Below are 112,607 nucleotides of genomic sequence, written 5' to 3'. Positions count from 1 at the left end.
CCGGTTCGCCTTCGCGGGCGGGCGAGAGGGCTGGATACGGGCCATATTGACCGCGGTCGGCGTCGGGCTCGGCGTGGCGGTGCTGCTGCTGACGACGGCGGTACCGAACGCGTTGTCCGTGCGACACGACCGGGAACAGTCCCGGCTGGACTGGCCGATCGGCAGCGAGCCGCTCGTCAAGGGCGACGACACCCTGCTGGTGGCGAACGCCGACACGACGTTCCGGGACAAGGACGTACGCGGTCGGCTGGTGGAGCCGGAAGGAGCGCGCGCCCCGCTGCCGCCCGGCCTGAGCGAGTTCCCGGCCAAGGGCGAGATGGTGGTCTCGCCCGCGCTGAAGAAGCTGCTCGCCGCCGACGGCTCGGCGCTGCTGCGGGAGCGGATCCCGTACCGCGTCGTGGGGACCATCCAGGAGAGCGGGCTGGTCGGCTCCCAGGAACTCGCCTACTACTCGGGCGCCACCGGCATGGCCACGTACGCCGACGGCCAGGGCGAGGCGACCCGGCTGAAGGAGTTCGGGAACCCGAACCCGTCGAAGGAGGAGACCGACCCAGTACTGCTCCTGCTGGTCCTCGTCGTCATCATCGTCCTGCTGATGCCGGTGGCCGTGTTCATCGCCGCGGCCGTGCGGTTCGGCGGTGAACGGCGCGACCGCAGGCTCGCGGCCCTCCGGCTGATCGGTTCGGACGGCCGGATGACCCGGCGCATCGCGGCGGGCGAGGCGATGGCCGGGGCCCTGCTGGGCCTGGTCCTCGGCACGGTCTTCTTCCTCGTCGGCCGCCAGGTGGCCGGGTCGGTCGAGGTGATGGGCATCAGCGTGTGGCCCAGCTACGTCGACCCCTCCCCCGCGCTGGCCACGCTGGTCGTCCTCGCGGTGCCGACGGCGGCGGTCCTGGTGACCCTCTTCGCCCTGCGCGGGGTGGTGATCGAGCCGCTCGGTGTGGTCCGCACGGCGAAGCCCGCGCGGCGTCGGCTGTGGTGGCGGCTGCTGATGCCCCTGGGCGGCTTCGCGATGCTCTACCCGATGATCGGGCAGGGACGGACGGACGGCGACTTCAACCAGTATCTGGTGAGCGGCGGCGTCGTGCTGATCCTGATCGGCATCACCGCGCTGCTGCCATGGCTCGTGGAGACGGTCGTCAGCCGACTCGGCTCCGGTGGCGTGGCCTGGCAACTGGCCGTACGTCGACTCCAGTTGAGCAGCGGTACGGCGGCCCGGATGGTCAACGGCATCGCGGTGGCGGTGGCCGGTGCGATCGCGCTCCAGATGCTGTTCGCCGGCGTGGACGGCGCCTACACCAAGCCCACCGGCCAGGACCTCACCCGGGCGCAGATGCAGGTCCGGGTGCCGGACGGCGCTCCGCTGGCCGCGACCGCCCAGAAGTTCGCCGACACCAAGGCCGTCCGCAAGGTCACCGCCCTGTGGGAGGGCTACCTGGGCGACACCTCCTGGCACACGGAGAACGGCCCGAACCTCTCCACCGAGCTGACCGTGGGCGACTGCCCGGCCCTGCGCGCGGTGGCGAAGCTGCCCTCGTGCAAGGACGGCGACCTGTTCGTCCTCGACGGCGACGAGTACTCCGCCGACGGGCCGAAGATGAACACGCCCGGCAAGAAGCTGTACGTCGAGCCGTCCGGCTCCGGGGACACCGCGGACGTCGTCTGGACCGTCCCCCGGGGCATCACCGAGGCCAAGTCGGTCGAGGTCCTGACCGACTACAAGCGCGGCGGCTTCCTGATGACGCCGAGCGCGCTGCCGAAGGCCGCCGAGAAGCTGGTCAACGGTCAGATCTACCTGTCGATCGACGAGTCCGTGCCCGACGCCTACGAATACGCCCGCAACACGGCGTACCAGGTGGATCCGCTGGCCCAGCCGATGACCTGGTCAGCCACCCGGCAGGACACGAAGTTCACCACCATCCGCACCGGTCTGCTCGTCGGCTCCGCCTGTGTGCTGCTGCTGATCGGGGCGAGCCTGCTGGTCTCCCAGCTGGAGCAGCTGCGCGAGCGCCGCAAGCTGCTGTCGTCCCTGGTCGCCTTCGGCACCCGGCGGCGGACGCTGGGCCTGTCGGTGCTGTGGCAGACGGCGATCCCGATCGGGCTGGGCCTGCTGCTGGCCATGGCGGTGGGGATCACGCTGGGCGCGATCCTGCTGAAGATGACGGACACACCGGTGGGCGTCGACTGGGCGAGCGTGCTGTCGATGACGGGCTTCGGCGCGGCCGTCGTCCTGATGGTGACGCTGCTGAGCCTGCCTCCGCTGCTCAAGCTGCTGCGGCCGGACGGCCTGCGCACGGAGTGAGCGGGCGGTGAGCACCCGCGGCACGCGGCACGGACGGTCCCTCCCCGGGCGGGGAGGGACCGTTCCGCGTTTTCAGAGCTGGTACTCCCGCACCACCCTGCGTACCTGGGCGAACAGCATGCCGACGTTGACGGACTTGCGGCAGACGACCACCGCGACGACGTCCTGCTGCTCGGTCATCCGCACGAACAGGTGGGTGAGGTTCTCACTGTTGACGAGGATCTCCTGGAAGAAGTGGTTCTCGCTCTGGACCCCGCGCCGCTCCTTGAAGACGTCCTCGATCATCACGACCGTACGGCCCTGGAACAGGTCGAGCGTCGCGCCCGCCAGCAGGTCCAGGACCTCGGGCGGATGGTTGTCGACGGTCTCGTAGGAGAGCAGCATGCCGGTGGACATGTCGACGACGCCGGAGGCGACGCAGTCGGGGGCATCCGTGCGCAGTGACTTGACCAGGCCCATGACCTGGTCGGAGAAACCTGGGGTCATACGTTTCGTCGCCATCCCTTCAGACTCCTTCGGCGGTCTTCACGGTCGTCTCGGTCCGGTCGGTCCGGTCGGTCCGGTCGGTCAGGATCAGATCGATGCGGCGCAGGGCGGGTTGGGTCGCCCGGTGCAGACGCTCCACGTCCATGCCCTCGTCGCCGAGTACGACCATCAGCGCGGTGTCGCCGACCGCGTAGAACGCGGCGCAGCCGTGGCTGCCGTAGGCCACCGTGCGGTGCAGGGCGCCACGGGCGGTCGCCTGCGCGGTGCGGCGGGCGAGGCCGAGGCCGGCCGCGGCGAGGGCGGCGAGTCCCTCCGGGTCGATGGTGTCGGCGGTGTCGGCGGCTATGAGCAGTCCGTCCGCCGCCGCCAGCGCCGTGTCGGTGATACCGGTCACCTGCTCCCGCAGGCCGCGCATCTCCCGCGCGAGGGCTGTGTGGTCCATGAGTGCAACTCCCCTAATCCTGATCGCATATGACCGTCTTCTTCGTGGGGGTCTACGTGGGGCTTACGTGGGGGGCCCTCGTGGGGTTCTCTGCCGGGTCCTTCTCCGGGTCCTTCGGCCGGATCCTCTGCCGGGCCTTCTACCGGGCCTTCTGCGTGCGGTTTCCGCGTGTTGTTTCCGCGTGTTGTTTCCGCGTCGGTTCTCCGTGCGGTTTCCGCTTGTTTCCTGCGCGGGCCGTCATTTCGCCGTGGGGTTCCGCAGGCGGAAGAACTCCTTCCAGCCGGTGCCGTTCCGTTCCGTCGTGAGGGCTTCGTTGATGCCGCTGGCGCCGGGGCGGCGGCGTGGCAGGGCCGTCGCGTCCGGCACCGGCACCGGTACCGGCGGCTGCCGGGGCGGGGCCGGTTCGCGGGGGCGTATGCCGTGCCCGTCGGGCGGCAGCCGGACCGGGATCGGCCGGGGCGCGTCCACGCACTCCAGGAGCCCCTCGCCCAGCATCCGGGCCACCTCGACGGTCACGGTGTAGACCCCGCGCCCGGTGCGGAAGGCGAGGTCCCGGGAGGTGCACCGGCCGTCGGCGTGGGCCAGCAGCTCGCGCTGGAGCACGCCGAGCCGGCCGGCCGCGTAGGACAGGGAGGCGGGCACGGGCCGCTCCCGGTCCGGGCGCACGGGGTACGGCTGTTCCAGGAGCGCGCCGAGCTTGCGGGACGCCACCTGGAGCAGCCGGGTGGGCGGTTCGCCCACGGCCACCGGGGCGGGCGGCACCCCGGTCGCCGGACCGCGCTCGCAGCCGTCGACACTGCCCGCGACGACCGCGAACACGGCGTCCTGGAGAGCCATCGCGCAGACCACCCGGAGCTGTGCGGCCCCCGCGTATCCGTGGGCGATCAGCCCGGCGGCCGGCCAGCGCGCGCCGCCCGACTCACGCACCAGCCCGGCCCACTCCTCGCCGCCGATCCGGCCCGAGCGCAACAGCAGCGCCTCGGGGGCGGGCGCGCCCGGCGACTCGACCGCGACGACCAGCCCGCCGTGCAGATGGAAGGTGCCGCCGGGCGAGCCGAGGACGCGCAGTTCCCCGGTGAAGCCGTCCCGGCCGCACGCGGCAAGGTCGCGTGCCAGCAGCTGGTAGCCCGACATCACTCCCCTTGGGCCTCTCGCACATACGCCTGACGCGTAGCGCTGAGGAGGGAAGGTGTATCAGTCCGTGCGCATGTTCCAGCGAGAGATTTCCGACCTGCCCCCGACTGACGGAAGTTGCTCCGCCGATGGACTCAAATCGCTTTGTCGGGAGCCCATTTGATCGGTTGAAAGACCTCGGTCTTTCTCTCAGGGAGCCTTGTCCCGAGGCACCTCGGACGCCTCGGGCGCCTCTGCCGCCCCGGCCGACGCGGAGGCCGTCGCCGGAGCCGTGGGGGCCGCCACCGGTGCCACCCCCGCCGCTGTCGCGCCCCTCGGCCGTGGTGCGTGCCGCAGGGCCTGTTCGCGGGAGTAGGTGTGCAGGTAGCCCACCACGGTGTTGGTGACGGCCACCAGGGGCACCGCCACGATGGCGCCGCCGATGCCCGCCACCATGCCGCCCGCGGCGACCGACAGGACCACCGCCAGCGGGTGGACGCGTACCGCGCGGCCGAGGATGAACGGCTGGAGGATGTGACCCTCGATCTGCTGCACGGCCAGCACCACCGCCAGGGTCATCACCGCCGTGAACACGCCCTGGGTGACGAGCGCGACCACGACGGCCAGCGCGCCGGAGGCGACCGCGCCGACCAGCGGGATGAAGGAGAACAGGAAGATGAAGACGGCGAGCGGGACGGCCATCGGCACATCGAGGAAGTAGATGCCGAGACCGATGAAGATCGCGTCGATCAACGCGACTATCACCGTGCCGCGCACATACGCCGTGAGCGTCGCCCAGGCCCGCGGGCCCGCGCCCGCCACGCCCGGCCGGGCCGCGACCGGAACCAGCTTGAGCGTCCACTCCCAGATGCGCTTGCCGTCGTACAGCAGGAAGAGCGTCGAGAAGAACGCCAGGAGGATGCCGGTCAGCGCCTCGACGACGACGGTGACGCCCTCCAGGCCGGCCGAGGTGATCGAGTCCGTGTTGTCCCCGATGGCGTCCCGCAGGTTCTTCGCGATGCCGTTGATCTGCTTGTCGGTGACATGGAAGGGGCTGTTGAGCAGCCAGCGGCGCAGATCGTCGATGCCGTCCTGGACCTGGTCGGAGAGGTTGTCGATGTTCGCCATGACCTGCCAGGTCACGAACCAGCCCATCAGCCCGATGACCACGAACCCGAGGATCGCCGTCAGCGCGGTGGCCGCACCGCCGGGCACTCCGGCCCGCTTCAGCCGGGCCACGGTGGGCTGGAGGAGCGCGGTCAGGAGCAGCGCGACCACGAAGGACATGACGACCAGCTGGATCGCGCTGATGGCCTTCATCAGCACCCAGACGGTCCCGGCGAGCACCAGCAGCCGCCAGCCCGCCTCGGCGGCGACCCGGACCCCCCACGGCACGGCCTGGGCGGGGTCGGGACGCGGGGCGGCGGGCACGACCTCCTCCGGGTAGGCCTCGACGGCCGGTACGGCGGTGTCGGGCGGTGCCGGCTCGGGTTCGGCGGCGCTCTCCCGCCGCTCCCGCTCGACCTCGGCACGCCGTTCGTCGAGCCGCTCGCCCATCTCGCTCAGTCCGGCACCCAGCCGGCCGAGCCATCCTGGAACTCTCGACATGATCCGTCCTCTTCCCCCGTCTTCCCCCACCACTCCCCCTGGAGTCGTCGGCCCCGGCCGTACCGACCGTACAGGGCGAAAGCCCCTCCCCCTAGGACGGGGAGGGGCTGCGCGGGGTTGAGCGGCCGAGGGCGGCTGCGGCTCAGTAGGAGCCGTTGGCCAGCCAGTAGTCCCAGGCGTCGCAGGGACTGCCGTAGCGGTCGTTCATGTAGTTCAGGCCCCACTTGATCTGGGTGGCCGGGTTCGTCCGCCAGTCGGCGCCGGCGGACGACATCTTCGAGCCGGGATAGGCCTGGACGAGACCGTAGGCGCCCGACGAGGGGTTGACCGCCTGGTAGTTCCAGGTGGACTCGTGGTCCACGATGTTGCTGAAGCACTGGAACTGGCCGCTGGGCACCATCTGGCGGGCGATGGCCTGGACCTCGGCGACCGTGTACGAGGCCTGCTGCGGGAAGCTGCCGGCCGACGAGGTCGAGGCGACCTCGGTGGTGGCCTTGGTCTCGGCGGCCTCGGCCGCCTTCTCCTTGGCCTCCTGGGCGGCCTTCGCCTTGGCCAGGGCCGCCTTCTGCTTGGCCACCGCGTCCTTGGCCGCCTGCTTACGGGCGGATTCCTCCGCCGACTTCTTGGCGGTGGTGTCCGCGGCGATGGCCTGGACGTCGGCCTGCTGTGTCAGCGAGGCCGTCTGCACCTGGGCCTGCTGCCCTACGGGTAAGTCCGAGAGGAGGGTCGATTCGCCCGCCGTCGCCTCGGCGTCGTCGTGGGGCTGGGCCACGCTGCCCTGGGCGACTCCCATGACAGCGCCGACAGTGGTGACCGCGGTGGCCGAGGCCACGGCGAATCCCCGGGCCGATATCCGGCTCACGCGGTCTCCTTCTGTTGTGCCGTCGGGTGGAGAACTGCACGACCAGGGCCGCGTGGACTCAGTACCAGTGGTTGGCCTGCCAGAACGACCACGCCTCACAGGGGCTGCCGTAGCGGCTGTCCATGTAGTTCAGGCCCCACTTGATCTGGGTGGCCGGGTTGGTCTGCCAGTCGGAACCGGCGGACGCGTACTTGCCGGCGGGCAGGGCCTGGAAGAGTCCGTAGGCGCCGGAGGAGGCGTTCACGGCGTGGTAGTTCCAGCTGGACTCGTGGTCCACGATGTTGCTGAAGCACTGGAACTGGCCGCTGGGCACCATCTGCGCCGCCATCGCCTGGATCTGCGCGATGGAGTAGGAGCTCTGGATCGGGAAGTCGCCCGCGCTGCGGCTGGCCTTGGCCTTGGCCTCCGCGCGGTCCTTGGCAGCCTTTTCGGCGGCCTCCTTCTTCGCGATCGCCGACTTGGCGGCGGCCTTGCGGGCCGACTCCTCGGCGTCCTTCTTCGCGCCCTCGTCCGCGGCGATGGCCTGTACGTTGGCCTGCTGCGTGAGGGACGCCGTCTGCACCTGGGCCTGCTGGCCCGCAGGTATGTCGGCGAGGAGCGTCGCGTCGCTGGCCGTCGCTTCAGCGTCGTTGGGCTGCGCGACGCTGCCCGAGGCAACGCCGACGACGCTTCCGACAGCGGTGACCGCCGTGGCCGAGGCCACTGCGAATCCCCGGACCGAGATCCGGCTCACACGGTTTTCCTTCCAGCATCGCCCGCTTCGGTGACCCTGGCGGACGCAATCGTGCCCTTGTCGCTGGTCTCCGAACTACGGGGTCACTGGAGACACGGGCCCGGTGGGCAACTCCCGGTGAGGGGGTGCCACATGGTGAACGGGCGGCATACGACGGCCGGTATGGAGTTGAAGGTGATGCTCAAGCGGTGCCGGACTGCTGGGGGCACAGATGTGTCGCATGCGGGGCCTGACAGGACTGAGACTTTGCCGTAACCAGACTGCGCAAGGCAATTCCGAGTTGCGTGTGAAAGCTCACACTCGTGGGGACCCTGGGGATTTCGCGAAACCCCCACATACGCCGGCGCCGCCCGACTAGGCTCACAGCCTTTGTCGGACGGCGCCAATCACCGCTTGTCCCCGGTCAATTGGGGCGGCTCATTCAGATCTGCCCATCCTCCAGCATTTCGGTCACAAGTGCTGCGATCTGGGACCTCTCGGACCTGTTCAGCGTGACGTGCGCGAAGAGCGGATGCCCCTTCAGTTTCTCGACGACGGCGACCACTCCGTCATATCGCCCGACCCGCAGATTGTCCCTTTGCGCCACATCGTGGGTCAGAACCACCCGCGAATTCGCGCCGATCCGGGACAGAACGGTGAGAAGCACATTCCGTTCGAGCGACTGCGCCTCGTCGACGATCACGAAGGCGTCGTGGAGGGAACGGCCACGGATATGGGTCAGGGGCAGGACCTCCAGCATCCCGCGTGCGGTGACCTCCTCGATGACCTCGCGGCTGGTGACCGCGGACAGCGTGTCGAAGACCGCCTGCGCCCAGGGGCCCATCTTGTCGGCCTCGGAACCGGGCAGATAGCCCAGCTCCTGTCCGCCCACCGCGTACAGCGGCCGGAAGACCATCACCTTCTGGTGCTGGCGGCGCTCCAGGACCGCCTCCAGACCCGCGCAGAGCGCGAGCGCGGACTTGCCGGTGCCGGCCCGGCCGCCCATGGACAGGATCCCGACGTCCGGGTCGAGCAGCAGATCGAGCGCGATGCGCTGCTCGGCGCTGCGGCCCTTGATCCCGAAGGCCTCACGGTCACCGCGCACGAGCCGGACGTCGCCGTCGGCGGTTACCCGGCCCAGGGCCTTGCCGCGCTCCGACTGGATGGTCAGGCCGGTGTGCACGGGCAGGTCGGCGACCTCGGGCACATGGATGTGCCCCTCCTCGAAGAGGATGTCCACCTGCTCGCCGGACAGGGTCAGTTCGGACATTCCGGTCCAGCCGGAGGAGCCCGTGATCGCGAGCTCCGCGCGGTACTCCTCCGCGAGGAGGCCGACCGACGACGCCTTGATCCTGAGCGGGAGGTCCTTCGACACGACCGTGACGTCGAAACCCTCGGCCTGGAGATTGCGGGCCACCGCGAGGATGCGGGAGTCGTTGTCACCCAGGCGGTAGCCGGAAGGCAGCACGCTGGGGTCCGAGTGGTTGAGCTCGACACGGACGGTGCCGCCGAGTTCCCCGATCGGGATGGGGGCGTCGAGGCGACCGAACTTCACCCGGTAGTCGTCCAGCAGACGCAGCGCCTGCCGGGCGAAGTAGCCGAGTTCCGGATGGTGCCGCTTGGCCTCCAGCTCCGTGACCACGACGATGGGGAGCACTACCTCGTGCTCGTCGAAGCGGGTCAGGGCGTTCGGGTCGGCCAGCAGGACGCTGGTGTCGAGAACATAGGTGCGCCGGTCTGGCATACGGCGCTTTGTGCTGGTCACCACGGAAGGACGTACCCCCTCGGATGAGGTCGGGGAGCGACGGAGTGGAGCTGGACCGGTTTCCGGCCGCTTCGCACGGGCCGAGAACCGGCCCCCCGCTGCTTCTTCCGTGCCGTGACCGCACGGTCGGGCTGGTGCAAAAGGGCCTCCCGGGCGGACGGCCCCGTGCCGCCCGCTGAGATCCGACACCCGTGGTTCGGGCGTCGACCTGCTTGGCTTATGCCCTCGAACATGCGCCGCCATGCCACGGCATATGACGGCGCGCCGGTGAACTCCTCGTTACTTCCGCCCCGGACGGGTACACGGGACGCCCTCGAAGGGCGCCCGCGGACTTGTGCCTCAGCCGCCGTAACGGCGGTGACGGGCCGCGTAGTCGCGCAGGGCCCGCAGGAAGTCGACCTTGCGGAAGGCCGGCCAGAAGACCTCGCAGAAGTAGTACTCCGCATGGGCCGTCTGCCACAGCATGAATCCGGACAACCGCTGCTCGCCGCTGGTACGGATCACCAGGTCGGGGTCGGGCTGGGCGCCGGTGTAGAGGTGGCGGCCGATCAGGTCGACGCTGACGGAGTCGGCGAGGTCCTCCATCGAGGTCCCGCGGTCCGCCGCGTCCACGATCATCGAGCGCACGGCGTCGGCGATCTCCTGGCGACCGCCGTAGCCGATGGCGACGTTGACCAGTATCCCGTCGACGTGCGAGGTGGACTCCTCGGCGACCTTCAACGCGGTCTGCACGTGGGAGGGGAGGATGTCGGGGGTGCCGACGTGGTGGACGCGCCAGCGGCCGTCGGCGGCGAGGGTGCGGACGACGTCCTCGATGATGCCGAGGAGCGGGACGAGTTCGTCGTCGGGGCGGTCGAGGTTGTCCGTCGACAGCAGCCACAGGGTGACGACCTCGACGTCCGTCTCGGTGCACCAGCCGAGGAACTCCTCGATCTTCTCCGCACCGGCGCGGTGACCGTGCACGGTGGTGGAACCCGAGGCCTTCGCCCAGCGTCGGTTGCCGTCCATGATGACGCCGATGTGCTTCGGCACCTGAGCGTGGTCCAGGTGACCTTCCACCCGGCGTGCGTACAGCCTGACCAGAAGGCCGCGCAGCTTGTCGCGCAGGTTCACGTGATTGTCAGCCCCTCCGTACGGTGCGGTCCCCGCGGGGCGCAGCCTACCCCCGCGGGGCCTGCACCGTTGACGGGGGTGAGGGGCGCCACCCCTGCCCGGGGGACTGTGCCGGGGCAAAAAAACGGGCCGGTCCGTGGGGGGGAGACGGACCGGCCCGAGGGGGGGTTTCCACCATAACCCTTCGTAAGTGATGCTGCGTGCATCGGCGCGCCACAACTACTCTCCGGAGTCGTTCGGCGACGCGCCGGTGGTCGCGGAATGCGTGGTTCATGGGTGACTCATGGCCGGAACGCAACAGATTCCCAGGGGAATGGGCACGTTCGCCAGGGAAAGCTGAGGTTTCGGAGCAGATTGAGGCGCCGTCGGCCAGTCGCCCGTCCGTCCCTCCGACGGGCTACCCCGGCCGCGAACGCCCGCTTGACGCGAGCGTCACCGCGCAGCCCCCTCCACTGCGCGGTGACGTCCACGCAGCTTTGCGCACGCGAATTGCCCGAAGGAGAACTTACGTGAGGTCGACAGGGGAGATGAACCGATCACGATAACGATGTGGAAACTCTGTGGAGGCGGGATCCGGGGCACGGGAGGTGCCGGTCGCTGCGCAGGGCGACGGAGGGCGGTTCCCGGCCGGTCCCGCACTACGGGCGGCGGGCCTCGAAGAGGTGGCGGGTGCTGTGCGCGACGAAGGGACCCTCGGCCTTCATCTGCTCGTGCAGGGCGCGGAGTCGGGGCCGGTAGGCCTCCACCGTGAAGCCCGGGACCATCCACACCACCTTGCGCAGGAAGTGGACCACGGCGGCGATGTCGTGGAACTCGACACGCAGCCGCTCCGTCCGCAGCCCGACGACCTCCAGCCCCGCCGCCTCCGCCCCGGCGCGCTCGCGCTCGGGATGCCGGGCGGAGCTCACCTCCCGCGGCTGCGGCCCGAGGAAGTACTCGACGAGTTCGAAGACGCTGCGCGGGCCGACGTGCTGGGCGAAGTAGGTGCCGCCGGGCCGGAGCACGCGGGCGATCTCCTCCCACAGGGGCCGCACCGGATGCCTGCTGGCGACCAGGTCGAAGGTGGCGTCCGCGAAGGGCAGCGGGGCGTCCTCGGGGGACGCGACGACCGCGATGCCACGCGGGCCCAGCAGTGCGGTGGCCTTGGCGACGTTCGCCGGCCAGCCCTCGGTCGCGACGGTGAGGACGGGGGCCTTGGGGGCTGCCCGGCCGAGCGCGAAGTCCAGGACCTCCCCTCCCCCGGTCTGCACGTCGAGTGCGGCACCGGCGCCCGCCAGCCGTCCGGCCAGCGACATCGCGTACCCCCAGGAGGGCCGCTCCTCGGTGGCCCGTCCCTCGAACCAGGAGAAGTCCCACCCCTCGGTGGGGACGGCGGCTCCCTCGGCGAGCAGTGCCTCGAAGGCGGGGTCGGCGTGGTCGCTGTCGTCGCCGGTGTCCCGGCCCTTGTCGTCCATACGGGGATGGTGGCAGAGGGGCCGCCGGGGTGCCGCCGATTTACGACGGCCCGTCACGCGTAGCGCAGTAGGTCGGCGCCGCTTGAGCCCCGGGTCGCCGCCCGGCCGCTGAGCGGGGCGCCCGGCTCCGTGCCCATGTCGTTCCCCGTACGACGGTCCCCCTTCGTGTGCCGGCTCGCTACGGTGCGAAGGATCCAGAGGGCCCGGAGGGTCCGGAGGGTGGCGACGCGACCGAGGGGAGACGGGGATGGCGCGCTGGCGGGACGGGTGGGGAGAGCTCGTGGTGGGCGACGAGGACGGCGGGGAGGGGAGCGTCGGGGGCGGGAGTGTCGGGGACGGGAGCGGTCTTCGGGTGCCCCTGGAGATCGCCGCCTCCTACCGGGCCCGTACCCGGGGGCTGCTCGGGCGGGACTCGGTGGACGGGGCGATGCTGCTGTCGCCCGCCGGCAGCGTGCACACCTTCCGTATGCGCATGCCGATCGACGTCGCGTACCTGGACCGGCGGCTCCGCGTCATCGCCGTACGCACCATGCGGCCGGGGCGGCTGGGCATGCCCCGGCCGCGGTCCCGGCATGTGCTGGAGGCGGCGGCCGGGGCCATGGAGGGGTGGGGGTTGCGGGTGGGAGTGCGGGTGGAGGTGAGGGTCAGCCCGCCGTACGCGGGAACGTGACCTCCACCCGGCGGTTCTTCTTGCGGCCCGCCTCGGTGGAGTTGTCGGAGATGGGGTACTGCTCGCCGTAGCCGCGCACCTCGAAGGTGATGCCCGGGTCGTTGAGGTCGCCCGCGAGTTCTGCCTGCACGGCGTCCGCCCGCTGCTTCGACAGGACGTCGCCGTGAGCGGAGGAGCCCAGGTTGTCCGTGAAGCCGAAGACCCGGACCACGGTGGTGTTGTTCTGCTTCCTGATCTCCGCGGCGATCGTGGCGATACGGGACTTCGCCTCCGTGCCGAGCTTCGCGCTGTCCTTGCCGAAGAGGACCTCGGCCTGGAGCGCGAACGTCACGTCCGCGTTGGTGTCCTCCCGGCGTTCGTCACCCGACTCGTCCTCGACGACCTGCTTGATGTCGAGCACCTTGGGCTCGGCGAGGGTGCCGCCCTCGGGGAGCTTGAGATCGGGGTCGTTCGGGTCGACCTCCACGGGCGCGGTGGCGGTGGGCTCGGTACCGGGCGGAACGCTGGGGGTGGTGTCGGCTTCGGCGGCGGGTGCCATGCCCACCATGACGAGGGTGGCCGCGGCCACCGCCAGAGTGAGACGTGGGGTCATGATCGGCCTCACCCGGAGATCTTGATGACCCCGCTGGGGAACAGCGGGAGTTGGAAGGAGACGTCCGTCGAGCTCGCGGGAGGCGCGGGGAACTGGAGGAAGACGTCGATGGACTCCCCGGCCTTGATCGTCGAGAAGCCTGTGGTGGTGAGGGGACGGCCTTCGGTGTCACGCAGGACGTAGTAGCGCTTCTTGCTCTTGGCGTCGACGAGGGTGGCGCCGCCGAGTGACAGTCCGTTGTTCATGATCTCGGTCTCGTTGCCGCTGAGAGCGGACGGAATCACAGCCTCCGACCCGCTGTCGTTCTTCAGGGCGCCGTTCACCGTGACGAAGCCCCCGGAGTCGCGTACTGCGGACGTGATCTGGAGGAGCAGCCCGCTCGGGCCCTTCAGTTCGGCGATCGGATCCTTCGACTGACCCTCCTGCGGGTCCGGCTGTGACCCACCGGTTCGTGAGGCGGACGACGAGCTCTGCGGCTTCTTGTCGTCGTCGCCTCCGCCGCCGCAGGCGGCCGCGCCGACCGCCAGCCCGGTCACGACCGCGAGCGCGACCATCCCCCTGCGGGCTTTCGCGGTGAACCGCATGCTCATCACTCCGCTTCTTTCTGAACTCGTCGATCGCATGTCAGTCGGTGACCAGGTGGACGGCGAAGAGGTCCTCGGGGCCGGGCAGATCGGTGAGATCGTCCGGGTCCAGCTCCCACTTCTCCCCGTCCTCGCAGGTCAGCGTGGGCAGCGCGGCATCCTCCGGCTCCTCACCCGGCGGCTCACCCGACGGCTCACCCGACGGCTCGCCCGACGGTGGTTCCGGCACTTCGAACGTGCACAGGGAGTCGATCACGGCGGTGGCGGTTGCGTGTGCCCTCGTGGTGCTCGTCTCAGGAATCACGGAGTCACCCGCCGACTTGTTCGCCTGGACGGTGACCCGATAGCTCAGGAGTCCGTCGGGCAGGCACTGAACATTGCCCGCGTCGTTCAGCGCCGCGAGCTGGTCCGCCCGCCAGCACGCGTTGTCCCCACCGTTTCCCTCGAAGATGTCCTGCCACTTCGTCGGGTCCAGGACGTCCAGCTTCCACAAGTCGGCGAGGTCGTCCCTGGTCTCCTGTGCCGCCGCCAGCGCCGCCGCGTCCGCGGCCGTCTGCGCGCCGTTGCGGTTCACCGCCGCCTGGCCCACCGCGAAGTACGCGAACGCGAGAAAGAGCAGGCCCGCCACCACCACGAGGTAGATGGGGAAGACCTGCCCTGCGTCGCCGTACGCGCGCCCGGGGAGTCGTGTCAGGGGGCCACCTTGGTGATCTGTGCCCTCAGCTTGTCGACGATCGTCTGGCCCAGGTTCGTGTTGGCGATCAGGACCACGATCGCCACCACCACCGCGATGATGCCCAGGTACTCGACGGCGGTCTGCCCCTTGTCGTTGTCGGCGCGGCGTCGTACGGCCCGCACCGTCGTGTTCGTCCAGCCGCTCACCCGGACCCTGGCCGCGACGGCGGTCTTCAGCAGCAGGTCGCTCATGGCGTTCCTCTCCATCGGTGGCGTGACCGGCAACGTACGACCGTGGGTCAGCCTCGGAGAAGGGTCCCTGGGCCCAATCCCGGGCCCAGTCGGAGGGCAGAAGTAACGTCCGGCGGAGTCTCATGAGGTCACCGCCGTGCCCAGCCACTTGGCCGCGGCCTCGGAGCGGCTGCTGCTGTGCAGCTTGGCGAAGATGCGGTTGATGTGGTTCTTGACCGTCTTCTCGCTGATGAAGCAGGTGGCGGCGATCTGCTGGTTGTTCATGCCCGACGCGATGAGGTCCATGATCTCCGCCTCCCTCGCGCTGAGTTGGAACCCCGCCCTGAGTACCGAGGACGACTGTCTCACGATTGGTTGCAACTGCGAAAGCGCTTCCGTAGAAGTCGCAGAAAATAGGGGAGATGGGTCCGGTTTTACGTGTGCAGTCGCATCGCCACGTAGGTGCGCCAGGACCGCGGTCGCCGCCGTCGGGGTGAAGTGGGCCCGGCCCCGCGTGACGTCCCGCACCGCCGACACCAACTCCTCCACGGTGAACTCCCCGTGGACGAGGTAGCCCCCGGCCCCGCCACGCAGGGCCTCCTGGACGATCTCGGGCTCGTGGCTGTACGTCAGCATCACGACCCGGGCGATCCGTACCAGGTGCGGAAGGGCCGAGAGGCCGTCCACCCCGGGCATGCGGACGTCCAGGAGGACGACGTCGGGGCGGTGCAGGCGGGCCGCCTCGCAGGCCTCGCGGCCGTCCGCCGCCTGCGCGACGACGGTGATGTCCTCCCGGCCGGAGAGCAGGGCGGTCAGGCCCGCCCGGACCACCGGGTTGTCGTCGGCGACGACCACGCGCACGGGGCAGGGGCCGGGCGGTGGCGGGAAGAGCGGCTGCTCGCCGCCGGGGCGGTCGGGCGGTCGGTCCGGCATCAGACGACCTCCTCCGTGAGCGCGGCCAGCGGGAGTTCCAGGCACACCTCGGTGCCCCGGGAGTCGTGGCCGTGGCCGATGCGGATACGGGCGCCGACGGAGGCGGCCCGCTCGGTCATGCCGACCAGGCCGAAGTGGCCGGTGCGGCGCAGCTGTTCGAGGGTGGCGCCGGGCGGAAGGCCACGGCCGTCGTCGCGGACGCTCAGGGTGAGGAGCTCGCCGTTCACGGCCGCTCGCACCTCCACATGGGTCGGGGCCGCGTGGCGGTGGGCGTTCTCCATGGCCTCCGAGGTGATCGTGAGGAGCTGTCGGGCCACCGCGGGCGGGACGGGGAGCGTCGCGCGGTCGCCGGAGGCGTGGTAGCTGACCGGGAGGCCCGTCCGGTCCTCGAACCCGTCCGCGTGGGCGGCCAGTTCGGGCAGCAGGTCGACGTCCTGCGCCGGGTCTGACTCCCGTCGGAGGTCGGTGAGGAGTTCCCGGGATTCGGCGGCGGCGCGGCGAGCGGCGCGGGCGACCAGTTCGGCGTGCTGCCGCACGATGACCGGGTCCATGCCCGGCGAGCCCGCCGAATGGGCGAGGGCGTCCGCCGCGAGTGCCACCCCGTGCAGCGTCTTGGCCACGGAGTCGTGCATCTCCCGGGCCAGTCGGGCGCGTTCGGCGGCGGCCGCCTCGGTGCCGGCCAGCCGCGCCTTGACCGCGGTCAGGGCCTGGGTGGCCGCGCCGAAGCGGAGCATCAGGTGGCGCAGCGACGAGCCCATCGCGCCGGTGATGACGCAGAGGCCCGGCAGCAGCAGCCTCTCGGCGGGGCTGACGCCGGGCTCCTGCACGAGGGTCGCGTGGACCAGCAGCAGGATCAGTGACTGGAGGGACGCGAAACAGGCGGCGCCCCGCCAGCCGTAGACGATGCCGGCCAGCAGCGGGGTGCAGACGCTGACGTAGGCGAGCGTGGTGTCCGGCCCCGCCGAGATCAGCAGCAGGGTGCCGAACAGGGTGTCGGCCACCAGCAGTGAGGGGTGGCGCAGGAGGAGGGGGCCGAAGCGTTCCCAGTCGCGGAAGAGGACGTAGGACCCCATGAAGGTGACGACCACGGCCGCGCCCACCAGGCGGGTGCCGAGGCCCGGGGCCGCGTTGAGGAGGGCCGCGGGCGTGGCGACCGCGATCATGGCCAGCCGGAACCCGAACACCTGCCGGCACATCGCCTGGAGCGCGTTGACCTGAAGGCGGACGTCGTCCTGTACCGGCACCTCGGTCGCCTTCGCGTCCGGGACCCCGGCCTTGTTCCCGGCCGCCACCTCGGCCCTCTTCCCGGCCTTCCTGCCGGCCGTCACCCCGCCCTTCTTCCCGGCCGTCACCCCGGCCGTCTTCCCTGTCGTCTTCGCGGCCGCCACCCCGGGCGTCGTCATGGCCGTCATCCCGTCCGCCTACTCGCCCGTGATCGAGCTGAAGTCCGTACCGGAGCCGAGCAGCATCCCCGCGCCGAGGAGGAGCATCGTCGCCGGGACCATGAACGTGGTGATCATCAAGGTGGCCTTGGGGACCGCGCGGGCCGCCTTGCGGCGGGCGTTCTGCGCGTCCGTCCGGCGCATGTCCTTGGCGATCGAGACGAGCGTGTCGACGATCGGCGCGCCGAGCTCCTCGCCCTGCTGGAGCGCCGTGACGAACATGGCGACCTGCTCGGAGTCGTTGCGGCGGCGCAGTTCCTGGAAGGCCTCGCGGCGGCTCACGCCGAGGTCCATCTGCCGTAGCGTGATGCGGATCTCGTCCGCCCAGGGGCCCTCGTACCGGGACGCCACCCGGTCGAGGGCCTGCCGGAAGCCGAGACCCGCGCTCACGACCACGGCCAGGACGTCGAGGAAGTCCGGCAGGGTCCGTTCGATGGCGTCCTTGCGGACCCGGATCGCGGACCAGATGCCGACCTCGGACCAGAACGCGCCGAAGGCGAGCATGAGCAGCCCGACGAAGAAACTGCCCTGGAGCAGCGCGGCGAACGCGCCGAGGGCGCCGATCGCACCGTAGACGGCGCGCCGGGCCGCGTAGCGGTCGATGGTCAGGCCGCCCGGGTTGCCCGCGAGGTCTATCCTGCGTCGGTACCTGGTGACCTGCTTGGGGCCCATCAGCCGCAGGACGGCGGGGGCGTACCGCATGCCCATGCGGTCGACGAGCGAACCGACGGCGCCGGTGCGCGTCGAGCCGACCTCCAGGGCCAGCGCGAGGTCGCTGGGCAGCTTCACGTCGGCCCGGTACATGCGGATGCCGGCGAACATGCCCCAGACGCTGAGGCCCACGGCGAGTGCGAGCAGAAGTTCCATCCCCTGCGCCACCTCCTGCTCAGACGTCGATTCGGGACATACGGCGGATGAGGACGAAGCCGACCGCGTAGAGGCCGAACGCGATGATCACGCAGGCCTGGCCGACGGCCGAGCCCGTCATGCGGTCCAGCGTCCCGTCCTCGACGCTGTTCATGAGGAACAACGCCCCGACCCCCAGCGCGGGCACCGCGTAGGACGTCATGTTCACCTGGGACAGCTGGGTGCGGACCTCGCGCCGGGTCTCCTTGCGTTCCTCCAGCGTCTCCGTGAGATTGCGCAGGGCGCCGACGACCTGGCCGCCGGCCCGGTTGGAGAGGACCAGGGTGGTGACGAGGACGACCAGTTCGCGGGAGGGGAGCCGGTCGGCGAGTTCGCCCAGGGCGTCGTCCATGGAGTGGCCCACCGCCAACTGGTTGGCGACCTTGGCGAGTTCCTCGCCCGCCGGGGCCTCCAGCTCCTCCGCCGCCATGCCGATCGCGGTGCGCAGCGCCAGGCCAGCGTGGGTGGCGTTGGCCAGGATGCGGGCCAGTTCGGGGAGTTGGTTGATGAATCTCTCGATGCGTTTCTGGCGTTGCCAGTTGAGGAACTGCCAGGCCGCCCAGACGCCCAGGAGGCCGGCGATCGGGCCGAAGAAGGGGGCCAGGGTGGCCTGGCCGATCAGCCACAGGCCGGCCACCGCCGCCAGCATGTAGACGAAGAACTCGCCGGGGGTCACGTCCAGGCCGGTCGCCGCCAGTTTCAGCTCCAGCCTGCGGCCCGTCCGCGTACGGCGCAGTCGCCGGTCCAGGGTGTGGAAGCGGCGTCGGCGGCCGGTGCCGGGGAGCCGGCCGGTGTAGGAGAGGCGCTCCACCAGCTCCGCCCGCCGGTCCCGGCCCCGCGCGTAGGCGTGCAGGCCGGCGACGGCGAGAACGCAGGTCAGGACGGTTCCGCCGGTGGTGAGGGTGATCAGGGTCTCGAGCTCCATCAGCGTTACCGGGCTTCCCTTGTCGTCAGTTCGTGTGCCGCGCGCGCCACCCCGAACGCCTGCGGGATCGGCTGACTCGCCATGTACAGGCGGTCCGCGGTGCGGCGTGGGAGGGGGAAGTACTCGAAGACGCCGTAGACGCGGCCGTCGGCGGCCATCGGCTGGGCGTTGAAGCGGGCGATCGTCGCCAGCCGGTACGGCTCTCCGCCGTGGCTGTCGAGCACGGCTATCTCGGTGACGCGGCGGACGCCGTCGGCGAAGCGGGTGAGCTGGACGACGACGTCCACCGCGCTGTTGATCTGGTCGTGCAGCGCGACGAAGGGGACCTCGACGTCCGACATCGACGCGAGGGTCTGCAGGCGCATCAGGGCGTCCTCCGCGCTGTTGGCGTGGACCGTGGCCAGGGAGCCGTCGTGGCCGGTCGACATCGCCTGGAGCATGTCGAGCGACTCGCCGCCCCGGACCTCGCCGACCACGATCCGGTCCGGACGCATCCGCAGCGAGTTGCGGACCAGGTCGCGGATGGTGATGCGGCCGTTGCCCTCGACGTTCGGGGGCCGGGACTCCAGGCGGATCACATGCGACTGCTGGAGCTGGAGTTCCGCCGAGTCCTCGATGGTGATGATGCGTTCGCCGTCCGGGATCAGGCCGGAGAGCGCGTTCAGCAAGGTCGTCTTGCCGGTGCCCGTCGCGCCCGAGACGATCACGTTGAACTTGGCCTGCACGAGGCCCGCCAGCAGGTACAGCATCTGCTCGTCCAGCGAGCCGAAGCCGATCAGTTCGTGGAGGGTGAAGGAGCGCGGGAAGCGGCGGATGGTGAGGGTGGGACCGGTCAGCGACAGCGGGGGGATGATGACGTTGACCCGCTCGCCCGACGGCAGCCGCGCGTCGACCATCGGGTTCGTCTCGTCGACACGGCGGTTGACGGTGGAGACGATGCGTTCGATCGTCTGCATCAGCTGGTCGTTCGACGCGAAGCGGAGGGGGAGCTGTTCCACCCTGCCGCCCCGTTCGACGAAGATCGCGTCGGGACCGTTCACCATGATCTCGGTGATGGACGCGTCCTCGAGGAGCGGCTCCAGGATGCCCAGGCCCAGTGCCTCGTCGACCACCCGGCGGATCAGCTGTGAGCGTTCCACCGTGGACAGGACGGGGCCCTCGCGGCTGATGATGTGTCCCAGGACCCGTTCCAGCCGCGCCCGGCGCTCCGCGGCGGCCAGCGAGCTCATCTCGGCGAGGTCGATCTCCTCCAGCAGTTTGGCGCGGTAGGAGGTCACGAGGTGGCCGTCCTCGCCCCGGCCGCCGTTCTCCTCGGGGGAGGTGATGCGTGCCCGCAGGCTCATGTCGGATGCCCTTCCCTCAGTGGTCGACCGGCATCGTGGCCGTCTTGTGGGCCTGGCCGAAGTTCCCGATGCCGGGAATGACGGACGGGATGGTGACGGTGGAGGTGACCCTGACCTCGTCGCCCAGGCCGGCCGCGCTGCAGCTCACGTCCAGCCAACTGCTCACCGCCCGCGCGCAGTCGGCGCCGTAGTCCTCGTCGAGGGACGCGCTGCGGGCTCCGGTCCGGGCCGCCGTACCCGCCTGCTGTGCCGCGTACGCGATCAGGCCGAGCTGTACGGCACCGAGCGCGACCAGCAGCAGCAGCGGCAGGAAACCCAGGTACTCCAGGGCGACTTGGCCCCGGTCTCGGGAGCGTGCCCCTGCGCGTGCGCGGCGTCTGCGGGCCATCTCAGTCGCCGTCCTCTTCCTCGACGGCGCCCGCGTGACCGTGCACCGTGACCGGGAAGTCGATGGTGCCGGGGAAGAGGACCGGGACCTTGAGGGAGACGTCCGCCGTGACATAGCCGCTGCCGCCGCACTCGACCACGGCGCTCCCCTTCCACGCGTCCCCGAGCTTTTCCAGGCCCGCCTGCCGGCACGCCGCGAGCCGCTCCCCCGGAGGGGCCGCCGTACCCGCCCGCACCGCCTCGTCGGCAGCATTCCCCGCGAGCGTGAACGTGTACCCCACGAGGACGAACTGCCACACCGCCACCAAGGTCACGATGATCAGCGGTGTCATGCCGAGGAACTCGATGGTGACCTGGCCCCGGTCGCGTGCCCGATGTCCCCACATGCCGTTCACTCCCTCCGCCGCCGGAACCCGGTCGCGCCCCGGTCCCCGCCGCGCGCCCGGCCGCCCACCCTGCGTACGAGGGCGGTCTCCGGCGCCTTGACCAGCCCCAGTTCCGCGGCGAGCGCCCACAGGGCCTGCCGTACGGTGCCCTTGCCGTCGAGGGCGTGCACCCGGCCGGCGTCGACCGCGGCCTGGAGTTCCCGGAAGTTGGCGGGGACCGTGGTCGCGGCGATCGCCGTGCCGGTGATCTTCTGGATGAGCGGGGGCTGGATCTCCGTGCTCCGCGTGTGGCGGTTGACGACGACGGTCGTCTCCTCGGCCTTGCGGATCTGGAGCCGGTCCCACATGCGGACGGTGCGTTTGGCGCCGCGGACGGCGACGACGTCGGGTGTGGTGACGAGCAGGGCCCGCTCGGCCAGTTCGACGGCGGCCGCGCCCGCGCCGCTCAGCTGGGCGCCGCAGTCGACGACGACCACCTCGTAGCGGGAGCGCAGGGCGCCGATGATCTGGCGGGCGGCGCGGTCGGTGACCTCCTCGCCGCGTTCGCCCTCGGCGGGGGCGAGCAGGAGGGCCACGCCGGTGTCGTGCCGGAAGACGGCCTCGGCGAGGATGCGGGGCGAGATGTCGGTGATGGCGGCGAGGTCGACGACCGAGCGGCGGAACTGGACGTCCAGGTAGGAGGCGACGTCACCGGACTGGAGGTCCAGGTCGACGAGGGCGGTGGGGCGGCCGGACGCCTGGGCGGCGAGGGCGAGCTGCACGGCCGTGAGGGTGGTGCCCACGCCTCCCTTGGCGCCGCTGACCGTGACGACGGTCCCGCCGACGCCGGTGAACACGTCGGCCCCGTGGCCGAGATGGCGCCGCACGCCGACCGACCACTGGGCGACGGCCTGGACGCGGTTGGCGAGGTCCTCGTAGCTCAGCGGGAGGGTGACCAGGCCGCGGGCGCCGGAGTCCATGGCGGCGGCGAACAGGCCGGGTCCCACGTCGGTGGTGACGAGGATGACGCCGACCGCGGGAAACCGCAGGGCGACCTCCCGGACCAGCTCCAGCGCCGGTACGGGGCCGATGCGTTCGTGGACGACGACGACCTCGGGCAGTTCGTCGACCGACTCGGCGGCGAGCCGGGCGAGGGTGTCCACGAGCTGGGTGGAGTCGGTGACGGGGGCGACCGGTTCGGCGTCCGGGAGCTGGCTGAGCAGGGTGGTGAGGGAACGGACCGCGTCCGCGTCGCCGACGGCCGGGAGGATCCTCGTGGGCATGGGCGGCGGCCTCTCACTTGTCCGTGACGAGTTCGTAGGTGCGGTCCTGGTCGGGGACCGTGGTGTCGCCGCCGGGTGCGACGAGGGCGAGGCGGACGCGCTTGGCGAAGGACTCGGCGTAGGTGATGCGCTGGGCGTCGAGCGTGGACAGCGCGAAGGTGATGGGGACCGCGTCGGTGGCCGACTGGCCGCGGTTGTTCTCGTCCGGCTCGAGGGGGGTCAGCTCGCCCACGTCGAGGACCCGGGCGTTGGTGACGATGATCTTCGACTGGTCGGGGTCGCTCTCCCGGGCGCCCTCGAAGGTGGCGTAGACGTTGACCGACGATCCCGGGGTGATCTTGCCGGCGACGCCGGTGGCCGCGTCGATCATGATGGCCACCTCCTGCTGGCCCGGCTGGAGGGCGGGCTGGTCGACGATCATGTCGCTCTGCAGCAGGGAGCCCTTCTTCAGCGTCGTCACGGCGATCTTGCCGCGGATGGCGGCGAGGTCGGTGACCGCGTTCTCCGACAGCCAGCGCTCCGGCATCTCGATCTTCTTGAACTGGCCCGCGTTCAGGGTGGTGTAGGGCGCCACGTCGGAGCGCAGTTCGTACGCCGTGACCTCGGGGCCGACCTTGGACTTCACGTCGTCGATGACGGAGAGGACGCCGGCGAACGCGCCGAGGGCGCACAGGACCGACAGGAGCAGGAGAATCACGCCGCGGCGCTGACGGGAGTTCATGAGCCGTGCAACCTCGTTGGGGGTCGGGTCGAGCGGACGGGAACGGGCGTGCGGGTCGGGCTGGTCGAGCGGTCGGGCTCTTCGAGCAGGTCGGGCTGGTCGAGCGGGTCGGGCTGGTCGAGCAGGTGGGGCTGGTTCAGTCGCCCGCGGTGAGCGCGCGGGCGGCGGGACGGGCGGTGAGGTCGGAGGCGGGCGGCGGGGTCGCGGAGCAGAAGACGCAGCGGTCGCCGATGACGTCGATGCCGCACCAGTGGCAGACGCTCTGCCGCACGGACGTGACCAGCTGGTAGAGGACCGACAGGTCGGGCAGGTAGGCGCAGAACTCGATCGCCTTGCCGGTGCCCCACCAGTCGGCGGACTCGGCGGGCAGGTGCGTCTCGCGCAGCCCCTGGACCTTCCAGGCGGGAGCGAGGACGTCGGTGACCCAGTCGGACTGCAGCTGTCCGCGGGCGACGAGCAGCCAGGTGCCGAACTCCGGTCCGGGCAGCACTGTTTCGGGGGTGGCCTTGACCAGTTCCGGCTGCGGGTGGGCGAGCACACCGAACTGACTACCCGGAACCCATGACCTGGCATGCGACGTCAGGCCGACCACCGGCACCCGGTCGAGGCGGGCGACCGAGCCGAGCAGCGCGCCCGCGTGGAGATAGTGGGTGAGCAGCCGGCCCGCCGAGGCGAGGACGCCGGGGCCGAGGTCGCAGGAGGCCAGCTGACGCAGCTGGCGGGCGAGGACGGCCGTCGCGAGCGGCGGGAGGTCGGGGCGGAAGAGCGCGATGCGGTCGCTCTCCAGGAGGCAGCGGATGGTGTGCAGTCGCTGCTCGACGGCGGCGGGGACGGACCGCGAGTACACGACGACCACGTGTCCGTACTGATCGACGAGGGCCTGGACGGCGGCGAGAGCATGGTCCAGCGGCTGTCGGTCGAGGTCGGCGAGAACGGTGGCGGGCAGCGTGCGCTCGTCCTGCGGCGGCAGCGCCAGGTCGGCTCCGGTCACGGCAATGGCTGTTGGCACGCGCAGCTCCCCGATTCCCGCGGTCCGGCCCACCGGCGTTACTCCGGTGCACCGGGGTGACTTCATTGCGTGACTACCTCAGCACTGTATCCACGCCTCTGTGGCCGGAGAACAGCTTTCCCTGGCTGCCAAGCAACTCTTCTTCGCGCAAGTCCCGCCAAATCGGGGCAGGTTACGCACGCGCGTCCTCCACCGGCCCTCCACGACCGGACCTCTTGACAACAGAATTGGTCTGGACCAACTTACTGTCATGTCCCCACTGAAAAGAACGACACGACTCGGGTCGGGAGCCGCGGGCGTCCTCGCCGCCGCCCTCGCCCTGTCCATGACGGGCGCGGCTCAGGCGTCCGCCGCGGACCTGAACAACGCGAGGAACGCCGGCTTCGAGTCCGGCCTGACCAACTGGACCTGTTCGGCGGGCAGCGGCACGACCGTCTCCTCGCCGGTGCACGCCGGTGCGGCCGCGCTGAAGGCCACACCGGCCGGGCAGGACAACGCCCGGTGCACTCAGACGGTGGCCGTGAAGCCCAACTCGACGTACACGCTCAGCGCGTGGGTCCAGGGCGGCTACACCTACCTCGGCGTGACCGGCACCGGCACGACGGACGTGTCGACCTGGACGCCCGACTCCGCGTCGTGGAAGCAGCTGTCGACGACCTTCACCACCGGCGCCTCGACCACCTCCGTATCCGTCTACACGCACGGCTGGTACGGCCAGGCGGCCTACTACGCGGACGACGTGTCGGTGTACGGCCCCGACGGCGGCGGAGGCGGCGACCCGGCCCCGACGGTGCCCGCGGCCCCGGCCGGTCTGGCCGTGTCGGGCACCACCTCGTCGTCCGTCTCCCTCTCCTGGAACGCGGTCTCCGGCGCGACCGGCTACTCCGTCTACCGCGGCGGTACGAAGGTGACCGCGGTGACCGGGACCTCGGCCACCGTGACCGGCCTCGCGGCCTCGACGTCGTACAGCTTCCAGGTCACGGCGACCAACGCGGCGGGCGAGTCGGTGAAGTCCACGGCGGTCACGGGCACCACGACCGCGACCGGCACCGGGGGCGGGACCGTGCCCAGGCACGCCGTGACCGGCTACTGGCAGAACTTCAACAACGGCGCGACCGTCCAGAAGATCTCGGCCGTCTCCTCCCAGTACGACATCATCGCCGTGGCCTTCGCCGACGCGACGACGACGCCGGGCGCCGTGACCTTCAACCTGGACTCGGCGGGTCTCGGCGGCTACACGGTGGACCAGTTCAAGGCGGACATCAAGGCGAAGCAGGCGGCGGGCAAGAAGGTCATCGTCTCGGTGGGCGGCCAGAACGGCACGGTGTCGGTCAACGACCCCACGTCCGCGGCGAACTTCGCGAACTCGGTGTACTCGCTGATGCAGACGTACGGCTTCGACGGCGTCGACATCGACCTGGAGAACGGCCTGAACGCGACGTACATGTCGCAGGCGCTGCGGTCCCTGTCGTCGAAGGCGGGCTCCGGGCTGGTCCTGACGATGGCCCCGCAGACGATCGACATGCAGTCGACGTCGAACGGCTACTTCCAGACGGCGCTGAACGTGAAGGACATCCTGACGGTCGTCAACATGCAGTACTACAACAGCGGTTCGATGCTGGGCTGCGACGGCAAGGTCTACAGCCAGGGCTCGGTGGACTTCCTGACGGCGCTGGCCTGCATCCAGCTGGAGGGCGGCCTGGACCCGTCCCAGGTGGGCCTCGGCCTGCCGGCCTCGACGAGCGGCGCGGGCAGCGGATACGTGTCGCCGACGGTGGTCAACAACGCCCTGGACTGCCTCACCAAGGGCACGGGCTGCGGCTCCTTCAAGCCGTCGAAGACCTACCCCGGACTGCGGGGCGCGATGACGTGGTCGACGAACTGGGACGCCTCGGCGGGCAACGCGTGGTCTGCGGCCGTGGGCCCGCATGTGCACGGGCTGCCGTAGCGGCGGGCCGTGCGGAGTCACGGACAGCGGCCGAGCGGAAGCCGGCAACCGGTAGCCACTGATCGGTCGCCAGTGACCTGGTAGCCGGTGGCCGGTGGCGGGTGACGGGAGGGTGTCGCTCCACGGGACGACCGTGGGCGGCACCCTCCCGTACGTCCGGCGCGTCCTCGCGTCGTACGTCCGGCTCGTCGTACGTCCGGCGCGTCCGCCGTCTAGTACCCCGTCGGCCGGTAGTGGCCCAGCACCCAGGCGAGTTGGGCGAACCAGCCCTGCAGCCGTTCCCTCGGCTTCGCCGTCACCACACACTCGTAGACCCTGCCGTCCACGTGCACCACGGCGACCATGAGGGCCTTGCCACTGGGGCTCGCCTTGTAGTGCACGCTGCGGACCTCCGGCCAGGGGAACTCGACCGTGATGTCGTACATCTCGAAGGCGACGCCCGCCGCGTCCACCACGACCGAGTTGTGCTTGTCGACCGCGAGGAACTCCGGGCCGGGCGGCGGCACCGCCTGCGGGACGTACGGCTGGGCGTACTGCGGCGGATGCGGCGGATGCTGCGGGGCGTACGACGGCGGGGGCGGGCCGAAGCCCGGCGGCGGCGGCGGGGACGGCGGCTGGTCTGTCACAACGAAAACGTACCTCCGCGATCCTGTGCCGCCACTTTCGGTCTCCCCTGAAACATTTCCCGCTCCCCACCGCATTAGGGAGTTGAGGACAGGACGGCAACCGACACAGGGGGAACACTCATGAGGCAGGCCGCGCGCGCGGACGAGTACGCCGAGTTCGCGGCGGCGCGCACCGGGCATCTGTACCGGTCCGCGTGTCTGCTCACCGCCGGGGACACCCACCTCGCCGAGGATCTGGTTCAGGAGACCCTCGGCAGGCTTTACGTCCGCTGGGGGCGGGTATCCCGGGTCGACAACCCGGCCGGATACGCGCAGACCGTCCTCACCCGCGCGTTCCTCGCCCACCAGCGGCGGCGCAGCAGCCGTGAGCGGGCGGTGGAGGCGTTCCCGGACGTGGCCGACGGCAGCGGTACCGACACACCGTTGCGGCTGACCCTGATGCAGGCCCTCGGGCGGCTGCCCGCCAAGGACCGGGCGGTCGTGGTCCTGCGGTACTGGGAGGACCGCTCGATCGAGGAGACCGCAGGCGCGATGAACGCGAGCTCGGCGGCCGTGCGGACGCGCTGCTCGCGGGCGCTGGGGCGGCTGCGGGAGCTGCTGGGCGAGGACATCGGCGAGTACGCCCGCCCCTGAGCCGTCCGGCACCCGGCACCCGCCCCCTTGCCCCACCCGGGAACCGCGCACCGCGCACGCTCCGCGTCCCTCCCCCCGGTTACTTCGATACTTCGAACTCTTTTCGACCCGTCTCGCCGAAAGCGGTGGTTCACCATGCCCGTCGACCAGTACAGCGACCCCTTCGAGGAGCAGCTCGCCGTCGCCCTGCGAGAGGCCGGCGGCACCTTCGACAGCCCCACCGCACTCGCCGCCGCCGGGCGGGCCCGGGGTGACCGTCTGCGGCTGCGGCGCAGGACCGCGATCGCGGGGGGAGCGGCGAGCCTCGCCCTGGTGGGGGTGGGCGGGGCGCTGCTCGTGCCCTGGGGCGGCAAGCCGGCCCCCCAGCCGTCCTCCGTCGCCGCGTCCGGCAGCGCGGAGCAGGCGGCCTTCTCCGCCGACGACGTCGTCCGTACGCTCGAAAAGCTGCTGCCCGAGGGGAAGTTCACCGAGTCGGAGGCGCGGGGTACGAACGAGGACCTGCCGCCGCTCGCGGTGGGCGTGTTCGACGACGGCAAGGGCGAGGGATCCGTCTCCGTGGGCCTGGCCCGCATTCCGGCGGACGCGGGTGAGGTCAATCCGTCCACCGCCGTGATGCCCTGCCCGGACGGCGAGCAGACGGGCCTCGACAGCTGCAGGACCGAGCTCCTGTCCGACGGGTCCGCCATCACCGTCTACCAGGGCTACGAGTATCCCGACCACCGCGACAACCTCAAGTCGTGGGGCGCGGACCTGGTCACCCCGGCCGGGCACCATGTGAGCGTCATCGAGTGGAACGCGCCGGCGGAGAAGGGCAGGCCCGTCAGCCGGGCCGAACCACCGCTGACGACCGCGCAGTTGAAGGCGCTGGCCGAGGCCCCGAAGTGGCGCGTGATCGCCGATGCCATCCCCGACGAGGAGAGGAAGCCGCGCTCCCCGTCGGGCTCGTCCGCCCGCCCCCAGGAGATGGCCGGCTGGCTCGTCCTGCGCAAGCTCAGCCTGCTGCTGCCCAAGGGTCTGGAACGCGTCACGAACGGCAGCCAGGAGACCGGGTACGGCTACTTCGTCGTCGACGACGGCAAGGGCGCGAGCCTGGTCCAGGTCAACGTGCAGCCGAACATGTCCGACGTGGCCGGCCAGCTGTACGGCTCCGGCGCCGAGACCCTCCCCGACGGCACCCGTGTCTCGGTGAAGCAGGGGCCGGGCGAGAAGGGCGGTGCGGGGGTCGTGATGTGGACCGTGGACACCCTGCGCAAGGACGGTCTGCGGGTGGTCGTCAGTGCCTTCAACGCCGCCGAGCAGGACAAGGCCGCGACCCGCGCCAAGCCCGCCCTCACGATCGAGCAGCTGCGGGCCGTCGCGCTCAGCCCCCGGTGGACGGCCACCGAGGACTGACGGACGGAGGCCGCGAATGGACTGGCCGTCGGGTTCAGGCTCGGACGCCTGCGAGCAGGTCGAGGATCTCCCGCGTCGTGCCCGGCTCGCCGATCAGCGGGAACAGGTACGACACGCGGTGGCGGTGCGCGTCCTCGTCGATGTCGGTCATCGCGTCGACCGCGAACGTGACGTGGTAGCCGTGTTCGTGGGCGGCGCGGGCGGTCGACTCGACGCCGAGGCTGGTCGCGATGCCGGCGAGGACGACCTGGGTGACCCCCCTGCGGCGCAGTTGCAGGTCGAGGTCGGTGGCGTGGAAGGCGCCCCAGGCCCGCTTGGTGACCAGGATGTCGCCCTCGTGGCCGGCCAGCGGTTCGGCGATCGGGCCGAGGTCGTAGGGGCGGGAGCGGCCCCCGGCCAGCCGCGCCGCCTCGCTGCGGCCGGGCGCCGCGTCGGCACCGTCGGGCGAGGTGGACATCCGGACCAGGACCACGGGGGCGCCCGCCGCACGGAAGGCGTCGGCGAGTTCGGCGGCCCGGGCCACCACGTCCGCCGCCGGGTACGGCACGGTGGGGGCGGCGAGCGTGCCGGCCTGGAGGTCGATCAGCACGAGCGCGGTCTTGTCGTCCAGCACGGTCACGGCCACGGCGACGGCACCTCTCCTAGGGGATCAGCAGCCTAGGAGAGATGCTTGCGAAACTCAAGCTTGAGTTACGCAAGTTCGAGCCGTGTGGTGATCACCCGAAGAACTCCGACCACGGCTGGTCCCAGACCTGCTTGACGCACAGCACCAGGAACAGCAGGCCGGCCAGCGCCAGCATCGCGTTGCTCAGCAGCCCGTTGCGCCACTCCCCCGGCGTGCGGGAGGAGTTGAGCAGCCACAGCAGCGTCCCGGCCAGGAACGGCAGGAAGGCAGCGCCCAGCACCCCGTACAGGATGATCAGGCGGAACGGCTCGCCCTGGAAGAGCAGCACGATCGGCGGGAAGGTCAGCCACAGCAGATACGCGCGGAAGGGCCAGGAGCGTTCCCGCTCACCGGAGGCGACCTCCGCCCCGCTCGCGTCGCCGCGGCCGCGGTAGCGGGCCACGAAGTCGGCGAACATCAGGCTCACGCCGTGCCAGACGCCGATCAGGGAGGTGAAGGAGGTGGCGAAGAAACCGATCAGGAAGAACTTGGCGGTCGCCGTGCCGTACTCCGCCTCCAGGATGTCGCTCAGCTGGACGAGCCCCTTGTCGCCGCTCGCGATCGCCACGTTCGCGGAGTGCAGCAGCTCCGCGCCGACGAAGAGCATGGCGACGACGAAGACGCCCGTCGTCGCGTACGCGACCCGGTTGTCGAGCCGCATCACCTTCATCCAGCCGGTGTTCGTCCAGCCCTTGGCGTTCACCCAGTAGCCGTACGCGGCGAGGGTGATGGTGCCTCCGACGCCTCCGATCAGACCGAGGGTGTTGAGGACGGAGTCCTTCTCGTCCGGCAGGACCGGGAGGAGGCCCGCGAAGGCGTCGCCGAGGTGGGGGGTGACCCGGATCGCCAGATACACCGTCACCACGAACATGACGCCCACCAGGACCGTCATGACCTTCTCGAAGACGGCGTACTTGTTGAACCAGACGAACACCAGGCCCACCAGGCCGCAGGCAATGGCCCACGACTCGAGGCCCATGACGTCCGGGAACAGCGCCTGGAGCGGCAGCGCGCTCGACGACATCGCCGCCGCGCCGTAGACGAAGCCCCAGACGACCACGTAGGCGACGAAGAACCACGTCGTCCAGCGGCCGAGGCTCGCCCAGCCGTCGAAGAGGGTGCGGCCGGTGGAGAGGTGCCAGCGGCCGGCCGCCTCGGCGAGGGAGATCTTGACCAGGCAGCCGACGACCGCCGCCCAGAGCAGGGTGTAGCCGAAGTTGCTGCCGGCGATGAGCGTGGCCACCAGGTCTCCGGCGCCGACGCCGGTCGCGGCGACGACGATGCCGGGGCCGATGTACTTCCAACTGGATCTGCGGGGGGAGGTGTTGTCGATGCCGGATGGTGCCTCGGTGTGTGTGGAGTTTCCCGTGGGGGGTCCCGTGGTGTCCGCCATGGAGGTCAAGAAAACCCAAAGAGGCCGCTCCGGCAAGGGTGCGTGCGGGATCTCCACCCGATGTGCCCACACTCCGGTCAAACCCCGGATACCGGCCGACCGGCGCGGGCGCGGATAAACTGCGCGGCCGGCCGCTCGTCACATTCCGCATGATTTCGGCCAGCGGCCCTTTGTTCACTCTTGACCTGCTCATGCCACGCCCCGACGATGAGCGGCACCGCACCGCCGCACACAGCAAGCGCACAGCCCCCCACAACCCGGCTCCCCACAAGGAGAGTTCATGCGACTTCGCATTCGCGGCTCAGGCGCAGGCGCCACAAGCGCCCGCAGCGGCAGACGGACCGCCGTCCTCGCCGCACTGCTCGCCCTCGCTCTCGCCGCACCGGTCTCGGCGACGGTCACCGACGCGGCGGCGGGCAGCGCACCGAAGGCGGCACCCTCCGCCGACGACATCCGCCAGTACGAGATCCACGTCCACCACAGCACCCCCCAGACGCGCACCGCGATCGCCGCGTCCGGGGTGAGCGTCGACGAGGCCGACGAGGAGACCGTCGTGGTCTCCGGCCGCGCCGACCAGGTCGGGAAGCTGCGCGCACAGGGGTACGAGGTGTCCCCGCTGGGCTCGGCGCCCGACCGGGTCGCCGAGGACGAGGTACGGCTCTTCGACTTCCCGACCGCCGACTCGAAGTACCACAACTACGCCGAGATGACGACGGAGATCGACCAGCGCATCGCCGCCTACCCCGGCATCATGAGCAAGCGGGTCATCGGCAAGTCGTACCAGGGCCGGGACATCGTGGCCGTCAAGATCAGCGACAACGTGGCCACCGACGAGGCCGAGCCGGAGGTGCTGTTCACCCACCACCAGCACGCCCGCGAGCACCTCACCGTCGAGATGGCGCTGTACCTGATCCGTGAGCTGGGCGCCGGCTACGGCTCCGACTCCCGCGTCACCAGCATGGTCAACGGCCGCGAGATCTGGATCGTCCCCGACCTCAACCCGGACGGCGGCGAGTACGACATCGCCTCCGGCTCCTACCGCTCGTGGCGCAAGAACCGGCAGCCCAACTCCGGCAGCTCGTACGTCGGTACGGACCTCAACCGGAACTGGAACTACAAGTTCGGCTGCTGTGGCGGCTCCTCGGGGTCCACGTCCTCCGAGACCTACCGGGGCGCGGCCGCCGAGTCCGCGCCCGAGGTGAAGGTCGTCGCCGACTTCGTGCGCAGCCGGATCGTGGGCGGGAAGCAGCAGATCACCGCCGGGATCGACTTCCACACGTACAGCCAGCTGGTGCTGTGGCCGTTCGGCTACACCACCGCGGACACGGCGACCGGGATGACCGCGGACGACAACGCCGCGTTCAAGGCCGTCGGGCAGAAGATGGCCGCGAGCAACGGGTACACCCCCGAGCAGTCGAGCGACCTGTACATCACCGACGGGTCGATCGACGACTATCTCTGGGGCACGCAGAAGATCTTCTCGTACACCTTCGAGATGTACCCGTCGTCGGCCTCCGGAGGGGGGTTCTACCCGCCCGACGAGATCATCGAGCGGGAGACCTCCCGTAACCGGGACGCGGTGCTGCAGCTTCTCGAGAACGCGGACTGCATGTACCGGTCCATCGGGAAACAGTCCCAGTACTGCGTCTAGTCGGCGGACTTGACGTCGGCGTCCTCGACCTCGTCGTCCTCGGCCTCGGCGGCCTTGGTCCCGGTGTCCTCGGCGTCGGCGTCGGCCTTGGCGTCGGCGGCGGCGGCGTCGACCTCGACGGCCTCGTCGTCGGCGCCCGCTTCGGCGTCCCCGTCCTCGAAGTAGGCGTCGAGGACCGCGTCCAACTGCTCTTCCCACTCCTTGAAGCGGGACCTGGCCGTCGCCTCGATCTCGATCGGGTACCAGCGGCGGTCAGGGGTGTGCACCGTGATGGTGAACCGCTTGCCGAAGCGCGGTGCCTCGGTCTCGACCGCGCCGATCTCGTCCCAGCGGAACTCGCACGACTCCTCGTCGAGGCGGAGCCGGACGCCCTTGGCGTCGGCGGCGATCCGCGCACGGCGGTCGGAGGCCTCGAAGACGGGGCCCTCGACGGACTCGGCGGAGTCGTCCTGTTCTTCGGACCCGGCGGACCCGTCGGACCCGGCGGACCCGGCGGACGGATCCGGCTTCGCCGACGCGTCCGTGCGCTCCGACGCCGCCGGCTCCCCCTTCCCCGCCTCGGGCTCGACGGCGTCCCCGCCGTCGTCCTCGGCCGGCCTGGTGTCCTCCGGCTCCGCGGTCACGGGCGACGTGAGCCCGGGGATGAATGCCGGGTCGAACCCGGCGCCCTCCAGGGGCTGGCTGCTCGAACCTATGCGCTGCTCCACAGCGGGCAGTATGGTCGAAGATCCTGTGCCGGACACAGTCAGCCCCTGACTTCGTTACCGGAGCCCTACACGAAGAGGCTCATTCCGGCCGCCATCACGAACCCGGCCACCGACAGCACCGTCTCCAGCACGGTCCACGTCTTGAGGGTGTCGCGCTCGCTGATGCCGAAGTACTTGGCCACCATCCAGAATCCGCCGTCGTTGACGTGCGAGGCGAAGATCGAGCCCGCCGAGATCGCCATGATGACGAGGGCCACGAAGGCCTGCGAGTGGTCGCCCTCGGCGAGCAGTGGCGCCACGATGCCCGCCGTCGTCACGATCGCCACCGTCGCCGAGCCCTGGGCGACGCGCAGCACCACCGAGATCAGGTAGGACAGGACGATCACCGGCAGCCCGACGTCGTTGAAGGTGTCCGACAGGGCCTGGGCCACGCCGCTCGCCTTCAGGACGGCACCGAAGATCCCGCCCGAGCCGACCACCAGCAGGATGTTGCCGACCGGCTTCAGCGAGGCCGTCGAGACCGTCTCCAGCGACTTGCGGGACCAGCCGCGCCGGATGCCGAGCAGGTAGTAGGCGAGGAGCAGGGCGATGGTCAGCGCCACGAACGGGCTGCCGAAGAACTCGATCACCGAGCGGAAGGTGGACGGGTCGAGCGCGATCGAGGAGAACGTGGCGGCGAGGATCAGCACCAGCGGCGTACCGATGATCCCGAGGACCGTGCCCAGCGGCACCGGGTCCTCGCGCGGCACGACCCCCTGCGTCCGCTGCTCCTCGACGACCGCCCGCTTCGCCTCCGCCGCCGCCTCGACCATGTCCTGCGGCACGGCGACGAAGATGCGGCGGCCGATCCACGCCGAGAACACCCAGGCCGCCAGCACCGCCGGGAGACCGCAGACGACCCCCATGAGGATGACCCAGCCGAGGTCGACGTGCAGCAGGCCGGCGGCCGCGACCGGACCGGGGTGCGGGGGCAGGAACGCGTGGGTCATCGACAGACCCGCGAGCAGCGGAAGGCAGTACAGCAGGATCGACTTGCCGCCCCGCTTGGCGGCCGCGTAGACGATCGGGGCCAGTACGAAGATGCCGACGTCGAAGAAGACCGGGATGCCGAAGATCAGGCCGGTCAGGCCCATCGCGAGGGGAGCCCTCCGCTCGCCGAACACACCGAGCAGCCGGGACGCCAACACCTCGGCGCCCCCGCTGACTTCGAGGACCGCGCCGAGCATCGTGCCCAGCCCGATGATGATCGCGACATGGCCGAGGATGCCGCCCATCCCGGACTCGATGGTGGAGACGGCGTCCGAACGCTGCACGGTGCCGAAGAGTTCGGTCACCGACAGACCGGCCAGCAGGCCGACGGCTATGGAGACCGCGAGGAGGGCCACGAAGGGCTGGATCCTGACCTTGATGATCAGGAAGAGGAGCAGGGCGATACCGAGGGCGGCGACCGTGAGCAGGCCCGCCGTGCCGTCGATCAGGAGAAGCAGTCCGCCGGTGTGGGGTGGGGCCTCGGCGGGCGTGGATGCCGCGAGCGGAAGGGGCATTCGGGGGTCCTCTGCTGGGGTTCACGGTGCTTTCGGGCAGGGGGGATCGCGGCACGGCGTCCCCTGCGAACGGGGACGCCGTGCCGTGAGGCGTTACGGGGTGCGGGAGTTGACGGAGCGTGGGCCCGGCGGGTCGGCCGGACCGGTGTCCGGGTGCGTCAGCCGAGGACGGCGAGTGCGTCGATCTCGACCAGGAGCCCGGCCGGAAGGCCGACGTAGACCGTCGTACGGGCCGCGGGCGGGGCGGTGAGGGCCTGCTCCGCGAAGTACGCGTTGTAGAGCTCGTTGAACTCGGCGAAGTGCGCCGTGTCCGTCAGGTAGACGCGGATCATCATCGCGTCGTCCCAGCTCGCGCCGCCCTCCTCGAGGATCGCCTTGACGTTGGCGAGGGTCTGGAGGGTCTGCTCGCGCAGGCTGGGGCCGGCGGGCGTCGGGGGCCTGCCCTCCTCGGCCGGCAGGAAGCCGACCTGGCCCGCGACCTGGAGGATGTTGCCCTTCCGCACCCCGTGCGAGAACCGCGCGGGCGGGGTGGTGTGGGTCCTGGGGGTGAGGGCGGTCTTCTCGGTCATGCCGGGCTCATTCCTTCGGGGCTTCCTTGATCGGGGTTCTGCCGGAGTACTCGCCGCTGATCGCGTCCGCCGTGCGGCGGACCAGCGGGAGCAGGGTGAGGAGTTCGTCGGCGGTGACGACGACGTTCGGCGCGGAGACCGACATCGCGGCGACCACCCGGCCGTCGGCGCCCCGGATCGGCGCGGCGGCACAGTTGATGGACTCCTCGTGGCCACCGAGGTCGGTGGCCCAGCCCTGTTCACGCACCTTTTCCAGCTCGCGCAGGAAAGCGGGGGTGTTGGGGGTCGAACGGGCCGTGTAGAGGGGGTAGTCGAGCTTCTCGGCGATCACCCGCCGCTCGGGCTCGGGCAGGTCGGCGAGCAGCAGCTTGGCGACGGCGGCGACCGTGATGGCGACGGGCTTGCCGATCCGCGAGTACATGCGCACCGGGTAGCGGCTCTCCACCTTGTCGATGTAGAGGACCTCGCCCTCCTCGTACACGGCGAGGTGCACGGTGTGCCCGCAGGTCTCGTTGAGACGGGCCAGGTGCGGATGCGCGATCTCGCGGATGTCGAGGTTCTCCATCGCCTCCTGGGCGAGGGCGAAGAGGCGGGCGCCGAGGCGGTAGCGCTGGTCGGACTGGCGGTAGACGAGGCCGTGCTCGTGCAGGGTGCGCAACAGCCGCAGGGCCGTCGATTTGTGCACGCCGAGGCGGTCGGCGACCTGTCCGAGGTCGGCGGGGCCCTCGGCGAGCAGCGGCAGGATGCTCAGCGCTCGGTCGACGGTCTGGCTCATGGGGTGGGTACCTCCTCGTCGGCCCGCTCTTCGGCGTGCGTCCAGCCGGGGCCGAGTCGAAGTCTCCCCCACGCGGCGTCGTCGAGGGCCGCGAGCCGGTCGGCGTGGCCGCGGGAGGGCGGCACGGCCAGGTCGCCGGGGACGGTGAGGGCGGCGGCGGCCATGAGGTGCCCGTGCCGGATGCGGTCGCGCACGGGCAGGCCGCGCAGGGTGGCGGAGAGGAACCCGGCGGCGAAGGCGTCCCCGGCTCCGACGGCGGCGACGACGTCGACGTGCGGGGCGGGGACGTGCATGACGTTCCCCCGGTCGAAGACGGTCGCCCCGAGGGCCCCCTGTTTGACGACGAGCGTCTCGGGGTCGGGGAACGCGGTCCGTACGGCGTCGACGCCGTCCAGGCCCCACACCTCGGCGGCCTCGTCCTCGCCCACGAACACCAGGTCGGCGCCGCGGGCCAGTTCGAGGAGGACCCGGGGGCTGTTGCCGTCCGTCCACAGCCGGGGCCGGTGGTTGACGTCGAAGGAGACGAGGGGCCGGCCGGGCCGCGGGGCCGTCAGTTCGCGCAGCAGGCCGAGGCAGTCGGCGGACAGGGCCGCGGTGATCCCGGTGAGGTGCAGTACCCGGCAGGCCCGTACGGCGTCGGGGCCGACGGTGTCGGCGGACATCGCGGAGGCCGCCGACCCGGCCCGGTAGTAGGCGACCTCGTGCGCGTCGGTGGCCCGGTCGCCGGCGGTACGGAAGTAGACGCCGGTCGGGCGGTCGGGATCGCGCCGTACGGCGCTCACGTCGACCCCGTAGGAGCCTATGGTCTCGACGAGGTGGTCGCCGAAGCCGTCCGCCCCCACCCGGCTGACCCAGCGCACCGTGTGTCCGGCCGCCGCCAGCGCACAGGCCACGTTGGACTCGGCGCCGCCGATGCCCCGGTCGAAGGAGGGAACGTCGGCGAGGCGGCCGGGCCGGGAGGGCAGGAAGGTGACCATGGACTCGCCGAGCGCGACGACGTCCACGGCGTCGGGGGCGTTGCAGGGTCCGGTGGCGGTCACGATCGTCTTGGCTCCTGTGCTGGTGCGGGCGTGCGAAGCGAGATGGGGTCCCCCCGGCCGAAGGCTGGGGGAGGCTCCGTTGACCCCGCGTTGGCCGAGATGTTAGACAGCGGTAAGCGATATACGCAATGGACGTTGCAGCTTGTGCAACGCTCCTGATCAGGAGGTTCCATGGGTACCGAGGCATCCGAGGCGCTCGCCCGACTGGCCGGGGAACGCGTCGACCACCGCTTCAAGGGCCTCCCTCCGGACGCCGACGGACTCACCGTCGGCGAGCTCGCCGCCCAGCGCCGCAACCTCTTCACCGGCGGCTTCGCGACCCCCGTGCTGGCGCTCTCCGCCGAGCGCCTCGAACACAACCTCGCCCTCATGGAGACCTACGCGACCCGCCACGGGCTCGCCTTCGCCCCGCACGGCAAGACCTCCATGGCCCCGCAGCTCTTCCGGCGCCAGATCGACCGCGGCGCCTGGGGCATCACCCTCGCCGTCCCGCACCAGGTGCGGGTGGCCCGGGCCTTCGGCGTCCGGCGGATCTTCCTCGCCAACGAACTGGTGGACCCGGCCGCCCTGCGCTGGATCTCCGCACAGCTCGACGCCGACCCCGGCTTCCGGTTCGTCTGCTACGTCGACTCGGTGCGCGGGGCCGAGCTGATGGACACCGCCCTGCGTGGCGCCCGGCGCCCCCTGGACGTCGTCGTCGAACTGGCCGCGGGCGAGGGCGCCCGCACCGGGGTCCGCACCGAGACGGAGTGCGCGGCCGTCGCGGACGCGGTGGCCGCCGCGCCGACCCTGCGGCTGGTCGGGGTCGCGGGCTACGAGGGCGAGGTCCCGCGGGCCGACCCGGAGCGGGTACGGGCCTGGCTGCACCGACTGGTCTCCCTCGCCGTCGGCTTCGACGAGGCGGGACGGTTCGCGGGCGCCGAGGAGATCGTGGTCAGCGCGGGCGGCAGCGCCTGGTTCGACACGGTCGCCGAGGTCTTCGCCGGGATCCCCGGACTCTCCCTGCCGGTGCTGAAGCTGCTGCGCTCCGGCGCGTACGTCTCGCACGACGACGGCCACTACCGCAGGCTGACCCCGTTCAACCGGGTCCCCGAGGAGGGCGCGCTGGAGCCCGCGTTCCGGCTGTGGACCCAGGTCGTCTCCCGCCCCGCCCCGGACCAGGCGTTCGTCAACGCGGGCAAGCGGGACGCGGCCTACGACCTGGACCTGCCGTTCGCCCAGGTGATCCGCCGCGACGGCACGGAACGCCCGGCCACCGGCGTCTCGGTGACCGCGCTCTCCGACCAGCACGCCTGGCTGCGCACCGGCCCGGAGGCGGACGTCGAGGTCGGCGACTGGGTCGGCCTGGGCCTCTCCCACCCCTGCACGTCCTTCGACAAGTGGCCGCTGATCCCGCTGGCCGAGGCGGACGGCACCGTCGTCGACTACATCCGCACATTCTTCTAGGGAGTCGGAACGTGGAAGACCTCGTCATCCGGGACGCGGACGTCGTCGACGGCACCGGCGCGGATTCCTACCGCGCGGACGTGCTGATCGACGACGGCCGGATCGTCTCGATCGTGAAGGAGGCGGCGGCCGCCGGCTGCCAGCGCCCGAAGGCGGTACGGGAGCTGGACGCGGAGGGGCTGGTCCTCTCCCCCGGCTTCATCGACATGCACGCGCACAGCGACCTCGCCCTGCTGCGCGACCCCGACCACAGCGCCAAGGCCGCACAGGGCGTCACCCTCGAAGTCCTCGGCCAGGACGGGCTGTCGTACGCCCCGGTCGACGACCGCACCCTCGAAGGGGTCCGCCGGGCCATCACCGGCTGGAACGGCCACGGCGACGACGTCGACTTCGACTGGCGTTCGGTCGGCGAGTACCTGGACCGCCTCGACCGCGGTTTCGAGGGCCGGGGCATCGCCGTCAACGCGGCCTACCTCATCCCCCAGGGCACCCTCCGCGCCCTGGTCGTCGGCTGGGAGGACCGCCCGGCCACCGGCCGGGAGCTGGACCGGATGCGCCGCCTGGTCGCGGAGGGACTGGAGCAGGGCGCCGTCGGACTGTCCTCCGGGCTGACGTACACGCCCGGCATGTACGCGCGCGGCGCCGAACTCACCGAACTGTGCCGCGTGGTGGCGTCCTACGGCGGCTACTACTGCCCCCACCACCGCAGTTACGGGGCCGGCGCTCTCGAGGCGTACGCGGAGATGGTCGAGCTGACCCGCGAGGCGGGCTGCCCGCTGCACCTCGCCCACGCCACCATGAACTTCGGCGTGAACGAGGGCCGCGCCCCGGAGCTCCTGACCCTTCTGGACGAGGCCCTGGCAGCCGGCGCCGACATCACCCTCGACACCTACCCCTACACCCCCGGCTGCACGACCCTGGCGGCCCTGCTGCCCAGTTGGGCGAGCGAGGGCGGCCCGCCGGAGATCCTGCGCCGCCTCGCGGACGACGACACGGCCGCCCGCGTCCGCCACGACCTGGAGGTGACCGGGGCGGACGGCTGCCACGGAGTGCCGGTGGACTGGGACACGATCGAGATCTCGGGCGTGGGCGACGAACGGCTGGCGGACCACGTGGGCCGTACGGTCCACGCGTCGGCGCTCCTGCGCGGCGAGGAGCCCTGGACGACGGCCCGCCGCCTCCTCCTGGAGGACCGGCTGGCCCCCACGATCCTCCAGCACGTGGGCCACGAGGAGAACGTCCGCACGATCATGCGCCACCGCGTCCACACGGGCGGCTCGGACGGCGTCCTGACGGGCGCCAAGCCGCATCCGCGGGCGTACGGCACGTTCCCGCGCTACCTCGGCCACTACGTGCGGGAGGCGGGGATCCTGTCCCTGGAGGAGTGCGTGGCGCACCTGACCGGCCGTCCGGCGGCCCGCCTGCGCCTGCCGGACCGGGGCCTGGTCCGCGAGGGCCACCGCGCCGACCTGGTGCTCTTCGACCCGCGGACCGTGGCGGCGGGCTCCACCTACGAAGCCCCGCGCACCCTGCCCACCGGCATCCCGCACGTCCTGATCGACGGCCGCTTCGTCATCGAGGACGGCCGGCGCACGGACGTACTGGCGGGGCGGGCGGTCCGTCGCAGTCCCGTGTGACGGACCGCCGCGCCCGGTGGCCCGAGCCCTACGGCTTGGGCAGGGTGCAGGCGGCCGCGCTCAGGTTGAGCTGGTTGCCGGTGGTGAAGCAGGCCGGGATCAGGTAGGTCTCCTGGGCGTAGTTGATGCCCTGGCGGACGGTGACGTTGCCGCTCGCGTCGACCTCACAGGGGTTGTTCTCCGTGCAGCGGGCGCCGTCCTCGTTGCCGGTGTTGTTGACGGCGACGACCTTGCCGGTGGACTGGTCGATCACCGGCGAGCCGGAGGTGCCGCCGATGGTCTGGCAGGCGGAGGTGTAACGGACCGAGTCCTTCCAGGTCCAGTCGCCCTCCTTCAGGCGGTACACGAACCCGTCGATGTTGCAGCTGTAGAGCCGCTTCCAGTAGCCGGACGCCACGGTGATGGCGGTGCCGGCGGTCGGGTGGGTGTCCTGCACGGTCAGTGCGGAGATCCCGTACGAGTTCTTGATCGTGGCGTACGTGCTGGTGAGCTGGTAGATCGAGACGTCCGTGTCGGTCATCGTGCCGTAGGCCAGCTTGCTGGCGCGCAGGGTCGCGACCCGGGTGCCGGCGGAGTTGAGCAGGCCGAAGGTACGGCTGGAGGCCTGGTTGACGAGCACCTCGCCGGGCTCCGGGAAGCCGGTCGACAGGCAGTGGCCGTTGGAGAGCACCAGCGCGGGGTCGGTGTCCAGGGAGTTCGGGAAGCGGACGACGGAGCCGGAACAGTTGCTGAGCGCGACGGTCCCTGCGAGGTTGACGGCCTGGAGCGTCGGCGCGGCGGCGGTGTCCGCCTTGGCCGTGATCGCGGAAGCCGCGGCCGCGGGAGCCGTCGCGGGCTTCGCGCTCACCGGCGCGGCGACCGCGGGTGCCGCACCCGCCCCGGCGATGGCCAGGGCGAAGAACGCGGCAACGAGAGGCTTTCTCATGTGGGGGTCCCCTCTTACGACAGGGCGACCGGAGATCTTCCGGCCGCCCGCTGTTTTGTCATGCGCATTGTTAGTGCGCAGAGGGGAGAGAACAAGGGTCGCTTTTCAGCCGCGGGGGCCCCGGCTCCGGTGGCGCCCGGCTCCTGGGGTGCCCCGGCCTACCTGCCCCCCTTGTCCCGGCCCCGCCCCTTCCCGGGATTGCCCTTCCCGGACCCGGACGCCGAGGCGGAGGACGTGCCGCTCGGCGCCGGACTGGTGGCGGCGTCGGCCGACGACCCGGCGGAGGGTGCCCCGGACGCCGTGACCCCCTCGGACGGCACCGGGGCGACCGAAGCGGAGGGAGTCGGCTCCGCGGCCGCGGCGGAGCCGCTCCCGGCCGAAGCCGGTCCGTCCGACGGGCTCACCGTGCCGTCCGGCGCCGAGCGCGTGTCCCCCTGCCTGCCCGGTTGATCCCCGGCCGGATCCCCGGAGAGGGACAGCCCCGCCACCACCGCGGCCAGCGCCACCGCCCCGACCGCCCCGGCGGCGGTCAGCACGCGGCGCGAGGGCCGGCCGCCCGTCCGGCGCGCGGCGCGCCGACGGTCCCCGCGGCCGCCCGGCACCCCCTCCGCAGGGCGCACCCGAGGCAGCTCGGCGGTCTCGTCGTACGCGTTCTCCCATCCATGGGCGGCCGCCGGATCGGCGTACCGCTCGTACGGCGCCGCATCGGTCTCGGCATACGGGTCGTACACGATCGGCCGTACCGGAGGCACGCCACTCTCACCTGGCCTGAACATGCCGCGGATTGTAGGGACAGGAGTGACTCCTGGGACAGCTACCGGCGATAACGACCCAAACCACCCGTCTCACGTGGCGGGAAACACGCCCCCGGAAGCATTACCGGGCCGTAAGCTCCCAGACATGCAGGTGATCCAGTCGACCAAGCTCGCCAACGTCTGTTACGAGATCCGGGGTCCGGTTCTCGAGGAGGCGATGCGCCTGGAAGCGGCTGGTCACCGCATCCTCAAGCTGAACACCGGCAACCCCGCCGCCTTCGGCTTCGACTGCCCGCCGGAGATCCTGGAGGACATCCTCCGCAACGTCTCGACGGCACACGGCTACGGCGACGCGAAGGGCCTGCTGGCCGCGCGCAGGGCCGTGGTGATGCACAACCAGACACTGGGCATCGAGACCGACGTCGAGCACGTCTTCATCGGCAACGGCGTGTCCGAGCTGATCGTCATGGCGATGCAGGGGCTGCTGGACGACGGGGACGAGGTCCTCGTACCGGCCCCCGACTACCCGCTGTGGACCGCCGCCGTCTCGCTCTCCGGCGGCACCGCGGTGCACTACCGGTGCGACGAGCAGTCGGACTGGATGCCCGACCTCGCCGACGTCGAGCGCAAGATCACCGACCGCACCAAGGCGATCGTCATCATCAACCCGAACAATCCGACGGGCGCGGTGTACGACGAGGCGATGATCCGGGGACTGACGGACATCGCGCGCCGCCACAACCTCCTGGTCTGCTCGGACGAGATCTACGACAAGATCCTCTACGACGGCGCCACGCACACCCCGACCGCCAAGGTCGCCCCGGACCTGCTGACCCTCACCTTCAACGGCATGTCGAAGGCGTACCGGGTGGCCGGGTACCGGGTCGGCTGGATGGCGATCTCCGGTCCGCGCGCGCACGCCGACTCCTACATCGAGGGTCTGACGATCCTGGCCAACATGCGCCTGTGCGCGAACATGCCGGGACAGCACGGTGTGGTGGCCGCGCTCAGCGGGCGTCAGACGATCCAGGACCTGGTGCTGCCGGGCGGACGGCTCAAGGAGCAGGTGGACACGGCGTACGAGCTGCTGACGCAGATCCCGGGCGTGACCTGCGTCCGCCCGAAGGGGGCGCTGTATCTCTTCCCGCGCCTGGACCCCACCGTCTTCAAGATCAAGGACGACCGGCAGATGGTCCTGGACCTGCTGCGCCAGGAGAAGATCATGGTCGTCCAGGGCACCGGCTTCAACTGGCCGGAGCCGGACCACTTCCGGGTCGTCACACTGCCGACGGCGACGGATCTGCGGGACGCCGTGGGCCGGATCGCCCGCTTCCTGGACGGCTACAGCCAGCCCTAGCGGCGGTTTTATGGACGGCTCAACTTTAGACGAGATCCAAGCTAGGATGGTTTCCTGACAGCACAGGAGGCCATCCTCATGTACGAGCCGATCCGCACCCCCGCTTCCCGTGGGTCCGCCCACACCACGATGGCCGGCAAGCCCTCGGACTTCCCCCACCGCTCCCGCGAGGAGGAGCTGGACATCCAGCTCGCAGCACATCTCGCGGCGCTGCTCGCCGTCACCGACGAGCTCCGCGCGGCGGCACCGTCCGCCGACCTGGACACCGCGGCCGCGCGGCTCGCGCAGCAGGTGACCCGGCTGCGCGGCGGGCGGACGCCGGTCCGCGCCGCCCTCGCCGCCGACCCGGCGCCGGGCCTCGCGGTCCTGCACGAGCGGGCGCACGCCCTGGCGGGCCGCGCCCTCCTCGTCGCCGCGTCCCGCGCGGACACCGCGGCGGCGATCCTGGCGGCCCAGCGCATGGACGCGCACGCGGCCGCCCTGGTGGAGGACAAGGAACTGAGCACCGCCGGCTGAACCTCTTCACCGGGGCCACCCTCCCGGTGAACCCCCTCCCCGGCACCACCCCTCGCCGGGCCTTCCCTCCGGGGACCATGAACGGCCCCGGTCCGCGTGCACCCGCAGCGACGCGCGGACCGGGCGCCATTTTTTTTACGCCCCGATCCACCCCGATCCACTTCGTTCCACCTGGATCCACCTGGATCCACCTGGATCCACCCCGATTCCTCTTGATCCGGCCCTGATCCGGCCCTGATCCGGCCCTGATCGGAACCTCCCCTTCCCGTTGCGTTCCGGGTCACCCCCTTCACCCCTCGTTCCCCGGACCACCCGGGAATGCGGGGTTCCGCGAGCACGCTCCCCCTGTGAGACGCATCGCGGGAATCGTCCTCGCGGTACTGCTGACGGCGGGTGTGGTGGTCGCCGTCGTCGCGGGCCGCAGCGATGAGGACAAGAGCACGGCAACGAAGACCGTGCGGATGGTGATCGGGTCGGAGAAGGCGGAGTTCTTCGCCGACCCGGACGTGGTGAAGGCCCTCGCCACCCGCTCTCCTCCCTCGCCGCGACCGACGCGGCGACCCGCGAGGACGTCAAGCGCGTCACCGACGCCCTGCGCACCGAGGCGGTCCAGCGGCTGATCACCCACCGGACGCACCGCCGCCCGGTCGTCGCCTCCGTACCGCCCGCGGCCGGCCTCGACACCACCCGCCGCCGCGAACTGCCCTTCCCCGGCAGCCGCTCGGTCGCCGACGGGCTGCTCGACGCCTACGAGAACGAACTGCGCCGCCCGTCGCGGACCGTGTACGTCCTGGACACCTCCGGCTCGATGGAGGGCGACCGGCTGAGCCGGCTGAAGGCCGCCCTCGCAGGACTCACCGGTGACTTCCGCGACCGCGAGGAGGTGACGCTCCCCGGAGCAGCGCCGCCTCGGCATCAAGGACTCCTTCGACCTCGGCTCCGGGAGATCGAGGCGCGCCGCCAGGAGACGCACACGCGGTACCTGCGGGACCGTTCGCCCGACGGGCGGCCCACATAGGCGAAGGCCTGTCGTCGTCTCCTCGTCGGGGCGGACGGGGAGACGACGACAGGCCCATGGCCGCGTACGCCGTTGTACGCGGCTCGCCGCATCGCACCGCGGCCGGCCGTGACGATCACTGGTCAGGGCAATCCCGTGCCGGCCGCGGAGCTCTCGGTGGGCCTCAGCCCAGGCGCTGCACCAGCGCGCGGTACTCGTCCCACAGTTCCTTCGGGGTGTGGTCGCCGAAGGTGTTGAGGTGCTCGGGGACCAGGGAGGCCTCCTCGCGCCAGACCTCCTTGTCCACGGTCAGGAGGAACTCGAGGTCGGAGTCGGCCAGTTCGAGGCCCTTGGTGTCGAGGGCGTCCTTGGTCGGCAGGATGCCGATCGGGGTCTCGACGCCCTCGGCCTTGCCGTCCAGGCGCTCCACGATCCACTTCAGCACGCGGCTGTTCTCGCCGAAGCCGGGCCAGACGAACTTGCCCGCCTCGTTCTTGCGGAACCAGTTGACGTAGTAGATCTTCGGGAGCTTCGACGGGTCCTTGCCCTTGGCGACGTCGACCCAGTGGCCCATGTAGTCGCCCATGTTGTAGCCGCAGAACGGCAGCATGGCGAAGGGGTCGCGGCGCAGCTCGCCGACCTTGCCCTCGGCGGCGGCGGTCTTCTCGGAGGCCACGTTGGCGCCGAGGAAGACGCCGTGGTTCCAGTCGAAGGACTCCGTCACCAGCGGGACCGCGGAGGCGCGTCGGCCGCCGAAGAGGATCGCCGAGATCGGCACGCCCCTGGGGTCCTCCCACTCGGGCGCGATGATCGGGCACTGCGCGGCGGGGACGGTGAAGCGGGCGTTGGGGTGGGCGGCGGGGGTGCCGGACTCCGGCGTCCAGTCGTTGCCCTTCCAGTCGGTGAGGTGGGCGGGAGTCTCCTCCGTCATGCCCTCCCACCAGATGTCGTTGTCGTCGGTGAGGGCGACGTTGGTGAAGACCGAGTTGCCCCAGAGCGTCTTCATCGCGTTGGCGTTGGTGTGCTCACCGGTGCCGGGCGCCACGCCGAAGAAACCGGCCTCGGGGTTGATGGCGTACAGGCGGCCGTCCTCGCCGAAGCGCATCCAGGCGATGTCGTCGCCGATGGTCTCGACCGTCCAGCCGGAGACGGTGGGCTCCAGCATGGCGAGGTTGGTCTTGCCGCAGGCACTCGGGAAGGCGGCGGCGACGTACTTGGACTCGCCCTGCGGCGGGGTCAGTTTGAGGATCAGCATGTGCTCGGCGAGCCAGCCCTCGTCGCGGGCCATGACGGACGCGATGCGCAGGGCGTAGCACTTCTTGCCGAGCAGGGCGTTGCCGCCGTAGCCGGAGCCGTAGGACCAGATCTCGCGGCTCTCGGGGAAGTGCGAGATGTACTTGGTCTGGTTGCACGGCCACGGGACGTCCGCCTCGCCCTCGGCCAGCGGCGCTCCGAGCGTGTGCACGGCACGCACGAAGAAGCCGTCGGTGCCGAGTTCGTCCAGCACCGGCTGTCCCATGCGGGTCATGGTGCGCATGGACACGGCGACGTAGGCGGAGTCGGTGATCTCGACGCCGATCGCGGAGAGGTCGGAGCCCAGCGGGCCCATGCAGAAGGGGACGACGTACATCGTGCGGCCGCGCATGGAGCCGCGGAACAGCCCCTTCTCACCGGAGAAGATCTCCCGCATCTCGGCGGGCGCCTTCCAGTGGTTGGTCGGGCCGGCGTCCTCCTCCTTCTCGGAGCAGATGAAGGTGCGGTCCTCGACGCGGGCGACGTCGGTGGGGTCGGAGGCGGCGTAGTAGGAGTTCGGGCGCTGAACCGGGTCGAGCCTCTTGAAGGTGCCCTTCTCCACGAGCTCGTCGCACAGTCGCTCGTACTCGGCCTCGGATCCGTCACACCAGACCACGTTGTCCGGCTGCGTCAGTTCGGCGATCTCGTTCACCCAGGAGACGAGTTCCTGGTGGTCGGTGGGGATGACGGGGGGAGCCGCGATGTCGCGCGCCACGATTGCTCCTAAATGAGGGATTTTTGTTTGGAGGCCCCGTGGGGGCTGCGACCCGGATGCTTCGGATGGTGACCTTGGCGCTCATCCGGTGTCGACCGCACTCATTTGATCATCCGATGCTACCGCCCATATGTCCAGAGGGCCTCACAGGTGAGCGGAGTGAGGATGGCCACGTGTAGGGGCGATGTTTTGCGTCCACATGACGTTCAGCCGACGGCCTCTTGACCCGGCCCCCGTGAGACGATGGCCACTCTTCGCCCTTCGCCACGCCGGGCAGATCCGCAACCTACGGTTCCGTAGGTACGATTCGGGGCATGACTGCGCCCGTCCCCGACGCTCCAACGGACACGCCGGCCGCCGGCCGCGGTCCCGTCGCGCTCTCCCTGCCGCATCCGGTCAAGCCCAAGCTCCGCGGCTGGCTGCATCTCGGCATGTTTCCGGCCGCCCTCGTCTCCGGCCTCGTGCTCACCGCCCTCGCCGACTCCACCCGCGGCCGCATCGCCTGCGGCATCTACGCCCTCACCGCGTGCCTGCTGTTCGGTGTGAGCGCGCTCTACCACCGCGGCGACTGGAACGCGCGCATGGACGGCATCCTGCGCAGACTCGACCACGCGAACATCTTCCTGATCATCGCGGGCACCTACACACCGCTCACCCTGCTGCTCCTGCCGGAGTCGAAGGGGCAGTGGCTGCTGTGGAGCATCTGGGCCGCCGCGATCGCGGGCATCGCCTTCCGGGTCTTCTGGGTCGGCGCCCCGCGCTGGCTGTACACGCCCTGCTACATCGCGATGGGCTGGGCGGCCGTCTTCTTCCTGCCGGACTTCATGCGGGCGGGGGGCATCGCCGTCATGGTCCTGGTGATCGTCGGCGGGCTTCTCTACAGCGCGGGCGGTGTGATCTACGGCATCAAGCGACCCAACCCGTCACCGCGCTGGTTCGGCTTCCACGAGGTCTTCCACTCGCTGACCCTCGCCGCGTTCGTCGTGCACTACGTCGGCATCTCGCTGGTGGCCTACCAGCACGGATGACACCGCTTCTCCGCCTTTTCAGGGCCACGGCTTCCCAGCCGTGGCCCTTTTTCCGTTGCCCTTCCGTGCCCCGGAGCCACATACCGGGAGTCCATGGCGATTGACACTCACCATCTTTTGAGAGTTACTTTCATTTCATGGTTACTGTCACGAACACTGCCGCGGTGGGGCCCGACCCACGCCGCTGGTGGGCCCTGGGGGCCCTGGTCGCGAGCATGCTCACGCTCGGCTTCGACACGACGATCCTCAATGTGGCCCTCCCGACGATGGCGGAGCAGCTCGGCGCCGGCACCGGTCAGCAGCAGTGGATGGCGGACGCGTACATCGTCGTCTTCGCGGCCCTGATGCTCCCCGCCGGCCTGCTGGGCGACCGCTTCGGCAGGCGGAACATGCTGATCACCGGGCTGGGGATCTTCCTCGTCGGCTCGCTCGTCGGCACCCTGGCCGGGGACGTGCACGCGGTGATCGCCGCCCGCGCCGTGATGGGCGTCGGGGCCGCGCTGGTCACGCCGCTCGCGCTGTCGGTGCTGCCCTCGCTGTTCGCGCCGGAAGAGCGCACCAAGGCCGTCGGCATCGTCTCGGCCGGCTCGACGCTGGGCCTGCCGCTCGGGCCGATCATCGGCGGCTGGCTGCTCAACCACTTCTGGTGGGGCTCGGTCTTCCTCATCAACATCCCGATGGCCGCGATCGGCATCGCCGCCTGCGTCTTCCTGCTGCCCGAGACCCGCGACCCGGCCTCCCCCGAGGTCGACATCGTCTCCACCGCGCTCACCGCGGCCGGTCTCGGCGCCCTCATCTACGCGATCATCGAGGCACCCACCCGGGGCTGGGGCGACCCGCTGGTCCTCGCGACGGACGCCACGGCCGTCGTACTGATCACCGCGCTGGTCCTGCGCGAGCGCCGCGCCGCGCGGCCCATGCTCGACATGGGGCTGCTCGCCCACCGCGGCTTCCTGTTCAACACACTCGCGGCGACCCTGCTCATGTTCGTGCTGTCCGGCCTGCTGTTCGTCCTGCCGCAGTACCTCCAGGCCGTCCTCGGCAACGACGCCCTCGGCACGGGGGTGCGGCTGCTGCCGATGATGGGCGGTCTGATCGTCGCCGCGCGGGCCGCGCAGCCCGTCGTGGTCCGGTTCGGGGCGCGGGCGGTGGTGAGCGCGGGCCTGGTGGTGCTGGCCTTCGCCATGCTGCTGGCCAGCCGGACGACGGTCGACTCCGGCTACGGCTTCACGGCACTGTGGCTGTCGATCGTCGGGTTCGGTTTCGGCTTCTCGATCGTGCCCGCGATGGCCGGCGCCCTGGGCACCCTGCCCACCGACCGCGCCGGCAGCGGATCCGGTCTGCTGATGACCCTGCGCCAGGTCGGCGCCGCCATCGGCGTCGCGCTGCTCGGCAGCCTGCTCGCGAGCGCCTTCCGCGACCGCCTCGACGTCACCGGTCTGCCTCCGGGGACCGCCGACACCGCCGGGGACTCGGTGGTCGCCGCCCATGTGATCGCCGAGAAGGCGCACCTGACCGACCTCGCCGCCTCGGCGGACTCCGCGTACGTCCACGGCATGAGCCTGGTGCTGCTGGTGTGCGGCGTGGCCGCCCTGGCCGCCGCGCTGCTGGCGGCCGCGTTCCTGCCGGGAACCGCGCACGCCGGGGGCAACGACGTGGTGGAGGGCGGGGCCGGGGACGCCGGTCCCGGCTTGGTCACCCCCGCGGCCGATGCCCGACAATGAGCCCATGACGGCCGCACGCACCAGTTCTCCCGCCGACCACCCGCAGCCGGGTCTCCGGGAGCGCAAGAAGACCAAGACCCGCGAGGCGATCCGCGCCGCGACCTACGCGCTGGTCACGGAGCAGGGGTACGACGCCACGACGATCGACCAGATCGCCGAGCGCGCCGAGGTGTCGCCGTCCACCGTCTTCCGCTACTTCCCGACCAAGGAGGACATCGTCCTCACCGACGAGCAGGATCCGATCCTGCTGGCGCTGCTGCGCTCCCGGCCCGCCCATGAGGCGGTGGCGGACACCATGCGGTACGTGATGCGCGAAGGCGCCCGCATGGGCTTCGACGAGGACCCGGAAATGGCCCGGCTGCGCACCCACCTGATGGTCCAGGTGCCGGCGGTGCGCTCGCGGATGATGGAGAGCATGTCGGTCCTCGGCCGCATGCTCTGCGACGCGATAGGCGAGCGCTCCGGCCGCGACCCCGGCAGTCTGGAGGTCCGCGTCTACACGATGTCCCTGCTCGGCGGTCTGATGGAGACGGCCCTGTACTGGGGCGAGCACGGCCACGAGGACGACTTCGGCGCCCTCCTCGACCGCACCCTGGACGTCCTGGAACACGGCCTGAGCAAGGAAAACCGCTGAGCCCCCGCCCCTCCCCCGTGCCATCCTGACCAGGTGAACGCTTTCGAGATCCGCGTCGAAGTCGCCCCGGAGCTGGCCCTGTTCGTCCCGCAAGCACGGCGCGCCGGAGCCACCGCGCTCGCCGTCGACGGCGTCTCCACCCTCGGCCATGTCGTCGAGTCGCTCGGGGTGCCCCTCACCGAGGTCGGCACCCTGCTCGTCGACGGCCGCGCGGTACCGGTCTCGCACATCCCCGCCGCCGGCGAGTCGGTGACCGTCCGCCCGGTGGCCCGCCCCCAGCGGATCCCGGGAGCGCCGCTGCGCTTCCTCCTCGACGTCCACCTCGGCACGCTGGCCCGCCGGATGCGTCTGCTCGGTGTGGACACGGCGTACGAGTCGACCGACATCGGCGACCCGGCGCTCGCCACCCGGTCGGCGGCCGAACAGCGCGTCATGCTCAGCCGGGACCGGGGCCTGCTGCGGCGGCGCGAACTGTGGGCGGGTGCGTACGTCTACAGCACCGACCCCGAGGAGCAGCTCCGCGACGTCCTCGACCGGTTCGCGCCCGAGCTGCTTCCCTGGACGAGGTGCACCGCCTGCAACGGTCTGCTGCGCGAGGCCACCAAGGAGGAGGTCGCCGACCAGCTGCGCCACGGCACGCGGCAGTCGTACGACGTGTTCGCGCAGTGCCTGTCCTGCGGGCGCGCCTACTGGAAGGGCGCGCACCACGATCAGCTGGTGGCCATCGTGGAGCGCGCCCTGGCGGAGTTCACCGGACAGCGCCTGCCCTAGCTCCCGCGCAGGTCACCCTTTCCGCACGCGAGCCCGTCCCGGTCGGGGTCGAGCCCCAGCGGGTCGTCCTTGCCGTTGACCTTCAGCCGCCCGTAGTCGTTGGCCGCGAGCCAGGAGCAGCGGGCGGCCGTCGTCTTCCTCACCTTCGCCGGGAACGCCGTCGGCACGCACACGTTGACCGAGCCGTAGTGCCGGTCGCAGCCGGAGACGGTCGGGCCGACCGCCTGCGAGGTCCGCTTCCTGCCCGGTCCGGTGACCTTGCCGGTCAGGTCGTCGGCGAAGGAGTGCACGTGCGGTGCGGCCCCGGTGCCCGAGGACACCGAGAACGTCGACGCGGAGTCCGCGGCGAGTCCGGCCGGGCCCTGGAGGTGCACCCACTTCGCCACCGACGGCACCCCGTTCGCGTCCACCGCGAAGAGCATGTACCAGCCCGGCGGCGCCAGGTTGGGGTTGCTCGTCACGTTGAGGTCGACGTTGTTGCCGTCGACGGCCAGCGGGAGGTCCACGAAGCGCTGGTTCGGGTCGGAGGAGTGGGTCACCGCCGCCGGGCGGATCAGCTCGGCCTTGGCGATGGGCCGGTCGACCGTGATGCGCTGGGTGTCGCCGTACGTCCACTCCGTGTCGATGACCGACGTGATCGCCGGCCGGGTGCCCTTGAGCAGATAGGGCGGGGTGTAGATCGACACGTTGTGGTTCCAGGTGCCGTTGCCCGGGTTGTCGCCGGTCGACATCACCCGGCCGTCGGGCAGCAGGAACGAGGACGAGTGGTAGCCCCGGGCCTGCGGGTCGGCGGCGACGGGATCGAAGGTGTTGGTGCCGGGGTCGTAGAGCGACGACTCGAAGACCGGGTCGGCCCGGTTGTGCAGCGCGCCGCCCGTCTCCAGCACCTTGCCGTCGGGCAGGAGCACGGCGGAGACGTACATCTTGCCCTGGGCGCCGGTCTCGGGCACCGGCCCGTTGCCGAGGTCGACGGTGCCCTGCGGGAGCGGCGGTCCGGCGACGTACGACGGGTTCGCGGCCTTCAGGTCGATGACGTCGGTGAGCCGGTTGCCGTCCGGGTTGGAGTCGATGTTGCCGCCGCCGAGGGTGAGGACCCGCTGGTCCTGCGCCGGAGGCAGCAGGACGCTCGCCGACTGGTCGCGCTGGTCCTTGTTCTGCAGGCCGGGGATCTGGGTGACCGTGTTGGCGTCGTAGTCGTAGACCGCCGCACCCGTGCCCGGGATGTTGTTGCCGAAGACATGGCTGCCCGAGTAGAAGAGGCGGCCGTCCTGCATCAGGATCATCGACGGGTACAGACCCCAGTACGACCAGGTCTGGTGGACCTTCCACAGCGGCTGCCACTGCTGCTCGGCCTGCGAGAACAGCTCGGCCGTCACCGATCCCGTCGAGTCCTCGCGCAGCCCGCCGAAGGACAGCACGTCACCGTTGCCCATGACCGTGGCCGACGGGTACCAGTGGCCGTCGTTCATGTCGTTGGTCCTGCTGTACGTCTCGGTGACGGGATCGAAGACGTACGAGTCCTTGAAGCCCTCGTAGCCGTGCCCGCCGGCCACCGGGTAGGCCTTGTTGCCGCTCATCACGAGGACGCGCCCGTCCTGCAGCTGCACGTGCCCGGAACAGAACATGTCCTTCGGCGTGGGGACGACCTTGTAGCTGCCGTTCGCCGGGTCGTACACCGCCGACGTGAACGTGCCCGCGGCGAACTGCTCCTCGCTGTTGCCGGAGCCCGCGATCAGCAGCACCTTGCCGTTGTGGAGGACGACGGAGTGCATGGAGCGGACCGGGTTCTGCGTGGGCAGCACGTCCCAGCGGCCGTTGGCGCACTGGTCCGCGGTGCCGGTGCAGGTCGCGGGCGGGAGGACGTCCGGCACCTGCTCCATGGTGTAGTCGTCGGTGGTCACCGAGCCGGTCCCGTAGACGGAGACGCCCCAGGTGATGCGGTCGGTGCCGGCCGGCACCGCAGGGGTGCGCACGTCGGCCCGGGTATAGGCGGACGCCATGTCCAGCGTCTTGAGGTCGGTCCAGTACTGCCAGCCCGCCACCGGGTCGTGCCGGAAGAGGGTGAGGGAGGTGTCGGGGGTCGTCGACCTGTACCAGAGCGACAGGTCGTACTGCCTGCCCGGCGTCACCGCGGGCGCGCACTCCGCCGACTCGGTGATCAGCGCCTTGCGGTCGCCGTCGACCCGGCGGGTCAGCGTCACCTTCATCGCCCTGGCGCCGGTGTGCGCGTCCGGGGTGTGCGTGAAGGTGAAGTCGTTGTCGCCCCAGCCCGACTTCTCCCAGCAGTACGGCATGCCGTCCGTACCCGCCGTCTCGAAGCCGGCGTTCTTGATGAGGTTGGCGGCGGACGCGGGCTGCGGGCCGGCCAGCAACAGGCCTCCGGTGAGGCCGGCCACCGCCAGCATCGCGATCCGTCTGCGGCGTCTGTTCACACGGCTCTCCTTGCGGTGCGGCTCCCCCGCGGCCTCCTGCGGGGGAGGTAGACCAGCGCCTCGGTACCGGCGAAGCGCACGACGAACGTCGTCACCAGCGCCAGGGCGGTCGCGGACAGCGCGCCCATCCCGAACCGGTGCACGAACAGCGCGATCAGCGGGATGCGCAGCACCAGATCGGCGTTGGCGAGCAGCGCGAACCGGCCGGCCCTGTCCCACCAGCGGCGATGGGCCCGGCGGTCGCGGAACAGCAGATGTTCGATGAGGACGAAGTTCCAGGCGACGCCGAGCTGGTTGGCGAGGATCTCGGCCGGCACGTAGTGCAGTCCGGCGGCGGTGAGCGCCCACAGGCCCAGCAGGTTGGGCAGGAACCCGGTCGCCCCGATCAGCCCGAAGCCGACCATGCGGGCGACCGGCGACGCGGTGCGCAGTCCGACGAGGTGGCGCAGGAAGCGGAAGCCCTCCCGCGCGCTCGACTTGGACTCTCCGGCGAAGCGCTCCTCGAAGACGAACGGGACCTCGCCGACCGCGCGCGGGCGGCTGCGGACGGCGAGTTCGAGGAGGATCTTGTAACCGAGCGGCCTGAGGACGTCGGCGGTGACCGCGCTGCGCCGGATCGCGAAGAACCCGCTCATCGGATCGCTGATGCCGTGCAGCTTCCGCGGGAACAGGGACTTCGTGAGCCAGGTGGCCCCGCGGGAGACGGCCACCCGGTAGCTGCCCGCGAGCCCGGCGCGGCTGCCGCCCTTGATGTAGCGGGAGGCGACGACGAGCCCGGCGTTCGTCCGCTCCCCGGTGGCCACCAGCTCCGGTACCAGGGACGGGGGGTGCTGGCAGTCGCCGTCCATGACGACGATCCAGTCCGACCCGGCCGTCCTCATCCCCTCGACGACCGCGCCGCCGAGCCCCCCGACCGGTTCCTCCCGGTGCAGCACGGTCACCGGGAACGGGCAGTCGCGCGCCGCGTCCCGGATGACCTCGGGGGTGTCGTCGGTGGAGTCGTCCACGAAGACGACCTCGCAGGGCAGCCGGGACGGCACCGACTCGGTGATCCGGTGCAGCAGTTGGCGGATGTTCGCCGACTCGTTGAAGGTCGGCACGACGATGGTGACCGCGCCGGGCTCGGCGAGCACCGCTTCACCGGCTCGCCTCCGGGGTGCTCCTGCCGGTGCCGCAAGGCCGATCACGGTCAGCCCTTCGGGCCTGCGCGCGCTCGCCCCCTCGGCACCGCCGCGCCCCTTCGGCTCGCTCACGGCGGCGCCCGGATCGGGGACGGGGGCGCTGTACTCGGTGTGTTCGTGGTTCATCGGACGCCTCCGGAGTCGGTCTGGATCCGCCGGATCTCGATCCGGTCCGCACCGGAGCCGAAGGTGGCCACCGGTGTCGAGTGCTCGAGAGCCGCCCCGACCTGCGGCAGGTCGCTCGCGTCCCGCCGGACGGTCGGCGAGGCGACGACGTAGTCGATGTCCCGCCAGCCGTTCGGCAGGGTCTTGGTGACGGCCGGGTCGAGGTCGGCCTTGTAGAACCAGATGGCCCCGGGTCCGGGCCGGTACCCGGCGTGCACCAGGTCCAGCCAGAGCGCGTCGTCGACCAGGACACGGGTGCCGGCCGGGTCCTCGACCGCCGTGGCCAGCCATGCGGAGGCGGCCCGGTAGGGGGCGTTGGCGTCGGCGGTGACGGCGGTGCGGTCGCCGTCGTACCAGCGCGGGACGACATACGCGCCCGCCGCCAGGGCGAGGACGGCCGCGAGGGCGTAGCGGCCGCCGGTCCGCCACCGTGCCTCGTCCGGTCCACGGCGTCTGCGCAGGACGGCGTGGGCGACGCTCGCGGTGCCGCCGGCGAGGACGAGCGCGAGGAAGGGCAGCGCCTGGATGACGTACATCGCGGGCAGATAGCCGCTGGGCCGCATCGCGACCAGCGCGAGGATCGCCACCGCCAGCGACGGTCCGGCGAGGGCGCGGGCGGTGACCGACCGGCGCCAGGTGAGCAGGAGCAGCAGCGCGCCCGCGAGGCCGCCGAGGATGAGCACCCGGTCGTAGTAGAGCCACGACCGGAGCGCGCCGTGGGATCCCGAGCCCTGGTCGAGGAGAAAGCCCGACCCCGGTCTGGTCATCTGGTAGGCGATGCCGTCCCAGAGGGAGACATGGCCGCCGCCCGGCAGCAACTCGCCCTTGAGCAGGGCGAAGAGGGGATAGGCGAGGCCGATCAGCACGCAGGCGGTGACCGCGCCGGTGAGGGCGAACTTACGGGTGTCGCGGTGGCTGTGCCGCCACATGGTGACGAACACCGCGGGGAGGACGAAGAGCATCGTCTCCTTGGTGAGCACGGCCGTCGCGGCGGCGACACCCGCCCCGAAGTGGTGCCAGAGGTGGCGGCTCGGCGAGGCGGCCAGGGTGAAGGCGACCAGGGTCCACATCACCGCGAGGTTGTCGAGGAAGATCTCCCGCTGGAGGACGACCGACAGCGGGGAGAGCCCGAACAGCGCCATGCCGAGTCCGGCCGCCCACCGGGGCAGCGACAGCCGCCGCCCGAGGACGTAGACGAGGACGGCGCTGACCGCGCTGACGACCAGCATCGCGGGCCGCATCGCGCCGACGGTCATCGAGTCGGGGCTGATCAGCTTGGGGATCCAGGTCAGCAGGGCGAGCTGGATCCAGCCGAGGGGCGGGTGGTCGTACCAGTAGGTGTAGTGGGCGAGGCCTCTGCCCTCCTGGACGGCCCAGGCCTGGGCGAGGTAGGTGCCCTCGTCGTCGCTGAGGGTGGGGTAGTCCGCGATGTTCCAGCCCTGCACGACGAGGATCACCACGAGGAGCACGCCGCACAGGATCAGGTCGGGACGGGATCGGCGCAGCCGCTCCGGCAAAGCCGTTCGGCCGGTCGAACGTGAATCAGGCACAGGCCGGCTCTGCGCGGGGACCGTGCCGGTGGTCACCGCGGGAAGGGTGGAGGTCACGCAGGAACGTCCTCTCGGATCACTGCGGGATCGGAAGCGGCCACGGGTCCGGCCACGGCCACGGGGCCGGGAGTGGCGGCGGTCAGATGCGCGCCGACATGCGAGGTCAGCTCCCAGTCGTTGCGGCCGCGTTGTTCACGCCAGACGGCCCGCATCGCGGCTCCCGCGAGGAGGACCTGGTAGAAGGGTCCGCCCACGACGAGCTTGAGGTAGTGGACGAGGCGGACGCGCAGGCCGTACTGCTTGCCGAAGTCGTGCAGGCCGACGAGCTCGAAGACGAAGGTGACGAGTGCGGTGACGGCCGGCAGGAAGGTGACGAAGGCGATCCCGACGGGCACGTCGAGGAAGAGCGCGATCGCCACGTTGAGCGGGATGATCACCCCGGAGAACGCCTGCAGGAAGGGTGTCATGAGGGTGTAGCGGGCCAGCAACCGCTGCCCGAATCCCGGCAGTTGCTTCCAGTCCTTCTTCCGGTAGACCTGGAGGAAACCCTGGTTCCAGCGGGTGCGCTGCTTGAGCAGGGACATCAGCGAGCCCGGGGTCTCCTCCCGGGTCACCATGGCGGAGTCGTAGGCGACGACGACCTTCTTGCCGACGCTGGAGAGCCGGACCCCGAGATCACAGTCCTCGGCCAGGCAGTCCGGGTCCCAGCCGCCGGCCTCCCGCAGGGTGTCCGTCCGTACGAAGACGGTGTTGCCGCCCAGCGGGATGAATCCTTTCTGCGCGTGCAGATGGAGTCGGGAGCGGAACCAGAAGAAGTACTCCAGGCAGTTGCGCAGGCTGTACCAGCTGGAGTGGAAGTTGATGAGCTGCACCCCGCCCTGCACGACGTCGGCCCCCGTGGTCCGGAAGGCGTGGTCGACATGGGACAGCAGCTCGGGATGGACCTGGTCCTCGGCGTCGAAGACCCCGACGACATCGCCGCGGCAGTGCGGCAGCGCCGTGTTCATGGCCTTCGGCTTGTTCTTCTTCTCGTGGGTGTCGACGACGACACGGACGCGCGGGTCGCGTTCGGCGGCCCGCTCGGCCACCGCCGTGGTCTCGGGGTCGTCGTGCCCCACGATGACGATGATCTCGAAGTCGGTGTGGCCGGATTCCAGCAGCCGCTGGATGGTGTGGTCCAGCACGGCTTGTTCGTGCCGTGCCGGAAGCAGCAGCGAGAAGGAGACGTGTTCGTCGCCGTCCGGGCTGCTGAACCGGGTGGAGGCGAGCACTTCGGGCGTACGCCACGCGTGCATCTGCCACCACAGGGTGAACGCCGCCATCCAGAACAAGGCCAGTGAGACGGCAGCGATGAAGACAGACGTGAGCAAGCAGATCCCCCCAGATCCCAGAGCCCCCTGTCACGACGGCGTGTCACATCCGTCGCGTCACTGTGGAGAGACTAGGGGGACTCTGTGAAGTCCGGGAACTCTTCCGATAAATAGATTGTTTCGGAACTCTGCCGCTCGTAACCCGACTTATCCGAACAGGTGCTCAGCTTTCCCCTCGGGATCGACCGTGCCGTGCAGCTGTTTCCGGCCGTTTCAGCCGCTCATCACCGTGGTCAACGCCGTGCGCAGTCGCTCGGAATCGGTCGTCGGCGCGTCACACGTGAAGTTACGGCAGACGTACGCCGTCGGTTCACCGTTGATCAGCGGGCGGTCGGCGAGCAACGGGAACTCGTCACTTCCGGTCGTGCCGAACGCGACGACGGCCCCCGGCGCGGTGCCCAGAAGCGCCGTACGGTGCAGCGCCGCCGAAGCCGGATCGGCCGTGCCGGGAACCACCACGGCGACCTCGCGCGGCCCGTCGAGCAGCGCCTCGGCGGCGGCCAGCCCCCATCCGATGAACCGGGGCACCCGCGGTCCGAGCGCCTTCACGACGCCCAACGCCCGTTCCGCTGCGGTGCGGTGGGGCTCCGACCCGGTGTGGGCGGCGTAGCTCAGCAGCGCGCCGGCGGCAGCGGTCCAGCCGGAGGGCACCGCGTTGTCGGTCGGATCCTGCGGACGCCGGATGAGCCGCTCGGCGTCGGCCGCGGTGTCGTACAGCGCACCGGACTCGGGATCGACGAACCGGACCAGGACGTGATCGAGCAGGAACCCGGCGAACTCCAGCCACACGCCCTCCCCGGTGACGGAGGCGAGGGCGAGGAACCCCTCGGCCACGTCCGCGTAGTCCTCCAGGACTCCCGCGTTGGCCCCGGCCTGTCCGTCCTTGCTGGTCCGGGCGATACGGGCCTGCTCGTCCAGATGCAGCCGGACGAGGAGATCGGCGGCCCCGACCGCGGCCTCGACGAGATCCGGCCGGTCGAAGTAGGCGCCGGTCTCGGCGAGCGCGGCGATCGCGAGCCCGTTCCAGGCGGCGACGACCTTGTCGTCCCGGCCCGGGGCCGGCCGTCCGCCGCGCTCGCGCAGCAGCCGCTCCTTGATCCCGGCGATCCGCTCCGCGTCGAAGACCTCCTCCTGCTGCGGGAGTTGGAGGACCGAGGAGCCGTGCTCGAAGGTGCCCTCCTCGGTGACGCCGAAGTAGCGGGCGGCGAGCTCGGCGTCCTGCGGCCCGAGCACCTCGGTGAGCTGCTCGGGTGTCCAGACGTAGTACACGCCCTCGACGTGCTTCCCGCTCCCGTCGTCACTGTCGGCGTCGAGCGCGGACGCGAACCCGCCCTGCTCGGTGCGCAGTTCGCGCACCATGAAGTCGGCCGTCTCGAGGGCGACCCGCCGGGCCAGCTCGCTGCCGGTGGCCCGCCAGAGATGGGCGTAGACCCGGCACAGCAGGGCGTTGTCGTACAGCATCTTCTCGAAGTGCGGCACGACCCAGTCACGGTCGACGGAGTACCGGGCGAACCCTCCGCCGAGCTGGTCGTAGATCCCGCCCCTGGCCATCCGTTCGCAGGTGTCCCGGGCCATCTGGAGAGCGCCCTCGGCGCCGGTCCGCGCATGGTGGCGCAGCAGGAACTCGATCACCATCGACGGCGGGAACTTCGGCGCGCCCGCGAACCCGCCCCGCTGCGGGTCGTACTCCCGGGTCAGCCCCAGCAGCGCCTGCGACAGCTCCTGCTCGCCGGGGGCCAGGCCGTCCCCGTAGGAGATCTCCCGTCCCGCCAGATCCCGGACGATCTTCCCGGCGACCTCGGCCACCTCGTCCCGGCGCTCGGTCCAGGCCTGCCGCACCCCCTCCAGCACCTGCCGGAAGGAGGGCATGCCCTGCCGGGGCGCGGGCGGGAAGTAGGTCCCGAAGTAGAAGGGCTCGGCGTCGGGCGTCAGGAACACGGTCATCGGCCAGCCGCCCTGGCCGGTGGCCGCCTGCACGGCCTCCATGTAGACGGCGTCCACGTCGGGACGCTCCTCCCGGTCGACCTTGACGCTGACGAAGTGCTCGTTGAGGTGGTCGGCCGTCGCCTGGTCCTCGAAGGACTCGTGCGCCATCACGTGGCACCAGTGACAGCTCGAATACCCGACACTCAGCAGTACCGGCACGCCCCGCCTGCGCGCCTCCTCGAAGGCCTCCGCCGACCAGGGCCACCAGTCGACGGGGTTGTCGGCGTGCTGGAGGAGGTACGGAGACGTCTCATGGGCCAGTCGGTTCGGCATGGAGTCCATCCTGCCGCAGTACCCCGCTCGTCAGGCGTCAGGCGCCCCCGGGCGATCACCGCCTCGGCGAGCCGAGGCCCCTCGCCCCCTCGCTTCGCGGAGCCGCCCGCCGCACACTTGACCAAGGAAAGCTGTGACCTCCGGAGGGGGACGGAACATGCGGGACGGCCATAGGGCGGAAGCCGAACGCTTGTTGGCGCGGGCCGTGGAGGAGGAAGTACGGCGCTCCGGCGGGCGCAGCGACCGGCAGGTGCTGATGACGCGGGCCCGCGGCGCCCTGGACGCCATGGCGCAGACGGCGGCCGAGGAGTACGAGGCGTACGCGCGCGCCCTGGAGGAGACCGAGTCCCGCCAGGTCAGTTTCGGACAGCGGTACGCGCGGGAGGGCGGGCGGACTCCCCTGCTGGTGGCGGGTGTTGCCGCCGTCACGACAGCGGTCGCCGATCTCGCTCTGGGCACCGGTCCCGGCACGGCGCTCGGCGCCGGGGTGGCCGTCGGCGTCGTCGGCGCCGCGGCGACCGTCGTGAAGGTGGCGGGCGCCCATCTGCCGGCCGCGCATCACCGGGCCGGCGAGGCGGGGCAGCCCGGCGGCGCCGAGCAACTGCGGCTGCAGTGGCTCACGGCGCTGGAGGTACGCGGCATCCGGCCGTTCCTGGATCAGCAGCGGATGCTGAGCGCGACGACCGGCCCGAAGAAGGCGCCGGGACCGCAGCTGCGCGGCGCCGACAAGAGCGCGGCGGCGCGCGGACGGACCGTGCTGGCCCAGTCGTTCGCCCAACTACCGGAAGCGAAAGGCCCGTTCGCGGGACGCCGGACCGAACTCGGGCAGCTCAGGCAGTGGGTGCAGGCGGCACGCGCCAGCACCCGGACACGGCCGACGGTGGTCGTGCTGCACGGACCCCCCGGCAGCGGCCGCACCACCCTCGCGGTGCGGGCCGCGCACGATCTGCGCGACCAGTTCCGCGGCGCCTGCGTGGTGGACCTGCGCGGCCACAGCGCCCAGGAGACGCCACTGCCCACCCGGGACGCCCTGCTGCACCTGCTGAACCGGCTCGGCGCGCCCCGCGAGCAGCTCCTCTTCCGTGAGCGCTCCTCCGCGGACCAGCAGGTCAAACGGCTCACCGAGCTGTACCAGCAGCACCTGACCGGCCTGCCGGTCACGGTGATCCTGGACGACGCCTCGGACCCCGAACAGGTCCTCGCACTCGTGCCGGAACGTTCCGACAGCCTGGTCCTGGTCACCGCCCGGACCCCGCTGGAACTGCCGGCCGAACTGTCCGCGTGGGTGCACGAACTGCCGGTGCGCCCCCTGGACGCGGCGGGCGCGGAGGAACTGCTGGGCGCCGCCGCCCAGGACGCCTCCGGTCCGTACGACGCCGAATCCGCCGACCGGATAAGGGAGTTGTGCGGCGGACTGCCGCTGGCGCTGCGGGTCGTGGGCTCCTCGCTCGGCCCGCGCTCACCGCGCGCGCTGGCGGCGGACCTGGGGGTGTACGGACCGGTGGAGCCGGTCGAGCGCGCCCTGTGGCTGCGCTACACCGACCAGCCGGACGTGACCCGCAGACTGCTGCGGCGGCTGGCCCTGGCCGGACGCGCCTCGCTCGGGACGGGCGCGGCGGCCGCGCTCCTCGCCACGGACCGTGCGGAGGCGACCCGCCATCTCACGGCCCTCGCCGACGCCGGCCTGGTCGACCACGTCCGCGGGGACCGCTACCGCCTGCACGACCTGGTCCGCGCCTTCGCCCAGGCCCGGCTCCTCGACGAGGAGGAGCAGAGCGAGCGCTCGGCGGCCCAGGAACGCCTGATCGTCAGCTACGCCGAGCTCGCCGACTCCGTGCTGCGACTGGTCGACGGCAACATGTCGACCCGCTCGGACCGCTTCACCCCGCACGGCTTCACCTCCCTGGACGAGGCGCTGCGCTGGCTGGACGACGAGTCGAGCTTCATCACGGCGACACTGCGGCACGCGGAGGGCGTGGACCAGAACGCCGTCCTGAGCCTGCTGGGCGCCCTGTGCGACTACTGCCTGCTGCGCGGCGACCTCTACCGGCTCGGTGAGATCAGCGAGCTGGCGCAGTCGGTCGGCCAGGACCTGCTGGTGCGGTCCGTGCAGTGGCGTACCGGTATCGCGGCCCGGCAACTGGGCGAGCTGGACAAGGCCCGTACGACGCTCAGCTCGGTCGTCGACCTCTATCTCCAGGCCCACCACGACGCGGGTGCGGCCCGCGCCCTGTGCTCGCTCGGCATCACCCTGCACCACCAGGGCCAGCTGACCGAGGCGGCGGCGAAGCTGCGCGAGGCGATGGACCTGCAGGCCGCGCCCGAGCTGGCCACGGACCGGGCCTGGACGATGCACGCGCTGGCGGCGGTGGAGCGGGACCGGGGGCATCTCGCCGAGGCCCTCGGCCTGCTCACCCGCTCCCTGGTCCTGCACCGCGAGGGCGGCTCCGTGCACGGCGAGGCGTGGGCGCACTTCCAGCTGGGCCAGCTGAACCTGCGCCGCGGCGACCTCCCGCGGGCCGAGACCGATCTGCGCGAGGCCCTCGACCTGTACGGCCGCACCCGCGACGCCCGCGGCGAGGCCTGGGCCCTGACCCAGCTGGCCCGGGCCCGGCTCATCTCCGGGGACCCCGGCCCGGCGGCGGACGACCTGCGCCGGGCGTCGGCGCGGCACCGGGACAACGAGGACGCGCGCGGTGAGGCCTGGACGGTCTACTACCTGGGGCTGGCCCTGGAGGAGACGGGCGACCTGGACCACGCCGTCCGCGAGCTGGAACGTTCCCGCTCCCTCTTCTCCCGTATGCGTGACGTCTACGGCCTGGCCTGTGCCCGCCACCACTCGGCCCGGGTGACCCGGGACCAGCGCGCCGCCCAGACCGGTTCGCTGCGCAACTCGGGCTTCGCCCGGCAGCTCCTGGTCGACGCGCGCGCCGACTTCCAGCGCATCGGTGTCGCCCACGGCGAGGCGTGGACCTGCCTGGAGCTCGCGATCGTCGACGCGGGGAACGCCCGTACGCAGGCGGCCCTGGCCCTGTGCGACGAGGCGGCCGGCCTGTTCGCGTCCTACGGCGACGGGCGCGGCGAGGACTGGGCCCGCTTCCTGCGCTGCACCCTGCTGCCCTACGCGGCCCCGGGCGGGGTCGAGGTCGGCACGGCGGTCGCCCAGGAGGAACTGGCCCAGCTGGTCCGCACCCACCACCCGCTGCGCGACACCCGGCTGACCGAGTGCCTGGAGGCCTACGGGCTGCTCCTGGAACGAGGCATCCGCCTGGAGTCCGGCTGGCAGGCCTGGCGCCTGGGCCTGGTACCGGACAGACACGGCCGGGAGGTCATGGGGGTACCGGTGGACGACGACTAGCCGCCACGCGTGTCCGGTTCTGGCGTCCGTCTCGTTCCGGGGCGGGTCCGGCCCCGGTCTCCGTCTCGTTCCGGGGCGGGTCCGGCCCCGGTCTCCGTCTCGTTCCGGGGCGGGCCCCGGCGCGCTCCGGAACGGGACGGGCGCCGGAGTGGGGCGGTCGAGCCCGCACCCCGGCGTCACACGTCCCTGCGCCAGGCGTTCCCGCCGCGCACTCGCCTCAAGACGTCGAGGAGGGCTTCCCCGTCGCCTTGGCCGTGCCGGCGGCGGAGGTCTGCTCCGGGTCCGCCGGCTCCTTGAAGTCGACCTTGCCCATGTGCTTGCTCATGGACTTCATCAGGCCCCACACCGCCACGGCCATCGCCGCGAAGACGATGAAGCCGAGGACGCCGGGGGTGACCTTGTTCTCGTCGACCTCCTTGGCGAGGGGGACGAGGTGCGTCATTGCCAGGCTCACGCTTGCGCTCATGTCAGGCATTGTCGCGGATGCCCGCAAAGAGGTCGTCCTCGGGGAGGGAGGTATCGACGCGGGACTTCGCGAGCTCGTACTCCTCCGTGGGCCAGACCTCCTTCTGGATCTCCATCGGCACCCGGAACCAGCCGCCGTCGGGGTCGATCTGCGTGGCGTGCGCGATCAGCGCCTTGTCGCGGATCTCGTAGAAGTCGGCGCACGGAACGTGCGTGGTGAGCGTGCGCTCCTTCTGACCGAACTCGTCCCAGCGCTTGAGCCACTCCCCGTAGGGCGACTCCAGACCGCGGTCGAGCATCGCGTGGTGCAGCGCCTCGGTGCGGGGACGGTTGAAGCCCTGGTTGTAGTACAGCTTCGACGGCCGGTACACGGGCCCGAACTCGGCCTCGGGGTACTTCGCGGCGTCGTCCGCGCCCTCGAACGCCACCATCGAGATCTTGTGGGTCATGATGTGGTCGGGGTGCGGGTAGCCGCCGTTCTCGTCGTAGGTGGTGATCACCTGGGGACGGAAGGAGCGGATCTGCTTCACCAGTTCGCCGGCCGCCTTGTCGACGTCCTCCAGGGCGAAGCAGCCGTCGGGCAGCGGCGGCAGCGGGTCGCCCTCGGGCAGGCCCGAGTCGATGAAGCCGAGCCACTCCTGCCTGATGCCGAGGATCTCGCGGGCCTCGTCCATCTCCTTCTTGCGTACCTCGTGGATGTGCTCCTCGATGTACTTGTCGCCCTGAAGCTTGGGATTGAGGATGGAGCCGCGCTCCCCGCCCGTGCAGGTCACCACCAGCACGTCCACCCCCTCGGACACGTACTTCGCCATGGTGGCCGCGCCCTTGCTCGACTCGTCGTCGGGGTGCGCGTGAACGGCCATCAGTCGCAGCTGGTCAGTCAAGACTCAATCCTCGGTAAGTCGGCGCCCGGTGTGAACCGGTGCGATCGCAGGCTTCTATAGTGACCGAATCGGGAGGCGAATAATTCCGTGCCTGGAGGACGATCATGAGTACGGCGAGCACGCGACTCCCCGAGGGCCGCTACGGCCGTTCCTCGGACGAGCGGGCCGACCACAAGCTCAGGATCACCGGCGCCGTGCTGGGCGCGTTCCTGCTCGCCCTGGTCGGTTACTTCGCCTACCACTACGTCGGCCAGAACAAGATCAGCGCCGAGGTGATCACCTTCAAGGCGACCTCGGACGAGGCGGTGCAGCTCCACCTGGAGGTCCGCAAGGACTCGGGCGCGAGCGGCTACTGCACGGTGCGCTCGCAGGCGGCCAACGGCGCCGAGGTGGGCCGGGCGGACTTCCGCTTCGCCGGTTCGGACACGCGCATCGACCGGACGGTCACGCTGCGTACGACGGCCAAGGGCACGACGGCGGAACTGCTCGGCTGTCACGCCGACTGACGCCGACCGACACCTTCCGGCACAGACTGACGCCGGGCCGCCGGGCGAGCCGCATCCCCTGCAATACGTACGCGCTGACCTGCGTTGACGTAATTCTGATGGCTTATGTCCTCCCCCTTCGGCCACTGAATTGTTAGGCTCGTGGTTTCGCCCATCACCTGAGGAACATGCTTTTGGTAGGGCGATGCTTTGTATTCCCAGTACCGACGAGGAGCACCTGTGACCCAGACCAGCGAGTCCGTCACCTGGCTGACCCAGGAGGCGTACAACAAGCTCAAGGTCGAGCTTGAGTACCTTACTGGTCCTGCGCGCACGGAGATCGCCGCCAAGATCGCGGCTGCGCGCGAGGAGGGGGACCTGCGTGAGAACGGTGGGTACCACGCGGCCAAGGAGGAGCAGGGCAAGCAGGAGCTCCGTGTGCGCCAGCTGACCCAGCTTCTCGACAACGCCAAGGTCGGCGAGACCCCGGCTTCCGCCGACGGCGCGGTGGCGCCCGGCATGGTCGTGACGATCGCCTTCGACGGTGACGAGGACGACACCATGACGTTCCTGCTCGCCTCGCGCGAGTACGCGAGCTCGGACATCGAGACCTACTCGCCGCAGTCCCCGCTCGGCACCGGCGTGATCGGCCACAAGGTCGGCGAGGACGCGGAGTACGAGCTGCCCAACGGCAAGAAGGCCTCCGTGCGCATTCTGAAGGCCGAGGCCTACAGCGGCTGACCGGCCCCTGTCCGTCGCCCCGCTGTGACCTGCCCCCGGCGCCCACGCCGCCGGGGGCTTCGTCATGTCCGCGACGCTCAGGCCGTCGCCGAGCGGTACTTGCGCACCGCCAGCGTCCGGAAGATCACGACGATCAGCACGGAGTAGATCAGCGAGGCCCAGACCGGGTGCTGCATGGGCCAGGCGTCGGACGCCGACTGCCCCGGGTTGGCGAAGAGCACCCGGCAGGCCTGGACGGTGGCACTGAACGGGTTCCACTCGGCGATGTGACGCAGCCACGGCGTCATGTTGCTGGTGTCCACGAACGCGTTGGAGATGAAGGTCACCGGGAAGAGCCAGATCAGTCCGCCGGAGGTGGCCGCCTCGGGGGTGCGGACGCTCAGGCCGATCAGGGCGCCGATCCAGGTGAACGCGTAGCCGAGCAGGAGCAGCAGGCCGAAGGCGGCAAGGACCCGGGCGGCGTCGGTGCTGCCGTCGGAGCCGACCCGCCAGCCGACCAGAAGGGCGACCACCGCCAGCACCAGCAGGGTCAGCGCCGTCTGGACGAGGTCGGCGAGGGTGCGGCCGGTGAGCACCGCGCCCCGCGCCATCGGCAGGGACCGGAAGCGGTCGATGAGGCCCTTGTGCATGTCGTCGGCGATGCCCGCGCCGGCTCCGGCGGTGGCGAAGGTGACGGTCTGCGCGAAGATGCCCGCCATCAGGAAGTTCGTGTAGTCGGTGGCGCTCGTGCTGCCGCCGATCTGCATGGACCCGCCGAACACGTAGGTGAACAGCACCACGAACATGATCGGCTGGATGAGCCCGAAGATGACCATCTCCGGGATGCGGGACATCCGGATCAGGTTGCGCTTCGCGATGACCAGCGAGTCGCGGACGGACTGTCCCAGCGGATGGGCGGGCTTGGGCGCCGCGCCGCGTACGGCGTCGGTGACGGCACTCATTTGACGGTCTCCCTCTCGCTCTGGCCGCTCTTACCGCGCGGGGCGTCCCGTCGGTCCTCTTCGCTCTCCTCGGCCTTCTCCTCGGCGACGTGTCCCGTCAGGGACAGGAAGACGTCGTCGAGGGTGGGGCGGCGCAGGCCGATGTCGTCGATCTCGATGCCGCGGCCGTCGAGCTCGCGGATGACCTCGGCGAGGAGCTTGGCCCCGCCGGCGACGGGCACGGTGAGCTTGCGGGTGTGCTGCTCGACGGTGGTCTCGCCCTTGCCGAAGCCGCCCAGTACCTCCGCGGCCGTGGCGATGTGTTCGCGGTCGTGCACCACGACCTCCACGCGCTCTCCGCCGGTGCGGGCCTTGAGCTGGTCGGAGGTGCCTCGGGCGATCACCCGGCCGTGGTCGACGACCGCGATGTCGTGCGCGAGGTGGTCGGCCTCTTCGAGGTACTGCGTGGTGAGCAGCAGTGTCGTGCCACCGGAGACGAGGCGCTTGATCACCTCCCACAGCATCTGGCGGTTGCGCGGGTCGAGGCCGGTGGTCGGCTCGTCCATGAACATCACGGGCGGTGAGACGACCAGTGCCGCGGCCAGATCGAGGCGGCGGCGCATGCCTCCGGAGTACGTCTTGGCCGTGCGGTCGGCGGCTTCCGCGAGGCCGAACTGGTCGAGCAGTTCGGCCGCCCGGGCCTTCGCCGCGCCCGCCTTCATCTGGTAGAGCATGCCGACCATCTGGAGGTTCTCGCGGCCGGTGAGGTACTCGTCGACGGCCGCGAACTGGCCGGACAGGCCGATGGAGCGGCGGACCTCGTTGGGGTGCTTGAGCACGTCGAGGCCGGCGACCTCGGCCCGTCCGCTGTCGGGGCGCAGAAGCGTGGTCAGACAGCGGACCGTGGTGGTCTTGCCCGCTCCGTTCGGCCCGAGCAGGCCCAGAACCGTGCCCTCCGGGACGTCCAGGTCCACGCCGTCCAGAGCCTTTACGTCACCGAAGGTCTTCACCAGGCCTTCGGCATAGATGGCACCTGGCATAACAGTCTCCACGTCATTGAGGATTCTTCGGAAAGCCTAGGTATGTACTTTTCGTTCCGCCCGACAAGAGGGGAGGGGGCGGCGTGAGACACACCATAACGCGATGTATCGCGTCTCACAACGGTCTTTCTCGAACGAGTGACGAAGGGACTTTCAGCGGATTCGAAGCCGGCTCCGAGCGCGCTCGGAACGGGTTCCGGCCGTGGTTTCCACCTCGGTCGACGCCCCTGCCGGCGTCAGTCGATGACGGTGTAACCGGCCTCGCGCAGGACGCGGCCGACCTCGGCGCAGTGCTCCGGCCCCTTCGTCTCCAGGTGCAGCTCGACCTCCGCCTCGGTCAGCCCGAGCCGGGGGTCGGTCCGCAGATGGCTCACGTCCAAGACGTTAGCGTCGACCACTGACAACGCCCCCAGCAGCGCGGCGAGGGCGCCCGGCCGGTCCGTCAGCCGCAGGCGTACGGCCAGGTAGCGGCCCTGCGCCGCCATGCCGTGCCGCAGGACGCGCTCCATCAGCACCGGGTCGACGTTGCCGCCGGACAGCACCGCGACGACCGGGCCCTCGAAGGCGCCGGGCGCGCTGAGCAGTGCGGCCACCGGGCTCGCCCCGGCCGGCTCGACGACCAGCTTGGCCCGCTCCAGGCACAGCAGCAGCGCCGCGGCCAGCTCGTCCTCCGTCACCGTGCGCACCTCGTCCACCAGATCGCCGACGATGGAGAACGGCACGTCACCGGGCCGGCCGACCTTGATGCCGTCGGCCATCGTCGCCGGGGTGCTGATCGACACCGGCCGCCCGGCCGCCAGCGAGGGCGGGTACGCCGCGGCCCCGGCCGCCTGCACCCCGACGATCCGCACGTCCGGCCGCAGCGACTTCACCGCGACCGCGATGCCCGCCGCCAGCCCGCCGCCGCCGATCCCGACGACGATCGTGCGCACCTCCGGGCACTGCTCCAGGATCTCCAGGCCGACCGTCCCCTGACCCGCGATGATGTCGGGGTGGTCGAAGGGATGGATGAACACCGCACCCGTCTCGGCCGCGTACTCCTGCGCCGCGGCCAGCGTCTCGTCGACGACCTGACCGTGCAGACGCACCTCGGCCCCGTACTCGCGGGTGGCGCTGATCTTCGGCAGCGGCGCACCCTGGGGCATGAACACCGTGGAGCGCACGCCCAGGACCGTCGAGGCCAGCGCCACACCCTGCGCGTGGTTGCCCGCGCTCGCCGCGACCACCCCGGCGGCCCGCTCCTCCGGCAGCAGCCCGGCGATCCGGACGTACGCGCCGCGCAGCTTGAACGACCCCGTCCGCTGGAGGTTCTCGCACTTGAAGTGCACCGGCGCCCCGACCAGCTGGGACAGGTGCCTGCTGCCCTCCATCGCGGTCGTCCGCGCCACGCCCGACAGCATCTTCTGGGCCCCGCGCACATCGTCGAGGGTGACGGGACGAAAGGAGTCAGCCGTGCGGTAGCTCATGACTCCAGCATCGCAGTTCACAGGCGGCCGCGACCTCTGTGACCAACCTCCGAGACCGGTTTCCGCAGCGTCGGTACGACCCGCCTTCCAGCCGCGTACTCTGTCCCCCATTCCAGCAGCCCCTTCATGAAGTGAGCCCCCGGCCATGCCCACAACACCTGAAATGTCGATGGACATGACGACCGTCGGTGACACCGGTCTTCTCGACACCTTGCAGCACGAGGTCGCGGTGTTCGCCCGCCGTGCCGAACAGACCCGGCTCGGCGGCGTCGGGCAGGTGCGCAACTCCATGGACCGCGCCGCGTACCTGCTGCTCAACCGCCTCGACAAGGAAGGCCCGATGGGCGTCAAGGCGCTCGCCGCGAGCATGGGCATCGACTCCTCCACCGTCACCCGGCAGGTGGCTCCGCTCGTCGACACCGGCCTGGTCAAGCGGACCTCACACCCCGAGGACGGACGGGCCGTGGTGCTCCAGCTGTCCCCGCGCGGGCAGTCCCGGCTCGAGGAAGTACGGTCCTCCCGACGTCAGTTGATGGCCGAGTTGACGGACGACTGGGCGCCGGAGGAGCGCGAGACCTTCTGCGACCTCCTCACCCGGTTCAACACCGCGCTGTCCTCCCGGATGGCGGCCCAGGGCGTACCCGGCGCGGAACCGTCGTCGGCCACTTCCTGAACCGGTCGCACGCGCGCGTACGGTCACTTTCCGGCGGCCGTGCGCGGCTCTTGACCGAAAGCCCACCCCTGGCCTCATATGAGACCGGGGCATATGGCCCTCCAGGGGGACGCCGTCAGGCGGGAGGCTCGGTGTGCGAGAGCGGCGTACGGCCCAGGAAGCCCGCCGGGCACGGGAGTTCGAGGCGTTCGTCGCCGGAGCGGGCGGGCGGTTGCTGCACGCCGCCACCCTGCTCACGGCGGAGGCCCCGGCCGACAATCCGCGCGCGCGACGCCTGCTGACCCTCGCCCTCGCACACACGTACGCCTGCTGGGACCGGCTGCACGGCGAGGACCCCTACAACCGGGCCCGCGAGTACCTGGCCACCCGCTTCGCCCACAGCTCCTGGCACCTGTACGCCGCCCTGCCCCTCGGCCTCGGCCGCGGCCGGCCGCTCACCGCCGTCGGTCCGCTGGCACGGCTCACCCCCCAGGAGCGCCTCGTGCTGGTTCTGAGGCTCTACGAGGGGGTCGCCGAAGAACAGGTGGCGGCCCTGCTCGGCCTGCCGGTGGAACGGATCCGCACGGTCTGCGACCGGGCGACGGCGACGCTTCTGCATCCGCCCCGGGGCCCGGCGCCCGCGGTGCGCCGCGCGAAGGCGGCGGCGTCGTGAACCGGCCCGAGCGGGAGGCCGCCGTACGGCAGCTCATGGAGCGGACCGCGCCGCACGTGCCGACGGAACTGCACGCGGACGTCGTACGCCGGGGCGGCCGGATACTGCGCCGCCGGACGATCGCCCGGCGGCTGCTGTGGCTGCTGCTCCTCGTCGCCGCGCTGGCGTTCACGGTCTGGGCGGTGGTGGCCCAGCCGTGGGTGGAGCCGCCGTCGCAGACGACTCCACCGCTGACCGGCTGGTGACCCCGACGGCAGCCCAGGCAGCCCAGGCAGCCCAGACCGACCGAGAGGCCGTCTGGCGAATGGCCGTCTAGCCGAGAGCCTGCTGCAGGTCGGCGAGCAGGTCGTCGATGTTCTCGATGCCGACGGAGAGCCGGACGAGGTCGCCGGGCACCTCCAGCGCCGAGCCGACCACGGACGCGTGCGTCATGCGCCCCGGGTGCTCGATCAGGGACTCGACACCGCCCAGCGACTCGCCCAGGGTGAACACCTTGGCGCGGTTGCACACCTCGACGGCCGCCTCCTCGCCACCGGCGACCTGGAACGAGACCATGCCGCCGAACGCCCGCATCTGCTTGGCCGCGACCTCGTGACCGGGGTGGTCGGGCAGCCCCGGGTACAGCACGTTCGTCACGCGCGCGTGCCGGGTCAGCATGTCGGCGACCTTGGTGGCGTTCTCGCTGTGCCGGTCCATGCGCACCGACAGCGTCTTGGCGCCGCGCAGCACCAGCCAGGAGTCGAAGGGCCCGGCGACCGCGCCCATCGCGTTCTGGTGGTACGCCAGCTCCTCGCCCAGCTCCGCGTCGCCGGTGACCAGCGCGCCGCCGACGACGTCCGAGTGACCGCCCATGTACTTGGTCAGGGAGTGCACCACGACGTCCGCGCCGAGCGCCAGGGGCTGCTGAAGGTACGGCGTGGCGAAGGTGTTGTCGACGACGAGACGGGCGCCCGCCTCCCGGGCGACCTGGGCGACGGCGGCGATGTCGGTAATGCCGAGGAGCGGGTTGGACGGGGTCTCCACCCACACGGCCTTGGTCTTCGGGGTGATCGCGGCGCGCACGGCGGCGGCGTCGCCGGTGTCGGCGACCGACCACTCCACACCCCAGCGGGCGACGACCTTCGCGAAGAGCCGGAACGTGCCGCCGTAGGCGTCGTTCGGGATCACCACGTGGTCACCGGGGCTGAGCAGCGTACGCAACAGGCAGTCCTCGGCCGCCAGTCCGGAAGCGAACGCGAGACCTCGGCGGCCGCCCTCGAGGGCGGCGAGGTTCTCCTCCAGGGCGGTCCTTGTCGGGTTGGCGCTGCGGCTGTACTCGTAGCCGCCACGCAGACCGCCGACGCCGTCCTGCTTGTAGGTCGAGACCTGGTAGATCGGCGGGACCACCGCGCCGGTGAGGGGATCGGCGGTGTTGCCCGCGTGGATCGCGAGGGTCTCGAAGTGCTGACTGATGTGCCTGTCGCTCATGAGGACCGAGCGTAGTCCGCCCGCGGGCCTGCTGCGGGACGGCGGGAGCGCGGGGACGGAGACGGACGGCGGCGGACGACCCTCGCGGACCGTCCTCCCCGACGTTTTTCCACAGGTTCGGGGGCGGGTTGGCCAATTGTCGGCGCGGTCTGGTTCGCTTGATGCATGGAGATTCTGTTCGTCCTCATGGCGCTGCTCATGATCAGCTTCGTGCTGCTGCCGTTCCTGCGGCGCAGGCGCGGCATGGTCGAGCAGGTCCCGGCGGGCCACCCGGACGCCGCGGACCCCGAGACCTACGGGTTCGTGCGCACGGAGGAACTGGACATCCGCATGCCCGGCCCCGACCAGGACCTGCTGGACGTCCTGGACGTGGTGCAGCACACGCAGGACTACCGCGCCGCGCAGCAGCTGCTGGCCGGCACGGAGACGGAGGGCGAGCTGCGCTGGCAGCGCGTGCAGGCCTTCGCGGGCGCGGCGGCGCTGGAGCTCCAGCAGCGGCCGGGCGGGGTCGGTGAGACGCCGGGCGGGCAGTGGCTGCGGGTGTGGCGCACGGAGGCGCCGAAGGACGCGGGCGGCGCGGCGGTGCACGCCGAGTTCCTGGTGCAGCAGGCGTGGCGGACGTCGACGCGGGGCACGGACGACTTCCGGATCATCATGGAGGAGGCGAAGGAAGCCTGCGGTCAGGCGGCGCTGCTCTCCCCCGGTGACCCGATCCCGTACATCGTCGAGTTGTCGGTGGCCCGCGGCCTTCAGTACGACCAGAAGGACTTCGAGCAGCTCTGGCTGAAGATCCTGGACCGCGCCCCGGCGCACATGGGAGCGCATCTGGCGGCCCTGCACTACTGGTGCGAGAAGTGGCACGGCTCGCGCGAACTGGCGAACGGGTTCGCGGAGGCCGCGGCCGCCCGGGCACCCCAGGGCTCCCTCCTCGCCGCCATGCCGCTGTTCGCGGTCTTCGAGCACCTCCCCGAGGTGAACCTGGTCAGCAGCTTCTACCAGAGCGAGGTCGTCACGAAGGCGATGCACGGCGCACTGTTCGCGGTGCACGCGGCCCGCCCCGACGACCCGATGCTGGCGCACGTCCGTCACCTGCTGATCTTCTTCCTGGTGCGCGCCGAACGCTGGTCGGAGGCCATGAACCAGCTCATACACGTGGACGGCCATGTCGGCGCCCTCCCGTGGACCCTCTCCCCCGACCCGGCCGGCGAATTCGCGGTCTACCGGGCACTGGCGGTGGCGGGCTACGAGGCGAACGGCGGCAGCCCGGCAACGCTGCCGCACTGACCCCGGACCCTTCCGCGGCGACCGGCCCGACCGCAGACACACGGTCGCGCAGGAGGGCCGAGGCAAGAGGCCTGGGGCAAGAGCGCGGCCGAGGCATGAGGGCTGAGGCAGGAGGCCTGGGGCAAGAGCGCGGCCGAGGCAAGAGGGCTGGGGCAGGAGGCCTGGGGCGAGAGGGCCGAGGCGCCGGAATCCGGTGGGCCGTATGCACGTTGACCGGCACGCACCCTAAGCGCCGGCCCGCCCGCCCCCCTTGGAGACCGCATGTTTCCGTCGCACAGCCACACACCCCAGCTCCCGACGCCCCAGCAGGCTCTGCAAGGCCGCGAGGCGCCGGTGTACTCCGTCCTCGACCGCCACACCGTCCTCGGCAACCCGCTCCTCGGCCCCTACCCCGAAGGTCTCGAGGTCGCCGACTTCGGCCTGGGCTGCTTCTGGGGCGCGGAGCGCACGTTCTGGCAGCTGCCGGCAGGCGTGTGGACCACCCTGGTCGGCTACCAGGGCGGCCACACCGAGCACCCCACCTACGAGGAGGTCTGCTCGGGCCTGACCGCCCACACGGAGGTCGTCCGCGTGGTCTTCGACCCGGCGGTGATCTCCTACGAGCGTCTCCTGCGGACGTTCTGGGAGTCCCACGATCCCACCCAGGGCTTCCGCCAGGGCAACGACGTCGGCACCCAGTACCGTTCCGCGATCCACACCCACTCCCCGGCCCAGGCGGCCACCGCCGAGTCCTCCCGCGCGTCGTACCAACGGGCCCTCACCGCCTCGGGCCACGGCCCGATCACCACGGAGATCCTCCCGGCCTCGAACCGCCCCTTCTACCCGGCCGAGACCTACCACCAGCAGTACCTCGCCAGGAACCCGGGCGGGTACTGCGGGATCGGCGGGACCGGCGTGTCCTGCCCGATCGGTGTGGCGAGGGCCGATGGGTGAGCGCCCGATCCCCGACGCGTCCGCCGACGGGCACTGGATCCTCGAAGACAATCTGCGGCCGTTCTGCGAGTCGGTCGCGCGGTTCTCGGGCTACCGCTTCGACGACTCCGACTGGCAGGCCATCGAGACCGCCCTCCCGGCGACGGACGTCGACAGGCCCGACGGCTGGTACGACTACCCGCTGTCGGGGCGGGTACCGCTGATCTTGCTGGTCGCGGCCGACCCGGAAGCGTCGGTCGTCTTCGTCCGGCTCACCGGGGCACCCGATGCCCGGACGAGAGCACAGATCGAGGCGGCGCTGTACATCTTCAGCACGTACCAGGCCGGCTGACACGGCACGCGGTTCGAGACCGGCCCACCAGGGAGGGGTGGGGACGGGCCGCAGCGCTTGTCCCACCTCGGCGGCACGACCCCGTGTCGCCCGGCGAGACCCTCGGTGATCAGCGATTCCGGTATGACTTGCCTACCCATAGGGTGCATCCGTGACTGCCACGTTGAGTTCCACAAGAGCCCGCGCCGCGCTCCGCACGACGGCGCGGGCCTCCGCCGAGCTGCTGCTCATATTTTTGATGCTCGCGGTGACTCTGTGGATCCTGGGCCGGATGTGGTCGGTCGTCTGGCCGCTCGTGGTCGGCCTGCTTCTCACCACACTGACCTGGCCACCGACCCGTTTCCTGCGTCGTCGCGGGTGGAAGCCCGCCCTCGCCGCATCCGTCGTGACGGTGCTGTTCCTCCTGGTCGCCATCGGCGTCGTGGCGTTGATCGCGGTACCGGTGGCCTCCCAGTCCGGCGAGCTGACCGACGGCGTGGTCGAAGGAATCCAGAAGTTGCGCGAGTGGGCCGCCGGCCCGCCGTTGAACATCGGTGACGCCCAGATCAACAAGGCCTTCGACACCGCGGTCTCCCGTGCGCAGGACGGTCTCGGCAGCATGGTCGGCGCTGTCGTCACGGGAGTCAGCACCGTGGTGAACGGCCTGGTCACTGCCGTCCTGGCCCTCTTCCTGATGTTCTTCTTCCTCAAGGACGGCACGCGGTTCCTGCCGTGGCTCGCCCGTCAGCTGCCCGGCCGGCTCGCCACCGACGTCCCGGCCGTGGCCGCGCGAGGCTGGGACACCCTGGGAGCGTTCGTGCGTTCCCAGGCGGCCGTCGGCCTGCTCGACGCCGTCCTGATCGGCCTGGGCCTGTGGATCGTGGGGGTCCCGCTGGTGCTCCCGCTGGCGGTGCTGACCTTCGTCTCCGCGTTCGTGCCGATCATCGGCGCCCTGTTCGCCGGTCTCGTCGCGGTTCTCATCGCGCTGGTCTCCAACGGCCTGACGGACGCGCTGATCGTGCTGGCCGTCATCGTCGTGGTGCAGCAGCTCGAGGGCAACGTGTTCCAGCCCATGATCCAAAGCCGCGGGCTCGGCCTCCATGCGGCAGTGGTGCTGCTGGCGGTGACGTTGGGCGGCAGCCTGGCCGGGATCGTGGGCAGTCTGCTCGCGGTACCGATCGCCGCGCTGATCGCGGTGGTCTGGAACTACGGCCGCGAGCAGCTCCGAGAACCGTCCCTTCCGGGCGCCGACCCGTCGGACGCCGACGCCACCGTCCCGTCCTAGGGCTGCGAGCCCACGCCTCAGGGCTCCCTGCCCGACCGGGCCGCGCCCGCCACGGCCGGCGCTGCCCGTCGCGCAGCGAACCGCGGATCGAAAATCGGTGGCCGCCCGCTCCGGCCCACCCCACGCTGTACGCCATGGAACAACCACGACACGGGATCCGTGCAGCTCACACGGAGTCCACGATCACCGTCTACCAGGCGTACCCCCCGGAAATCGGCCTGCCCGCCGCCCGCGACGGCCGCTTCCCGGCCGCGTGGAAGCGGGACAGGATGACATGGATCAAGCCCAGCTTCCTGTGGATGATGTATCGCTGCGGGTGGGGGCTGAAGGAAGCTCAGGAGACCGTTCTCGCCGTGGAGATCGGCCGGGAGGGCTTCGAGTGGGCTTTGCGGCACGCCTGTCTGTCGCACCATGTCCCGGAGCTGCATGGCGACCGGACCGAGTGGCAGCGGCAGTTGAAGCAGGCTCCGGCGCGGGTGCAGTGGGATCCCGAGCGGGACCTGCGGTTGCGGCCCCTGCCGTACCGGTCATTGCAGTTGGGGCTCACGGGGGAGGCGACCGTACGGTATGCCGACGAGTGGATCGTCGGCATCGAGGACGTGACAGCGCTGGCCCGTGAAGTGCACGGTCATGTGCGCGCGGGTGAACCGGAGCGGGCGGCGGCGCTGTTGCCCGGCGAGCGGCCGTATCCGGTGGCGGAGGACGTGCTGAACCATCTGCGGCCGCACTCGTCGGCGGCGCGTCCGCCTGGGAACTGACGGGCAGGCAGCCCTACCCAGGCCCTGCCGGGGAGGCGCGGCCGAGCGTCCGTCGCCGTCCGCTCCCACTCGCGCTCCCCCGCGCGCTCTCGGTCATCCGCCTGTCGGTGCCTACCTGACGGTGAAGTCGGAGGCCTCGGTGTTCAGCGTCGTGGTGCCGTCCTTCGCGGTGGCCAGGACCGCGATGTGCCAGAGACCGCGCGGGGAGGACTCGGCGTCGGAACCGGTGACCACCGTGGTGTAGGTGCAGCGCACGGTGTCCTTACCCGAGGGCTCGCAGACGGCCGGCTCCGCCGCGGCCATGTCCTTGGTGGTCAGCTGCTTCTCGGCGAAGGGCGAGTCCTCCGGCCATGCCAGCACCTTCACGCTCTTGACGCCGGAGGACGCCGTGACATCGGTGACGAAGGTCAGGGAGCCGTCACGGTCGCCGTCGGGAGCCGTGTAGCGGGCGGTACTGTGCGTCGGCACCGGAGGCTGCTCCCCGGCGTGGGCGAGAGCGAAGGCGCCGGCACCACCGAGGACGACGACACCGGCGGCAACGGACAGAGCGATACGACGGGACATGGGATTCTCCGTGACTGGGTCGGCTGCGTCGGACCGGCGCGCCAGACCTCCGCGCCGCTGCACCGATACTCGCCGCCCGGGGACCCGCCGGACATGAGCGCACCTACTCAACTCGGCCTGAGTAAGCCCACCGTGCGGGGAGCCGGCAGGCTGCACGGCCGCTGCGCCGACCCGCACTCCACGAGCCGCGCCTGCCGGGCGTACTCCCTGGTGGTCGGGCAGGCCCGCGGGTCCGGGTGAGCGGAACAGTCCCGGTCGCGGCCCCTCCTGCGGTGTGCGAGCCTGGGATCATGATCCGGGAACGGAGCTGGTCCCCATGATTCCGGTCGCCGTGTCTCCTGTGCGCATCGAGGCGTTTCTCGATCCTCGGTTGTCCAGATGGATGTGGCTGGTGAAGTGGTTCCTCGCCATCCCGCACTACATCGTGCTGTTCTTCCTGTGGATCGCGTTCTCCTTCGTGACCTTCGTCGCGTTCTTCGCGATCCTGTTCACGGCCCGGTATCCGCGGGCGCTCTTCGACTTCAACGTCGGTGTGATGCGCTGGAACTGGCGGGTCGCCTACTACGCCCACGCCGCGCTCGGTACCGACCGGTACCCGCCGTTCACCCTCGCCGAGGTGCCCGACTACCCGGCGCATTTCGACGTCGTCTATCCGGAGCGTCTGTCGCGTGGTCTGGTGCTGGTGAAGTGGTGGCTGCTGGCCATCCCGCAGTACATCGTCGTGGGGATGTTCGTCGGCGACTGGGGCTGGGGCTGGGGAGGCACGGACGGCTGGCACGGCGGCGGGCTCGTCTTCTTCCTCTCCTTCGTCGCCGTGATCATCCTGGCCTTCACCGGCCGTTACCCGGTGCACCTCTTCGACTTCCTGCTCGGCCTGGCCCGCTGGGTCGCGCGGGTGGGCGCCTACGCGGCGCTCATGACCGACGCGTATCCGCCGTTCCGGCTGGACATGGGCGCGCAGGACTCCCCGCCGGCGGAGCCCCAGGCCCCGGTGGGCGGGCCCGGACGGTAGGCGCCCGTCCGCGTCGGGCCGGCGTCGGAATTCGGTTGCCTCCGGTCGTGCCGTGGGGGCTCAATGGCGGGCATGGCTGACATCCAGGGCTCGTACGACGACCTGTTCACCGCCGTGCCCACCGCGCTGGCCGCGCTGCTGGACGGCGGGGACGTGGGCGGCTCGGTGGCCGTCTTCGTGGACGGCGAGCCGGTGGTGGACGTCTGGGGCGGGTTCGCCGACGCGGCGCGTGGTGTCCCCTGGCAGCGGGACACGATCGTGAACGTCTGGTCCGTCACGAAGACGATGACGGCGTTGTGCGCGCTGGTTCTGGCCGACCGGGGCGAGCTCGATCCGGACGCGCCGGTGGCCCGGTACTGGCCGGAGTTCGCGGCGGCGGGCAAGGAGGCGGTGCTGGTACGGCACCTGCTCTCGCACACCGCGGGACTGCCCGACTGGGACGGCCCGGTGGCGGACGTCTACGACTGGCGGGCCGCGACGGCACGACTGGCCGCGCAGGCTCCGCAGTGGGAGCCGGGCAGCGCGGCCGGCTACCACTCGCTCACCCAGGGGTTCCTCGTGGGCGAGGTCGTGCGCCGGATCACCGGCCGGAGCCCGGGTCAGTTCTTCGCCGACGAGATCGCCGGACCGCTGGGCGCGGACTTCCGGATGGGGCTGTCCGCCGAGCACGATCACCGGGTGGCACTCACGGTCCCGCCGCCGTCGCGGGACGAGGACTACGCGGCGGGGGCGGCCCGCAGCGACGTGGCCAGGACCGGGACGACCACGCCGACCGCGATCCGGCTCCGCGACGGCAACAGCGTGGCCTGGCGCCGGGCGCAGATCCCGGCGGCGAGCGGCTTCGGCAACGCCCGCTCGGTCGCCCTCGTCCAGTCGGCGATGGCCTGCGGAGGCTCCGTGCGTGGGGTGCGGCTGCTGTCCCGGGCGGGCTGTGAGCGGGCCTGGGAGGAGCAGTTCAGCGGCGAGGACCGCGTCCTGGGCATGCCGATCAGCTGGGGTCTCGGCTACGGGCGGTTCGGCGGCACCTACGGGTGGGGCGGCTGGGGCGGCTCGACGGTCATGATCGACCCCGAGGCCCGCGCCGTGGTGGCCTACGTGACCAACCAGATGCGGGAACCGGCGGAGGACACCCGGGGGCTGGACCTCCTGATGGCGGCCTATGACGGTCTCCAGGGGCTGCGGGCCGGTGGCTGAGGCGCGAACCGGCCGAACCGGGCCGCCCTTCGTGAGTTACTTGCCCGAGTCGTCCATGAGCCCAGGGGGGAAGTGCGCGTGAGCAGCGGTACGAAGAGCAGTGGTGGCCGGGTGTTCCTGATCGGCGGCGGGTGGGAGGAGACGGTCGCCGACGTCGTGCACGGGCCGTTCCTGCGCGCGGCCCGCGCCGCGTCGGAGTCTTCGCGGGCCTCGGAGCCGTCGGGCTCCGGCTCCGGGCCGGCGCCCCGCATCCTCTGTGTGATCGTCGACGAGGGCGACGGAGCCGAGCAGTTCGCCCGGTACGACACCGCGTTGCGGAAGGCCGGGGAGTGCACGCCCGTGCCTGCGCTGGTGCCGATCGGGGAGCGGTTCGACATCGGGGCGGTGGCCGAGGATGTGGCCGGGGTGTTCGTCTGCGGCGGGCTGACGCCCGCGTATCAGGAGGCGTTCGCCGAGTCCTCCGGTCCGCTGTCCGCCCTGCTTCGCGAGCGCGGACTGCCCTACGCCGGGTTCTCCGCGGGCGCCGCGATGGCGGCGCGGGAGGCGGTGGTCGGGGGGTGGCTGGTGGACGGGGTCGCCGTGTGTCCGCCGGACACCGCGGAGGATCTCGAGGAGCTCGAGGTCCGGCCCGGGCTGGGGCTCGTGCCGTTCGGGGTGGACAACCATGCCGCGCAGTGGGGGACCCTGGGGCGGCTGGCGGCCGTAGTGGCGGGCGGCCGGCTGGCGCACGGGGTGGCCGTCGACGAGAACACGCTGGTGGTGGTCGGGAGCGAGGACGGCGACGGCCGCGCGCGGGTGGCCGGGCGCGGCCGGGCCCATTCCGTGCGGCCCGCTCCGGGCGGCGGGGTCATCGTCCGGTCCTACGGCGACGGCGAGTCGTTCCCCGTGTCCTGAACCCGGGATTCCGCGTCCCGGCGGACCCGCTGAGGCCGGTTCCGGCAGGTCGGCGCGTCGAGCGGGGCACGCGAGGCCGACACCGTCGTACGGTGCCGCCGTTCCCGGCGGTGGGCGCGGGCACGGGTGCCGGCGGGTCCGCGGGGGCTGGACGCGGCGGCTCCCGGCGACGAGACGGCCCGGGCGAGGCGTCCGACGGCGGCGCCTGCCCGGCCGTCCGGTCGGGGACCGTGGGGCAGGCGGACACTGTGGGGCAGGCGGAGACCGCGGGGCAGGCGAGGCCTGCGCGATCCCGGCGAACGCCGCCGTCACGGAGGCGACGCCGGCAGGTGACACGGTCGGCCCTCCGGCGCCCGTCAGGTGACACGGTCGGCCCTCCGGCGCCCGTCAGCTGACGACGTCGGCCCTCCGGCGCCCGTCGGGCGACGAGGTCGGCCCCCCCCGGCGGCCGTCAGGTGACGCGGAAGGCCCCCGGCGCGATGCGCAGGGGGCCCACTCCGCTCACGGTCGGGAATCCGCGAGCCCCGTCGCGAGGTCGGCAAGGACCTTCACGAGGTCCGCGAGGTCCGCGAGGTCCGCGAGGTCCGCGAGGTCCGTCAGATCGTCGACGTGTCGATCACGAAGCGGTAGCGGACGTCGCTGGCGAGCACCCGCTCGTACGCCTCGTTGATCTGGTCGGCGCTGATCAGCTCGATCTCGGCGCCGAAGCCGTGCTCGGCGCAGAAGTCCAGCATCTCCTGGGTCTCCTGGATGCCGCCGATGCCGGAGCCGGCGAGCGTCTTGCGGCCGCCGATCACCGAGAACAGGTTCAGGGCGACGGGCTCCTCGGGCGCGCCGACGTTCACGAAGGCGCCGTCGGTCCTCAGCAGGGCCAGGTAGGCGTCCAGGTTCAGCGGGGCCGAGACCGTCGAGAGGATGAGGTCGAAGGTGCCCTTCAGCTCCTTGAAGGTGTTCTCGTCGCTGGTGGCGTAGTAATGGTCGGCGCCCAGCTTCAGGCCGTCGTCCTTCTTGCGCAGCGACTGGGACAGGACGGTCACCTCGGCGCCGAGGGCGTGCGCGATCTTGACGCCCATGTGGCCGAGGCCGCCCATGCCGAGGATCGCGACCTTCTTGCCGGGGCCGGCGTTCCAGTGCTTCAGCGGGGAGTACGTGGTGATGCCGGCGCAGAGCAGCGGCGCGGCGACGTCGAGCGAGAGGCCGTCGGGAATACGGACGACGTAGTTCTCGTCCACGACGATCTTCTGCGCGTAGCCGCCGTAGGTGGGCTCGCCGTCCTTGCCGACGGCGTTGTACGTACCGACGCTGCCGCCGGTGCAGTACTGCTCCAGGCCGGCCTTGCAGTTGTCGCACTCACGGCAGGAGTCGACGAGGCAGCCGACGCCCACGCGGTCGCCGACGGCGAACCGGGTGACACCGGGGCCGACCTCGGAGACTATGCCCGCGATCTCGTGACCGGGCACCATCGGGAAGATCGCCTCACCCCAGCCCTCCCGGGCCTGGTGGATGTCCGAGTGACAGATTCCGGCGAACTCGATGTCGATCAGGACGTCGAACTCGCGCACCGCGCGGCGTTCGATCGTCGTGCGCTCCAGCGGAGCCTTGGCGGAGGGTGCGGCGTACGCGGCAACGGTGGTCATGCCCGGGATCTCCTAGCGGGGGGTTCGTGTTCCGGCCTGCCTTCCGGCCGGGTACGACGTTCAGCCTGCCCCATCGCACAACATTCACCCAGGTCACGCCTCTGCGTACGTCTGCTGTGCCTACCACTGGCGGGGTCAGGCTGGTGTGCGTACGACCGGGAATACTGGACGGCATGGACGAACACCCCGAAGCTCCCGGCGCCCCCCTGGACCGGCGGGCCGAGCTCAGCGAGTTCCTGCGCACCCGGCGGGCCAGGCTGAAGCCGGAGGACGTGGGGCTGCCGGACTTCGGGCGGCACCGCAGGGTGCCGGGGCTGCGCCGCGAGGAGCTGGCGCAGCTGGCCGGGGTCTCGGTGGCGTACTACACGCGCCTGGAGCAGGGCAACGGGCGGAACGTGTCGGCGGAGGTGCTGGACTCCATCGCCAGGGCGCTGCGGCTCTCCGACGCCGAGCACGCGCATCTCACCCACCTGGCGAAGCCGAAGCACAAGAAGAAGCAGAGCGCGCCGGCCCAGCAGGTGCGGGGCCCGCTGCGGCAGCTGCTGGACACGATGGACTCGGTGCCGGCGTACCTCATCGGGCGGCGCACCGAGATCCTGGGCTGGAACCGGATGGCGGCGGCCGTCTTCGGCGACTGGGCGGAGCTGCCGGTGGCGGAGCGCAACTGGGCCCGGCTGGTGTTCCTGCGCCCCGACTACCGGGACCTCTTCGTGGACTGGGAGCAGAAGGCGATCGACATCGTCTGCGCCCTGCGCATGGACGCGGGCTGCTATCCCGACGACCCGCGGCTCTCCGCGCTGGTGGGCCAGCTGTCGGTGAAGAGCGAGGACTTCCGGCGGCTGTGGGCGACCCACGACGTCAAGGAGAAGAGCCACGGCGTGAAGCTGCTGAGGCATCCGCTGGTCGGTGAACTCTCCCTGAACTTCGAGGGGTTCAGGCTGATGGGTGACGGCGAACAGACGATGGTGACGTATCACGCGGAGCCGGGGTCCGCCTCGGCGGAGGCGCTGCGGCTGCTGGCGAGCTGGGGCGCGGACGCGACGCGGGCGGGGGCCGGCTCCCAGACTCCGTCCGTCTGAGAGCCGCCCCCCGGCCGCTCCCCTTGGGGGGCCGTCAGCCCTGGTAGGGCGGGGCCGCGCCCCATCCCCACCGCGGCACCGGCTGTTCGGCCGGCGGCTTGGCGTCCGGGCCGGAGAAGTGGACGGCGAGCCGGGTGCCCCACTCCACGTAGGCGAGGAACGCCGAACGGAACTCGGCGTCGGTCGGCAGACCCGCCTCGTCGGCCGCGTCCTGGATGAGGTTGACCCAGCGGCGGCGCTGGGGCTCGGTGATGTCCCGCCCGAAGTGCTTGGCCACCATGTGGCTGTGGCCGCCCTGGGTCGCCGAGTAGTTCTGCGGCCCGCCGAAGACCTCCGCGAGCCAGAGGGCGACGTGCTCGGCGTGCTCGGGGGCGAGGCCCGCGAAGACCGGCGCGAGCAGATCGTCCTGGAGCACCTTGGCGTAGAAGGCCTCGGTGAGCCGGGCGAAGGCCTCCGCGCCGCCGGCCCAGTCGTACAGCGTGGGCACGGCGGAGCCCGTCCCGCGCACCGAGGTGGCCTTGTAGTGCCGCATCTCGTCGATGTGCCCGATGTACGGGCGGATCTCCGCGAGGAAGACGGGGAACAGGTCCGAGGTGCGGAAGCCCTCGAGGTGGTCTTCGGTCGACGTCCAGGTGATCCGCAGGATGTAGTGGCCGAAGTCCTCTTCGCAGCGGGCGAGCTCGTAGTCGACGCAGTGCGGGGAGGCCGCGAGTTCACGCGAGGCTCGGGTGTACGCGGCCAGGAACTCCGCGGAGCGGTCCTCGGGGATCCGGTACCGGATGTACTCGACCGTGGTGCGGGGCGTGCTTGTCTCGGGTGCCGTCATGGGGCCACGCAAGCACGAACGGCCCGCCGGAGGCTTGTCTTCCGGCGGGCGTTCGCTCAGCGCTCAGCGAACCGGTGTCCTACGCCCCGGTCAGGCCGACGCCGCGTTCTCCTTCACCGTGATCCTGCCCTTGCGGATCGTCGCGACGCGCGGGGCCTTCTTCGCGATCGAGGAGTCGTGGGTGACCATGATGAAGGTCAGTCCGTGCTCCTTCCACATGGTGTGCAGCACGTCCATGATCTCGTCGCGCATGCTCTCGTCGAGGTTGCCGGTGGGCTCGTCGGCGAGCAGCACCTTCGGCTGCTTGACCAGCGCGCGGGCGATCGCGACGCGCTGCTGCTGGCCGCCGGACATCTCGGACGGCAGGTGCCCGAGGCGCTCTCCCAGGCCGACGGACCTCAGCGCCTCGGCGGCCCGTTCGCGCCGCTCCTTGACCTTCACGCCGAGCGGGACGAGCGCGGTCTCGACGTTCTCCTGCGCGTTGAGCGTGGGGATGAGGTTGAAGGACTGGAAGACGAAGCCGATGTTCTCGCTGCGCACCTTCGTCAGTCTGGCCTCGGAGAGCTTGGCCAGGTCGACCCCGTCGAGGACGATCTCGCCCTCGGACGGCCGGTCGAGCGCGCCGATCATCTGGAGCAGCGTGGACTTGCCGCCGCCGGTGGGGCCCTGGATGACGAGCCGGTCGCCGTCCGGGATGGTCAGGTCGACCCCGGCGAGGGCGTGGACCGTCTCCTTGCCCCGGCTGTAGCGCTTGGTGACGCCTCTGAGTTCGTACATGGGGACAACAACTCCTGGGATTGCGTTCGGTGGTTGGGGGCGGTTCGGCTACTCGACGCGGCGCAGCGCGTCGGCCGGGCGCAGCCGGGAGGCGCGCCAGCCGCCGAACGCCCCGGCGATCAGACCGCCGGCCACGGCGAGACCCACCGCGACGGCCACCGTCGTGACGCTCACCGGCGCCGTCAGCGCCACGTCGAGCGTCTTGGCCGCCGTCTGACGGCCGGGACCGCCGAAGCCGCCGCCACCGCCGCCGGGACCGCCCTGGCCCCCGCCGCCACCGCCGCCGCCCAACTGGGCCTGGAGGGTGGGGCTGATGGCGGTCACGACGTACGCGCCGGCCAGGCCCAGGGCGATGCCCAGGGCGCCGCCCAGCAGACCGTTGACCATGGCCTCGCCGACGACCTGCCGGGTGACCCGGCCGGACTTCCAGCCCAGCGCCTTCAGCGTGCCGAACTCACGGACGCGGCGGGAGACCGCCGAGGAGGTGAGCAGACCGGCGACCAGGAAGGCGGCGATCAGAACCGCGATGGACAGCCACTTGCCCACGTTGGTGGCGAGCGAGGAGGCCGTGGAGAGGGAGCCGGAGACGGTGTCCGCGAGGTCGGCGGAGGTCGTCACCGTGGTGCCCGAGACGTTCTTCTGGATCGTCGACTTGACGCTGTCGATCTTCTGGGAGTCGGTCGCCTTGACGTAGATCGTGGTGACCTTGTCCTTCGAGTCGCTGAGGGTCTGGGCCTGGGTCAGCGGAAGGTAGACGTTGGCGGCGGCGTCACCGCTGTCGGCCGTGGCGATGCCGATCACCGAGAACTTGACCTTGCTGATGGTCAGTGTGGAACCGACCTTGAGCGACTTCTCCTTGGCGTAGGCCGAGTCGAGGACGGCGACCTTGCCGTTGTTCTCCGTGGTCTTGAAGGTGCGGCCGCTGGTGATGGTCGAGGAGGTCAGCGGGCCGAGCGCGGGCTCGGTGACGTCGGTGCCGTAGACGGAGTAGCTGTTGACGTCGAAGTTGGCGCCGCCGCCCTGCACTTCACCCTGCGGCTGGCCGTTGCCGCCGCCGTTGCCGCCGGGGCCGCCGCCCTGCTGGCCGCCGCCCGCGCTGTCGTTCTGCTGGAACTGGCCGCGGGTGAACTGGCCGTCGACCTTGAGGACCTGGAGGCTCAGTCCGCCGACCGCGTCGGAGACGCCGCCCTGCTTGCCGACCTTGGTGACGGTCGCGGCCGACAGGGTCTGGAAGCCCTGCACCATGACGCGGTCGGTGCTCTGCTCCGCGTCGGAGTCGTTGTCCTGCGCGTCGAACTGGAAGCGCGGCCGGTCCGAGGCGCTCGCGGTGGGCGAGGCGGCCTTGGTGACCGTCATGTCCGTACCCAGTCCGTACAGGGACTGGAGGACCTTGTCCTGGGCCTTCCCCATGCCGGAGGACACGGAGGTGACCACGATGACCAGCGCGATACCCAGCGCGAGCCCGGAGGCGACGACGAGGGCCGCTTTTCTACGGCGGCGCAGTTCGCGCCTCAGGTAGGTGAAGAACATGGCCGCACGGTAGGTACCGCGCGTGATGAAGGGATAAGGCCGAAATAAGAGAACGATGAGAAGGCTGTGATCAACCCCGGAAACACCGGTGCCGCCCCTGGGGGCGGCACCGGAAAGCTGTGCGGGGACTGTCGAACGACCGTCAGGAAACGCCTCAGACGGCCGAACCCGCCTTCCACTGCGCCCAGTCCATGTTCCAGCCGTTGAGGCCGTTGTCCGGGGACACGGTCTTGTCGCCGGTGTTCTTGACCACCACGACGTCGCCGACGATGGAGTTGGTGTAGAACCAGTACCCGGCCGTGCCCGAGTCGTTGGCGCCCTTGGTGTCGGACAGACCCACGCAGCCGTGGCTGGTGTTCACCGAACCGAAGATGGACTTCGCGCCCCAGTAGTTGCCGTGCACGAAGGTGCCGGAGTTGGTGAGGCGGATGGCGTGCGGCACGTCCTTGATGTCGTACTCGCCCTTGCCGTCGTCATCGGTGAAGCCCACGGTCGCGCCGTTCATGCGCGTCTCCTTGAACTTCTCCGACATCACCATCTGGCCCTCGTACGTCTTGTTGTCGGGCGAGCCTGCGGAGATCGGGATCGTCTTGATGACCGCGCCGTTGTGCGTGATCTTCATCTGCTTGGTCTTCGCGTCGACGTAGGAGACCTGGTTGCGGCCGATCTTGAAGGTGACCGTCTTCTGCTGGACACCGATGACACCGTCGGCTCCCTCCACCCCGTCGAGCGCGAGCTTCAGCGTGACGGTGGAGTTCTCCTTCCAGTAGTCCTCGGGGCGGCAGTCCATGCGCTGGGTGGAGAACCAGTGGCAGACGACCTCCTGACCGCTGGTGGAGGTGACCGTGACGCCCTTCTGCACGGCCGCCTTGTTGGTGATCTCCTTGTTGAAGTTGATCGACACGGGCATGCCCACGCCGACGGTCGAACCGTCCTCCGGCGTGAAGTTGCCTATGAAGCTGTTGTCCGGGGAGACCGTCGTGAAGGAGGCGTTCTCGTGCGCCACGAGGCCGCCCGAGTCCTTCGCCTCGGCCGCCACCTTGTAGGTGGTGGAGCGCTCGAGCTGGGTGGTCGGCTTCCAGCTGGTCTTGTCGGCGGAGAGCTCGCCCTCGACGGCCGTGCCGTCGGAGGTGGTCATCGTCACCGTGGTGAGCGTGCCCTTGCTCACCGTGACGGCCGCGGAGTTGTTGATGGAGGCGTTGTCCGAGCCGTCCGCGGGCGTGATCTTGATCTGGGCCTCGGAGGATTTCTTGGCCGCCGCCTCGTCGGCCTTGGCCTGCGAGGAACTGCCTCCGCTGTCGGAGGCGTCATTGTCGCCGCCGGAACACGCAGAGAGCACCAGAACACCGCCGAGCAGTGCGGACGCGGTCATCAGACCCCGGCGCCGCCTACTGTCCGTCATCACACGCTTCTCCATCGTTGCCGATTGCCAGAACCCAGAGAGTCCCCGTCAAGAACATCAACGCTACGACCGGTTCCCCCCGTTCCACATTCCCGAAGGTGTGGGGCACGCCACGTTCATGGCGCGGATGATGCGGGTGTCGGTTCGTGCGCCTGGTGAGACGACGAAACCCCGGTCGGCGGTTGCCGTCCGGGGTGACGAGTTTCCCGGAACGCTCAGCCGATGCGCCCCTGTTCGCCGTCCGTCTCGCCATCCTCGACGACATCATCCTCGTCGAGGTCCCAGTCCGGCGAATCCGGGTCGTAGTCGATCCGTTCGCTGGACCAGGACGCCTGCTGGAGCTCCACCCCGGGGACCTCGCCGACCACGTCGAACGGGTCGACGAGATAGGCGAGGGCCTCCGCGGTGTCCTCCGTCACAGCCCCCTCGGCGTGCGCGCGCTCGGCGTCCGGGAGCTCCGCGTCGTCGGCGATCCGCCGCAGCGCCGCCGTCGTCACGGCGTCCTCGTCGTGCACCTCGAGGAGAATATCCACTCTGATCCGTACAAAACGTGACGTCTCTTCAGTACTCATGGCCGGAGCGTACGGCTCACAGCTCCCGCAACTTTCCCGCGACCCGCGAATTTCATTAGCATCGGACCACACGGCCAATTCGCCAGCGCCACAAGGGGATCGATATTCCGTGTCATCCGCTCGACGTCCGTTGCTGACCGCCACCGCCGCGGGGACCCTGCTGGGTGCCCTGTGGTTCGTCCCGTCCGCGAACGCGTCCCAGGACACCCCGGCCAGAACGGGCACGACGACGCAGATCACGACCCAGGCACGGGCCGCGTCGACGACCACGACCGACACCACCGCCGGCACCACCGCCGACGGCGCGACCGGGACGACCGCCAGGACGGCAGCCGATACCGCGGCCGACACGGCGACCGGCACCACGGTCGACGACGGCACCCGGCTCGCCGACACCGGCAGCTTCGACACGACTCCCTACGTCGTCGGCGGCACCACGCTTCTCGCGCTCGGCGCGGGCTTCGTGGTGTATTCCGTTCGCCGGGAACGTCTGGGTTTTTGAATCAACTTGACTGTCCTTTGACAGGCTCTTCATAGTTCGCTCATGAAGAGATCACCGGGGGCACGGCTGTGCGCCACCGCCGCGATAGGCGCACTGTCGCTCTCCCTCCTCACCGCGTGTTCGGACGACGGGTCGAAGGACTCCGCGGACTCCAAGGCCTCCGCCTCCTCGTCCGCGCCCTCCTCGTCGGGTCCGGCCGCCAAGGCGCTCACCACCGCCGAGCTCGAGAAGCTGCTGCTCGCGCAGGGCGAACTCAAGGGCTACAAGTCCGCGTCGGGCGACGACACCCTCCCGGCCTCCAAGAGCTCGGTGAAGACCGACAAGCCGGCCTGCGACCCGCTCGCCTGGGCCACGGCCGCCCTCGCCCCGGGTGACACGGACGCGAACGCCAGCAACACGGTCTCCGAGGACAAGACCTCGGGCGCCACCGCGCAGCCCGAGGACATCGCCGACGCCTTCGACGTCGACATGACCTTCGTGGGTCTCTCCTCGTACGATGGCGACGGCGCCGAGAAGGCCCTGAAGGCCGTCTCCGACGGCGTGACGGCCTGCGCCGGCGGGTACGGCCTGACGGCCGAGGGCGAGAGCACCAAGGTCACCAAGGTCGTCGCCGAGAAGGGCGCCGCGAAGGGCGACGAGACGGTGTCCTTCGCCGCGGACGTCGACATGGACGGCGCGGGCACGGCCACCTTCCACACCCAGGTGGTGCGCAAGGGCAACACCGTGGCCTCGTTCTACACGGTGAACTTCGCCGCGATGTCGAAGGGCGGCGACATGGGCGCCGTCCCGGCGGCCGTGGTCGACGCGCAGGTCGCCAAGCTGAAGTAGCCCGCCGACCCGCACATCGTGAAAGGGCCCCGCCGCATCCGTGCGGTGGGGCCCTTCCGCGCTAGCGGAGCGGTCCGGTGACCGTCTCCACCGCGGCGACGACCCCTCCGTCGCGCACGAAGGCGTCCGCCGCCGCGAGGTCGGGCGCGAGGAACCGGTCCGGGCCGGGGCCCCGCACGCCCGCCTTGCGTGCCGCCTCGATGACCGCACGCGTCGCCGGCGCCGGGGTGAGCCCCTCGCGCAGCTCCACTCCGCGCGTGGCGGCGTACAGCTCGACGGCGATCACGCGGGTGAGGTTGTCGACGGCGGTGCGCAGCTTGCGGGCCGCCGACCAGCCCATCGACACGTGGTCCTCCTGCATCGCGGAGGACGGGATGGAGTCGGCGGACGCCGGGACGGCCAGCCGCTTCAGCTCGCTGACCAGCGCGGCCTGCGTGTACTGGGCGATCATGAGCCCGGAGTCGACACCGGCGTCGTCCGCGAGGAACGGCGGGAGGCCGTGGCTGCGGTTCTTGTCCAGCAGCCGGTCGGTGCGCCGCTCGGCGATGGAGGCGAGGTCGGCGACGGCGATGGCGAGGAAGTCCAGGACGTAGGCGACAGGCGCGCCGTGGAAGTTGCCGTTGGACTCGACGCGCCCGTCGGGCAGGACGACCGGGTTGTCGACGGCCGAGGCCAGCTCCCGCTCGGCGACGAGCCGGGCGTGCGCCATGGTGTCGCGGCCAGCGCCGGCGACCTGCGGGGCGCAGCGCACCGAGTAGGCGTCCTGGACCCGGGGCGCGTCGTCCTGGTGGTGGCCGGTGAGTTCCGAACCCGCCAGCACGGCCAGCATGTTGGCGGCCGAGGCGCCCTGCCCCGGGTGCGGGCGGATGGCGTGCAGCTCGGGGGCGAGCACCTTGTCGGTGCCGAGCAGTGCCTCCAGGCTGAGCGCGGCGGTGACGTCGGCGGACTTGTAGAGCATGTCGAGGTCGGCGAGGGCCATGACCAGCATGCCGAGCATGCCGTCGGTGCCGTTGAGGAGGGCGAGCCCCTCCTTCTCGCGCAGCTCGACGGGGGCGATGCCGTGCTCGGCGAGCAGTTCGCCGGCGGGCCGTACGGCGCCGTCCGGGCCCTCCGCGTCGCCCTCCCCCATGAGGGTGAGGGCGCAGTGCGAGAGCGGGGCCAGGTCGCCGGAGCAGCCGAGGGAGCCGTACTCGTGCACGACCGGGGTGATGCCGGCGTTGAGGATGTCGGCCATGGTCTGCGCGACCTCGGGCCGCACGCCGGTGTGTCCGGAGCAGACGGTCTTCAGCCGCAGGAACATCAGCGCCCGGACGACCTCGCGCTCGACCCGCGGGCCCATGCCGGCGGCGTGCGAGCGGACGATGTTGCGCTGGAGCTGGGCGCGCAGCTCAGGGCTGATGTGCCGGGTGGCGAGGGCGCCGAACCCGGTGGAGACGCCGTAGACGGGCTCGGGCTTGGCCGCCAGTGCGTCCACGATCTCGCGGGCCGCGGCGAGGGCCGCCACCGCCTCGCCGGAGAGCTCGATCCGGGCGCCGCCGCGCGCCACGGCGAGTACGTCGGACGCGGTCACGCCGGACGTCCCCACCACCACAGTGTGCATATCCATATTCAGGAGCGTACGCAGTGAAGACCAGGATGTCACCAGTGGGTACCGGGTTCACCCCTTACCGAATAGGTCACATCCTCAACGCCGTCCCCTGAACCGCCGCCGCTCGCCGGCCCGCTCCTGGGAGGGCTCGTCGGCGAGACGCACGACGGGATCGTCGGGACCCTCCCGCCCGGCGACCACCGGCCGGGCGGCCCGCACGGCCTTGGCCCGGTACTGGGCGGCGTCGGCCAGCCGGAACAGCCGGCGGGCGGAGGAGACCGGCCCGATGGGGTCCTCGGTGGAGGCGACCCCGCAGGCCACCCCCTCGCCGAGCTCCAGCTCGCCGGCCCGCCGGCAGAGGTCGTCGGCGACCTTCACGACGTCGTCGGCGGGCGGCCCGACGGCGAGCAGACAGAACTCGTCGCCGCCGAGCCGGGCGGCCAGCGCGCCGGGCAGCATGGCCCCGCACAGCGACAGCACCGACCCGAACCGCTCCAGCAGCCGGTCCCCGACGGCGTGTCCGAGGGTGTCGTTGACCCGCTTCAGCCCGTTGAGGTCACACACCACGAGACTGACGACGACCCCCTCCGCGCGATGCCGTTCGACCGCCTCCTCCAGCCGCACGTCGACGGCACGGCGGTTGGCCAGACCGGTGAGGGCGTCGGTGAAGGCGAGCCGGCGGGCCTCCTCCAGCCGCTCGGTCTGGGCGAGCCCGGCGGCGACGACGGCGGCCAGGACGGTGGCGAAGTCGGCGTCGGCCCGGCCGAAGACGGGGGTGCCCACGGCACGGGCGACGTACAGCTCACCCCAGGCGCGGCCGTGCAGCACGATCGGCGCGACCACACAGGAACCACGGCCCCGGCGGCGCAGGGCGGCCACCCGCTGATGGCAGTAGCCGGGACGCCCGGCGGCCGGGCCCTGGGCCGTCTCCACCCAGGCATCGGGCTCCCCGCCGGCCACCCAGCGCTCGTGCAGGAACTCGGTGATCTCGGGGAACTGGTGCACCGGATAGGCCTCCGCCTCCGGGAACTCGTCCTCGTCGGCGGCCCGGTCCCCCACGTTCACCAGGACGCGCAGCCGCCCGAGGTCCCGCTCCCACACGGAGAGCGCGGCGAAGCCTCCGGACAGCGCCCGGCAGGCCCCGAGCGCGGCCGCGCGCCACGACTCGCGGGGGGTGTGCGCGGCCGCCATACCCTGCGCGAGCGCCACCACGGCCACCAGGCGTCTGTCGTCACCCATCTCCCCAGGCTAGGGACATTCAGCCCGAAAGGGGACACCGAAGGGCCACCGAGAGTGATGAGCGCACCTCCGGTCGCGTGTCGCCCGCCGCCCGCTCACTCGCCCGGCCACTGCGGCCTGCGCTTCTCGTTGAAGGCCGCCACCCCCTCCGCCCGATCCCCGGAGAAGGCCACCGACCGCCACGCCGCGTCCTCGACCTCCAGCCCGGCCCGCAGATCCAGCCCCTGCCCCAGGCGCAGCGCCCGCTTCGCCGCCCGCAGGCCCACCGGCGAGTTGGCGCCGATGCGCGCGGCCAGCGCCAGCGCCTCCTCCCGGTCCCGCCCCTCCTCCACCAGGACGTCCACCAGACCGAGGTCCCGCGCCTCGGCCGCCGCCACCCGGCGCGCCGTGAACACCAGCTCGGCCGCCCGGGCAGCCCCCACCCGGCGCGGCAGCAGCTGGGTCCCGCCGCCGCCGGGGATCACGCCCACCGACACCTCCGGCAGCCCGACCACGGCCGTGCCGTCGGCCACGATCACGTCGCACGCCAGGGCCAGTTCGAAGCCGCCGCCCAGCGCGAAGCCGTGCACCGCCGCGACCGTGGGCACCGGCAGTTCCAGCACCCCGGTGTACGCGGCGCGGGTGAGCGGCCGCTGCCGCAGCAGTTCGGCGTCGCTGAAGGAGTTGCGCTCCTTCAGGTCGGCGCCGACGCAGAACGCCCGCTCGTGCGTCGAGGTCAGCACCACCACCCGCACGTCCCGGTCCCCGCCCAGCGCGGCGCAGGCCGCGGCGATCGACCGGGCCATGTCGGTGGAGACGGCGTTCATGGCCTTCGGCCGGTCGAGGACCAGCTCGGCGACGTGCCCGCCGTCCCCGTGCCGCCGCACCAGGACGAACTCCCCGAACCGCTCCTCGCTCATGCCACCGTCCCCGACACCGTTCCCGACACCGCTCACGACACCCTCCGGTTAACGCGGGTTAACAACGCTCGTCCGATCATCGCAGCCGGGACCGGGAGACGAAAGGGCGGACCGGTCCCGTGAACCCCTGATGTCCGGGCCCCGGCTACCCGTTCGGGTGACATGCCGCCCAACTCCCCCCGCAACGCCCACGGGAGCGCATAACGTGCGTCCGCCCCGGCGCATCGGGGGCGCGACCGCACCGGGGAGAGAACGCCATGACGAGCACGCCGGTGAGCACGTGGACCGGGCCGTACGAGACGGCTGCGCAGGACGAGGCGGCGTCCGGGGAGAACGGCGGGCTGTGGGCCCCGCGCCCCCGGGGACGGCACCGCCGTCCCCGCCCCCGCAAGGTGCTGTTCGCCGCCGGCGGCCTCGCGCTGGCCGCCGGGGTGCTGAGCCTCGTCCGGCTGACCCCCGACCCGGGCGGCGCCGGTGGCCTCGGCACCGCGGAGGCCGAACCCCGGCCCGAACCCGTCGCGGGCGCCGACACCGCCGCCGACACGGACACCGACACCGACGCCGACCACCCGGCCGGCCCGTCCACCCCCGTCGTGCCCTCGCCGACGGCGCCCAGCGCGATGGGCGGCGCGAGCCCCGCCCCGTCGCCCGAGGCCGGCCTGCTCCCGGGTGTCCCCGGCGCGCCGACGTCCGTCGCCCTCACCCCGGGCAGCACCTACACCCCGGCCACGCCCGCGCCCCGCTCACCCGCGCCCGGGACGACCGCCGCCCCGCGGCCCGCCTCGCCCCCGGGAACACCGGCGCCCGCCCCGAGCACCGCCGCACCCGTACCCGAGCCCGCGCCCCGGCCGGAACAGCCCGACGCTCCACGTCAGCCGGGTGTCTGCGTGCCCGTCATCGGCCTCTGCGTGGACCCGCTGGGTGCCGCCGCACCGCGGCCCTAGGGCGGGTCTGACCATGCGCGTCGGATCGGCGCGCGGCGTCCGGTGCGGTGCATCGCAAGGCGGAGGACCGCCCGCGTACCGGATGTACTCGGGTGATGCGACAACGCGGCGGGGTGCCGTGCCAGGCGTCGCGCGCCCGGCGGGAATTGTCGGACGCGCCCTAGCCGTCGGCGTCGTTGCGTCGCGTCAGCAGCCAGGGCTCGACCACGCCGAGCCCGCGCACCGGCCGCTGCCACATCGGCTGGAGCGCGAAGCGGTACTTCGGCGGCTCCTCGCCCTCCTTCTCGGCGGCGGCCGCCTCCTCGGCGGCCTCCGCCTCCGAGGCCGGGGCGTCGCCGGTGCGGATCAGTTCCTCGGCGAAGGCGCTGTCGACGAGGACGGCGTCCCGGGGAGCTATCGACGTCAGCCGGGAGGCCAGGTTGACCGTCGTGCCGAAGACATCGCCCATCCGGGTGGTGACCGTGCCGAACGCCATGCCGACCCGCAGTTCGGGCATCGTCTCGTCGTTGCTCATCGTCTCGACGAGCAGCAGCGCGATGTCGGCCGCGATGCCCGCGTCGTCGGCCGCGTACAGCACCTCGTCGCCAAGCGTCTTGATCAGCCGTCCGCCGCGGGCGGCGACCAGGTCGGCGGCGGTCGTCTCGAAGGCCTCGACGAGTTCGCCGAGTTCCTCCTCCTCCATCCGCCGGGTCAGCCGCGTGAAGCCGACGAGGTCGGCGAAGGCGACGGCCAGCCGCCGGTCGACCATCTCCTCGTCGTCGGCGGCCTGGACGACCCGGCCCGCCGAGGCGGCGAGCTGCCGGCGCCAGACGTAGACGAGGAACTCCTCCAGCTCGGGCAGCAGCAGCTCGACGATGGGATACGTGACCTCGGTGCGGGTCATCCCCGGCTCGGGCGGCTCGGTCAGCCCCTCCAGGAAGGAGTCGATCTGCCATTCCGCCAGACGGGCGGTGGTCTGCCCGGTGGACCGCGCCACCTGGACGGCCATCGCCTCGCTCAGCAGTCCCGCCTCCACGAGACCGGCCAGGCGCCGCAGGGCGAGGACGTCGGCCTCGGTGAGCGCCTTGGCCTGCCCGATGTCGGCGAAGCCCATGGCCCGCCAGAAACGCGACGCCAGCTCCATGGAGACACCGGCGCTGCGGGCGGCCTGGAACGGGGTGTAGCGCCGCTCGGCGCCGAGGATGAGCTGTTCGAGGCGCAGGGCGAGAGGATGCGGGTCCTCTCCGGGGTCGCCCGGCTCACCCGGCTCGGCCGGCAGGTTTCCCCGGCCGTCCGCGCCCGCGCCGGAGCCCGTGTCGTCGACGGTCACGCCTGCTGCCCTTCCGATCTTCCGCGGTCAGGTATCGACCGGCCTCAACTCTACGGCAGGTGTGCGCCAGCTCACTCCGTCCGGTTCGGCGGGGTCACGTCACCCGGCGCTCGGTCACGCCGGCCTCAGATGCACGATGTCTCCCGCGCCCACCGGCTCCTGTACCCCTTCCTCCGTGGCGATCACAAGCCGTCCGTCCCCGTCGACCGCGACCGCCTCGCCGACGATCGACCGGTCACCCGGCAGTTCGGCCCGTACCGTTCGTCCCAGCGTCGCGCACCCGGCCGCGTACGTCTCCTGGAGACCGCTCGCCGCCGGGTCGCCGCCGGCCGCCCGCCAGCGCCCGTACCACTCCTCCAGCGAGCGCAGGACACCCCGCAGCAGTGGGTCCCGGTCCGTGTTCGACGCGCCGGCCAGGGCCAGCGACCCCGCCAGCGGTACCGGGAGCTCGTCCGCGCGCAGAGTGACGTTGAGGCCGACGCCGACGACCACCGCGTCCCGGCCGGCCCGCTCCGCGAGGATGCCGCCCGCCTTGCGTTCCTCGCCCCCGACGGTCACCAGCAGGTCGTTGGGCCACTTGAGTGCCGTGTCCACGCCCGCCGCCCGGGACAGTCCGGTCGCCACGGCGACCCCGGTGAGCAGGGGCAGCCAGCCCCAGCGGGCCACCGGCACCTCGCTCGGGGTGAGCAGCACGGAGAAGAACAGCCCGGAGCGCGGGGGCGCGGTCCACCGGCGGTCCAGCCGCCCGCGCCCCGAGGTCTGCTCCTCGGCGACGAGGACCGCGCCCTCACGCGCCGTGCCGGCGCTCGCCGCGTCGACCAGGTCGGAGTTGGTGGAACCGGTGCTCTGCACCACCTCCACCTGCGACCACAGCCCGCCCTCCCGTACCAGCGCCCGGCGCAGTGCCGGGGCGTTGAGGGGCGGCCGGTCCAGATCGGACCACCGGCTGCCGCCCTCGTCTGCTGCATCTCGCGGTGTCATGCAAGCCACCCTAGGTGTGTTGAATGCCGCACTGCCGATCCCCAGGGCCAGCACTACGCTACGGATGAGTAACCGTCCCCCCTTTTGAGCAGGCAGGGAGCCACATCCCGATGTCCGAGCCGGAAGAGCGCCACGAGATCCCAGGGATCGACATCCACACCACCGCGGGCAAGCTCGCGGATCTCCAGCGCCGCATCCAGGAAGCGACGCACGCCGGTTCGGAGCGTGCCGTGGAGAAGCAGCACGCGAAGGGCAAGCTGACGGCCCGTGAGCGGATCGAGCTGCTCCTCGACGAGGGTTCCTTCGTCGAGTTGGACGAGTTCGCCCGACACCGTTCGACCAACTTCGGCCTGGAGAACAACCGCCCGTACGGAGACGGCGTCGTCACCGGTTACGGCACGGTCGACGGCCGCCCGGTCGCCGTCTTCTCCCAGGACTTCACGGTCTTCGGCGGCGCCCTCGGCGAGGTCTACGGCCAGAAGATCGTCAAGGTCATGGACTTCGCGCTGAAGACCGGCTGCCCGGTCATCGGCATCAACGACTCCGGCGGCGCCCGCATCCAGGAGGGCGTCGCCTCCCTGGGCGCGTACGGCGAGATCTTCCGCCGCAACACGCACGCGTCCGGGGTGATCCCGCAGATCAGCCTGGTCGTCGGCCCGTGCGCGGGCGGAGCGGTGTACTCGCCCGCGATCACCGACTTCACGGTGATGGTGGACCAGACCTCGCACATGTTCATCACCGGTCCGGACGTCATCAAGACGGTCACCGGCGAGGACGTCGGCTTCGAGGAGCTGGGCGGCGCGCGCACCCACAACGCGGTCTCGGGCGTGGCGCACCACATGGCCGGCGACGAGAAGGACGCCATCGAGTACGTCAAGCAGCTGCTGTCGTACCTGCCGTCCAACAACCTCTCCGAGGCCCCGGTGTTCCCCGAGGAGGCGGACCTGTCCGTCACCGACGAGGACCTGGAGCTGGACTCCATCGTCCCGGACAGCGCCAACCAGCCGTACGACATGCACTCGGTGATCGAACACGTGCTGGACGACGCCGAGTTCTTCGAGACCCAGGCCCTGTTCGCGCCGAACATCCTCACCGGCTACGGCCGGGTCGAGGGCCACCCGGTCGGCATCGTCGCCAACCAGCCGATGCAGTTCGCGGGCTGTCTGGACATCACGGCCTCGGAGAAGGCGGCCCGCTTCGTCCGCACCTGCGACGCCTTCAACATCCCGGTCATCACGTTCGTGGACGTGCCCGGCTTCCTGCCCGGCGTCGACCAGGAGCACGACGGCATCATCCGCCGCGGCGCCAAGCTGATCTACGCCTACGCCGAGGCGACGGTCCCGCTCATCACGGTGATCACCCGCAAGGCCTTCGGCGGCGCCTACGACGTCATGGGCTCCAAGCACCTGGGCGCGGACCTGAACCTGGCCTGGCCGACCGCCCAGATCGCCGTGATGGGCGCCCAGGGCGCGGTCAACATCCTGCACCGGCGCACGATCGCGGAGGCGGCGGCGAGCGGTGAGGATCTGGAGGCGGTGCGGGCCCGGCTGATCCAGGAGTACGAGGACGCCCTGCTCAACCCGTACGTCGCGGCCGAGCGCGGCTACGTCGACTCGGTGATCATGCCGTCCGACACCCGCCGGCACATCGTGCGCGGCCTGCGTCAGCTGCGCACCAAGCGGGAATCCCTCCCGCCGAAGAAGCACGGCAACATCCCCCTCTAAGGAGCCGCTGTGACGATCAAGGTCGTACGGGGCAACCCGACCCCCGAGGAGCTCGCCGCCGCCCTGGCGGTGGTCCGGGCCCGCGCCGCGGCGGCAGCGGCCGTACCGTCCGGCGCGGAGCCCCCGAGGGACGCGTGGTCCGACCCCGCGCGCATCGCGGGACAGCGGGTCCCGCAGCCCGGCCAGGCGTCCTGGACCCGCACCTACTGGCCGAGCTGAGCGCGACCCACCCGCTCGTCGCCTTCAGGGGCGCGGGGCCGTGTCGCCATGCGGCCCCGCCGCGCGGGCGCGATCGGCCCACCGGCCCGCAGTCGAACGACCACCGGACATCCGGTGAACGACTGCGGGCCCACAAGTTGAGTACGGGTACTCAGGCGCCGCCCCCCGGCCCGGCGCCACGCTGGTGGCATGCTGTGGTCCGACCCCGAGAACGAGCCCCCCGAGGAACTCCGCGAGATGCAGGAGAGCCTGCGGAGACTCGGCCTCTTCCTCGCACTGGCCATGGTGATAGCGATGATCGTGCTGGGGCTCAGGTAAGGCGCGGCACGCCGCTAGGCTGATCGCATGCGCCGACTCGTCCTCGCCTCCCAGTCCCCCGCCCGGCTGAACCTGCTGCGCCAGGCCGGTCTCGCCCCCGAGGTCATCGTGAGCGGGGTCGACGAGGACGCCGTCACCGCCCCCACCCCGGCCGATCTGGCGCTCGCGCTCGCCGAGGCGAAGGCCTCCGTCGTGGCCGCGAAGCCCGAGGTCAAGGGCGCGCTGGTGATCGGCTGCGATTCGGTGCTGGACCTGGACGGCGAGGCGCTGGGCAAGCCCGCGGACGCCGCGGAGGCCACCGCGCGCTGGAAGGCGATGCGCGGCCGGGCCGGGACGCTGCAGACCGGCCACTGCGTCTACGACACGCTCAGCGGGCGCTACACCTCCGCGACCGCCTCCACCGTCGTCCGCTTCGGCGAGCCGACCGACGAGGAGATCGCGGCGTACGTCGCCTCGGGCGAACCGCTCTACGTCGCCGGGGCGTTCACCCTCGACGGCCGCTCGGCCCCGTTCATCGAGGGCATCGACGGCGACCACGGCAACGTCATCGGCATCAGCCTGCCCCTCGTGCGCCGGCTGCTGGGGCAACTGGGCGTCGGGATCACGGAGTTGTGGGCGCCGTCGGAGGCGTGACCGGCGCCGGCGCGACCGGTGGGGCGCCGCCGTCGCCCTTGCCGTCCTCGGGCTGCCGGGCCGCGGGCCGCTCCTGGGCGTCATAGGTCATCAGGAGCAGCACGATCAGGGCGAGGACGACCACCATGAACAGGAACTGCGTCCAGCCCAGCAGACCCCACGCGAAGGCCCCCAGCAGGGCGTGCACGACCGCGGCACTGATCAGGAGCACCCGGCCGACCCCGGCGGGCGCGCGGTCGCGCAGCGCCACCAGCAGGGCCACCACGGCGCACAGGCCGAAGTAGAGGCCGAAGAGGATTCCGCCGACCTTCGAGGACGTCGACATGACGTCCGGGTCCATCCCGGCCAGGGACATGTCCTGCCGGTCCACCACGACGCCCATGAACCAGTTCAACGCGGCGACGCCGAGCGCCTCCGCGAAGAGCACGACCGCCACGATCCACGCCACCGGTCTGCGCACCACCGGTCCCACCCACTTTCGACCCCGACCCGAGCAAGGGTGCTGTTACCTGAAGTACGTTCGGAACATCCCGAACGCTACTAACGGGTAAACGGTGGGACAAGGGTTCTGCGCGCGGCAAAGAATCGTTGGGCCATTCGTAGGGACTCCACAAAGAAACGGAGTGTGCCGCAGCACGTGCTTACAGAGACCTTGGCCACATCAGAGGGCTAGGGTTTGCCGGAGGAGTGCTGCGTACGGCGGTACTACAAGGGATTTCGCGGTCGAGTGAGCCTGGCATCACGCTCCGTGTGGGCAAGCTCACCTTTGGGGACGGGTCGAAGAGGCGTGTCGGCAGTCCCTAAACTCGGCTTGTTTCAAGGAGGGAGCCTCAATCGTGCGCAAGGTGCTCATCGCCAACCGTGGCGAAATCGCAGTCCGCGTGGCCCGGGCGTGCCGGGATGCCGGTATCGCGAGCGTGGCCGTGTACGCCGACCCGGACCGGGACGCTCTGCATGTCCGCGCAGCGGATGAGGCGTTCGCCCTGGGCGGTGACTCTCCTGCGACCAGCTATCTCGACATCGAGAAGGTGCTGAACGCGGCACGGGAGTCCGAGGCCGACGCCGTTCATCCCGGCTACGGCTTCCTCTCGGAGAACGCCGACTTCGCGCAGGCGGTCCTGGACGCGGGCCTGATCTGGATCGGCCCGCCCCCGCAGGCCATCCGTGACCTCGGTGACAAGGTCGCCGCCCGGCACATCGCCCAGCGGGCCGGCGCGCCCCTGGTCGCCGGTACACCCGACCCGGTCTCCGGCGCCGACGAGGTCGTCGCCTTCGCCGAGGAGCACGGGCTGCCGATCGCGATCAAGGCCGCCTTCGGCGGCGGCGGACGCGGTCTGAAGGTCGCCCGGACCCTCGAAGAGGTGCCGGAGCTGTACGACTCGGCCGTCCGTGAGGCGGTCGCCGCCTTCGGGCGCGGCGAGTGCTTCGTCGAGCGGTACCTGGACAAGCCGCGGCACGTGGAGACGCAGTGCCTGGCCGACAGCCACGGCAACGTGGTCGTCGTGTCGACCCGTGACTGCTCCCTGCAGCGCCGCCACCAGAAGCTGGTCGAGGAGGCTCCGGCGCCGTTCCTCTCGGAGGCGCAGGTCGCCGAGCTCTACTCCTCCTCGAAGGCCATCCTGAAGGAGGCCGGCTACGTCGGCGCGGGCACCGTCGAGTTCCTCGTCGGTGTCGACGGCACGATCTCCTTCCTGGAGGTCAACACCCGTCTCCAGGTCGAGCACCCGGTGACCGAGGAGGTCGCGGGCATCGACCTGGTGCGCGAGATGTTCCGGATCGCCGACGGCGAGGAGCTCGGCTACGGCGACCCGGAGCTGCGGGGTCACTCGTTCGAGTTCCGTATCAACGGCGAGGACCCGGGCCGGGGCTTCCTGCCGGCCCCCGGCACGGTCACGACGTTCGCCGCGCCGTCCGGTCCGGGTGTGCGGCTGGACGCGGGTGTCGAGTCCGGCAGTGTGATCGGCCCGGCGTGGGACTCGCTCCTGGCCAAGCTGATCGTGACCGGCGCCACCCGTGAGCAGGCGCTCCAGCGGGCGGCCCGCGCCCTGGCGGAGTTCCAGGTCGAGGGCATGGCCACGGCCATCCCGTTCCACCGCGCGGTGGTCCAGGACCCGGCGTTCGCCCCGGAGCTCACCGGCTCCGACGCCCCCTTCACGGTCCACACCCGCTGGATCGAGACCGAGTTCGTCAACGAGATCCCCGCGTTCTCGGCCCCGGCCGACACCGAGGCCGAGGACGAAACGGACCGCGAGACGATCGTCGTCGAGGTCGGCGGCAAGCGTCTGGAGGTCTCCCTCCCGTCCTCGCTCGGCATGAGCCTGGCCCGCACGGGCCTCGCGGCGGGTGCCAAGCCCAAGCGCCGCGCGGCCAAGAAGTCCGGCCCCATGGCCTCCGGCGACACCCTCGCCTCCCCGATGCAGGGCACCATCGTGAAGGTGGCCGTCGAGGAGGGCCAGGAGGTCAAGGAGGGCGACCTGATCGTCGTCCTCGAAGCGATGAAGATGGAGCAGCCGCTGAACGCGCACCGCTCCGGAACCGTCAAGGCCCTGGCCGCGGAGGTCGGCGCGTCCATCACCTCGGGCGCGGCGATCTGCGAGATCAAGGACTGACCCCAGGGATCACCCGTGTCGAGGCGCCCGCTCCCCGGGCGCCTCGCCGCGTTTCACCACCCTGACGATCCACCCGGACGCTCGGACCGAGGTCCGGCCTGAGATCCGGCCTGCGAAGTCCACCGGCCTACCGGGTCCACCGGCCCGCCGGGACCATTCAGCCCGCCGCGCCGGACCATCCAGCCCGTCCGGCGTTTGAGGACGAGGCCCGTTCAGGGCCGAACGGGGGTCTGGGGGCGGAGCCCCCAGGTCACCCGCGCCGACGACCGCCCGAGGTCACCGACGGCGCAGGTCCGCGACCCGCGCCCGCTCCCCGCCAGGAGCCTGCTCACCCAGCATCGAGGCCGCCCGCAGGCCCGCGGCAGCGCCCGGCACCTGTCCCCGCCGCGGAGCCGGCAACGGCACGTCCCGACGCTGCTGCTGATGGCGCGCCGGGACCGCATCACCCCCCGGGCTCCCCGACGCCCCGGCCACGGCGATCTGCACCCCCTGGTCCGCCAGAGCCTGCAGCTCGGTGGCCGCACGGTCGTCGTGCGCGGGCGGCTCGTCCGTCACGAGCCGGGTGATGACGTCCGTCGGCACGGTCTGGAACATCGTGTCCGTGCCGAGCTTGGTGTGGTCGGCGAGGACGACGACCTCGGCGGCCGCCTGCACCAGCGCCCGGTCCACGGACGCCGACAGCATGTTGGACGTGGACAGCCCGCGCTCCGCGGTCAGTCCGCTCCCGGAGATGAAGGCCCGCGACACCCTGAGCCCCTGGAGGGACTGTTCGGCGCCGCTCCCCACGAGGGCGTAGTTGGAGCCGCGCAGGGTGCCGCCGGTCATCACGACCTCGACCCGGTTGGCATGGGCCAACGCCTGGGCGACGAGCAGGGAGTTGGTGACGACGGTCAGTCCGGGCACCCGGGCGAGCCGGCGGGCCAGCTCCTGTGTGGTGGTGCCCGCCCCGACCACGATGGCCTCGCCCTCTTCGACGAAGTTGGCGGCGAGGTCCGCGATGGCGGTCTTTTCGGCGGTCGCGAGATGGGATTTCTGCGGAAAGCCGGATTCTCGCGTGAACCCACCCGGCAATACCGCACCGCCGTGTCGGCGGTCGAGGAGTCCTTCTGCCTCCAGTGCGCGCACGTCCCGCCGTACGGTCACTTCGGAGGTCTGGACGACGCGGGCGAGTTCACGGAGCGACACGGCCCCGTTCGCTCGCACCATTTCGAGGATCAATTGACGACGTTCTGCAGCGAACACGAAACTGACAGTAACGCGGACGACCGTCTGCTTTCAGCTCTTTGCGCCGAATAGTAGAAGTTGTTCGCACAGGGGGACGGGGAGTGGTATAGGGCCCAGTTCCGGCGCCTATACCTCCCGCATGTCCGGCAACCCGCCGACGACGCGCCGTCAACTCCCCGTGACCAGCGGGGAGTCGAAACCGGCCGTCAGCCCCCGTCCGCGGTCTTGCGGGTGTGCAGCTGCCGCGCCACTTCCGCGATCGACCCGGAAAGCGACGGGTACACGGTGAACGCGTTCGCGATCTGTTCGACCGTCAGATTGTTGTCGACGGCGATCGAGATCGGGTGGATGAGTTCCGAGGCGCGCGGCGCCACGACCACACCGCCGACGACGATCCCGGTGCCCGGCCGGCAGAAGATCTTGACGAAGCCGTCGCGGATGCCCTGCATCTTGGCGCGCGGGTTGCGCAGCAGCGGCAGCTTGACGACCCGGGCGTCGATCTTGCCGCCGTCCACGTCGGCCTGGCTGTAGCCGACGGTGGCGATCTCGGGGTCGGTGAAGACGTTCGAGGAGACGGTCTTGAGGTTGAGCGGGGCCACCGCGTCGCCGAGGAAGTGGTACATGGCGATACGGCCCTGCATCGCCGCGACGGAGGCCAGGGCGAAGATCCCGGTCACGTCGCCGGCCGCGTACACACCGGGGGCGGTGGTCCGGGAGACCTTGTCGGTCCAGATGTGACCCGACTCGCGGACCTTGACGCCCGCCTCCTCCAGCCCCATCCCCTCGCTGTTGGGAATGGCGCCGACCGCCATGAGGCAGTGCGAGCCGGTGATGACCCGGCCGTCGGACAGGGTGACCTCGACGCGGTCGCCGACCCGCTTGGCGGACTCGGCGCGCGAGCGGGCCATGACGTTCATGCCGCGGCGCCGGAAGACGTCCTCGAGGACGGCGGCGGCGTCCGGGTCCTCGCCGGGCAGCACGCGGTCGCGCGAGGACACGAGGGTGACCTTGGAGCCGAGGGCCTGGTAGGCGCCGGCGAACTCCGCGCCGGTCACACCCGAACCGACCACGATGAGCTCCTCGGGGAGCTCGCCGAGGTCGTAGACCTGGGTCCAGTTCAGGATGCGTTCGCCGTCGGGCTGGGCGTCCGGCAGCTCGCGCGGGTGGGCGCCGGTGGCGAGCAGGACGGCGTCGGCGGTGAGGGTCTCCTCGGTGCCGTCGGCGGCGCTGACGACGACCTTGCGCGAGCCGTCGAGGGCCTGCATGCCCTCCAGCCGGCCGCGGCCGCGCAGCACCCGGGCGCCGGCCCGGGTGACGGAGGCGGTGATGTCGTGCGACTGGGCGAGCGCGAGCCGCTTCACCCGGCGGTTGACCTTGCCGAGGTCCACCCCGACGACCCGGGCGGCCTGCTCCAGCGGCGGGGTGTCGTCGGCGACGATGATCCCCAGCTCCTCGTACGAGGAGTCGAAGGTGGTCATCACCTCGGCCGTGGCGATCAGGGTCTTCGACGGCACGCAGTCGGTCAGCACCGACGCCCCGCCCAGACCGTCGCAGTCGACGACGGTCACCTCCGCGCCGAGCTGCGCGGCCACCAGCGCTGCCTCATAGCCGCCGGGTCCGCCACCGATGATCACGATCCGAGTCACGTACTCCATTGTCCCGCACAGGGGCCGGTGGTACTGCCCCGGGGGGCGTGGGGGGCGCCACTGTTACGAGAGTGACGCGTGCGCGGGCTGCCGTACTCTCCTTGCATGTCGCTCTACGCCGCGTACGCCGGCAACCTCGACGCGCGGCTGATGACCCGCCGCGCTCCCCACTCGCCACTGCGTGCCACCGGCTGGCTGAACGGGTGGCGGCTGACGTTCGGCGGCGAACAGCTGGGCTGGGAGGGCGCGCTGGCGACGGTCGTCGAGGATCCCTCGGACCCCGGCGCGCAGGTCTTCGTCGCGCTGTACGACGTCGCCCCCATGGACGAGGACTCCCTGGACCGCTGGGAGGGCGTGAGTCTCGGCATCTACCGGCGCGCCCGGGTGCGGGTGCAGACCATGCAGGGCGAGGAGTCCGCCTGGATGTTCGTGCTGAACGGCTACGAGGGCGGGCTGCCCGCGGCCCGCTATCTGGGGGAGATCGCCGACGCGGCGGAGTCGGCGGGAGCACCACACGATTACGTGATGGAGCTCCGCAAGCGGCCTTGCTGAGCGCGGTCGACCCTGGACTCGGTGGGCATCACAGCACACGAACGCGCCGCGGATCCGTTTCCCGACCTGTCCCGGCCCACGAGCTCCACCGGGGACGACCGGACGATCCGGCTGACCCGGAACATCCTCATCGAGTACACGGTCAGCGTCGGCAGGCTGCTGATCTTCATCGTCGAGGTCTTCGACGACAAGGACATCTTCGTCACGGGCGAGTGATCACTCCCGCCCTCTCGTTGGAAACGACAAGACAACGATCGCCATCCCGTGGGCTCTGTCATCTACGCGCGTAGGCCGGAACCGGCTACCCTCATCGCGTGAACGCATCTCTTCTCCCGGACGACATCCAGGGCGACCCGCACGCCGCGGCCGACGCCGCCGCCGCACGCCTGCGCGAACTGACCGGCGCCGAGACCCACGACGTCGCCCTCGTGATGGGCTCCGGCTGGGCACCGGCCGTGGACGCCCTGGGCGCTCCCGACGCCGAGTTCCAGGTCACCGAGCTGCCCGGATTCCCGCCGCCCGCGGTCGAGGGCCACGGCGGCAAGATCCGCTCGTACCAGATCGGCGCGAAGCGGGCGCTGGTCTTCCTGGGCCGCACCCACTACTACGAGGGCCGCGGCGTCGCCGCCGTCGCCCACGGCGTCCGTACGGCGGTGGCGGCCGGCTGCAAGACGATCGTGCTGACGAACGGCTGCGGCGGCCTGCGCGAGGGCATGCGCCCCGGGCAGCCGGTGCTCATCAGCGACCACATCAACCTCACGGCGACCTCCCCCATCGTCGGCGCGAACTTCGTGGACCTCACGGACCTGTACTCGCCGCGGCTGCGTGCCCTGTGCAAGGAGATCGACGCCACGCTGGAGGAGGGCGTCTACGCCCAGTTCCCCGGCCCGCACTACGAGACGCCGGCCGAGATCCGGATGGCCCGCACCATCGGCGCGGACCTGGTGGGCATGTCGACCGTGCTGGAGGCCATCGCGGCCCGTGAGGCCGGGGCCGAGGTGCTCGGCATCTCCCTCGTGACCAACCTCGCCGCCGGCATGACCGGCGAGCCGCTGAACCACGAGGAGGTCCTCCAGGCGGGACGCGACTCGGCGACGCGCATGGGCTCCCTGCTGGCACAGGTGCTGGGCCGGCTGTAAGGGCGGTCCCACCGCGGCGCCGGTCCGTACGGCTCGGCCCGTCCGGCGCTTGACCAGGCCCGTTCCGGGCCGATGGGGGTCCGGGGCCGCAGCCCCCGGGAACCCGGACCACGAGACGACGAGAGGTTGACACCGACGTGCACGACGTCATCGCCCGCGCCCACGCGTGGCTCGCCGAGGACCCCGACCCGGAGACCCGCGACGAACTCGCCGCGCTCATCGAGGCCGCCGACGTCACGGAGCTCGCCGAGCGTTTCGCGGGAACCCTCCAGTTCGGTACCGCGGGGCTCCGCGGTGAGCTCGGGGCCGGGCCCATGCGGATGAACCGCTCCGTCGTGATCCGGGCCGCGGCCGGCCTCGCCGCCTACCTCACGAAGAACGGCGGGACCGGCGGTGTCGTCGTCATCGGCTACGACGCCCGTCACAAGTCGGAGGACTTCGCCCGCGACACGGCGGCCGTGATGACGGGCGCGGGCTTCCGCGCGGCCGTGCTCCCCCGCCCTCTGCCCACCCCCGTCCTCGCCTTCGCCATAAGGCACCTGGGCGCGGTCGCCGGCGTGGAGGTCACCGCCAGCCACAACCCGCCGCGCGACAACGGCTACAAGGTGTACCTGGGGGACGGCTCGCAGATCGTGCCGCCCGCCGACGCCGGGATCGCGGCCGAGATCGACGCGATCGCCGCCCTGAAGGACGTTCCGCGTCCGGAGGCCGGCTGGCAGACCCTCGACGACACGGTCCTCGACGCCTATCTGGCCCGTACGGACGCCGTCCTCGCGCCGGACTCCCCGCGCACGGCCCGCACGGTGTACACGGCGATGCACGGCGTCGGCAAGGACGTCCTGCTGGCCGCCTTCGCCCGCGCGGGCTTCCCCGAGCCCGTCCTCGTCGCCGAGCAGGCCGAACCCGACCCCGACTTCCCGACCGTCGCCTTCCCCAACCCGGAAGAGCCCGGCGCGATGGACCTGGCCTTCGCCAGGGCCCGCGAGACCGGCCCCGACCTGGTCATCGCCAACGACCCGGACGCCGACCGCTGCGCCGTGGCCGTGCCCCACGAGGGCGACTGGCGCATGCTGCGGGGCGACGAGGTCGGCTCGCTCCTCGCCGCGCACCTCGTCCGGCGCGGCGCGCGCGGCACGTTCGCCGAGTCGATCGTGTCCTCCTCCCTCCTCGGCCGTATCGCCGAGAAGGCGGGCCTGCCCTACGAGGAGACCCTCACCGGCTTCAAGTGGATCGCCCGCGTCGACGGCCTGCGCTACGGCTACGAGGAGGCCCTCGGCTACTGCGTCGACCCCGAGGGCGTACGCGACAAGGACGGCATCACCGCCGCCCTGCTCGTCACGGAGCTCGCCTCCGTCCTCAAGGCCGAAGGCCGCACCCTCCTCGACCTGCTCGACGACCTCGCCGTGGAACACGGTCTGCACGCCACCGACCAGCTCTCGGTGCGCGTCCAGGACCTCTCGCTCATCGCCGACGCCATGCGGCGCCTCCGTGAGCGGCCCCCGACCTCCCTCGCGGGGCTGGCCGTCACCCGGGCCGAGGACCTCACCCGGGGCACGGACAAGCTGCCCCCCACCGACGGCCTGCGCTACACGCTGGACGGCGCCCGGGTAATCGTCCGCCCCAGCGGCACCGAACCGAAGCTGAAGTGCTACCTGGAGGTCGTGGTCCCGGTCCCCACCCACGCCGACCTCCCGGCGGCCCACAGCACGGCGGACGACCTGCTCGCCGCGATCAAGCGGGACCTGTCGGCGGCGGCCGGCATCTGACCGCGGGAGCCACCCGGGTCATACGTGCGGCAAGCCCTGCGAGGCGCTCGGACGCGCGCACCGCTGCGCCGCGGCCGTGCGAACGGCGCACCCCCGGTGGGCCGTGCGCCCCTGTCGGCCGTTCCGGCGCGGGCGCACCGGGCGGAGCACCGGCTCGCCGAGTCCGCGGGACGCGCACGTCGGCCGGTCCGTGCCCGCAGGTGTCGCCGTCGCCGTCCTCGGTGAGACGGTCGGCGACCCGGGCGGTGCACGTCATGACGGGCTGCGGCCCGGGCGGTGGAGAGCCTCACCGGCCCGGGACGGGCCGGTGCGGCACCCCGTGCGGCCCGCCTCACGGGGTCCCGCGGCCCCCGCACGGGCCGGGTGGGCCTCAGGGCAGCAGGAGCACCGCCGCCGCGCCCACGATGCCGACGACGATCCCGAGCGGCCACAGCGCACGTCCCCGCTGCCGTTCGTCGGCCGGGCCGGTCGGGCGGGTCGCCGGGTCCCGCCACATCGCGGTGATCTCGGCGGCCGTCCGCTCGTACGGGTGCAGCACGCCGAGCCTGCTCTCCAGCCACGGCCAGCGCGGTGAGGCCACCCGCCACTCCTCGGACGAGGCCCGCGTGCCGAGTATCCGCAGCCGGGCGCCCTCGCACTCCGCGACCCGGATGCGGTCCCAGGCGAGGTGCCGGGTGCCGCTCAGACCGTTGAACCACAGGCCCTCGTGGTCGGCGGTGATCCGCCAGGCGATCCGGCGCGGCAGCAGCAGGGCGGCGATCAGCGTGGCGACCAGGCCGTAGCCGTACCTCCACCACCCGGACTCCTCCCAGTAGAGCGGGAGGAACAGCAGCACCAGCGCGACGGCGAACCAGTCGGCCCACCCGGCACGCCACCTCCGTACCCCCACGGCGGCCTTCCGGCCGCTCCGCTCGGCGACGACGGCCGCCGCGGCGGCCCCGCGCAGCTCCTCCTGCCGGGCCTCCCGGAGTGCCCTCCCCCGCTCGCTCCTCGCCCTCCACCGGTGGGCGAGGACCGTCACCGGCCGCACGGGCCCCACGGACGCCTCCACCACCGGCGGCTCACCGGCCTTGTCGGCGGCGGCGAGGAACACGACCTCGGCGCCGTCGTAGGGGGTGCCGTACAGAACGGCCTCGCGCAGCGGCCCGGCGCGCTCGTCGTCGATCCGCGAGATCAGCTCCCGGAGGCGCTCGTCGTCGGAGTCGCCGTCGCTCTCGCTCTCGCCCTCGTCCTCGTCCTCGTCCTCGTCGGCGGTGTCGTCCGCCCGGCTGTCGAGCTCGATGGTGGAGACAGTGAACAGCGGTCGCAGCGCGGCGAGGTCGTCGGCGGCGAAGACCTCGGTCTCGACATCGGCGTTCTCCCGCAGGAGCACGCGGAGCACCGGGACGGGCGCCCGGCGCAGGCCGACGGCCCGGCGGCGGGCCGACGCCGCCGAGAGCAGCACGGTGACGCCCAGCCCGGCGAGGCACCAGCCGGCCGCCGGGACCACCTGCCGGTCCTCGGCCAGGTCCCAGAAGCCCGCGGTCGCGTACAGGGCGCCTCCGGCGACGACCGTGACGAGCCCGGACCACAGCAGGAACGCGCCCCGCTGCGCCCGTCCGCCGCCGGCCCCGGGCGCGCGGGGCACCCCGGCGGTCACTCCGCCCGCGGCCTCCAGCCCCGCCGCCCGCTGGCGATTGCGCGCGGCCAGCCGCAGGCCCACGGCCGCCCAGACGCCGACGAGCGCGGCCGTCAGCCCCAGCCGGACGGGCGAGGCGAAGTCCCCCAGGGTCGTCACGACCGCCACGGCGAACGGCACGAGGACCAGGGCCGCCTCGGGCCGCAGCACCAGCCACACGACGTGGAGGGCGACCAGGGCGGCAGCCCAGGCGGGCAGTCCCGCCGACCGGTGCAGCAGACCGGCACCGGCCGCGGCCACCACCGGCAGCGCAACGAACACGGACGTCCGTGCCCGCACGGGCACCCAGCGCGGCGGCAGCCCGCGCGTCCAGCGTCCCGCCCGCTCGGCGTCCCAGGGCCTGCAGCCCTCGGGTATCGCCGCCTCCGGCAGCCGCAGAACCTCGGCAGAATGTGTACTCATCGCTCCCCCGACCTACCGACCCACCAGTTCTCCGGCCTCACACCGACCGTCACGACCGACCGGAGCACCACCACCCACGCCCGTCACGACCGGCACACGTGCCACACCCGTCACGACCAGGGCATGTGCCGATGATGACGAAAGACCCTGTGATCCACGGCAACGCCCGGATCACAATCCGTCCCGCCCGACGTCGACAGATCCGCCGGGCCTCCGAATCCGCAGCCCCTGCGCCTTGCGCCCTGCGCCACCCGCACCCCGCGCGACACCCCACACGCGATGCCAGGCACCCGACGTCCCGCGCCCGCACCCGGCGCCTCTCAACCGACGCCCGACGTCCCACCCGCGGCATCCGGCGACCCGCGCCCCACACACGCCACCATTGACACTCGACGGCCCCGCGCCCCACATGCGACGCCCCGCGCCCGGCACGCGGCGTCCCCCACCCGACACCCCGCACCTCGCACCCGGCGTCCCCGGACGCGACGCCCGGCCCCCTGCCCCGGGGACCCCGCGTCCGCCGCGCCGCCCTCAGCCCACGGCCAGCAGAATCCCCAGCACCACGGCCCCCGCCACCGCCGGGCCCAGGATCTCCCAGGCCCAGCGCACGGTCACCTCGCCCTGTGCGGTCTCCTCCTTCTCGCGCGCCTCCCACAGCTCCCGCAGCTCGTCCATGACCCGGTCGGTCTCGGCGCGTACGGGACCGTCCGGTACGGCGCCGCCGCCACGCGACAGGCCGCCGCCGAGGCCACCGAGGCCGCCGAACCCGCTGCCGCCCCGGCCGGCTTCCCGGCCGCCGGTCCGCCCGGTCCGCTCCGCCGCCGCCTTGGACTCCCGCCGGTTCGCCTTCTTCCGCGCCCGCAGCGAGACCGGGATGGACCACAGCTGGAACTTCTTCCCCGACGCGGCGACGACCTCGTTGGAGTAGCCGGACCGCAGGGAGGCCACCTGCCCCCACGGCAGCACGATCACCCGGAACGGATTGCGTACCCGGAGGCGGTCCCGGCCCGCGAACACGGCGGGCCGCAGCGTGAAGGCGACGACCAGCGGCACCGCCAGGATCAGCGAGGCGAGCGCCAGCCACGGCGTGCTTCCCTCGCCCACGAAGATCGCGTCGAGGCCGAGCCAGCCCACCAGGCCCAGCAGCAGCACGCCCCCGGCCATGCCCGCGGGCGACCGGTAGATGCGGTCCTTGGTCTCGGGTGCCGAAGGCTGCGGCGCGGGTGACTGGTCTTCCGGGGTCGTCATGGCCCCGATTCTGCCCGACGCCCACCGGCGCGCTCATCCGCAGCCCCGTCGTTCCCGACGAGCACGGATGCAACCGACGGGGTGTACAGCCGCTACGCGCGTAGATATGCTCGTCTGGTGACCATGCCCACCAATACACCTACCGCAGCCGACGCACTCACGGACGTCACGGCGTCCGACGGCTCGCTGCGCCGCTTCCTCCACGGGCTGCCCGGCGTCGACACGGTCGGCCTGGAGGCGCGCGCCGCCGCGCTCGGCACCCGTTCCATCAAGACGACCGCGAAGGCGTACGCCATCGACCTCGCCATCTCGATGGTCGACCTGACGACGCTGGAAGGCGCGGACACCCCGGGCAAGGTCCGGGCGCTCGGCGCGAAGGCGGTCCACCCCGACCCCACCGACCGCACCACCCCGACCACGGCCGCGGTCTGCGTGTATCCGGACATGGTCGCCACCGCCAAGGCCGCCGTCGCCGGTTCCGGCGTCAAGGTCGCCTCGGTCGCCACCGCCTTCCCGGCCGGCCGCGCCGCCCTCGCGGTGAAGCTCGCGGACGTCCGCGACGCCGTCGCAGCGGGCGCCGACGAGATCGACATGGTCATCGACCGCGGGGCGTTCCTCGCGGGCAAGTACCTGAAGGTGTACGACGAGATCACCGCCGTGCGCGAGGCCTGCGGGACGGCCGCCCGGCTGAAGGTCATCTTCGAGACGGGCGAGCTGTCGACGTACGACAACATCCGCCGGGCGAGCTGGCTCGGCATGCTCGCGGGCGCCGACTTCATCAAGACCTCGACCGGCAAGGTCGCCGTCAACGCCACGCCCGCGAACACCCTCCTGATGCTGGAGGCGGTGCGCGACTTCCGCGCCCAGACCGGCGTCCAGGTCGGCGTGAAGCCCGCCGGCGGAATCCGCACCACCAAGGACGCGATCAAGTTCCTCGTCCTGGTCAACGAGACCGCGGGCGAGGACTGGCTGGACAACCACTGGTTCCGCTTCGGCGCCTCCTCGCTCCTGAACGACCTGCTGATGCAGCGTCAGAAGCTGGCCACCGGCCGCTACTCCGGCCCCGACTACGTGACGGTGGACTGATCACCATGGCATCCACGACTGCATCCGCATTCGAGTACGCTCCGGCCCCCGAGTCCCGCTCGGTCGTCGACATCGCCCCCTCCTACGGCCTGTTCATCGACGGTGAGTTCACCGAGGCGGCCGAGGGCAAGGTCTTCAAGACCGTCTCGCCGTCCACCGAGGAGGTCCTCTCCGAGATCGCCCAGGCGGGCGAGGCGGACGTCGACCGTGCCGTGCGGGCCGCCCGCAAGGCCTTCGGGAAGTGG

106 protein-coding genes and 2 pseudogenes (2 of these 108 only partly in view) are annotated in these 112,607 nt (G+C 71.4%); 46 read left to right on the top strand and 62 right to left on the bottom strand.

Annotated features, from left to right (window positions below):
* Positions 1-2,302, top strand: partial view of an FtsX-like permease family protein gene (locus ASD48_RS21000; protein WP_057603162.1) — the 3' portion only. 41 nt of this gene lie to the left of the window's left edge; 2,302 of the gene's 2,343 nt are visible here — the last part of the coding sequence; its start codon lies beyond the left edge, outside the window; its stop codon occupies positions 2,300-2,302.
* 72 nt (positions 2,303-2,374) lie between these two features.
* On the opposite strand, the gene ASD48_RS20995 is transcribed toward ASD48_RS21000, so the two are convergent.
* The 9 genes from ASD48_RS20995 to ASD48_RS20955 form a co-directional block, all read right to left on the bottom strand.
* On the bottom strand, positions 2,375-2,803 hold the full coding sequence (locus ASD48_RS20995; RefSeq protein ID WP_028806553.1) for a hypothetical protein: 429 nt from the start codon (positions 2,801-2,803) through the stop codon (positions 2,375-2,377).
* 4 nt (positions 2,804-2,807) lie between these two features.
* Positions 2,808-3,230 (bottom strand): roadblock/LC7 domain-containing protein, encoded by a 423-nt coding sequence (locus tag ASD48_RS20990; RefSeq protein ID WP_057603161.1) that lies wholly within the window; start codon positions 3,228-3,230, stop codon positions 2,808-2,810.
* A gap of 237 nt (positions 3,231-3,467) precedes the next feature.
* Positions 3,468-4,364: a hypothetical protein gene (locus ASD48_RS20985; RefSeq protein WP_057603160.1), complete on the bottom strand. Its 897-nt coding sequence runs from the start codon at positions 4,362-4,364 to the stop codon at positions 3,468-3,470.
* Positions 4,365-4,553: 189 nt separating this feature from the next.
* Positions 4,554-5,951 carry an AI-2E family transporter gene (locus ASD48_RS20980; protein WP_079073879.1) on the bottom strand — a complete coding sequence of 466 codons (1,398 nt, stop codon included), beginning with the start codon at positions 5,949-5,951 and terminating at the stop codon, positions 4,554-4,556.
* A gap of 142 nt (positions 5,952-6,093) precedes the next feature.
* Positions 6,094-6,813 (bottom strand): transglycosylase SLT domain-containing protein, encoded by a 720-nt coding sequence (locus tag ASD48_RS20975; protein ID WP_057603158.1) that lies wholly within the window; start codon positions 6,811-6,813, stop codon positions 6,094-6,096.
* A 58-nt stretch (positions 6,814-6,871) separates the two neighbouring features.
* Positions 6,872-7,546, bottom strand: coding sequence for a transglycosylase SLT domain-containing protein (locus tag ASD48_RS20970; protein ID WP_057603157.1), 675 nt, complete (start codon positions 7,544-7,546; stop codon positions 6,872-6,874).
* Between the two features lie 421 nt (positions 7,547-7,967).
* Positions 7,968-9,293 (bottom strand): PhoH family protein, encoded by a 1,326-nt coding sequence (locus ASD48_RS20965; protein ID WP_057603156.1) that lies wholly within the window; start codon positions 9,291-9,293, stop codon positions 7,968-7,970.
* Between the two features lie 336 nt (positions 9,294-9,629).
* Positions 9,630-10,403 carry an isoprenyl transferase gene (locus tag ASD48_RS20960; protein WP_057603155.1) on the bottom strand — a complete coding sequence of 258 codons (774 nt, stop codon included), beginning with the start codon at positions 10,401-10,403 and terminating at the stop codon, positions 9,630-9,632.
* 638 nt (positions 10,404-11,041) lie between these two features.
* The gene (locus ASD48_RS20955; RefSeq protein ID WP_057603154.1) at positions 11,042-11,857 is read right to left on the bottom strand and encodes a class I SAM-dependent methyltransferase; all 816 of its coding nucleotides are present in this window, start codon (positions 11,855-11,857) and stop codon (positions 11,042-11,044) included.
* 247 nt (positions 11,858-12,104) lie between these two features.
* Here ASD48_RS20955 and ASD48_RS20950 point away from each other — a divergent pair, with 247 nt between their 5' ends.
* Complete coding sequence (locus tag ASD48_RS20950) at positions 12,105-12,527, top strand: DUF192 domain-containing protein (protein ID WP_057603153.1); 423 nt, start codon at positions 12,105-12,107, stop codon at positions 12,525-12,527.
* Here ASD48_RS20950 and ASD48_RS20945 read toward each other — a convergent pair.
* From ASD48_RS20945 to ASD48_RS20880, 14 genes are all read right to left on the bottom strand, one after another.
* On the bottom strand, positions 12,502-13,119 hold the full coding sequence (locus tag ASD48_RS20945) for an OmpA family protein (protein WP_057603152.1): 618 nt from the start codon (positions 13,117-13,119) through the stop codon (positions 12,502-12,504). The two genes, ASD48_RS20950 and ASD48_RS20945, sit on opposite strands and share 26 nt — an antisense overlap.
* 8 nt (positions 13,120-13,127) lie before the next feature.
* Complete coding sequence (locus tag ASD48_RS20940; RefSeq protein WP_057603151.1) at positions 13,128-13,709, bottom strand: hypothetical protein; 582 nt, start codon at positions 13,707-13,709, stop codon at positions 13,128-13,130.
* A gap of 34 nt (positions 13,710-13,743) precedes the next feature.
* Positions 13,744-14,397: a pilus assembly protein TadG-related protein gene (locus tag ASD48_RS20935; RefSeq protein ID WP_057603558.1), complete on the bottom strand. Its 654-nt coding sequence runs from the start codon at positions 14,395-14,397 to the stop codon at positions 13,744-13,746.
* Complete coding sequence (locus tag ASD48_RS20930) at positions 14,394-14,630, bottom strand: Flp family type IVb pilin (protein WP_020128040.1); 237 nt, start codon at positions 14,628-14,630, stop codon at positions 14,394-14,396. The genes ASD48_RS20935 and ASD48_RS20930 overlap by 4 nt, the downstream gene beginning before the upstream one ends.
* Before the next feature lie 120 nt (positions 14,631-14,750).
* A complete protein-coding gene (locus ASD48_RS20925; RefSeq protein WP_057603150.1) occupies positions 14,751-15,542 on the bottom strand; it encodes a response regulator transcription factor in 792 nt (263 codons plus the stop codon).
* Positions 15,542-16,945, bottom strand: coding sequence for a histidine kinase (locus ASD48_RS20920; RefSeq protein ID WP_348983222.1), 1,404 nt, complete (start codon positions 16,943-16,945; stop codon positions 15,542-15,544). Before ASD48_RS20920 ends, ASD48_RS20925 begins: the two co-directional genes overlap by 1 nt.
* Positions 16,946-16,963: 18 nt before the next feature.
* Positions 16,964-17,851, bottom strand: coding sequence for a DUF5936 domain-containing protein (locus ASD48_RS20915; protein ID WP_057603149.1), 888 nt, complete (start codon positions 17,849-17,851; stop codon positions 16,964-16,966).
* Between the two features lie 19 nt (positions 17,852-17,870).
* The gene (locus ASD48_RS20910; protein ID WP_057603148.1) at positions 17,871-18,815 is read right to left on the bottom strand and encodes a type II secretion system F family protein; all 945 of its coding nucleotides are present in this window, start codon (positions 18,813-18,815) and stop codon (positions 17,871-17,873) included.
* Between the two features lie 5 nt (positions 18,816-18,820).
* Entirely contained in the window at positions 18,821-20,158 is a 1,338-nt protein-coding gene (locus tag ASD48_RS20905; RefSeq protein WP_057603147.1) for a CpaF family protein, read from the bottom strand.
* A 16-nt stretch (positions 20,159-20,174) separates the two neighbouring features.
* On the bottom strand, positions 20,175-20,546 hold the full coding sequence (locus ASD48_RS20900; RefSeq protein WP_057603146.1) for a TadE/TadG family type IV pilus assembly protein: 372 nt from the start codon (positions 20,544-20,546) through the stop codon (positions 20,175-20,177).
* A gap of 1 nt (position 20,547) precedes the next feature.
* Complete coding sequence (locus ASD48_RS20895) at positions 20,548-20,931, bottom strand: TadE family protein (RefSeq protein WP_057603556.1); 384 nt, start codon at positions 20,929-20,931, stop codon at positions 20,548-20,550.
* A 5-nt stretch (positions 20,932-20,936) separates the two neighbouring features.
* The gene (locus ASD48_RS20890; RefSeq protein WP_057603145.1) at positions 20,937-22,193 is read right to left on the bottom strand and encodes an AAA family ATPase; all 1,257 of its coding nucleotides are present in this window, start codon (positions 22,191-22,193) and stop codon (positions 20,937-20,939) included.
* A gap of 13 nt (positions 22,194-22,206) precedes the next feature.
* Positions 22,207-22,914: a Flp pilus assembly protein CpaB gene (gene cpaB / locus ASD48_RS20885; RefSeq protein ID WP_057603144.1), complete on the bottom strand. Its 708-nt coding sequence runs from the start codon at positions 22,912-22,914 to the stop codon at positions 22,207-22,209.
* A 136-nt stretch (positions 22,915-23,050) separates the two neighbouring features.
* Complete coding sequence (locus ASD48_RS20880) at positions 23,051-23,923, bottom strand: hypothetical protein (RefSeq protein ID WP_199875883.1); 873 nt, start codon at positions 23,921-23,923, stop codon at positions 23,051-23,053.
* A 250-nt stretch (positions 23,924-24,173) separates the two neighbouring features.
* Here ASD48_RS20880 and ASD48_RS20875 point away from each other — a divergent pair, with 250 nt between their 5' ends.
* Positions 24,174-25,871 (top strand): glycoside hydrolase family 18 protein, encoded by a 1,698-nt coding sequence (locus ASD48_RS20875; protein WP_079073877.1) that lies wholly within the window; start codon positions 24,174-24,176, stop codon positions 25,869-25,871.
* Between the two features lie 212 nt (positions 25,872-26,083).
* On the opposite strand, the gene ASD48_RS20870 is transcribed toward ASD48_RS20875, so the two are convergent.
* Positions 26,084-26,497, bottom strand: coding sequence for a hypothetical protein (locus ASD48_RS20870; protein WP_057603142.1), 414 nt, complete (start codon positions 26,495-26,497; stop codon positions 26,084-26,086).
* A 120-nt stretch (positions 26,498-26,617) separates the two neighbouring features.
* Between ASD48_RS20870 and ASD48_RS20865 the strand changes: the two genes are divergently transcribed.
* Both ASD48_RS20865 and ASD48_RS20860 read left to right on the top strand, forming a co-directional pair.
* The gene (locus ASD48_RS20865; protein ID WP_057603141.1) at positions 26,618-27,130 is read left to right on the top strand and encodes a SigE family RNA polymerase sigma factor; all 513 of its coding nucleotides are present in this window, start codon (positions 26,618-26,620) and stop codon (positions 27,128-27,130) included.
* Between the two features lie 135 nt (positions 27,131-27,265).
* Positions 27,266-28,522, top strand: coding sequence for a hypothetical protein (locus ASD48_RS20860; RefSeq protein ID WP_057603140.1), 1,257 nt, complete (start codon positions 27,266-27,268; stop codon positions 28,520-28,522).
* A gap of 34 nt (positions 28,523-28,556) precedes the next feature.
* On the opposite strand, the gene ASD48_RS20855 is transcribed toward ASD48_RS20860, so the two are convergent.
* On the bottom strand, positions 28,557-29,147 hold the full coding sequence (locus ASD48_RS20855; protein ID WP_057603139.1) for an isochorismatase family protein: 591 nt from the start codon (positions 29,145-29,147) through the stop codon (positions 28,557-28,559).
* 91 nt (positions 29,148-29,238) lie between these two features.
* Positions 29,239-30,579 carry an Nramp family divalent metal transporter gene (locus ASD48_RS20850; RefSeq protein ID WP_057603138.1) on the bottom strand — a complete coding sequence of 447 codons (1,341 nt, stop codon included), beginning with the start codon at positions 30,577-30,579 and terminating at the stop codon, positions 29,239-29,241.
* A gap of 280 nt (positions 30,580-30,859) precedes the next feature.
* Here ASD48_RS20850 and ASD48_RS20845 point away from each other — a divergent pair, with 280 nt between their 5' ends.
* On the top strand, positions 30,860-32,230 hold the full coding sequence (locus ASD48_RS20845; protein WP_057603137.1) for a M14 family metallopeptidase: 1,371 nt from the start codon (positions 30,860-30,862) through the stop codon (positions 32,228-32,230).
* Here the strand turns inward: ASD48_RS20845 and ASD48_RS20840 are convergent.
* The 5 genes from ASD48_RS20840 to ASD48_RS20820 all read right to left on the bottom strand — a co-directional run bounded on the left by ASD48_RS20840 (position 32,227) and on the right by ASD48_RS20820 (position 36,865).
* Complete coding sequence (locus tag ASD48_RS20840; RefSeq protein WP_057603136.1) at positions 32,227-32,937, bottom strand: hypothetical protein; 711 nt, start codon at positions 32,935-32,937, stop codon at positions 32,227-32,229. The genes ASD48_RS20845 and ASD48_RS20840 overlap by 4 nt on opposite strands.
* A gap of 65 nt (positions 32,938-33,002) precedes the next feature.
* The gene (locus tag ASD48_RS20835; RefSeq protein WP_057603135.1) at positions 33,003-34,481 is read right to left on the bottom strand and encodes a gluconate:H+ symporter; all 1,479 of its coding nucleotides are present in this window, start codon (positions 34,479-34,481) and stop codon (positions 33,003-33,005) included.
* Positions 34,482-34,639: 158 nt separating this feature from the next.
* Entirely contained in the window at positions 34,640-35,050 is a 411-nt protein-coding gene (locus tag ASD48_RS20830; protein WP_057603134.1) for a RidA family protein, read from the bottom strand.
* A 7-nt stretch (positions 35,051-35,057) separates the two neighbouring features.
* Positions 35,058-35,825: an IclR family transcriptional regulator gene (locus ASD48_RS20825; RefSeq protein WP_057603133.1), complete on the bottom strand. Its 768-nt coding sequence runs from the start codon at positions 35,823-35,825 to the stop codon at positions 35,058-35,060.
* Positions 35,822-36,865: a sugar kinase gene (locus ASD48_RS20820; RefSeq protein WP_057603132.1), complete on the bottom strand. Its 1,044-nt coding sequence runs from the start codon at positions 36,863-36,865 to the stop codon at positions 35,822-35,824. Before ASD48_RS20820 ends, ASD48_RS20825 begins: the two co-directional genes overlap by 4 nt.
* A gap of 171 nt (positions 36,866-37,036) precedes the next feature.
* Here ASD48_RS20820 and ASD48_RS20815 point away from each other — a divergent pair, with 171 nt between their 5' ends.
* Complete coding sequence (locus ASD48_RS20815; protein WP_057603131.1) at positions 37,037-38,311, top strand: amino acid deaminase; 1,275 nt, start codon at positions 37,037-37,039, stop codon at positions 38,309-38,311.
* 11 nt (positions 38,312-38,322) lie between these two features.
* Positions 38,323-39,948 carry a D-aminoacylase gene (locus ASD48_RS20810; RefSeq protein WP_057603130.1) on the top strand — a complete coding sequence of 542 codons (1,626 nt, stop codon included), beginning with the start codon at positions 38,323-38,325 and terminating at the stop codon, positions 39,946-39,948.
* A gap of 28 nt (positions 39,949-39,976) precedes the next feature.
* On the opposite strand, the gene ASD48_RS20805 is transcribed toward ASD48_RS20810, so the two are convergent.
* Together ASD48_RS20805 and ASD48_RS42160 are read right to left on the bottom strand one after the other, a co-directional pair.
* The gene (locus ASD48_RS20805; protein WP_057603129.1) at positions 39,977-40,873 is read right to left on the bottom strand and encodes a serine protease; all 897 of its coding nucleotides are present in this window, start codon (positions 40,871-40,873) and stop codon (positions 39,977-39,979) included.
* A gap of 158 nt (positions 40,874-41,031) precedes the next feature.
* The gene (locus tag ASD48_RS42160; protein WP_079073876.1) at positions 41,032-41,649 is read right to left on the bottom strand and encodes a hypothetical protein; all 618 of its coding nucleotides are present in this window, start codon (positions 41,647-41,649) and stop codon (positions 41,032-41,034) included.
* Positions 41,650-41,773: 124 nt separating this feature from the next.
* Between ASD48_RS42160 and ASD48_RS20795 the strand changes: the two genes are divergently transcribed.
* From ASD48_RS20795 to ASD48_RS45340, 4 genes and pseudogenes are all read left to right on the top strand, one after another.
* Positions 41,774-42,985, top strand: a complete 1,212-nt coding sequence (locus ASD48_RS20795; RefSeq protein WP_057603127.1) for a pyridoxal phosphate-dependent aminotransferase — start codon at positions 41,774-41,776, stop codon at positions 42,983-42,985.
* A 78-nt stretch (positions 42,986-43,063) separates the two neighbouring features.
* Positions 43,064-43,501, top strand: a complete 438-nt coding sequence (locus ASD48_RS20790) for a hypothetical protein (RefSeq protein ID WP_057603126.1) — start codon at positions 43,064-43,066, stop codon at positions 43,499-43,501.
* Between the two features lie 347 nt (positions 43,502-43,848).
* Positions 43,849-44,031: pseudogene (locus ASD48_RS42155) on the top strand (hypothetical protein); the annotation flags it as partial.
* A pseudogene (locus ASD48_RS45340) lies at positions 44,025-44,393 on the top strand (hypothetical protein); the annotation flags it as partial. The pseudogenes ASD48_RS42155 and ASD48_RS45340, both read left to right, overlap by 7 nt.
* A 289-nt stretch (positions 44,394-44,682) precedes the next feature.
* Here ASD48_RS45340 and ASD48_RS20780 read toward each other — a convergent pair.
* Entirely contained in the window at positions 44,683-46,506 is a 1,824-nt protein-coding gene (locus ASD48_RS20780; protein ID WP_057603124.1) for a phosphoenolpyruvate carboxykinase (GTP), read from the bottom strand.
* A 314-nt stretch (positions 46,507-46,820) separates the two neighbouring features.
* Here ASD48_RS20780 and ASD48_RS20775 point away from each other — a divergent pair, with 314 nt between their 5' ends.
* From ASD48_RS20775 to ASD48_RS20760, 4 genes are all read left to right on the top strand, one after another.
* Positions 46,821-47,534, top strand: coding sequence for a hemolysin III family protein (locus ASD48_RS20775; protein WP_057603123.1), 714 nt, complete (start codon positions 46,821-46,823; stop codon positions 47,532-47,534).
* A gap of 137 nt (positions 47,535-47,671) precedes the next feature.
* Positions 47,672-49,258 (top strand): DHA2 family efflux MFS transporter permease subunit, encoded by a 1,587-nt coding sequence (locus ASD48_RS20770; RefSeq protein WP_057603122.1) that lies wholly within the window; start codon positions 47,672-47,674, stop codon positions 49,256-49,258.
* A 4-nt stretch (positions 49,259-49,262) separates the two neighbouring features.
* On the top strand, positions 49,263-49,892 hold the full coding sequence (locus ASD48_RS20765; protein ID WP_057603121.1) for a TetR family transcriptional regulator: 630 nt from the start codon (positions 49,263-49,265) through the stop codon (positions 49,890-49,892).
* 33 nt (positions 49,893-49,925) lie between these two features.
* The gene (locus ASD48_RS20760) at positions 49,926-50,663 is read left to right on the top strand and encodes a Mut7-C RNAse domain-containing protein (RefSeq protein WP_057603120.1); all 738 of its coding nucleotides are present in this window, start codon (positions 49,926-49,928) and stop codon (positions 50,661-50,663) included.
* Here ASD48_RS20760 and ASD48_RS20755 read toward each other — a convergent pair.
* From ASD48_RS20755 to ASD48_RS20735, 5 genes are all read right to left on the bottom strand, one after another.
* Positions 50,660-53,068, bottom strand: coding sequence for a galactose oxidase-like domain-containing protein (locus ASD48_RS20755; RefSeq protein WP_057603119.1), 2,409 nt, complete (start codon positions 53,066-53,068; stop codon positions 50,660-50,662). The two genes, ASD48_RS20760 and ASD48_RS20755, sit on opposite strands and share 4 nt — an antisense overlap.
* Positions 53,069-53,091: 23 nt before the next feature.
* The gene (locus ASD48_RS20750; protein WP_242432667.1) at positions 53,092-54,402 is read right to left on the bottom strand and encodes a glycosyltransferase family 2 protein; all 1,311 of its coding nucleotides are present in this window, start codon (positions 54,400-54,402) and stop codon (positions 53,092-53,094) included.
* On the bottom strand, positions 54,399-56,048 hold the full coding sequence (locus tag ASD48_RS20745; RefSeq protein ID WP_057603118.1) for a phospholipid carrier-dependent glycosyltransferase: 1,650 nt from the start codon (positions 56,046-56,048) through the stop codon (positions 54,399-54,401). The genes ASD48_RS20750 and ASD48_RS20745 overlap by 4 nt, the downstream gene beginning before the upstream one ends.
* Positions 56,045-57,361: a glycosyltransferase gene (locus ASD48_RS20740; protein WP_057603117.1), complete on the bottom strand. Its 1,317-nt coding sequence runs from the start codon at positions 57,359-57,361 to the stop codon at positions 56,045-56,047. The genes ASD48_RS20745 and ASD48_RS20740 overlap by 4 nt, the downstream gene beginning before the upstream one ends.
* 213 nt (positions 57,362-57,574) lie before the next feature.
* Positions 57,575-59,620, bottom strand: coding sequence for a thioredoxin domain-containing protein (locus ASD48_RS20735; RefSeq protein WP_057603116.1), 2,046 nt, complete (start codon positions 59,618-59,620; stop codon positions 57,575-57,577).
* A 157-nt stretch (positions 59,621-59,777) separates the two neighbouring features.
* Between ASD48_RS20735 and ASD48_RS20730 the strand changes: the two genes are divergently transcribed.
* Positions 59,778-62,978 carry a tetratricopeptide repeat protein gene (locus ASD48_RS20730; protein WP_057603115.1) on the top strand — a complete coding sequence of 1,067 codons (3,201 nt, stop codon included), beginning with the start codon at positions 59,778-59,780 and terminating at the stop codon, positions 62,976-62,978.
* A gap of 217 nt (positions 62,979-63,195) precedes the next feature.
* On the opposite strand, the gene ASD48_RS20725 is transcribed toward ASD48_RS20730, so the two are convergent.
* Both ASD48_RS20725 and mca read right to left on the bottom strand, forming a co-directional pair.
* Entirely contained in the window at positions 63,196-63,453 is a 258-nt protein-coding gene (locus ASD48_RS20725) for a hypothetical protein (RefSeq protein ID WP_078615601.1), read from the bottom strand.
* The gene (gene mca, locus ASD48_RS20720) at positions 63,446-64,306 is read right to left on the bottom strand and encodes a mycothiol conjugate amidase Mca (RefSeq protein WP_057603114.1); all 861 of its coding nucleotides are present in this window, start codon (positions 64,304-64,306) and stop codon (positions 63,446-63,448) included. The genes ASD48_RS20725 and mca overlap by 8 nt, the downstream gene beginning before the upstream one ends.
* A 125-nt stretch (positions 64,307-64,431) precedes the next feature.
* On the opposite strand from mca, the gene ASD48_RS20715 reads away from it, so the two are divergent.
* Both ASD48_RS20715 and greA read left to right on the top strand, forming a co-directional pair.
* Entirely contained in the window at positions 64,432-64,833 is a 402-nt protein-coding gene (locus tag ASD48_RS20715) for a DUF4307 domain-containing protein (RefSeq protein WP_057603113.1), read from the top strand.
* A gap of 219 nt (positions 64,834-65,052) precedes the next feature.
* Entirely contained in the window at positions 65,053-65,553 is a 501-nt protein-coding gene (greA, locus tag ASD48_RS20710) for a transcription elongation factor GreA (protein ID WP_020128091.1), read from the top strand.
* A gap of 77 nt (positions 65,554-65,630) precedes the next feature.
* On the opposite strand, the gene ASD48_RS20705 is transcribed toward greA, so the two are convergent.
* The 3 genes from ASD48_RS20705 to ilvA all read right to left on the bottom strand — a co-directional run bounded on the left by ASD48_RS20705 (position 65,631) and on the right by ilvA (position 68,979).
* On the bottom strand, positions 65,631-66,494 hold the full coding sequence (locus ASD48_RS20705; protein ID WP_020128092.1) for an ABC transporter permease: 864 nt from the start codon (positions 66,492-66,494) through the stop codon (positions 65,631-65,633).
* Positions 66,491-67,513 carry an ATP-binding cassette domain-containing protein gene (locus ASD48_RS20700; RefSeq protein WP_057603112.1) on the bottom strand — a complete coding sequence of 341 codons (1,023 nt, stop codon included), beginning with the start codon at positions 67,511-67,513 and terminating at the stop codon, positions 66,491-66,493. The genes ASD48_RS20705 and ASD48_RS20700 overlap by 4 nt, the downstream gene beginning before the upstream one ends.
* Positions 67,514-67,749: 236 nt before the next feature.
* Positions 67,750-68,979 carry a threonine ammonia-lyase gene (ilvA, locus tag ASD48_RS20695; RefSeq protein ID WP_057603111.1) on the bottom strand — a complete coding sequence of 410 codons (1,230 nt, stop codon included), beginning with the start codon at positions 68,977-68,979 and terminating at the stop codon, positions 67,750-67,752.
* Positions 68,980-69,142: 163 nt separating this feature from the next.
* Between ilvA and ASD48_RS20690 the strand changes: the two genes are divergently transcribed.
* The 3 genes from ASD48_RS20690 to ASD48_RS20680 all read left to right on the top strand — a co-directional run bounded on the left by ASD48_RS20690 (position 69,143) and on the right by ASD48_RS20680 (position 70,549).
* Positions 69,143-69,652, top strand: coding sequence for a MarR family transcriptional regulator (locus ASD48_RS20690; RefSeq protein WP_199875913.1), 510 nt, complete (start codon positions 69,143-69,145; stop codon positions 69,650-69,652).
* Between the two features lie 133 nt (positions 69,653-69,785).
* Positions 69,786-70,304, top strand: a complete 519-nt coding sequence (locus ASD48_RS20685) for a sigma factor-like helix-turn-helix DNA-binding protein (protein ID WP_057603110.1) — start codon at positions 69,786-69,788, stop codon at positions 70,302-70,304.
* On the top strand, positions 70,301-70,549 hold the full coding sequence (locus ASD48_RS20680; RefSeq protein WP_057603109.1) for a hypothetical protein: 249 nt from the start codon (positions 70,301-70,303) through the stop codon (positions 70,547-70,549). The genes ASD48_RS20685 and ASD48_RS20680 overlap by 4 nt, the downstream gene beginning before the upstream one ends.
* Positions 70,550-70,616: 67 nt before the next feature.
* On the opposite strand, the gene ASD48_RS20675 is transcribed toward ASD48_RS20680, so the two are convergent.
* Complete coding sequence (locus ASD48_RS20675; RefSeq protein ID WP_057603108.1) at positions 70,617-71,771, bottom strand: cystathionine gamma-synthase; 1,155 nt, start codon at positions 71,769-71,771, stop codon at positions 70,617-70,619.
* Positions 71,772-71,936: 165 nt separating this feature from the next.
* On the opposite strand from ASD48_RS20675, the gene ASD48_RS20670 reads away from it, so the two are divergent.
* The 5 genes from ASD48_RS20670 (at position 71,937) to ASD48_RS20650 (ending at position 76,341) form a co-directional block, all read left to right on the top strand.
* Entirely contained in the window at positions 71,937-73,055 is a 1,119-nt protein-coding gene (locus ASD48_RS20670; RefSeq protein WP_057603107.1) for a hypothetical protein, read from the top strand.
* Positions 73,056-73,316: 261 nt separating this feature from the next.
* On the top strand, positions 73,317-73,988 hold the full coding sequence (gene msrA / locus ASD48_RS20665; RefSeq protein WP_057603106.1) for a peptide-methionine (S)-S-oxide reductase MsrA: 672 nt from the start codon (positions 73,317-73,319) through the stop codon (positions 73,986-73,988).
* The gene (locus ASD48_RS20660; RefSeq protein WP_057603105.1) at positions 73,981-74,319 is read left to right on the top strand and encodes a hypothetical protein; all 339 of its coding nucleotides are present in this window, start codon (positions 73,981-73,983) and stop codon (positions 74,317-74,319) included. Before msrA ends, ASD48_RS20660 begins: the two co-directional genes overlap by 8 nt.
* Positions 74,320-74,470: 151 nt before the next feature.
* On the top strand, positions 74,471-75,583 hold the full coding sequence (locus tag ASD48_RS20655) for an AI-2E family transporter (RefSeq protein WP_057603104.1): 1,113 nt from the start codon (positions 74,471-74,473) through the stop codon (positions 75,581-75,583).
* 134 nt (positions 75,584-75,717) lie between these two features.
* Complete coding sequence (locus ASD48_RS20650; RefSeq protein WP_057603103.1) at positions 75,718-76,341, top strand: DUF4291 domain-containing protein; 624 nt, start codon at positions 75,718-75,720, stop codon at positions 76,339-76,341.
* 111 nt (positions 76,342-76,452) lie between these two features.
* Here the strand turns inward: ASD48_RS20650 and ASD48_RS20645 are convergent, their stop codons facing one another.
* Positions 76,453-76,905 carry a DUF5707 domain-containing protein gene (locus tag ASD48_RS20645; RefSeq protein WP_057603102.1) on the bottom strand — a complete coding sequence of 151 codons (453 nt, stop codon included), beginning with the start codon at positions 76,903-76,905 and terminating at the stop codon, positions 76,453-76,455.
* Between the two features lie 93 nt (positions 76,906-76,998).
* On the opposite strand from ASD48_RS20645, the gene ASD48_RS44280 reads away from it, so the two are divergent.
* From ASD48_RS44280 to ASD48_RS20630, 4 genes are all read left to right on the top strand, one after another.
* Entirely contained in the window at positions 76,999-77,145 is a 147-nt protein-coding gene (locus tag ASD48_RS44280) for a hypothetical protein (RefSeq protein WP_157880659.1), read from the top strand.
* Positions 77,146-77,221: 76 nt separating this feature from the next.
* Complete coding sequence (locus ASD48_RS20640) at positions 77,222-77,917, top strand: DUF4389 domain-containing protein (protein WP_057603101.1); 696 nt, start codon at positions 77,222-77,224, stop codon at positions 77,915-77,917.
* A gap of 72 nt (positions 77,918-77,989) precedes the next feature.
* Positions 77,990-79,111 carry a serine hydrolase domain-containing protein gene (locus tag ASD48_RS20635; protein WP_057603552.1) on the top strand — a complete coding sequence of 374 codons (1,122 nt, stop codon included), beginning with the start codon at positions 77,990-77,992 and terminating at the stop codon, positions 79,109-79,111.
* Positions 79,112-79,189: 78 nt separating this feature from the next.
* Positions 79,190-80,005, top strand: coding sequence for a hypothetical protein (locus ASD48_RS20630; protein ID WP_057603551.1), 816 nt, complete (start codon positions 79,190-79,192; stop codon positions 80,003-80,005).
* Between the two features lie 596 nt (positions 80,006-80,601).
* Here the strand turns inward: ASD48_RS20630 and ASD48_RS20625 are convergent.
* On the bottom strand, positions 80,602-81,642 hold the full coding sequence (locus tag ASD48_RS20625) for an NAD(P)-dependent alcohol dehydrogenase (protein ID WP_057603100.1): 1,041 nt from the start codon (positions 81,640-81,642) through the stop codon (positions 80,602-80,604).
* A 173-nt stretch (positions 81,643-81,815) separates the two neighbouring features.
* Here ASD48_RS20625 and ASD48_RS20620 point away from each other — a divergent pair, with 173 nt between their 5' ends.
* The gene (locus ASD48_RS20620; protein WP_057603099.1) at positions 81,816-82,721 is read left to right on the top strand and encodes a helix-turn-helix transcriptional regulator; all 906 of its coding nucleotides are present in this window, start codon (positions 81,816-81,818) and stop codon (positions 82,719-82,721) included.
* 34 nt (positions 82,722-82,755) lie between these two features.
* On the opposite strand, the gene ASD48_RS20615 is transcribed toward ASD48_RS20620, so the two are convergent.
* From ASD48_RS20615 to ASD48_RS20595, 5 genes are all read right to left on the bottom strand, one after another.
* A complete protein-coding gene (locus tag ASD48_RS20615) occupies positions 82,756-83,547 on the bottom strand; it encodes an antibiotic biosynthesis monooxygenase (protein ID WP_057603098.1) in 792 nt (263 codons plus the stop codon).
* Between the two features lie 90 nt (positions 83,548-83,637).
* Positions 83,638-84,324 carry an ABC transporter ATP-binding protein gene (locus ASD48_RS20610; protein ID WP_057603097.1) on the bottom strand — a complete coding sequence of 229 codons (687 nt, stop codon included), beginning with the start codon at positions 84,322-84,324 and terminating at the stop codon, positions 83,638-83,640.
* Between the two features lie 48 nt (positions 84,325-84,372).
* A complete protein-coding gene (locus ASD48_RS20605) occupies positions 84,373-85,854 on the bottom strand; it encodes an ABC transporter permease (RefSeq protein WP_057603096.1) in 1,482 nt (493 codons plus the stop codon).
* 154 nt (positions 85,855-86,008) lie between these two features.
* Positions 86,009-87,256: an Ig-like domain-containing protein gene (locus tag ASD48_RS20600; RefSeq protein WP_242432666.1), complete on the bottom strand. Its 1,248-nt coding sequence runs from the start codon at positions 87,254-87,256 to the stop codon at positions 86,009-86,011.
* Positions 87,257-87,471: 215 nt separating this feature from the next.
* Positions 87,472-87,828, bottom strand: coding sequence for a hypothetical protein (locus tag ASD48_RS20595; protein ID WP_057603094.1), 357 nt, complete (start codon positions 87,826-87,828; stop codon positions 87,472-87,474).
* Between the two features lie 109 nt (positions 87,829-87,937).
* On the opposite strand from ASD48_RS20595, the gene ASD48_RS20590 reads away from it, so the two are divergent.
* Together ASD48_RS20590 and ASD48_RS20585 are read left to right on the top strand one after the other, a co-directional pair.
* Entirely contained in the window at positions 87,938-88,330 is a 393-nt protein-coding gene (locus tag ASD48_RS20590) for an LPXTG cell wall anchor domain-containing protein (protein ID WP_057603093.1), read from the top strand.
* Between the two features lie 42 nt (positions 88,331-88,372).
* Positions 88,373-89,158, top strand: a complete 786-nt coding sequence (locus tag ASD48_RS20585) for a hypothetical protein (RefSeq protein ID WP_057603092.1) — start codon at positions 88,373-88,375, stop codon at positions 89,156-89,158.
* Between the two features lie 61 nt (positions 89,159-89,219).
* Here the strand turns inward: ASD48_RS20585 and hutH are convergent, their stop codons facing one another.
* From hutH to ASD48_RS20570, 3 genes are all read right to left on the bottom strand, one after another.
* Positions 89,220-90,758, bottom strand: a complete 1,539-nt coding sequence (hutH, locus tag ASD48_RS20580) for a histidine ammonia-lyase (RefSeq protein ID WP_057603091.1) — start codon at positions 90,756-90,758, stop codon at positions 89,220-89,222.
* 84 nt (positions 90,759-90,842) lie between these two features.
* Positions 90,843-91,985: a GGDEF domain-containing protein gene (locus ASD48_RS20575; protein ID WP_057603090.1), complete on the bottom strand. Its 1,143-nt coding sequence runs from the start codon at positions 91,983-91,985 to the stop codon at positions 90,843-90,845.
* Between the two features lie 95 nt (positions 91,986-92,080).
* On the bottom strand, positions 92,081-92,884 hold the full coding sequence (locus ASD48_RS20570; RefSeq protein ID WP_057603550.1) for an enoyl-CoA hydratase-related protein: 804 nt from the start codon (positions 92,882-92,884) through the stop codon (positions 92,081-92,083).
* Between the two features lie 257 nt (positions 92,885-93,141).
* On the opposite strand from ASD48_RS20570, the gene ASD48_RS44795 reads away from it, so the two are divergent.
* Positions 93,142-93,828: a hypothetical protein gene (locus tag ASD48_RS44795; RefSeq protein ID WP_057603089.1), complete on the top strand. Its 687-nt coding sequence runs from the start codon at positions 93,142-93,144 to the stop codon at positions 93,826-93,828.
* A gap of 160 nt (positions 93,829-93,988) precedes the next feature.
* On the opposite strand, the gene ASD48_RS20560 is transcribed toward ASD48_RS44795, so the two are convergent.
* Complete coding sequence (locus tag ASD48_RS20560) at positions 93,989-95,137, bottom strand: adenylate/guanylate cyclase domain-containing protein (RefSeq protein ID WP_054242530.1); 1,149 nt, start codon at positions 95,135-95,137, stop codon at positions 93,989-93,991.
* A 114-nt stretch (positions 95,138-95,251) separates the two neighbouring features.
* Complete coding sequence (locus ASD48_RS20555) at positions 95,252-96,118, bottom strand: biotin--[acetyl-CoA-carboxylase] ligase (protein WP_057603088.1); 867 nt, start codon at positions 96,116-96,118, stop codon at positions 95,252-95,254.
* Between the two features lie 110 nt (positions 96,119-96,228).
* Between ASD48_RS20555 and ASD48_RS20550 the strand changes: the two genes are divergently transcribed.
* The 4 genes from ASD48_RS20550 (at position 96,229) to ASD48_RS20540 (ending at position 99,012) form a co-directional block, all read left to right on the top strand.
* Positions 96,229-97,842 (top strand): acyl-CoA carboxylase subunit beta, encoded by a 1,614-nt coding sequence (locus ASD48_RS20550; RefSeq protein ID WP_057603087.1) that lies wholly within the window; start codon positions 96,229-96,231, stop codon positions 97,840-97,842.
* A gap of 9 nt (positions 97,843-97,851) precedes the next feature.
* Positions 97,852-98,061 (top strand): acyl-CoA carboxylase epsilon subunit, encoded by a 210-nt coding sequence (locus tag ASD48_RS20545; RefSeq protein WP_057603086.1) that lies wholly within the window; start codon positions 97,852-97,854, stop codon positions 98,059-98,061.
* A gap of 189 nt (positions 98,062-98,250) precedes the next feature.
* Entirely contained in the window at positions 98,251-98,379 is a 129-nt protein-coding gene (locus tag ASD48_RS46010; protein WP_020128130.1) for a hypothetical protein, read from the top strand.
* A gap of 27 nt (positions 98,380-98,406) precedes the next feature.
* Positions 98,407-99,012 (top strand): nucleoside triphosphate pyrophosphatase, encoded by a 606-nt coding sequence (locus ASD48_RS20540; protein WP_057603085.1) that lies wholly within the window; start codon positions 98,407-98,409, stop codon positions 99,010-99,012.
* Here the strand turns inward: ASD48_RS20540 and ASD48_RS20535 are convergent.
* Entirely contained in the window at positions 98,981-99,475 is a 495-nt protein-coding gene (locus ASD48_RS20535; RefSeq protein WP_057603549.1) for a hypothetical protein, read from the bottom strand. The two genes, ASD48_RS20540 and ASD48_RS20535, sit on opposite strands and share 32 nt — an antisense overlap.
* 373 nt (positions 99,476-99,848) lie before the next feature.
* Between ASD48_RS20535 and ASD48_RS20530 the strand changes: the two genes are divergently transcribed.
* The gene (locus tag ASD48_RS20530; RefSeq protein WP_057603084.1) at positions 99,849-101,621 is read left to right on the top strand and encodes a biotin carboxylase N-terminal domain-containing protein; all 1,773 of its coding nucleotides are present in this window, start codon (positions 99,849-99,851) and stop codon (positions 101,619-101,621) included.
* A gap of 276 nt (positions 101,622-101,897) precedes the next feature.
* Here the strand turns inward: ASD48_RS20530 and ASD48_RS20525 are convergent, their stop codons facing one another.
* Both ASD48_RS20525 and ASD48_RS20520 read right to left on the bottom strand, forming a co-directional pair.
* Positions 101,898-102,863 carry a DeoR/GlpR family DNA-binding transcription regulator gene (locus tag ASD48_RS20525; RefSeq protein ID WP_078889947.1) on the bottom strand — a complete coding sequence of 322 codons (966 nt, stop codon included), beginning with the start codon at positions 102,861-102,863 and terminating at the stop codon, positions 101,898-101,900.
* A 188-nt stretch (positions 102,864-103,051) separates the two neighbouring features.
* Positions 103,052-104,500, bottom strand: coding sequence for an NAD(P)H-quinone dehydrogenase (locus tag ASD48_RS20520; RefSeq protein WP_057603082.1), 1,449 nt, complete (start codon positions 104,498-104,500; stop codon positions 103,052-103,054).
* 96 nt (positions 104,501-104,596) lie between these two features.
* Between ASD48_RS20520 and ASD48_RS20515 the strand changes: the two genes are divergently transcribed.
* From ASD48_RS20515 to ASD48_RS20500, 4 genes are all read left to right on the top strand, one after another.
* On the top strand, positions 104,597-105,043 hold the full coding sequence (locus ASD48_RS20515) for a gamma-glutamylcyclotransferase (protein ID WP_057603081.1): 447 nt from the start codon (positions 104,597-104,599) through the stop codon (positions 105,041-105,043).
* Between the two features lie 21 nt (positions 105,044-105,064).
* Entirely contained in the window at positions 105,065-105,259 is a 195-nt protein-coding gene (locus ASD48_RS20510) for a hypothetical protein (RefSeq protein ID WP_107104359.1), read from the top strand.
* A 98-nt stretch (positions 105,260-105,357) separates the two neighbouring features.
* A complete protein-coding gene (locus tag ASD48_RS20505; RefSeq protein WP_057603079.1) occupies positions 105,358-106,182 on the top strand; it encodes a purine-nucleoside phosphorylase in 825 nt (274 codons plus the stop codon).
* Between the two features lie 137 nt (positions 106,183-106,319).
* Positions 106,320-107,948 (top strand): phospho-sugar mutase, encoded by a 1,629-nt coding sequence (locus ASD48_RS20500; RefSeq protein ID WP_057603078.1) that lies wholly within the window; start codon positions 106,320-106,322, stop codon positions 107,946-107,948.
* 370 nt (positions 107,949-108,318) lie between these two features.
* On the opposite strand, the gene ASD48_RS20495 is transcribed toward ASD48_RS20500, so the two are convergent.
* Together ASD48_RS20495 and ASD48_RS20490 are read right to left on the bottom strand one after the other, a co-directional pair.
* A complete protein-coding gene (locus tag ASD48_RS20495; protein WP_057603077.1) occupies positions 108,319-110,028 on the bottom strand; it encodes a hypothetical protein in 1,710 nt (569 codons plus the stop codon).
* A 531-nt stretch (positions 110,029-110,559) separates the two neighbouring features.
* Positions 110,560-111,276 (bottom strand): PH domain-containing protein, encoded by a 717-nt coding sequence (locus ASD48_RS20490; RefSeq protein ID WP_057603076.1) that lies wholly within the window; start codon positions 111,274-111,276, stop codon positions 110,560-110,562.
* Between the two features lie 123 nt (positions 111,277-111,399).
* Here ASD48_RS20490 and deoC point away from each other — a divergent pair, with 123 nt between their 5' ends.
* Together deoC and ASD48_RS20480 are read left to right on the top strand one after the other, a co-directional pair.
* Positions 111,400-112,362, top strand: coding sequence for a deoxyribose-phosphate aldolase (gene deoC / locus ASD48_RS20485; RefSeq protein ID WP_057603075.1), 963 nt, complete (start codon positions 111,400-111,402; stop codon positions 112,360-112,362).
* Between the two features lie 5 nt (positions 112,363-112,367).
* Positions 112,368-112,607 carry the 5' end (the start) of an aldehyde dehydrogenase family protein gene (locus ASD48_RS20480; protein WP_057603074.1) on the top strand. 1,212 nt of this gene lie beyond the right edge of the window, so only the first 240 of its 1,452 coding nucleotides appear in the window; it begins with the start codon at positions 112,368-112,370; its stop codon lies beyond the right edge, outside the window.

It is taken from the genome of Streptomyces sp. Root1310, from assembly GCF_001426425.1.
GTDB lineage: Bacteria > Actinomycetota > Actinomycetes > Streptomycetales > Streptomycetaceae > Streptomyces.
This window is presented reverse-complemented; position numbering and strand designations above follow the sequence as displayed.

Excerpts from the sequence above, each read along its gene's own strand:
- ASD48_RS20995 (WP_028806553.1), bottom strand. The coding sequence starts at position 2,803 with ATGGCGACGAAACGTATGACCCCAGGTTTCTCCGACCAGGTCATGGGC.
- ASD48_RS20990 (WP_057603161.1), bottom strand. The coding sequence starts at position 3,230 with ATGGACCACACAGCCCTCGCGCGGGAGATGCGCGGCCTGCGGGAGCAG.
- ASD48_RS20985 (WP_057603160.1), bottom strand. The coding sequence starts at position 4,364 with ATGTCGGGCTACCAGCTGCTGGCACGCGACCTTGCCGCGTGCGGCCGG.
- ASD48_RS20980 (WP_079073879.1), bottom strand. The coding sequence starts at position 5,951 with ATGTCGAGAGTTCCAGGATGGCTCGGCCGGCTGGGTGCCGGACTGAGC.
- ASD48_RS20955 (WP_057603154.1), bottom strand. The coding sequence starts at position 11,857 with ATGGACGACAAGGGCCGGGACACCGGCGACGACAGCGACCACGCCGAC.
- ASD48_RS20950 (WP_057603153.1), top strand. The coding sequence starts at position 12,105 with ATGGCGCGCTGGCGGGACGGGTGGGGAGAGCTCGTGGTGGGCGACGAG.
- ASD48_RS20945 (WP_057603152.1), bottom strand. The coding sequence starts at position 13,119 with ATGACCCCACGTCTCACTCTGGCGGTGGCCGCGGCCACCCTCGTCATG.
- ASD48_RS20940 (WP_057603151.1), bottom strand. The coding sequence starts at position 13,709 with ATGAGCATGCGGTTCACCGCGAAAGCCCGCAGGGGGATGGTCGCGCTC.
- ASD48_RS20930 (WP_020128040.1), bottom strand. The coding sequence starts at position 14,630 with ATGAGCGACCTGCTGCTGAAGACCGCCGTCGCGGCCAGGGTCCGGGTG.
- ASD48_RS20925 (WP_057603150.1), bottom strand. The coding sequence starts at position 15,542 with ATGCCGGACCGACCGCCCGACCGCCCCGGCGGCGAGCAGCCGCTCTTC.
- ASD48_RS20920 (WP_348983222.1), bottom strand. The coding sequence starts at position 16,945 with ATGACGACGCCCGGGGTGGCGGCCGCGAAGACGACAGGGAAGACGGCC.
- ASD48_RS20915 (WP_057603149.1), bottom strand. The coding sequence starts at position 17,851 with ATGGAACTTCTGCTCGCACTCGCCGTGGGCCTCAGCGTCTGGGGCATG.
- ASD48_RS20910 (WP_057603148.1), bottom strand. The coding sequence starts at position 18,815 with ATGGAGCTCGAGACCCTGATCACCCTCACCACCGGCGGAACCGTCCTG.
- ASD48_RS20905 (WP_057603147.1), bottom strand. The coding sequence starts at position 20,158 with ATGAGCCTGCGGGCACGCATCACCTCCCCCGAGGAGAACGGCGGCCGG.
- ASD48_RS20900 (WP_057603146.1), bottom strand. The coding sequence starts at position 20,546 with ATGGCCCGCAGACGCCGCGCACGCGCAGGGGCACGCTCCCGAGACCGG.
- ASD48_RS20895 (WP_057603556.1), bottom strand. The coding sequence starts at position 20,931 with ATGTGGGGACATCGGGCACGCGACCGGGGCCAGGTCACCATCGAGTTC.
- ASD48_RS20890 (WP_057603145.1), bottom strand. The coding sequence starts at position 22,193 with ATGCCCACGAGGATCCTCCCGGCCGTCGGCGACGCGGACGCGGTCCGT.
- cpaB (WP_057603144.1), bottom strand. The coding sequence starts at position 22,914 with ATGAACTCCCGTCAGCGCCGCGGCGTGATTCTCCTGCTCCTGTCGGTC.
- ASD48_RS20875 (WP_079073877.1), top strand. The coding sequence starts at position 24,174 with ATGTCCCCACTGAAAAGAACGACACGACTCGGGTCGGGAGCCGCGGGC.
- ASD48_RS20865 (WP_057603141.1), top strand. The coding sequence starts at position 26,618 with ATGAGGCAGGCCGCGCGCGCGGACGAGTACGCCGAGTTCGCGGCGGCG.
- ASD48_RS20860 (WP_057603140.1), top strand. The coding sequence starts at position 27,266 with ATGCCCGTCGACCAGTACAGCGACCCCTTCGAGGAGCAGCTCGCCGTC.
- ASD48_RS20850 (WP_057603138.1), bottom strand. The coding sequence starts at position 30,579 with ATGGCGGACACCACGGGACCCCCCACGGGAAACTCCACACACACCGAG.
- ASD48_RS20845 (WP_057603137.1), top strand. The coding sequence starts at position 30,860 with ATGCGACTTCGCATTCGCGGCTCAGGCGCAGGCGCCACAAGCGCCCGC.
- ASD48_RS20835 (WP_057603135.1), bottom strand. The coding sequence starts at position 34,481 with ATGCCCCTTCCGCTCGCGGCATCCACGCCCGCCGAGGCCCCACCCCAC.
- ASD48_RS20830 (WP_057603134.1), bottom strand. The coding sequence starts at position 35,050 with ATGACCGAGAAGACCGCCCTCACCCCCAGGACCCACACCACCCCGCCC.
- ASD48_RS20825 (WP_057603133.1), bottom strand. The coding sequence starts at position 35,825 with ATGAGCCAGACCGTCGACCGAGCGCTGAGCATCCTGCCGCTGCTCGCC.
- ASD48_RS20815 (WP_057603131.1), top strand. The coding sequence starts at position 37,037 with ATGGGTACCGAGGCATCCGAGGCGCTCGCCCGACTGGCCGGGGAACGC.
- ASD48_RS20805 (WP_057603129.1), bottom strand. The coding sequence starts at position 40,873 with ATGAGAAAGCCTCTCGTTGCCGCGTTCTTCGCCCTGGCCATCGCCGGG.
- ASD48_RS42160 (WP_079073876.1), bottom strand. The coding sequence starts at position 41,649 with ATGTTCAGGCCAGGTGAGAGTGGCGTGCCTCCGGTACGGCCGATCGTG.
- ASD48_RS20795 (WP_057603127.1), top strand. The coding sequence starts at position 41,774 with ATGCAGGTGATCCAGTCGACCAAGCTCGCCAACGTCTGTTACGAGATC.
- ASD48_RS20790 (WP_057603126.1), top strand. The coding sequence starts at position 43,064 with ATGTACGAGCCGATCCGCACCCCCGCTTCCCGTGGGTCCGCCCACACC.
- ASD48_RS20775 (WP_057603123.1), top strand. The coding sequence starts at position 46,821 with ATGACTGCGCCCGTCCCCGACGCTCCAACGGACACGCCGGCCGCCGGC.
- ASD48_RS20770 (WP_057603122.1), top strand. The coding sequence starts at position 47,672 with ATGGTTACTGTCACGAACACTGCCGCGGTGGGGCCCGACCCACGCCGC.
- ASD48_RS20765 (WP_057603121.1), top strand. The coding sequence starts at position 49,263 with ATGACGGCCGCACGCACCAGTTCTCCCGCCGACCACCCGCAGCCGGGT.
- ASD48_RS20755 (WP_057603119.1), bottom strand. The coding sequence starts at position 53,068 with ATGCTGGCGGTGGCCGGCCTCACCGGAGGCCTGTTGCTGGCCGGCCCG.
- ASD48_RS20750 (WP_242432667.1), bottom strand. The coding sequence starts at position 54,402 with ATGAACCACGAACACACCGAGTACAGCGCCCCCGTCCCCGATCCGGGC.
- ASD48_RS20735 (WP_057603116.1), bottom strand. The coding sequence starts at position 59,620 with ATGCCGAACCGACTGGCCCATGAGACGTCTCCGTACCTCCTCCAGCAC.
- ASD48_RS20730 (WP_057603115.1), top strand. The coding sequence starts at position 59,778 with ATGCGGGACGGCCATAGGGCGGAAGCCGAACGCTTGTTGGCGCGGGCC.
- ASD48_RS20725 (WP_078615601.1), bottom strand. The coding sequence starts at position 63,453 with ATGCCTGACATGAGCGCAAGCGTGAGCCTGGCAATGACGCACCTCGTC.
- mca (WP_057603114.1), bottom strand. The coding sequence starts at position 64,306 with ATGGCCGTTCACGCGCACCCCGACGACGAGTCGAGCAAGGGCGCGGCC.
- ASD48_RS20715 (WP_057603113.1), top strand. The coding sequence starts at position 64,432 with ATGAGTACGGCGAGCACGCGACTCCCCGAGGGCCGCTACGGCCGTTCC.
- ASD48_RS20705 (WP_020128092.1), bottom strand. The coding sequence starts at position 66,494 with ATGAGTGCCGTCACCGACGCCGTACGCGGCGCGGCGCCCAAGCCCGCC.
- ASD48_RS20700 (WP_057603112.1), bottom strand. The coding sequence starts at position 67,513 with ATGCCAGGTGCCATCTATGCCGAAGGCCTGGTGAAGACCTTCGGTGAC.
- ilvA (WP_057603111.1), bottom strand. The coding sequence starts at position 68,979 with ATGAGCTACCGCACGGCTGACTCCTTTCGTCCCGTCACCCTCGACGAT.
- ASD48_RS20690 (WP_199875913.1), top strand. The coding sequence starts at position 69,143 with ATGTCGATGGACATGACGACCGTCGGTGACACCGGTCTTCTCGACACC.
- ASD48_RS20675 (WP_057603108.1), bottom strand. The coding sequence starts at position 71,771 with ATGAGCGACAGGCACATCAGTCAGCACTTCGAGACCCTCGCGATCCAC.
- ASD48_RS20670 (WP_057603107.1), top strand. The coding sequence starts at position 71,937 with ATGGAGATTCTGTTCGTCCTCATGGCGCTGCTCATGATCAGCTTCGTG.
- msrA (WP_057603106.1), top strand. The coding sequence starts at position 73,317 with ATGTTTCCGTCGCACAGCCACACACCCCAGCTCCCGACGCCCCAGCAG.
- ASD48_RS20660 (WP_057603105.1), top strand. The coding sequence starts at position 73,981 with ATGGGTGAGCGCCCGATCCCCGACGCGTCCGCCGACGGGCACTGGATC.
- ASD48_RS20650 (WP_057603103.1), top strand. The coding sequence starts at position 75,718 with ATGGAACAACCACGACACGGGATCCGTGCAGCTCACACGGAGTCCACG.
- ASD48_RS20645 (WP_057603102.1), bottom strand. The coding sequence starts at position 76,905 with ATGTCCCGTCGTATCGCTCTGTCCGTTGCCGCCGGTGTCGTCGTCCTC.
- ASD48_RS44280 (WP_157880659.1), top strand. The coding sequence starts at position 76,999 with ATGAGCGCACCTACTCAACTCGGCCTGAGTAAGCCCACCGTGCGGGGA.
- ASD48_RS20640 (WP_057603101.1), top strand. The coding sequence starts at position 77,222 with ATGATTCCGGTCGCCGTGTCTCCTGTGCGCATCGAGGCGTTTCTCGAT.
- ASD48_RS20635 (WP_057603552.1), top strand. The coding sequence starts at position 77,990 with ATGGCTGACATCCAGGGCTCGTACGACGACCTGTTCACCGCCGTGCCC.
- ASD48_RS20625 (WP_057603100.1), bottom strand. The coding sequence starts at position 81,642 with ATGACCACCGTTGCCGCGTACGCCGCACCCTCCGCCAAGGCTCCGCTG.
- ASD48_RS20620 (WP_057603099.1), top strand. The coding sequence starts at position 81,816 with ATGGACGAACACCCCGAAGCTCCCGGCGCCCCCCTGGACCGGCGGGCC.
- ASD48_RS20615 (WP_057603098.1), bottom strand. The coding sequence starts at position 83,547 with ATGACGGCACCCGAGACAAGCACGCCCCGCACCACGGTCGAGTACATC.
- ASD48_RS20610 (WP_057603097.1), bottom strand. The coding sequence starts at position 84,324 with ATGTACGAACTCAGAGGCGTCACCAAGCGCTACAGCCGGGGCAAGGAG.
- ASD48_RS20605 (WP_057603096.1), bottom strand. The coding sequence starts at position 85,854 with ATGTTCTTCACCTACCTGAGGCGCGAACTGCGCCGCCGTAGAAAAGCG.
- ASD48_RS20600 (WP_242432666.1), bottom strand. The coding sequence starts at position 87,256 with ATGACGGACAGTAGGCGGCGCCGGGGTCTGATGACCGCGTCCGCACTG.
- ASD48_RS20595 (WP_057603094.1), bottom strand. The coding sequence starts at position 87,828 with ATGAGTACTGAAGAGACGTCACGTTTTGTACGGATCAGAGTGGATATT.
- ASD48_RS20585 (WP_057603092.1), top strand. The coding sequence starts at position 88,373 with ATGAAGAGATCACCGGGGGCACGGCTGTGCGCCACCGCCGCGATAGGC.
- hutH (WP_057603091.1), bottom strand. The coding sequence starts at position 90,758 with ATGCACACTGTGGTGGTGGGGACGTCCGGCGTGACCGCGTCCGACGTA.
- ASD48_RS20575 (WP_057603090.1), bottom strand. The coding sequence starts at position 91,985 with ATGGGTGACGACAGACGCCTGGTGGCCGTGGTGGCGCTCGCGCAGGGT.
- ASD48_RS20570 (WP_057603550.1), bottom strand. The coding sequence starts at position 92,884 with ATGAGCGAGGAGCGGTTCGGGGAGTTCGTCCTGGTGCGGCGGCACGGG.
- ASD48_RS44795 (WP_057603089.1), top strand. The coding sequence starts at position 93,142 with ATGACGAGCACGCCGGTGAGCACGTGGACCGGGCCGTACGAGACGGCT.
- ASD48_RS20555 (WP_057603088.1), bottom strand. The coding sequence starts at position 96,118 with ATGACACCGCGAGATGCAGCAGACGAGGGCGGCAGCCGGTGGTCCGAT.
- ASD48_RS20550 (WP_057603087.1), top strand. The coding sequence starts at position 96,229 with ATGTCCGAGCCGGAAGAGCGCCACGAGATCCCAGGGATCGACATCCAC.
- ASD48_RS46010 (WP_020128130.1), top strand. The coding sequence starts at position 98,251 with ATGCTGTGGTCCGACCCCGAGAACGAGCCCCCCGAGGAACTCCGCGAG.
- ASD48_RS20540 (WP_057603085.1), top strand. The coding sequence starts at position 98,407 with ATGCGCCGACTCGTCCTCGCCTCCCAGTCCCCCGCCCGGCTGAACCTG.
- ASD48_RS20520 (WP_057603082.1), bottom strand. The coding sequence starts at position 104,500 with ATGGAGTACGTGACTCGGATCGTGATCATCGGTGGCGGACCCGGCGGC.
- ASD48_RS20515 (WP_057603081.1), top strand. The coding sequence starts at position 104,597 with ATGTCGCTCTACGCCGCGTACGCCGGCAACCTCGACGCGCGGCTGATG.
- ASD48_RS20495 (WP_057603077.1), bottom strand. The coding sequence starts at position 110,028 with ATGAGTACACATTCTGCCGAGGTTCTGCGGCTGCCGGAGGCGGCGATA.
- ASD48_RS20490 (WP_057603076.1), bottom strand. The coding sequence starts at position 111,276 with ATGACGACCCCGGAAGACCAGTCACCCGCGCCGCAGCCTTCGGCACCC.
- deoC (WP_057603075.1), top strand. The coding sequence starts at position 111,400 with ATGCCCACCAATACACCTACCGCAGCCGACGCACTCACGGACGTCACG.